Here is a 115,343-nt window from a genome sequence, read left to right as displayed (position 1 = left end):
AGCCGCAGTTTTGGGGGGTAATGTATTGATTTTGATCAATCTTCTATGGGTGACGCTGCAGCTTTTCAGGGTACTTTCTAAAAATGAAGACATAAACAAAGTAGGAAAAGCCATTGCCTTGTATCTGCCACTCTACTTCTTATGGACCATCATCGTGACCTTTATATTTCCGTTAGCTTTTGGGTTTGAGTAAAAAATGAAAGTCATGTTTTTAAAGTGCTTAAAAAGCAATTCCGCAAATCAATTATGATAAGATTATATTTTGTAACACTTTATCAGAAGATTCTACTCTTAACATAAAACTTCAAAGCTGTTTTAAGAATTGAATTTCTTCTTATCTCTCAAATTCCGATTAATATTAAAATTCAGGTATGCTCAAGTTTTACTAAACTTTTAGTTAACTCAGCGTCTTAGATTCTTATACTAATCTTTGTATGTTCAGCGAATGATGTTGATTACTTCTTCTTCAGTAAGCTTAAACAAACAGATGCGGGGGAAGCGTCCGGCTACATAAGTTTTTCCTAATACCATAAGTCCTCCGTCTGAGGTAGCAGTAATATTTCCTATTTCATAGGGTGAAGTTTGTCCGAGATACTCAATTCCTAAAAGAGAGCCATCAGCAACATCATAAGCATAAATCATAATACGCTTACTTTTAGAATGTGTAGCATAAAAAACGATTTCCCGCCCCTGAACCTCATACTTTTTGATAACTACCGGTGCCTGAGCATCTATTTCAGGGAAGTGATTGGCTTCCAGATCACTGCTGGAAGTGACTGCCTTTTCATCGAGCTCAATTTGAGGAATAAGGTAATTATCTCCATAACTATTTTTTGACAAAGCAAAATTGCCATTTGGGAGAGAATACGCAGCATTGATAAAGCCTAAGTCTCTAAACCCGTTCATCACCCCCATAGGCTCACCATCGGCAGGATTTACAAAAGTGAGTGAGATCGTATAATTATTAAATCCGTTGAAATAATAATAACCAGAGTTTCCATTTCCCTGAGCGTATCCATTGAAGAAGGGAAGTCTGCTTCCAGTTCTGGTCAAATGCTTGATAATTCTTTCTTCCACGTCTTCCAGTATGTCATACTCCTGCTGCCATTCTTCAGAAAAACCTGCATTTACTTTTGTCAAAGTTGTTTTTCTGGACTCCCGGTTATAACCCTGTATCAACCACCCGCCATCCTGAGTTAACTGAGCGGCTAAAGGATAGGTAATACTGTTATTCTGATAAACTACTTCAGGTGCTCCACCGGAAGCATTTACCTGCAAAATATATGTACCCAGTTGAAACTCATCCATGCAAACAAAATATACATTGTTATTTTGTTTGAAGAGTTGAGGTAAGGGATTCACATAGGGTTCTGGTAAACTTAAATCCCAAACAAATTCTCCTTCCGTGTCGGCTTTAAGCAGATAAGCATTCCATTTATCAGTAGCGGCCAAAACCAGATAGGAACTGTCATTGAAGCTTGCCACGTCCAGAGGTTCGTAGCTTTCTGTAAAACTCGTATTGTTATAGATTTTGGAGAAACTGATTCCCGGTTTTATTTCATTCTCACTGATATCACAGGATGTAGTGAGAATAAGAGCGCATGCAGCTACAAAAAAGCTGTTATATAAATTGCTGAGTTTCATTGTGTCAAAGAATTACAGGTTTAAAATCTTTGGTCAGAAATTTTAGAGGGAAGTAGCAGCCAAATGAGACTTCTATACTCTTAAAACTTAAGTCATCCTGCACATTTCCGAATCCATAAATATTGCGACTTCCGCTAAACCTCTGTTTGGCACTGGCTACATTGTGTAAACCGTACCGATACTGACCATCGAGGTAAAAAATGATTGTGCCCAGATTATAACTTGCTCCTCCTCCGGCCAATACACCCGCATTTGATTTGATGTACAAATGGCTGATATCGGTTGACTGAGGAGCATCTTTAAAGTTAAGTTGCCCTCCTGAGGCCTGGTCTAGGCCTTCAGTGGTTACATGTTTTTGAGCATTTAACAAATAATTGTAATAGCCACCAGCCTGAATATAAGGTCTAAATCGCTTTCCGGCAGGGCTGAAACGTACCATCAGTGGGAGAGACAGATAGTGTAAGATCTGCTCGTGATGATAATTGTGTTCAAGAAAATTGTTAGCGTTTTCTTCATCCTGCCAGCTAAACTGACTATGATACTGGTATTTATAGGTATTATATGCAGGAGAAATTGTTACTGTCAGCAGTTTGCTAAACGAAAAAGCAGCAGATAGACCAAACTGACTTCCCAGATTCGCAGTTACGTCTTCATACACTTTATGATCATTGAGAATGTCAGAATCCTCATCAGTTAACGTGAAGTCAGAATAAGTTTGGGTTATTTGAGGGTTAGTAAAATTTACACCAGTATAAAGACCAATAAACCCTTGAGTAGAGCTAAACTGGCCTTTATTACTCCTGTATTTTCCTCCCTGAGCAAAACTAGCCGTAATACTACAGGCCCATCCCGCTAAAAATAGTACTATAAAACGTTTCAAAGCTTTTTTATTTACAATTTAAAGCTTAGAAAAGTTAAATATTGCTCAAAAATGCCTTTAACTATAGCATGTAAGTGATAAGGAAAATGTAAAAAAATAAGATAATGGAAATTTCTCTCCTGAAAGTCCACTATAGAGTCGGCAATTTATTCCTTAATACGGGCCAGATCAGCTTCAGCAGCAATGTAGCCAAAGGCTGCCCAATGACGTCCTTCTACAATATCTTCTAAAATCTCCTGCCCAACCTGCTGCTCACCGTTGTACAAATAAAAATTTCCTACACCATACCCCTGAGTAGCCAAAGCCAGATCGCGATCAGCTAAAGGCACATTTGAACCAATTGCTAAAAGAGAATCAGGTGATACTAATCCCTTATACATTAACAAACGCTCAAAATAACCTTCATTTTCGCGTATATCCATATCCTCACGAATCATGGCTAATGTTTCTTCGGCTACTTCATCCTCTCCCAATCGGCGATAAGCCATATATAGCCAGTCTGCTGTAGCTGCAATTTCATCATCGGTCTGACAATAGGTGAGGCATTGCTCATACGTTTCAGCGGCTTTTCCGTATTCTCCTTTTAAATAGTAGGCAAGCCCCAGATGATAATAAATATTGAACTGAAGTGTAGTAGGCCTGTCATCTTCCGGTAAGGGCAGAGGTATTCCATTTGGCTCATCGGTAAGTGGAATTGATTTGGCTAATTGAGCACTCTTTTCAAGATCAGATATTGCTTTTTCAAACTGTCGGGTAGAAATGTAACGGTGCCCACGGTGCCTGTACAGTTCAGGAGCATTTGGAAACAGTTGAAGCCCTTGGGTATAAGTTTTGATTGCTTCCTGGTATCTTCCCAGGTAAGCCTGGCGACGGCCCAGCCATATGATATTATCTAAGTTTTGAGGAGCATTGTTATAATTTTTCAATGCCACATCCAATGCGGAGTCGTATTGAGATTTACGTTCATCCGGCAAATCCAGGCGGTATAGAGTGTCTCCCAGAAGAGAGAAGGCTTCTACCACTTTGTCATCCGTGAGCACACTGTCTTCAGCACTATTTTTCAATGTGTGTGCTTTTTCCTGATCATTATCAGAAGTTCCGCAAGCAAATAAAAATAGTGCAAAGAATACGAAAGGACTAATTTTAATCATAGTAGCTAATTGAGCTTTGAAATTATAAAATCCTTTAGCTTAAACATGAATATGTGCTTTTTAATTTATTTCTAAAGAATTAGTGGAAACTTTAATCTCTAATATGATATTTATTCACATTTCATGATATATTTTCATCAGGTAATCTATCACCAATTGAAATTCACTTATGTTTAAGAAAGATTATTTATTGAAGCTACTCCAGCAATTGGATAAAGCCTTGAAAAAGACCAATCAACTAAGAGAGGAAGACGAAGCTGAAAGTGCTTTGCAAATTACTAAAGATACCTATCAGAAGTTACTTGATTTTAATATTGATGATTATGGAGATGAACCCTTTCTGGAAGAACTTTTAGAAGAAAGGTCTTTTGAGTTTGATGAGCTGAATGTCCTTGCTGAATTACTCAAAGAAGAGGGGGATATTTACTATGAAACTGAAAATTATCAAAAATCAAAGGCTAAATATGGGCAAGCTTTGGAGGTATTTGCTTATTTGAATAGGGAAGAGAAAGTATTTTCTTTTGAAAGGGAAGCAAAAATCAGCTTGATGGAGGAGCGCATGCAATACTAATTGCCAATTCCCAATCTGTTTCTGAATTGAAACAGCTCAATTCTTTGCAAAAATATAGTTTTTAATACGTTAAGAAGAGCTTGTGTGGAAATTTTATAATTTCGGCACACACTTTTTTAATGCAAGATACAATGTCCGATCAACATTTACATAATCCGGAATGGATCAGAGTGCTTACAACCTCAGATAATAAAACATGGAAAAGGTTTGGACCTTACCTTTCTGAAAGGCAGTGGGGTACAGTAAGAGAAGATTATAGTGAACATGGATTTGCCTGGGGTGCTTTTACGCACGATATGGCCAGAAGTAAAGCCTACCGCTGGGGGGAGGATGGTATTGCCGGACTCTCAGATAATAAGCAGCAATATTGCTTTGCTGTAGCCATGTGGAATGGTAATGATCCTATTCTTAAAGAACGTTTGTTTGGGCTTGCCAACCATGAGGGAAATCATGGTGAAGATGTGAAGGAGTATTATTATTATCTGGATTCTACGCCTACCCATACTTATATGAAAATGCTGTATAAGTATCCTATCCAAGCATTTCCCTATGCCAAACTTCTGAAAGGAAGTGCGCATCGGTCAAAACATGAGCCAGAGTATGAGCTTATTGATACAGGAATTTTTGATAAAAATGAATACTTTGATGTATTTGTTGAATATGCAAAGGCCGCTGAAGATGATATTCTGGTAAAAATAAAAGTGATCAATCGCTCCGCCAAAGCGGCTCCATTCCACCTGTTGCCTACTGCCTGGTTTCGTAATTCCTGGTCATGGGGTCATGACGATTATCGCCCGCAGCTTACTGCCTACAAAGCCAAAAAGCTCATTACTATCAAGTATAAAATGCAGAAGGATGCTTATCTGCATTATGAAGGTGACCCTACTTTGCTTTTCTGCGAAAACGAAACCAACTGGGAAAAGCTGGAAGGAGGAAAAAACGAAAGCGCATACACCAAAGATGGCATCAACGATTATGTGGTGAATGGCCTTCAAAAAAAGGTAAACCATGAGCTGGTAGGAACCAAGGCCTCTCTGTACTGGAAAAAAGTGCTTGAACCGAACCAAGTGTGGGAGACTCGACTGAGAATGTCTACAAACCCCAGTGAACCTTTTTCCGATTTTGAAGATGTTTTCGCTGAGAGAATAAAAGAAGCAGATATTTTTTATGAGGATTTACAAAAAGACGTAACTCACCCTGACCTTATTAGTATACAGCGTCAGGCATATGCAGGAATGTTATGGAGTAAGCAACTGTATTACTACGATGTCAACCAGTGGTTGAATGGAGATCCTAAATTTAATAGAAGTAACCCTCACCGAAGAAATGGTAGAAATAACAGTTGGCGCCATTTGGTAAACAATAATATCATCTCTATGCCCGATAAATGGGAGTATCCCTGGTATGCAGCCTGGGATTTGGCTTTTCACTGTATACCATTAGCACGACTAGATCCCATTTTTGCCAAGCGGCAGCTTCTCCTTATGTTAAGAGAATACTATATGCACCCCAACGGACAAATGCCGGCATATGAGTGGAATTTTAGCGATGTAAATCCTCCTGTACATGCCTGGAGCGCCTGGAAGGTCTATAACATTGATAAAGAGAGGATGGGCAAAGGGGATATAGAATTTCTTGAGAAGATCTTCCATAAACTGCTTATGAACTTTACCTGGTGGGTAAACCAAAAAGATACCAGTGGCAGCAATTTATTTGAAGGTGGATTCTTAGGGTTGGATAATATTGGGGTATTTGACCGAAGCCATGGCTTACCTTCGGGGGGCAGGCTTGAACAAGCGGATGCTACTGCCTGGATGGCAATGTATTCGCTTAATATGTTGAGAATGGCTTTGGAGATTTCCCAACACCGTCCATACTATCAGGAGATGGCCTCTAAGTTTTTTGAGCACTTCCTGGCTATTGCCGGCGCTATGTTCAACATTGGTAATGAGGGCGTTGATCTTTGGGATGAGACGGACGAATTTTACTATGATGCTGTACACTTGGAAAACGGATCCACGCAGATTCTCAAAGTAAGGTCTATAGTAGGTATTATTCCACTATTCGCAGTGGAGGTGCTTACTCCTGAACTGCTGGAAGCGCTACCGGATTTCACACGTCGTCTGCAGTGGGTACTCCGCAATCGCCATGATCTGGGCTCATTGATTTCCCGCTGGTATGAACATGGCAAAGGAGAAACGCGTATGCTGTCATTGGTTAGGGTACACCGCTTAAAATGTATCCTTAGGCGAATGTTGGATGAAGATGAATTCTTATCTGATTACGGCATAAGGGCGCTCTCAAAATACCATCAGAGTCATCCATATCAATATTCAATGGACGGTCAGACACATACGGTATCTTACTTGCCTGGTGAATCTGATTCATCCATGTTTGGAGGGAACTCCAACTGGCGAGGCCCGGTATGGTTCCCCATCAATTTCCTCATCGTAGAGTCTTTGATGAAATTTCACGAGTATTATGGAGAAAGCTTCAGACTTGAGCATCCAACGGGTTCAGGAAATTTTCTGACTCTGGACAAAATCGCACAGAATATCAGCCATCGTTTGATCAATATTTTTAAAAAGAATGAAAATGGAAAGCGTGTTGTTTTTGGTGATCAGAAAAAATTTCAGTCGGACCCTCATTTTCAGGATCATATCTTATTCTATGAATATTTTCATGGAGATGATGGGAAGGGGCTTGGAGCTTCGCACCAGACCGGTTGGACTGGTCTTATTACCGAACTAATCCATATGACCGAAAAAAAAGCTCATCAGAAATGATGAGCTTATAAATTTTAGCGGAACTTATTTTTTAGCATGGCAAGCTTGGACTGAAGGTCACCACTTTCTTCTTCCTGCTTACGTCCTTTTTTTGTAGGCTTATTTCCTCCTTTTTTAGGTGGAGCAAAAGGATCACTTTTCATAGAAAGCCCGATTCTTTTTCTGGCCACATCAACTTCCATCACTGTAACCTGTACCTGCTGATGTACCTTGACAATTTCTGCAGGATTATCAACGAACTTATCTGCGAGATGGCTGATATGCACCAACCCATCCTGATGTACTCCTAAATCAACGAATGCTCCAAAATTGGTAACATTGGTAATGATGCCAGGAAGTTTCATGCCCACTTTTAAATCTTCTAGTTCATGTACTCCTTCCATAAACTGAAAAGCTTCAAACTGCTCACGGGGATCACGACCAGGCTTTGATAGCTCTGCCATAATATCTTCCAAAGTTGGCAGCCCTACTTCTTCTGAGACATACTGCTTAAGATTGATACGCTTACGTAGATTTTCATCTTTGATCAGGTCTTCAATGGTACAACCCAGGTCAGCAGCCATCTGATTTACGGTCTCATATCGTTCAGGGTGAACCGCGCTGCGGTCTAGAGGGTTGGCAGCATCGCGTATTCTTAAAAAACCTGCTGCCTGTTCAAAAGCCTTGTTTCCTAAACGTGGTATGCTGAGAAGCTCTTCACGCGTTTTGAAGGGACCTTTTTCATCACGATAGTTGACGATACTTTGTGCTAATGAAGGGCCCAAACCTGATACGTAGGTTAGTAATTGTTTGCTCGCTGTATTGACTTCCACACCCACATTATTCACACAACTTACGACAGTATCATCCAGGCTTTGTCGCAGAGCCGTCTGGTCTACATCATGTTGATATTGACCCACTCCAATTGATTTCGGGTCAAGCTTTACCAGTTCAGCGAGTGGGTCCATTAAACGTCTGCCAATAGAAACTGCTCCTCTTACTGTAAGGTCATAGTCAGGAAATTCTTCTCGGGCTACATCAGAAGCTGAATACACCGACGCTCCGCTTTCATTTACCATTACCACCTGAATGTTTTTAGGCAAATGTTTGATGCTCCTTACAAAAGCTTCAGTTTCTCGGCTGGCAGTACCATTACCTATGGCAATGGCTTCAATATCATATTTTTGGCAGTAGGCCAGTATTATGGCCTCCGCTTCAGCCGTTTTACGCTGTGGCTCGTTAGGAAAAATAGCTGTATTTTCTAGTAATCTGCCTTGCTTGTTCAGGCAGACCAGTTTACAACCTGTACGAAAGCCAGGATCAATGGCCAGGGTATTTTTTTCACCCAGGGGAGAAGACATCAGTAATTCCCTAAGGTTATCGGCAAATACATGAATAGCCTCTTCATCCGCTTTCTTTTTTGTTGACAAACGGATATCAGTTTCTATAGAAGGTTTGAGGAGACGCTTATAGCTATCTTTGGTTGCCATCTCCACTTGTTCGGATAATGCAGAGTTACCTGTCACAAAAGTCTTTTTCAGAAGTTGCAGCGCTTCCTCTTCTGGTGGGGCTATATTAAGCATCAGAATCATTTCCTTTTCTCCTCTTCTCATAGCCAGTACCCGATGTGAAGGAGCAGTTTTGACAGGTTCTTCCCAGTCAAAATAGTCTTTGTATTTTTGTCCTTCTTCCTCTTTACCGCTAATCACTTTGCATTGAAAGCTAGCTTTGTTCATAAACAAATCGCGCATGGCGGCCCGTGCTTCCTGGTCTTCATTTACCCACTCTGCAATAATATCACGAGCACCCTGCAGGGCTTCCTCCTCGTTATTGACTTCTTTTTCAGCGTCAATGTATTTGTTTGCTTCTGTGGATAAGTCAGTTTTGCCTTGCTCAAATATTAAAGTTGCCAGAGGTTCCAGACCTTTTTCTTTTGCTATGGTAGCCTTGGTTCTTCTCTTAGGTTTATAGGGTAAGTATAAATCTTCCAGCCGGGCCATATTTTCTGCGGCATTGATTTTCTCAGCCAGTTCGTCGCTAAGCTTTCCTTGCTCCTCAATTGATTTTAAGATGCTGTCCCTTCGTTTGTCCAACTCTCTGAGTTGAGTTACACGGTCTCTTATGTTTGTAACAGCAACCTCATCCAGGCTTCCCGTCATTTCTTTTCGGTAACGAGAAATAAAGGGAACGGTAGAGCCTTCGTCTAGTAGTTTGATTGTTGCGGATACTTGAGAAGCCTTGATTTGTAACTCATCGGCTATCTTGGAAATATGCTGCTGCATGTCTTGAGCTTTTTAATGAATTTTTTTGGTATGGTCAATGTGATTTCTATAACATTTCGGAAAGCAAAAATAGAAAAGAAGCTTACTTATTAAATCTTGACTTTTATAAAAAATTGTAGCAGGGAGAATATATATCAGCTGAAAAATTATGAGGATTCTGAAAGAAATTTCTTAGAGTAAAATACAAAAAAATAAATTGGGAGTTCTTAACTTTAGTATAAAGTAAATGTCAGGGCTATGCTGGAAGACCAAGACGAAAATTTTGATAAGGAAATAGATAAAAAAATTGATGTAGCTGAGAAACAAGCTCAGAAACTAAGTGCCAGAGCAGATATGTTGCGCAAACTCACGGAAAGATACCGCGATACTTCAGCCGAACAAATCTGGGGTTGGGAGAAGCTTTTGCAGAAAATAAACTCAGAAGATTTAGAAGAAAACTGACCAAATCAATCTTCCACTGGCTGTGCTTCTTCTATTTCTTTATTTACCAAAGCTTGCGCTCTCTCAAATTCTTCACGTTCAATGGTATAAAAACCATCTTCATACATTTGTAAAATGTCACGATAGGTAAGCTCATGGCTTTCTATGTTGGCTTCACCTTGTTTTGTAAATATTTCAGTACCCAGATAGGTAAATTCGTTTTCAGGAAAAATAATGGGTTTTAGTCTGTAATAGATTTTTGATTCTCCCAATATATTTTTTACATAAAAATCTTCTAAGTGACGCATCTTTTTTGATTTTGAATGTTTTTTAATAGAGTTTCAAAATGCTCATCTTTTGCTAAATCAATTGTGTCAATGTCTACAGTAATGATGGGAGAATATGAATAACTTTCTATCCAGGAAGCATAACAATCATTTAAATCCTTAAGATAAGATAAAGAAATAGACTGTTCATAGCTTCTTTCGCCCCTTTTACCTCTATGACTAATTCTGTATTTCAAGTTTTCAGGCTTACCCTTTAAGTAAACCAAAATATCGGGTTTGGGCACAATCAATACCATTGATTGGTAAAGATTCAGGTAGTTTTCGTAATCTACTTTGCTCAGATACGATGAACGATAAAGATTTTTTGCGAAGACATCAGCATCTTCGTAAATCGTTCTATCTAGAACTACCCCTGTATCATGCTTTTCCAAGTTCAAACCCTGACGAAAACGATGACCTAGAAAATAAACCTGAAGAGGAAATGCCCAGCGCTGCATATCTTCGTAGAAGAGGGATAAGTAGGGGTTTTCATGTACGGCCTCATACTCAGCCCTGAACCTGAAATGCTTTGCTAAGCGCCCAACCAGTGTTGTTTTACCAGTGCCTATATTACCTGCTACAGCGATTAACATCAGGGTAACATATTATTCAAATCTAATAATAAATCTGAAACATCAAAGCTTATTTTCACCATTGTATTGAATACTTGTAATAAATTGTAATTATTAATTTTTATAGACTATTCATCTTATATTTTTAAAATTTCACTACAATCATTAGCAAGTAATTAATAAACCTTCCATTTGATTAAAATTATACTTTAACTTGAAAGAGTATTATTGAGGCTGCATGGTTAGTATTATTCTTAGGTTAAGTCAATTACGAAACTTCTGTTTTTTTGTAATTATTACATAAGTAAAAATAGGTTTACTAGTATAATTGTTTATTTATAGTAAGATTAATTTACCGATACTATTCCATCCAGGAACTCATTCTTGATATATTCCTTACTAAAGCTTTAGAAATTTACATGCGTATTTATTGTATATACATTAAATTTGCAAAAAAGTTATTTAACGAAAATAAGGTTCTGCTTCTTGTTTTAACCTTTGGGTATGTTCTATACATAAAACACCTGCCAGAATTAAGGGTAAGCAAAAGAGACATTTCCACCATTGACTTCCATGGATATGAAAATAAAATGCTGCAAAGAAAGGAGAAAATAAAAGTATCACTCCAAATGCCCAACCCAATAAATGTACTGTATGAATAAAGTAGTAGGCAGGTTTGTAATACCAGGTTTTCTTAAAAGCTTCATTGTTTTTCTTGAAGTTTTCATAACGCATTTTAGCCTGCTCCTTAGCACGACTACGGGCCTCTCCTCTTCGTCTATCCCTCTCTTCCTCCCACATATCACGATACGATTGCCTCCTGAAATTAAAGGATCTTCTTCCGTAAGCCTGCTGATGATACTGACGGGTTACTGTTCGTACCATTGGTGCTTTACGTATACCAATCAAAATTTCATAAGCTTCAGTGATCTGAAAGAAACGCTGACCTATATCTTTTCCATCATTTTTATCAGGATGAAATCGCATAGCCAATTTTCTGTAGGCTTTTTTGATCTCAATTTGAGAAGAGCCTTCAGGTATTCCTAATATTTGATAGTAGCGTTCCAAAAGATTTTTTAGTCTAAGAAAACAACGTGGTATTTGTGAAAAATTATTCTGCCAGTCTTAAAATATAGTGAGGATCTATGCATAATTGCAAATAAAATTTACGATCAGAGGGAGCAGCTACGCCGGGAAAGTCCCCCTTGTGTCCGAGCATATCAGTCATCATCTGCCAATGCAAGTGAGGAGGCCAGTCTCCGTTTTCTGGAAAATTACCAATGTCACCCAAATATTCTCCCGGCGCTACCGGATCACCCACTTTCCACTTCCCCAGAATTTTGCTATCCAGATGACCGTAAAGCACATAAAAAGTGGCCTCTTCCAAATGATGTTCTAGTATAAGGGTAGGGCCATAGTTTCCGAATCCCTGATTGTCCTGCAAGCTATGAATTTGACCGGCAAGAGGGCTGTAGAGTTTAGTGCCAGCCGGAGCCCAGATATCAAGGCCCAGGTGAAGACTGCGCGACTCGTCTCCGTCGTAATGTGAACTTCTGCGATAAATAATTCTATCCTCAAAAAAACCACCTATACCGACTTTTCCTTGAAGCACTCTATCAAAAATAAGATGGTGGAAGGCAGGCGTATCTTTGAGGTCTAGCTCTTTAAGATAGGGGCTGCTCTCAGTAAAATCCAAGGTTAGCAGATCCTGCTCTTTCAGTCCAGGTATGAGTGGGTGAAAAGAGGTTTGGTATTCTTCAATAAGCTTGGTGATGGCTTCTTTATTTGTTTTCATTGAGCTTAGTTTTAACTTTTCTTAAACTTATGTAGCGCTTCACAACCCTGTCAAATATTACAATTAATCAGCCGTGAAAGTGCTAATGCCTGAAAGTTTAAAAGTATCATTTTATACTCTGAACAAATAAACACCCTTTCCTAATTAGAAAATATAGTAGAAGGCATAAGACCATACGTCAAATGCAGGGGAAGATGACCGGGTCTACCCACAACTTAAGTTTGATTACCAGCGCTATATAAAAAAAAGGCTGCCTCCGCGGAGACAGCCTTTCTATTATACTGTGTTATTATAATTATCACTTCAGAAGTGATCTGAGCATCCAGGCCATTTTCTCATGTTCCTGCATGAGTGCAGTAACAAAATCAGCATTACCTGCATCCTGAAACTCATCTTCCAATTTCTCAATGTCCACTCGCATACTTTGAATAATGCTTTCGTGGTCTTTTACGAGTTGAGCTACCATGTCAGTATCGCTCAACTTCTCATTCTTAGATTCTTTAAGGCTTGCCAGATCCAGAAACTCCTGCATGCTACCAATAGCCCTGAATCCCATCTGACGAGCTCTTTCAGCAATCTCATCAATGTTAGTAGCCATCTGCTGATATTGTTCTTCCAGTAGGTTGTGTAGGCTATAAAACAAAGGACCGGTTACGTTCCAGTGGAAATTCCTGGTCTTAGTATATAAAACTGACTCATTCGCCAGTATATGATTCAAAATCTCTGCTGCTCCTGCACGGTTATCTTCTGATAAACCTATGCTGGCAGCGTTTTTAGTGTTTGGTTTTTTATTTACTAACTTTTCCATAATCAAATTTTGTTTGTTAGTTTTAGAACGAGTCAGAGAGGCATAATGTTAAAGGTTTTTTCCTATTTAAATCCTTTCTAAGGAAGTATATCTCCGGGCTATTTTTTTACGAATTCTCTTAGCTTATCAATTAAGCAGGCTAAAGCTCATCCTTAACGAATGATTTCCGTTTGTCTTACTAGTTCCTAATTTAAGCTTCCCTTGACCTTGGGTATAGGAAGCACAACTTTTTGCCATGTTTTACCTAAAGACCTACACAGATGAAAATCGGAATTGCTGCCGATCATGGTGGTTTTGAGCTTAAAGAAAAGCTCAAAGCGATTTTACAGCCCAATTATTCCATTCAGGACTTTGGTGCCCATATCTTTGATGTCACTGATGACTATCCGGATCATGTATTGCCGCTTGCCGAGGCGGTAAGTAAGGGTGAGATTGAAAGAGGTATTGCCATCTGCGGAAGTGGTATAGGTGCCTGCATCGTAGCCAACAAAGTAATAGGAGTGAGGGCGGCCCTCATCAACGAAAGCTACTCTGCTCATCAGGGGGTAGAGCATGATGATATGAACATCATTTGCCTGGGCGCTAGAGTGATAGGGGAAACCTATGCCGAAGAATTGATCAAAACTTTTTTGCAGGCGAAGTATTCGGGGGAAGAAAGGCACGAGAGAAGGCTGACTAAGCTGAAAAATATAGAAAGCAAACACACACAATAAGCAAATACTAACCAGTACAATTTACAAACTATGGACATACAAGCAAAGTGTGACTTTGGTATGATAGGCCTGGGCGTAATGGGAAGAAACTTCCTACTTAACGTGGCAGACCATAATTTTGAAGTGATAGGCTATGACCTTGACCATGAAAAAGTAGAAGCCCTGGACAAGGAGAAATCCGAAAGTAATGTGCAGGCCACTGCTGATATGCCTACATTTATAAAGGCACTTAAATCTCCTCGTAGAATTATGCTGCTGGTTCCTGCCGGTAAAGCAGTGGACTCGGTGATTGAAAGTCTGCTCCCTCAACTTTCCGAAGGGGATATTATCATTGACGGGGGGAACTCCCATTATGACGATACCACTCGTCGTATGGAATACCTGGATGAAGCTAAGATACATTTTCTGGGCATGGGTGTCTCCGGTGGAGAGAAAGGTGCCCGTTTCGGTCCCAGCCTGATGCCGGGAGGCAAGAAAGATGCCTACGAACCGGTACGTGGTATCCTGGAAGCTGCTGCTGCTAAGGTAAATGGCGAGGCCTGCGTGGCTTTTCTCGGACATGGTGCAGCCGGTCATTACGTGAAGATGGTACACAATGGCATTGAATACGCCATTATGCAGCTAATTGCCGAAACCTACGATGTACTGCGGAGGAGAGGCGGCCTGAATGAAGACCAGCTGCACAAGACATTTAAGGCCTGGAATGAAGATGTACTGCAATCCTTCCTGCTGGAAATTACGGCAGATATTTTCCTTCAGGCCGATGACCAGCAGGAAGGGGAGATGCTGATCAACAATATTCTGGATAGTGCAAAACAGAAAGGCACCGGCAAGTGGACCTCCCAGAGTGCGATGGACCTGGGCGTTGCCATTCCTACTATTGATTCCGCAGTAACCATGCGCTACCTTTCTTCGCTCAAGCAGGAAAGACAAAAAGCAGAAAGCCTGCTGAATGGCCCCGAAGTTAAGGTAACTGACCATCAGGAAGAACTGATTAGCCAGGCCCATGATGCGCTGCACTTCAGTATGCTAATCTCTTATGCCCAGGGTTTTGCCATGTTGCAGAAAGCTTCTGAAGAGATGAACTTTGCACTGAACCTTGCTGAAGTAGCCAAGATATGGCGGGGCGGCTGCATCATCCGGGCCAGAATGCTGGAAAATTTTATGAAAGCCTTTTCTCAGGGTACAAACTTACCCAATCTGATGGTGAGTCCGGTAGTGGCGGATACACTGAATAAGACAGCTGACAGTACCCGAAAAGTCTTAGGCCAATGTTTGCAGCAGGGTATTCCCACCGCCGCGCTTTCCGCATCTCTGCATTATTTTGACAGTTACCGTACGGCTCGCCTGCCCTCCAATCTGGTACAGGCGCAGCGAGATTATTTTGGAGCCCATACCTATGAGCGGCTGGACAAAACCGGCGCTTTTCATACCATCTGGGGGCAATCTTAAACTTTTAAATACCTAACCTATGGAATTTAGTAAAGCTAAGCTGGCCCCTACCGTGGTAATCATCTTCGGGGGGAGCGGCGATCTTAATAAAAGAAAACTCATCCCGGCCTTATTTAACCTCTACCTGGACAATTACCTGCCCGAACAGTTTAGTGTGATAGGGCTGGGACGTACTGAATACTCAAATGAAGATTATCGTGAGATGCTCAGAAAGGAAGTAGCCGAGTTCTCACGACGTGAAATCTCCAATGAGCAGGTCTGGAAAGGTTTCGCCGAGCATATTGAGTACTTCATTATGGATGTGAAGAAGAAGGAGTCGTTCCAGCAGTTAGATACCAAGATAGGAGAGTTGGAACAAAGCTGGAATATAAAGGCCAATCGCCTCTTTTATCTATCGGTGGCTCCTCAGCTTTTTGGCACCATCGCGACCAATCTTGCCTCTACCCAGGCTTGTCATGATCTGGAATGCTCTCGTATCGTGATTGAGAAGCCCTTTGGTCACGATCTGGAAAGTGCCAAACAGCTTAATAAACTGCTCACCGACCTCTATGATGAAAAGCAGATCTTCCGTATTGACCATTATCTGGGTAAGGAAACGGTGCAGAACATTCTTACCTTTCGTTTTGCCAATACCATCTTTGAACCCCTCTGGAACCGCAACTATATAGACCATGTGCAAATCACTGTGGCAGAAACCGTGGGGGTAGAAAGCAGAGGTGCTTATTACGAAGATTCTGGTGCTTTACGCGATATGGTGCAAAATCATGTGCTCCAACTGGTGTCTATGATCGCTATGGAGCCGCCCATCAATCTGGATGCTGATGAGATTCGCAACAAAAAGGTGGATGTGCTGAAAGCCATTCGCATACTGAAGCCTGAGGAGGTAGATAAAAATGCAGTCCGGGCGCAGTATGATAAAGGCTGGATCAAAGGTAAAAAAGCAGAAGGCTATACGGAAGAAGAAGGCGTAGACCCTGAGTCTACCACCGAAACCTACACCGCCCTCAAGTTTAACATAGATAACTGGCGTTGGCAGGATGTACCTTTCTATGTGAGAACAGGGAAACGCTTGGCGGATAAATGTTCGGTCATCACCATTCAGCTCCGCAAGCCACCGCATCGGGCCTTTGCCTATGATCAGCAGACTTTGAGAGAACCCAACCGCATCATCATCAACATACAGCCGGACATGGGCATTACGATCAGGTTCCAGGCTAAGCGCCCGGGCATTCATCAGATTCTGAATCCGGTGGAGATGGTTTTTGATTACCAGACCTTCTACGATGCCGAACCGCCCGAAGCCTATGAAGCGCTCCTGCTGGATGCGATGGAAGGGAACGCTGCCCTCTTCATGCGTGCCGATCAGGTGGAAGAAGCCTGGGAAGTAGTGATGCCCATACTGGACAGGTGGAAAGAAAATGGTAAGCATGCCCTGCCCAAGTATTCTTCGGGTAGCTGGGGACCACAGGAAGCCGACGAGCTGCTGATGCAGGAAGGGCATGAATGGATTAACCCTAAGGCCACCAATGTCAAAGAAACGGTGATAGAGGAAAATGAGCAGTTTCCAAAGAAGGGTATCCTCAATCTGCATGTCTACGAAAATACCGATGATCTTAGTTATAGTGCAGCAGAATTGTTTGTGAGAAAGAGCCGGGAAGCGGTAGAAAGAAACGGCCGTTTTGTGGTATGCCTTACCGGTGGTAGTTCGCCCAAAGGCCTGTATACTCTGCTTACTCAGCCTCCTTTTGTCAATCAGGTAGCCTGGAACAAAACCTATGTTTTCTGGGGAGATGAACGTCCTGTTCCCATTGAGGATAAGGACAGTAATGCGGGCATGGCCTATCAGACTTTACTTAAGCATGTGCCGGTACCTGAAGATCAGATATTTCCCATACACGGTGAGTTTAGGGCGGATATCGCTGCTTTGCAGTATGAAGAAACACTACAGGAGTTTTTTCAGGGCAGATCACCCCGTTTTGACCTGATCCTTTTGGGTATGGGGGATGATGGCCATACAGCTTCACTTTTCCCTCATGTGCCTTTCTCCCACAAGTCTATGACCTGGGTAAAAGAGATGTGGGTAGAAAAATTGGATACTTACCGTATCAGTATGATGCCCCAACTGATCAATCAGGCGGAGTGCATTGCTTTTTTAGCTTTTGGAGAGAAGAAAGCGGATGCTTTGCATGAAGTATTGGAGGGTGCTTATCATCCTGAAGAATATCCTGCTCAGCTGATCAAGCCTGAGGATGGTGAACTGCACTGGTTCATAGATCATCTGGCAGCATCCAGGCTGAACAAAACCATAAGCTAAGCTCAGGAAGGACTACCTTTAGAGGTAGGCCTTTTTTTTATTGATATGACTTTCTGTATCAATCAGTAGAAAAGATGGAAAAGTAGCAGAACTTGCCTATGTTCACTGTGGAGGGCATGCATAAACTTACATTTTCCTTACGCTCACCGGCGTGGGGACGCACAAACCTTACATCTGCAGCGTCCCCTCCATGGTGGGGACCAAAAAGTAAAAGGTATTGTGCATGCCCTCCGCTGAGGTGATGCATAAACTTACGTCAGCCTTACACCCACTGCGGAGGGAACGCAAAAGTAGTACGTCCGATGCGTGCTCACCATGGTGGGGACGTAGCAGTAAGTCCACTGAAGCACGCTCACTTCAGAAAACAGTCTATAAGTTCAGTGTCTAAAGCTTACACACCCTAGAAATCTGGCTGCTTACTTCCGACTATGCGCTGCCCACGGTGGTGAGCATGTTAATGAACTGCAAGCGCATAGGATTTTAGCAGAGATGGAGCCAAAAGGAAAAGGCTGCCTAATGCGGCAGCCCGTGGACTTGTTTACTTCTCAGTGAGTATCATCACCGGCCTGAAGCCCACATAGGGTGACGTACCTTCATATTGTGATACACTTTCTATCCTTACATCGTAGCCAGTATCGTTCCAGCTACCGCCCAGCGCAATTCCTTCAAGCGATACCATCTCGGCCACATTCCCACACATATTATGTAAGCCAAATTCGTTGGCATCATATGCGTTTACTTTGTCGGGTAAGCCATGTTCTTCATAGTCAGAAGGTGGAGGGACAATCTCGTAGACGTTCTTTTCTACATTATAAGTTACCTGTTCGGCACTGATTCGCTTGAAGTTACAATAAAAATAGCCTTTCCCATCTCGTAGGTAAGGACTTCCCCAGGCATATTCATTTTGTGTTTCGCCGCGGGCAGCGCGAATCCACTCAGCTTCGGTAGGCAAGCGAAATTGTATATTGTATTGACCGCTCACTTCTTTACTGGCCTTTTCGGATAACCACTTACAGTATGCCTGGGCTGCTGGGTAGCTAATCCCTAAGACAGGAAAGTCAGCGAAACCTTTGTAAGAAAAGTATTCCGGAAAGTATGAGTCGTTTACCAGAGGCATTTTTTGCCAGGAGGCAGGTTTCTGAGTCTTTGGTTGAGCAAGCGCATATAGCTCATCTTTTTCCTGGGCTTTGAGGTCATCCAGAAATGCCTGGTACTGCGCATTGCTCACCTCATATTTAGAGATGTAAAAATGGTCCAACTGCTGTTGTTCTTCATTCACATAGACTACCCCTGCCGGAACTTCTAAGAAGTCTTTGGCAGCTTCCAGTTGGGAGAGTACTTTTTTCTTAGGATTGGCTGCCACCAAGGTAAGGGCGAGCAGCAATAGCACGGAAAACGGATCTTTTTCATAACACCTGTTGTTTTGTTAAAAATAATCATTCATAACACCATAGTTAATATAGCGTTTTTTCAACAAAATTAAGTGTTACTGATATCAAAGTTGTGATATAGCACAAACCTAAAAGATTTATTACGAGCAATCACTTAAACACTAGGCTTTACTACGTCTAATATTTAAAAGACGAGACTAAGTAGTAAGCTTTTTGTCCTTTAGCATCTTAGCCTCCACATAGAAAGTAGCCGCGGGAATAAGGGAAGCTGCTAGTGCGATTGCAGTGGGTTTGAAGTTCCAGCGGTAACTATAGGCTACCAAAAGCACAAGCCCCACATACCAGATAAAGAGCAGACCGTGGGCATAGCCTACAAACATATTAGGTTCCGGCATGTCGGCAAGGTACTTAAGCGGCATGGTTACTGCCAGCAGTAATATATAAGAAATACCTTCCATGATAGCAGCGATACGCAATTGTCCGATGAGACCTTTCCTGGCAGTAAGTTGAGGCATGTCAGTTTTTGGTTTTGAAGTATATCGCCTATGTATACCCCAAATAGTTAATTAAGGTTCCCACATTTCACCAATAAATTCCTTCTGGTTACAAAGAGAGATTATCTAATAAAATAAAACCCTAAGAAGGCGATTTGCAGGATTAGCTTAGCTGTTATTGTTAAACGTTGTATTAGTTTTTAACAATGATGAAGGTAATAACACCGTAAATGTGCTCCCTTTTCCAGCCACACTTTCTACCTCTACGCTTCCCTTGTATTTTTCTACAGTGGTTTTTACAATATACAGCCCCATACCCGTTCCGTCTTTGTGACGGCTAAATCTTTGGAACATCTCAAAAATCTTGTTTTGATGCTCTTCATTGATACCAATACCATTGTCTTTTACTTTCAGTACCCAATGTCCATCATCAAATGCTGATGATACAGTGATCAGAGACTTGTTAGCGTACTTGGTGTACTTGATAGCATTGTCCAAGAGGTTATAGAGAATGATCTGTAAATGCTGAGGGGAGAAAAATATCACTTCATTGTCAAGCTCAAGCTGTATTTCGGTATTGTTCTCTTCAATTCTTTCTTTGTTGCTTTGCATGAAGTCCTTGATCATGGTTTCCAGATTCACATCTTCAAAGTCATCTCTGCCAGACCGTTTGATCTGCCCCACGTCTGATAGGTCATGAATGATCAATTTTAATTTGTCCACCTGCTTATTCATCATTCCCATGAGCTTGTTACTCTCTTTTGCCTGTTCTTCGCTACTTCTCTGTTCAAGCAAATGCATCAACCCTTCCAGGTTAGTAACCGGAGCTTTCAGGTCATGAGAAGCGGTATAGATAAATTTATCAAGTTCTTCATTTACCTTTCTTACTTCCTCACTCTTTTCTTTCTGGTCGTGTATATCGGTGGCGGTACCAAACCACTTAAGCACTTCACCATTTTCATCTTTCATTGGGTGGGCTCGGCCCAGATGCCAGCGGTATGAACCGTCTTTGACGTGCTTCATTCTGAATTCAAACTGGAAGTTTTCTGATGTTTTGACCGAATGGTTCCAGCGGTCAGTCAGGGCCTGCATTTCATCGGGATGAATAACCACCTGCCAGCCATAGGCAATACTCTCTTTTTCATCCAGGCCGGTATAAGCGTACCAGTTTTTGTTATAGTAATCAAGCTCACCGTATTTATTTGCTGTCCATACGATTTGAGGAATGGTATCGGTTAAAAACTTCATGGCTGCCATACTTTCGGTAAGCTCGGAAGTACGATTTTCAACCTGCTTTTCCAGACTTTCGTTGAGGGTGGAAAGCTCCTCATTGATTTGCTCCCACTTCTGTGCACTGGGGATCAGAATAAGTTTGGGGGTAATAAATATCAGCAAGATAGCGGTACCTACCGAAGCAAGTGCTGTGACTATACGGATACCGGCATCTATTCGGTAAAAAGGAGTCCAGATGTTGATGACATCCATCACATGGGTAGCGCCGCAGCCCAGTATAAAAACAGCAAATAATACGAGCATCCACATATACCTGAAGTCATTCCTTTTTCTGACTATTTGTACCAGGCTGATGGGAATGGCAAAATAGGCAAGCGCTATGATTGAATCGGAGATTGCATGAGACCAGAGGATGAAAGGCTCCCAATAATAGCAATGACCGTGTGGCATAAAAACCGAGTCAACAGAAAATAATTGGCCTTCCATAGAAATATACTATAAATATGTAAAAAAATATAATTATTAAATTTAACCATAACATTTACTTGGCACAAAAATTTGAATTATTATTGTCTAAACATCTAATTTTATTCTGCCTGATGGCTAATTATCAAAAAATATTTCTGGTTGACGACGATGATGTTGCCTGCTTTATCAATCAAAACCTAATTGAAGAACTGGGTTTTGCTTCTGAAGTTCAGGTATTTACTGATGCGGAAGAAGTATTTCCGTATCTAAACGATAGTAAAACAAGGCCTGATCTGATTTTGTTGGATTTGAAGATGCCAGTATTTGATGGATTTGATTTTTTAGAGCAGTTTAATCAGTTAGATGAAGATATTCGCATGTCGGTAAAGATTGTGGTGCTGACCACTTCAGAAAATCCCAAAGACAAAAAACGGCTGGCAGAACTTGGGTATGAAAAATACCTCACCAAGCCCCTGACCAAAAACAAACTGTCAGTCATTTAATGTTGATCATTTGCTGTCAATTCACTAAGGTGAATAATTATTTGGCTTTGCCTTGTTTAAGCTGATATATTAGCCTTTCACTCGCTAACCTAACACCCAATGACGAACAAAACTCTGAACTTACTACTACTTCTTAATATCCTTCCTACTTTGTTATTTGCTCAGGATGAACTTACCGCTCCTCCGGCAGTAGATATGCGTATGTATGATATCATAGAGAGTGTTTCAGCGGAGCGAATTGAAAATGATATCCGTCACCTGGCAGGTTTTGGTACCCGCAATACTTTTTCAGATACTGTGTCTGATACCCGAGGAATAGGAGCGGCCCGTCGCTGGATCAAAGCTGAGTTTGATAAAATATCTGCCGACTGCGGAGGATGTCTTGAGGTGTTTTATCAGCAGGATTTTGTGGAGGAAGGGATGACTGCCCGTGTGCCCAAAGATGCCTGGGTTGTAAATGTGGTGGCGATTCAGAGAGGTACAGTAAATCCCAATCAGTACATCATCATGTCGGGCGATATTGATTCCCGGGCTTCCAGCTCCACCGATTATGAGATTGATGCTCCCGGAGCCAATGATAATGCATCAGGTATGGCAGGCGCTATTGAGGCCGCACGTGTGCTATCGCAGTATGAATTTCCCAATTCAATTGTATATGTAGGTTTATCAGGGGAGGAGCAGGGTTTGTTTGGAGGCAAAGGCCTGGCAGAATACGCGCAGCGGGAAGACTGGGGCATTATCGGAGTGCTCAACAATGATATGATCGGCAATATAGAAGGCATAGATGGCGTGGTAGACAACCGTAGCTTCCGTATTTTCTCCGAACCCGTTCCACCAACCGAGACCGAAGAAGAAAGACGCTTCCGTCGTTTTACCGGAGGAGAAGTGGATGGTATCTCTCGCCAGCTGGCGCGCTATGTTCATCGGCAGACAGAAACTTATATGCCCATGATGAACCCTATGATGATCTATCGCCTGGATAGATTTGGCAGGGGAGGGCACCACCGTCCTTTCAATGATCTTGGCTTTGCCGGTATTCGTATCATGGAAGCCCATGAAAACTACAATCGCCAGCACCAGGATATCAGAGTTGAAAACGGCATTGAGTACGGCGACGTGATTGAAGGGGTGAACTTTGCATTTGCCAAAAAACTCACGGCTGTCAATGCAATTTCACTTGCCGGATTGGGTTGGGCACCTTCTGCACCGGATAGCGTCAAAATTGGTGGCGTAGTACAGCCATCCACGACCTTAGCGTGGCAAATGTCTGATGATCCTAACCTGGCTGGTTATAAAATCTACTGGAGAGAAACCACTGCTCCGCAGTGGCAATACAGTCGCTATGTAGGAAAAGTGGATGAGTATACGCTGGAGAATATTGTGATTGACAATTACTACTTCGGAGTAGCCGCAGTCGGAAAGGATGGCAATGAAAGTGTGGTTTCGTTTCCCTCAGATCTGATTCGCTAGACCAACATTTATATTTTACACATCTCTTAAACCTTTATTCATCAGATGTAACCCGACAGACAAGTCTGCAAAACAATTATTTTATTCAGAACACCGTGCTGAAGGAACAGCTAAGGACTAAGCCAGGACTTTTTATTAGGCATATGCAAACTTACAGTACTATGCGGGTCTTTCAGATGATTACCATCAGAACTATGTATTGATGAAAATGAGCCTGGATAAAAGATATTGAAAATAAAACAGGAGAAGTTAGGCTTACCGAATATGATTTCTTCAAGCAAAACAACCGTATCCACATAACAATATCCAAGACATATAGGGAAGGTGTACATACAGAAGTACTGCAACGCTTTATTATGCTCTCCTTTTCTTATAACTTCCGTAACCTCCCCCTCTAAAGGGTAACATACAGATAATATTAGCGTCACATCCTCTTCATAAGTGGATGCTATATTTGTATCAGCAGGGGATTAGATTTTTTTGACTAAACGTATGGAATTTTTTAAACTTTTCTCCCTCTGCGAATTTCAAGCATCTTTTTAAGGTGCTTTTTTTATTGCCTCAGCCCCAAACATTTTGTGTCTATATACCCTTCACTATATGATACTATACTTTAGTATTATTTATCTAAGCAGTACATCAGCTTTCTTGAGTTAAAAACCATCCAAAAAATCATTCAATAATATATAGTATAATTTTATTTATTGATCTACCTTATTATGAAATAATTATACGAGGATAGATTAATAAATTATGATCATTACTATTTCATTACATCCTGTAGATATATTTCACTATATTTAAGGACTTATTTAAACTAAAATTCAATTACCAGAATGACGCAAACGAAACAACACTACGGAGAAAATCCTATTGAGGTAAGAGAAACAGATCAATACCAAATGGAATACGTCCATAGTTTTGTAGAGAAGTGGGATCAGCTCATTGACTGGGATGCCCGCGCCAAAGGTGAGAACGATTTTTTCATCAAAGTACTACAGGATTATAACAAGAAAAAAGTATTGGATGCCGCCACAGGGACTGGCTATCATTCTGTGCAATTGCTAAATGCAGGATTTGATGTCGTAAGCGTTGATGGAAGTCCTGTAATGCTTGCCAAAGCCTTTGACAATGCCCAGAAACACGGTCATATTATGAGAACTGTTCATGCCGACTGGCGTTGGCTCAACCGTGACCTCTACGGACGTTATGATGCCGTGATCTGTCTGGGAAATTCCTTTACCCACCTCTTTGATGAGAACGATCGCCGTAAGACATTAGCAGAATTCTATTCTGCACTCAAGCATGACGGTATACTGATCATTGATCAGAGAAACTATGACTCCATTCTGGACAATGGCTTCTCTACCAAGCATACTTACTACTATGCCGGGGAAAATGTGAAAGCTGAGCCTGAACATATAGACGAAGGGCTGGCACGTTTCCGTTATGAGTTTCCCGATGAGTCGGCATACCATTTAAACATGTTCCCGCTCAGAAAAGATTATGTACGTAATTTACTTTGCGAAGTGGGCTTTCAGAAGATTACTACTTACGGTGATTTTCAGGAAACCTATCATTCTGAAGAACCTGATTTTTATATACATGTAGCAGAGAAATCTTATAACCCATAAACCAGACTTTTTGAAACTATGGATGAAAATAAACTCGTTGAGATAACCAAAGAGTATTATAATAGCCAGGATGCCGATGAGTTTTACCACACGGTTTGGGGAGGAGAAGACATACACATAGGTATCTACGATGGTAGCAATACCATCAAGGAAGCTTCCCGTGAGACTGTGGTGCAGATGGCTGAAGAAGTTAACCATATCACTGACATTGACAGAGTGCTTGACCTGGGTGCAGGCTATGGCGGCGCTGCTCGCTACCTGGCTGACAGGTTTGGTTGCCATGTGGATTGCCTCAACCTGAGTACGACTGAAAATCAGCGTAATGTGGAGAAGAACCGTAAGCAGGGACTAGATCATCTGATCAATGTGATAGAAGGTAACTTTGAAGACCTGCCTTTTGAAGATGCCAAGTACGATGTAGTCTGGTCGCAGGATGCGATTCTGCACAGTAACCAGAAGTATAAGGTATTTGAGGAAGCATCACGGGTGCTTAAGCCGGGAGGAATCTTCATCTTTACCGATCCTATGCAGGCGGATGACTGCCCGGAAGGGGTACTGGATGCTGTGCTCAAGCGTATCCATCTGGAAGAGATGGGTTCAATGGCCAAGTACAGAGGGTTTGCTGATCAGCTGGGCCTCATGGAAATGAGAACCATAGATATGCCTGAGCAACTGGTCAACCATTACTCCAACGTACTCAAAGGACTGCAAACGCACTACGACAAAGTGATAGAAAATGTCTCTAAGGAGTATGCGGACAATATGCAGCAGGGCCTAAAGCACTGGGTGGAAGCCGGTAACCAAGGCTATCTGAACTGGGGCATCATGAAGTTTAAGAAGTACTGATTGATCATCAGTATGTAACAATACAAAAGCGTTCGCTGTGAGGCGAACGCTTTTTTTATCTTCCTACAAGTTCTAAGAGGTCATTCCGCAGCCAAAGGCGGAGCCCCCGAGGCCCGGGAATCTTTACCATCAGCCCTACATTAAGCTAAGTTTGACTTGCAGCGGGGTTAATCCCTCCAGGCAAGAATCCCTAACGGACTGACTTCAGAACGATAAAATGGAACTGTCATTCCGTAGCAAAGCGAAGCCTCCGTGGCGCGGGAATCCTGACCACCCTGAATTTCGGAAGTGTGGGTTGCAGTAAAGATCCCTCCATTCCATGGCGGCCGCCTTGCTGCGGGATGACCTGAAGATTAGCCTATTATCAATCCCAGTTCCCTGCCCAATGGGACACAGGCCAGGGTTAGCGATTTATTAATCTGTAATTTGAAATCTTGTAATCTGCAATTCTACACCTTCTGCGTAGGCACTATGATGCCCAGACTTTCCAGCAGTTGCGGCTCATCGGCCAGAGCGATGCGGGCTACTTTGCGGAACTGCGTCATCCAGCTTCTCAGCTCTTTCAGTTTGGCATTCCTTTTTTGGGTGGCATCCTGAGCATCACCTTTGCTCTGTACCTGCTGCTGACGGGCAGTAAACAGCGCCTCTACCATAGCTTTGGTCTGCGCCAGCTCTTCCGGGCTCACATTGTACTTAGCCATATCTTCGGCAAAAGCTTCTATTTTACTGTAAAAATTATAGATCTGGTTCAGCAAACCGTTGGTATCGGTTTTGAGCGCGCCGGCGATCTGTAACTGCTCCAAAATACCTCTCTGGCCTTCAAAAACCAGCTTAGCACGCTTTACATGCTGACGATAAAGCGCCACAATCTCCTGTCGCTGGCTATACATACTATCGGTGCTGGTCAGCTGCTGACCATATTTGTCCTGCTTTACTGAATCCAGCAACTGTAACTCTTCCTTCAGGCTTTTACCTTCCATCAATCGCTTGCGATCGTAATTGTAAGCAGACAACTTCTTAAGAATACCGTTATTTTGCATAGCATTCTCAATTGCGATATGAGCCATCATTAGCTCAGCGGGAATACTTCTCTTTTTCATAGTACTAAAATTTTTTGTTGTTGAATAAAGATTGAATCGGGTAGGATTTCGCTTACAATTTTGGAGGCAGAAATATCCGCGGATCAGGCATGATTGGCGTTTTCATAGAAGATGCAAGGAAGAGGTCAAATGCGTATAAATTATTTGCTGATACATACCGCACCGAACAAGGACTTATTGGCGTGATTGTATGGCTCTGCAGTACTGCAAAAAGATTTGTAGAAGTCAGAACTTACTTTGTTCCTACATCAGAAAGACTAAATGACCAAAATAAGCTTTTTTTTACAGCATGACAATAGCTTTCAAACAGTCTCTGACAGGCCTATTCCGATCAACAATGTAATATACTCTGATCAACAAGTCTTTATGTACTGCTACACAACCATTCAAACAGTTGAATAAATGATTGTGCAGTAGGTACAGCATCACGCAAACACCCTGGTAAGTCTTTTTGTCGCGCCACATCATGCGTTAAAAATATGCCCAAATGTAAGGAAATCCCTGCACAGGCATGTTTGACTCGCAGACCAAAATAAGCAAGAGCAGGTGCCCCAGGTAAGCTTTACAGGAAAAGAAATGCTTTATGAACAAGATTGTATAGAATACCTCCCAAACCCTGCTTGTGCCCGCTTATGTCTGATACCTGAGCTTTGATCTAAATGCGCTGATGGTCAAACTCCTATGCCAGATTTTGGGAAGAGTTTTGCGAAGGTATGTGATGGGGTGGTAGTACTATTGATTGGGTAAAATTCACAAATCGGTTTAAAAATCTTTGTTAGCGGTTATTAGGAAATACTTAGAAAAGAGAGTTTATTGATAAAGTAAAAGTAATTTATCTTTAGATGATATAAGTGAAACATGTACAACGCGCATATCCTATTGTTGTATGCCATTGAGGAAGATGAAGAACATAATCCTTATTAAGATTCTGATACTAATTTGTAGCTGCCAAAATTCAAAAAATATAGCACTAAAGGAGTATTCATATGATTGGAATGATGGGGAGTACATCAAGAATTATACGTCTCTTAGATTAAAGAAAGAAAAGGATGCTGATGATTATTATTCATTCACTTATTTCTACGACACAACCTATAAATATTCTTCCAATGAATTCATAACCGATCATGATGGATACTATGTTACTTTTAAAAAAGTATCTGGTGCCATAGGAAAAAACTACAGTTCATTAATAGCTATCTATGGTGATAAAAGACCAAGTGATTATTTCTCTATAGTAGATTCTTCAAATTATAAGATTGATTCTGTTAACTATAAAATAATTAAATATAAACGCGAAGATCCACCAGATGATGGTGATTTAGAACTCTACTGGAATAATGAATTTGGATTAATACAATCCTATAGTGTTGATTGGGGCATAAAAATGATTTATGGTGGATACGATAATATGAAATGGAAAATTAAGATTGATAAATTGAATCAAAGGATTTTAGAGGATAAAGAGTTATTAAATAAAAATTGAAACGGCCCCTCTCCCCCCTACTCTCGCAAGTTTAGCGTAGCGTAAATGTGGTAAACAAGTCCATTTACCGTTGCGCTCAAGCTTGAACCAGGAAGTTAATCCTGAAGCTTTCAGCTCATTAATGCATTAAGAACAAGCTTTCAGAATACTACATAGTACATTTAACACTACGCAATGAGAAAGATTATCTTGGATTTAGCGGCCACTCTGGATGGGTTTATTGAAGGGCCGAATGGAGAAGTAGATTGGTGTATCATGGATAAGGAAATGAAGTTTGACACTTTTCTTTCTGGCATTGACACTATTCTTTACGGTAGAATAAGCTATGAGATGTGGGGAAATTATCAGCCTGATCAAAATGCATCTGCAACAGAAAAGGCTATCTGGGCAGCAGTGCATGACAAACAAAAAATTGTATTCTCCACCAAAGCCTGGGAAGATCAAAAAGCCACTTATATCCATGCAGATATTGTGGAGAGGGTCACAAAAATAAAACAAGAATCGGGAAAGGATATCTGGCTTTATGGCGGAGCAAAACTCATAACTACTTTTGTTAATCTGGGACTTATTGATGAATACCGGGTATCTGTGCATCCTACGGTTTTGGGAGCAGGTAAACCTTTATTTGAGCATCTTCATGACAGGTTGAACCTTAAATTGATGCAAGCCAACCAGTTCAAATCGGGTGTAATTCAACTCATCTATCAAGCCGCAGAATGATAAAGCTATTTGTTGCGCTATTTAAACTTTCAGTCATTCTCCCGCAAGTTTAGCGAAGCGTAAATATGGTAAGCATTGTCCATTTACCGTTGCACTCAAACTTAAAACTGAAATGCTATCTTGTTTTATTCACAACATACATAGCCTGATTACAGCATGAAATACCTAGCCATAATATTTTTATTCAGTTGTTTTCAAACCAATGCACAAATCACAGGAAATCCTTATGTAGAGGATAGTAGTGCTATTACGCTAAATGCTAAAGCGGTCAACAACATGATTGGGAAATGGAAGTTGGTCAGGACAAAAGAGTATATTCAAAATGAGGAGCGTGTCAGTGACCGAGGTATTATTATTGCTTTTGAACAACAGGGTGCTCTTACAACTTCGTGGTGTGTGGATTGCCATCAGGAAAAAGCTGGTCAATGGCAAGTGCTAGATGAACGGAACATAAAATTTGATGTTACCCAAGCAGAAGAAATTAGATATTTAGCGGGAGATTGGGTAGTGTATAAGCTTACTAAGAAGGAAATGATACTGGCAAAGGTGTTGACCAGCAGTGGGGACTGGAAGAAAATTCACTATTTAAGCCGAAATATCGGAAATCCACCTGTTACGGAAGTTGAACAGTATTGTATCAATTGTTTATCAGGTGGCTCAATGTGCTTTGGTGACAGACCAGAAGAGGCCAAGCGGCAGTGGGTTAAGCTAAATGATTTAATTAATTCTGAAGGAAATCAACATCAGCATTCAGCAGAAATTTTGAAGATATATGATTGGTTGCTCAACAATGCTCCTTGTATCAATACTTTTTTGTATGTAGATGCTGCAAAGTACTATGAAGATCTTCTCCAGAGTGAGAAGGATAAGCAGGTGGCAAAATCGTACAGTGAAAAGATAAAGCAAATAAAAGCGCAAAAGCAGCTGTATTTTGACAATTAAAAGCTGCGAATACCCCCCTCTGAATGGAAATTGTACCGTAGTATGCTCTAACACCATAGATGAGTGCTGACGAATCATGCAGTATTCATATGATCGCTGGCAATAAAATCATATCTTAATTGCTGATATGATACCCGAAGATAATCAGGACAGCTTGTGGCCCATGCCGAAGTTTAGCTTTATGGTAAAATTTGGCGCGCACTTTAGTGCATCCTTTCAGGAAGTTTCCGGGCTGGATGATGAACTGCCTCCCACTGAAAACCAGCAGGATGAAGAGATAATGTTCACTGCCGGCAGTATGCCTGATTCCTCCAGGCTGGGTAAAGTCATCCTTAAAAACGGAGAGTTTGTACATAAAGATCACTTTTACGAATGGTACCAGGAGATGAAGACTAACATCCTCAGGCCCGTAAATGTCACGATTCAATTGATGGATGAAAACAACAATCCCACCCTTACATGGACGCTGACCAATGCCTGGCTCAGCAGGATCACCGGTACCGATCTGGAAGCTGAATCCTCTGTAAGCGCAATTGAAAGTCTGGAGTTAAGGCATGAAGGCATAACTACAGGATAGTAAGCATCAGCTTTAATATCTTCGCTTATGCTAAACCCTTCCTCTCTCGCAAGTTTAGCGAAGCGTAAACCCTGAACAGGATTCAGGGTAAATGTGGTAAGCAGGTACAAAAATGAAAACTTCATATTTCACAAAGTACAAGCGGCAATACTTTAAAATATGCTGTTAACCTAAGCCAGGTTCTGAGTTTCAAAAACAAAATCAATCTACTATTAAGCATAGTAATGATGCATGTATGCATTTGGACCTCAGTTGCAGGGTTAGTAGAGAGAAGGAGCAATTATTAGGTCTAATAGTAAAACATAGTAATGCAATTTCTCTGGATACATTGTTCCGCACGAATACAGCTTTTGTGGTGGAAAGAGAGCATTTAGATCAGAATTATTTCAGCTTGACACTAAGCTACCATACAGTGAAGAGGTTAGGAGGCAGTGGTTGGTTGATCTCAATCTTATCTATCGTATACTCTTCATAACGTTCGCCCTGGTGGTAAGAGCTAATCTTGTGGGCCAGCATTAGACCGTCCACAGATCTGTAGTTTTCGTAAATCTTATGTTTATTGATATCATCAGCATGAGCAAATGCATGCACTCTATAAGTTTCTGCATCCAGGTAGATGAAAGTCCGACCTTCAAGTAAATCTCCATTAGTAATCACAAGTTTGTAACATATTTTTTCGTAAGCTTCAGATTTTCCTTCATAAGCAAGGCTTTTATCTTCGTATGCTGATAAAATTAATGGGGTAAGTCCGAATAAGTACAATGAAAAATCCCTTGCCATTACTTCTTTCATACGCTCAGGGAGTGGTTCTTCATGCTTTGCAGGATAGCTATACAGCTTTGCATCACTTTGCCTGACTACGAAGGCGGTACTAGGTTCTTCCTCTCTATAAATATTCATGCGGTATTGATCGGGATGTTGATAGTAAAGCTTTTTACTTTTAGGGAGCTGATCACCTAAAAATCTTTTATGAGGAGGCATATAGATTGGTATTGCCCAATATGACTGCTCAGCGTAACAGGTTTTCATCTGTTGCCAGTGCTCTTGTCCACCCACTGCCCGGAAATGACGGTGAAGGATAGTATCTAATGTAATGTCTTGCGCTTGCAACAGGCTAACAATAAATACTGCGGGGAAAATCATAAACGAACGGATCATGATTATGTGGGTTAGTTATATGAGGTAATCTAGATTGCTCAGGCAGGACAGTGCAATCCCCTTGTTTAAAATAACCTATTATCCTGAAACCAGCAAAGCAAAGTAATCCTGGCAGCCATAATTAATAATTTAAGCCAAGGATTTATATAGCATTCGCTGGAAGGATAGGAGATTGATTTTATGGTCTCATTTCAATATCCCTCTACTAAACCCTATTTTGGCAGGGACGTAGTAGGTCCTAAATGAAAAAGAATTTGATTTACGTTCTCTTAACAGTCATTGCAGCATATCTGCTGGTATGTGGATTACTTTATGCGTATCAGGAGAAGCTTTTGTTTTTTCCTGAACAGCTCTCAAACGATTATGCATACTTATTTCCTTACCCTTTTGAAGAACTCAGTTATGAAGTAGAAGATGGCGTTGTATTAAATTCGGTACTCTTTTCCGCCGAAGACAGCCGGGGAGTGGTGTACTATCTACATGGAAACGGTGGGGCCATCAACCGCTGGGGAGAAGGTGCAGACGTATTCTTAAAGAATGGCTACGACGTGCTGTATCTGGACTATAGGGGATACGGCAAAAGTGGTGGTAGTATCCGCAGTGAAGCACAACTCATTCAGGATGCCCAGCTTGTGTATGATGATCTGAAAGATAGGTATGGAGAAAGCAATATTGTTTTGTCCGGTACCTCCATGGGTAGCGGGATAGCGATACAACTTGCTGCCCATAACAGTCCTCACAAAGTGATTCTCAATTCACCCTATGCCAGTCTGAAGCAGTTGATACGGGAGAAAGTACCCATAGTGCCCACCTTTATCATCAGGTACAAACTGGAATCGCTATATTATCTGGATGAAGTGGATTGCCCGATATATATCTTTCATGGAGAGGAAGATCAGCTCATTCCGCCAGCACATGCTCGGGCACTAAAAGCCGCGAAGGAGAGCATTAATCTAAGCATTATAGAAAATTATGGTCATAATGACCTGATTAGCAGCCGGACTTATTTTCAAGCCATAAGCGAGGTACTGCAATGATTACATCAACTCTCTTTCAAGACGAGCTAAGATCGTTTTCCCAATCTTTCAAATCAAAAGAATTGTATAGTTTAGCCGGAGTGAATGATGGATGATTTTATGCCTGCCCACCACCATTTTATCTTACATAAACCCTTTGGATATCTTTCGCAGTTTGTCAACAACCAGACTCGGAGGAAAAACAAAAAGCTGCTGGGAGCGCTGTATGATTTTCCTGAAGGTACAATGGCAATAGGACGACTGGATGAAGACTCGGAAGGCTTACTGCTGCTTACCACCGATGGTAAACTGAGCATGCAGGTACGTAGCAAAAAGGTAGAAAAAGAGTATTATGCACAAGTGGATGGCAAAATTACGGATGAGGCAGTAGTAAAGCTGAAGCAGGGAGTAGAGATCAGTATCAATAAGAAAAAGTATATGACGCTGCCCTGCGAGGCCAGACGTTTAGCAGTCACTCCGGCCTTTGCGCCCCGCGCCAAAAGGATCAGGGACGAAAGACATGGTCCAACAAGTTGGGTATCCATTACCATTACCGAGGGTAAGTTCAGGCAGGTACGCAAAATGACGGCAGCGGTAGGTTTTCCCACACTCAGGCTCATCCGCGTGCGCATTGGCCATATTAAGCTGGGTGATTTGGCGACGGGAGAAGTAGTTGTAGTAGATGAATTTGACTTAGGGATGGAGTAGTTGTGGAATTGATGCTTAATGTTGGGCAAAGTAAACAATACTGAAATACATCTTCGCTTAACTTTCTGCTTACCTAAAGTGAAGCTTTATTGCAGACAGGCTGACAGAAAACAAAAGAGGTGATCCCTTAGTGGGACCACCTCTTTATCCTTGCAAATAGGTGAGTCAGTTATTTAGCTAACTCAAAGCGGTCAAGGTTCATTACTTTATCCCAGGCCGCAACAAAGTCCTCTACAAATTTCTCTTGTGAGTCCTCACATCCGTAGACTTCGGAAATAGCACGGAGCTCTGAGTTAGAACCGAAGATTAGGTCTACACGAGATCCATTCCATTTCACTTCGCCACTGTTACGATCACGTCCTTCAAAGTCATTTTCAAATTCAGAAACAGACTTCCAGGTAGTGCCCATGTCCATCAGGTTTACGAAGAAGTCATTGGTAAGCGTTTCAGGACGCTTGGTGAACACACCACGCTGAGAGCCATCGTAGTTGGTATTAAGCACACGCATACCACCGACCAATACTGTCATTTCAGGTACTGTCAAGGTCAACAGTTGTGCTTTGTCTACCAGCATTTCCTCTGCGGAAGCGGAAATATTTTCACGCATCCTGATGAAGTTGCGGAAACCATCAGCGTACGGCTCAAGAGGCTCAAATGCTTCAGCATCAGTTTGCTCCTGTGTAGCGTCCGTTCTACCCGGAGTGAAAGGTACTGTCACTTCATGACCGGCATCTTTAGCCGCTTTCTCAATGGCTGCGCATCCTCCCAGTACAATCAGGTCAGCCAGTGAAACCTTTTTATTGCCAGACTGAGCACTGTTGAATTCATCCTGAATCTTTTCCAGGGTACTCAACACATTTGACAGTTGGTTGGGGTTATTTACTTCCCAGTCTTTCTGAGGAGCGAGACGAATGCGGGCACCATTTGCACCACCACGTTTATCGGAACCACGGAAAGTTGATGCGGAAGCCCAGGCGGTAGATACCAGCTGTGAAACTGAAAGGCCGGAAGCAAGTAACTTAGACTTCAGAGAAGCAATATCCTGCTCGTTGATCAGTTCATGGTCTACTGCCGGAATAGGGTCCTGCCAGATCAAATCTTCTTCAGGTACTTCTGGTCCGAGGTAACGTACTTTAGGTCCCATATCACGGTGAGTCAGCTTAAACCACGCACGTGCAAAAGCATCTGCAAACTCATCGGGGTTTTCGTAGAAGTGTCTGGAAATTCTTTCATACTCAGGATCTACTTTAAGGGCAATATCAGTAGTGAGCATGAAGGGAGCATGTTTCTTATTAGGGTCATGCGCGTCGGGCACTGTACCTGCACCGCCATCGCCTACTGGTTTCCACTGATGCGCACCGGCAGGACTCTTGGTCTTTTCCCATTCAAAGCCAAAAAGGTTTTCAAAGTAGTTGTTACTCCACTTTGTTGGGGTAGTAGTCCAGGCACCTTCCAGTCCACTGGTAATGGTGTCTCCGGCATTACCTTTGCCGAAAGTATTTTTCCAGCCAAGGCCCATCTGCTCAATACTTGCGCCTTCAGGTTCTTCACCTACATACTCTACAGGATCAGCGGCACCGTGGGTTTTACCAAAGGTATGTCCACCTGCGATAAGCGCTACCGTTTCATAATCATTCATGGCCATACGTCCGAAGGTTTCACGAATATCACGCGCTGCACCAGCCGGATCAGGATTACCATTGGGCCCTTCAGGATTTACATAGATAAGTCCCATATGAGCAGCACCCAGTGGATTTTCCAGCTGATGATCAGCAGAGTAACGTTGCTTATTGCCCAGCCATTCTCCTTCTGATCCCCAGTAGATATCTTCTTCCGGTTCCCATATGTCTTCACGTCCGCCACCGAAACCAAATGTTTCTAAGCCCATTGACTCAAGCGCACAATTACCGGCCAGGATCATGAGGTCAGCCCATGATAGTTTTCTTCCATATTTCTTTTTCACCGGCCAGAGCAGCAGGCGTGCTTTGTCTAAGTTAGCATTGTCAGGCCAGCTGTTGAGAGGTGCAAAACGCTGTGAGCCGGTTCCTCCGCCTCCACGTCCATCTGCTATACGATAAGTACCCGCGCTATGCCACGCCATACGAATGATGAAAGGGCCATAATGACCGTAGTCAGCCGGCCACCACTCCTGAGAAGTGGTCAACACTTCAATGATGTCTTTCTTTACGGCTATCAGATCAAGTTTCTTGAATTCTTCAGCGTAGTTAAAGGCTTTACCCATCGGGTCAGACAGCGAAGAATGCTGGCGGAGGATGTTCAATCTCAACTGATTGGGCCACCAGTCCCGGTTAGAAGTACCGCTTCCGGCAGTGAAATTCAATGCTCCTCCTAAAAAAGGGCATTTGCTAGACTCGTTTACTTCCCAACTCTTGTGGGTTCCTTCTTCTGAGGTTGGATTTGTGTGTTCTTTCATTTCAGATTAAATTATTTTCAAATTGAACTTCAATTTACATAATCCTTACTATAATTTTAATCAATAATGTTTATATAACTATAAGTAAAACTTATGTTTTCGGTTATGTAAATCTGATGTATTAATTTACAGAAATGTAGCACATTGGAAAATGACTTTGCTCATACATTCATCAGTCAACTTTTTATCGGTGAAGCGGAATGGATTAATAATTTGTAATCGCTGGTACGTATCTGAATTTTTTGGATAAAAAATACAGCAAGCCTTTTAGAGGGTATTTTTTTGAAGTTTAAAAATTTGATAGATTTCGTCTATGATCATCACACGCAACATTCAATTACGTCGTTTAATAAAGCTCACCTGGAAGACGGACATATTTTTAATATTATCCTGTACACTTGCGTATATTTTTGAAGAGTATGTGCTGGGAGATTATTTTGAACTTCCTACCATTATACCTACGCTACTAGGTACAGCTTTAGCATTTTTTATTGGTTTTAATAACAATCAGGCTTATGATCGCTGGTGGGAAGCTCGTAAAATCTGGGGAGAACTAGTAAACGACTCCAGATCCTGGGCCAGAGGTCTTCTGTATTATTGCAGCTCAAGCACCACTACTCATCAAACTACATTACCACAAAGGCAAAGCCTGATGATCAGGAGGCATATTGCGTTTTTATACGCTTTAAAAGCAAATCTTCGTAAAGATACAGATAATACCACCTATCAGAAATACTTACCAGAAGAAGAGATACAGATGGTACAAGGGCAGAGCAACATCCATAATGCTATTCTGGAGCTACAGTCACGGGATCTTGAAAACCTGGAGCAGCAAGCGATCATTGATGGTTTTCGTTTTATGGAAATGAACAAACTAATCGTCAGACTATGTGATAGTATGGGAAAGTCAGAACGTATAAAGAACACGGTATTTCCTACTTCTTATCATTATTTTACCCGCCTTTTCATTTGGATATTCGTGATCCTTATCACCTTCATTTGCACCCAATTAGTAGGTGGGTGGTCTATATTACTTGGTTGGCTCATTGGCTTCGTTTTTCATTCTACTCATATTATCGGTTTATCCTTACTCAATCCTTTTGATCCTATTCCATCTGGTATTCCGCTGAATCAGATCACTCGCACTATTGAAATCAATTTACTGGAAATGATAGGTGACAAAGATATTCCCCAGCCTGTTCAGCCCATTCATAATGAATATGTGATGTAAATTAAAGTATCACTGAGCCTAAGAAAGGTTTTGCTAAATTTAACGAACAAATTTAAGTTGCGTAAGTTTGTATCGTGTACGATATAATCTTAAACGATAAAAATGCTTGCTAAATACACTTCTACAAATACGTTTCAAAAAATTGCAAGGATCCTATTAGGGCTGTTTATGGTATTCGCAGCAGTTGGTCATTTGACATTTCAACGTGCAGAATTTCAGGCTCAGGTCCCGAATTGGATACCCATGAGTAAAGATATCGTCGTCATTCTTTCCGGCGTTGTAGAAGCAGTGCTAGGGTTAGGTATGATCTTTTGGGCTAAAGGAAAGGTGTGGGTAGGTATCGCCTTAGCTATTTTTTATGTGCTGATCTTCCCAGGAAACATTGCTCAATATGTAAATGGTACGGATGCCTTTGGTTTAGATACCGACAGGGCAAGGTTGATTCGCCTTTTCTTCCAACCTGTACTTATTCTATGGGCTTTATGGTCTACTGGTGCATTTAAAGTATTATTTCAAAATAACAAAAGTTAAAAATGGAGTCTAAATTTTATCAGTTTGAAGCTGTCAATTTACAAGGAAAGAAAGTCAAGATGCGTGATTTTCAGGATAAAATAGTATTAGTAGTCAATACAGCTAGCAAATGTGGATTAGCACCGCAGTTTGACGGTCTGGAAAAATTATACCAAAACTATAAAGATCAGGGGCTGGTAATTCTTGGCTTTCCCAGCAATCAGTTTGCTAATCAGGAACCCGGTGATGCCAAATCCATAGAAGAAGGTTGCCGGCTGAATTACGGGGTTACCTTCCCGATGTTCTCTAAGATTGAGGTAAACGGAAAAAATGCTCATCCAATTTATAAATATCTGAAAAGCCAGTTAAGCGGATTTTTGGGGGGTAGAATTAAGTGGAATTTTACAAAATTTCTGATTGATAAGAATGGTAAACCGATCAAACGTTTTGCCCCCACGGATAAACCAGAGAAAATAGATAAGTATTTGAGTAAAATTATGCGTGATGGAAAGTAGTAAGGAAGTTTTATGGTTGGAGAATCAGATATGTTTTCCTCTGTATGCGGTTTCCCGAATGGTAACGCAACTTTACACCCCTTTGCTGAATCAGTTGGATATCACATACCCACAATATCTGGTGCTGCTCGTACTCTGGAAAGAAGATCAAAGAAGTGTATCTGAGCTGAGTAGCACACTTTTTCTGGAAACCAATACTTTGACTCCTCTACTCAAAAGACTGGAGAAAAAAGGCTTGCTAATACGGCAGCGCTCTGAAGCTGACGAAAGGAGAGTAGAAATCAGTTTAACTCCAAAAGGTATATCACTACGAGAGGAAGCTTTGTGTATTCCTCATAAAATCTTGGAGGAGTTAAGCGATGAAGCGATAAGTGAAAATGAAATTCACCAGTTTAAAAATACCTTATCCAAATTGCTAAAATTGATGGGGAAGTAAACTAACGGGCATAAACCAGACTAGAAGTATGGGGATAAAAGCATATTTTGTCATATTTAAGCACTCAAACTTATATTTGACAAATGCACTCAGCCGAAGAATTTAGAAAGCATGCCCATCAGTTGGTTGACTGGATTGCGGACTATTATCAGGAGATTGAAAAGTACCCGGTCAAGTCTCAGGTTCAACCAGGTGATATTTTTAATCAATTGCCTTCATCTGCTCCGGAGCAGGGAGAACCTTTTGAGCAAATTTTCGCTGATTTTCAAAAAATCATCATGCCGGGCGTAACGCACTGGCAGAGTCCCAATTTCTACGCTTACTTTCCTGCCAATGCCAGTTTTCCTTCTATGCTCGGGGAGATGTTGATGTCTGCATTAGGCGCTCAGTGTATGATATGGGAAACCTCTCCCGCAGCGGCCGAGCTGGAAGAAAGGGTAATGAACTGGTTGAGAGATTTGATCGGCTTGCCCCATGACTTTACAGGGGTAATTCAGGATACAGCTTCTACAGCAACGCTTTGTGCCATGCTAACCGCCCGCGAGCAGAAAACCAATTTTCAAAGTAATGAGCAAGGGCTTCAGCAGTATAAACAGATGCGTATATATTGTTCTTCCGAAACGCACTCCTCGGTAGAAAAAGGAGTGAGGATTATGGGTTTGGGAAGGGAGAATCTGGTCATAATACCGGTAGATGAGGAACAGCGGATTAAAGTTGACCTGCTCAGTCAGGCAATAGAAAAAGATTTAGAAGATGGTTACATTCCACTCTGTGTAGTTGCTGCATTGGGTACAACCGGAACCCTCGCCTTGGATGCGCTTGATGAGATTGCTGAAGAATGCAAAAACGCTGATATCTGGTTGCATGTGGATGCTGCCTATGCGGGTTCTGCCTTTATTCTACCTGAATATCAGCATTATTTGAAAGGTATAGAGGGAGTAAACAGCTTTGTATTTAATCCCCACAAATGGCTGATGACTCATTTTGACTGTTCTGCCTATTTTGTGCGAGATCCTGAGGCACTGGTAAATACTTTTTCCATTTTACCAGAATATCTTAAAACTTCCACCAGAGGTAAAGTGAAAGATTACCGGGACTGGGGAATTCCGTTGGGAAGAAGGTTCAGGGCACTAAAATTATGGTTTGTGCTGAGGAGCTACGGTGTACAAGGCTTACAACAGATCATTAGAAAGCATATTAATCTCACTAATGAGCTTGCTGTGTTGATTAAGCAGCAAAGCGATTTTGTTCTAAAAGTACAGCGGATGAATCTCCTGACATTTTATTATCAGCCTTCAACTTTCCATGATCAAAAACAACTCAATGAAATTAATAAAAAGCTAATGGATCAGCTCAATGCTACCGGAAAGCTTTACTTAACTCATACCAAAGTAGATGGGCAGTTCCTTTTAAGATTAGTAATCGGACAAACCCATGTTGAGCGTAATCATGTCATAGAATCCTGGAAGATCATTCAGGAGACTGCCAGGAATCTAACCATTTAAGAAAAGATGTTGGAAATCATCTATCAGGATGAGCATTTTGTAGCGATCAACAAACCACACGGCTTATTGGTCCACAGGTCAAGAATTGCCAAAGATGCCACAGTGTTCGCCCTTCAGCTTCTTCGTGACCAAATCAATCAGACTGTTTATCCGGTACATCGCCTGGATCGTAAAACGGGAGGCGTACTACTCTTTGCTTTGGATGAAGAAATACATAAAAAAACTCAGCAAATGTTTGCTCAAAACCAGGTACAAAAACAATACCTGGCAATTGTTCGGGGCTTTACAGAGGACGCAGTAGAAATTGATTATCCCCTGAGAAAAGATAATGGCAATTTACAGGATGCTTATACTTCATTTAGGACGCTGACAAATGCCGAGCTTCCTATTCCTTTTGGAAGATATCAAACTTCACGTTATTCTTTGTTACGAGTACATCCGAAAACCGGAAGAATGCATCAGATTCGTAAACATTTGAGCCATATTCGCCATCCTATTATTGGAGATAGACCACATGGATGTAATAAGCAAAATAAATTCTTTAAGGAGCGTTGGCAAATGGATACCATGCTATTACACGCTTATAAGCTGGAATTTATTCATCCGGTACACAATGAAACTGTACTGATCCAGGCAAGTCTTCAATCCGAATTCCGGAGAATGATGAGTTTAATGCATTGGGAAACACACATTGATAATTAATCAGCGTAAACCAATTTGAAATTTTTAATCTGTAATTATTAATCTAGCATGAGCAAGAAGAACAAAAAAAATAGAGAAGGAATCGTCTATTCTACCAATCAGAGTTTTGATTATGACTATAATGAAGCACAGGAAGAAGAAACGCTACCACCAGCTGAACAGGATTTGCGAGTGATGCTGGATCGTAAGTCCAGGGGGGGGAAGCAGGTGACACTCATCACGGGTTTTGTAGGTACCTCAGAAGATCTCAAAGATCTGGGAAAAGTGCTTAAATCCAAATGTGGAGTAGGGGGCTCAGCCAAAGACGGAGAAATTCTGATACAGGGTGATGTACGAGATAAGGTGATGGATATCCTTCATAAAGAAGGTTATAAGGCCAAAAAATCTGGTGGTTGATCTGACAAAACCAGGACAGGAGCGGTTAAACAATTTGTTATCTATACCGTAATTGTATATACAACATTTGTTTGTGGGAACTAGAAATTTTAAAGATGGATAATACAATTACAGATACATTAAGCGATTTACTTAAAAAAAGATATAGTCCTCGCTCGTTTTCAAACGAAGCAGTAAGTGAGGATACGCTGAAAAGAATTTTTGATGCGGCTCGTTTAGCACCCTCAAGTTATAATGAACAGCCCTGGCGATTTATTTACGCGACTAAAGCTAATACCGAAGAGTACCAAAGACTTCTATCTTGTCTAAATGAATTTAATCAGGGCTGGGCAGAAGATGCGCCGGTATTAATTGTTGGAGTAGCCAAAAAAGCTTTTTCTTCCAATGGCAAGATTAATCGCCATGCCTGGTATGATACCGGAGCGGCGGTAGGTTTTATGAGTTTAAAAGCTACTGAAGAAGATCTTTTTGTACACCAGATGGCAGGTTTCCTACCAGAGAAGGCTATTGAAGTACTCAATATTCCTGAGGATTATGAACCAATAGTGATGATGGCTTTGGGCTATCTGGGAAATAGTGATAGGCCTGATAAAGGTAGAAAGCCTCTTGATGAGATTGCTTTTAGAGGAATGTGGCAGCAATAGACCCATTTTTGTGATTCTATTCTTCTCTTGCTGAGTGTTTGAATTCCCTTATATTTACAGCCATGAGAAGAATAGTTTTACTTAGCAGCTTATTAGTTTTGATGCTCTCAACCTCTCTTTTTGCGCAAGATAAACCCAGTGTGAAAATCGGAGTAGCAGGTTTGGTCCATGATCATGTACATTGGATTCTGCGTCAGGCCAAAGAAGGTAAAGTACGTATGGTGGGTATTGCGGAACCTAACCGTGCACTGGCTCAACGCTACGCTGATCAATATGGATTTAGCATGGATATCGTTTATCCCGATATTGAAAGCATGCTGGAAGAAACTGAACCTGAAGCGGTTACAGCATTCAATGAAATCAGTAATCATCTTACGGTAGTGCAGGCATGTGCTCCCCAGGGTATAGATGTCATGGTGGAAAAACCCCTGGCTACCAATATGGGCGATGCCCGGCAAATTGCCAAACTTGCCAGTCAGTATGATATAGAAGTAATCACCAACTATGAAACTACCTGGTACCCTTCTAATCACAGAGTATATGCTGAGGTGCATGAAAAAAAGTCTATCGGAGATTTGCGAAAAGTGGTAGTGAGAGACGGACATGAAGGGCCCAAAGAAATTGGTGTAAGTGACGAATTTCTCTCCTGGTTGACTGATCCCGAAAAGAATGGGGGAGGAGCCTTGGTTGACTTTGGCTGTTATGGCGCCAACCTTATTACCTGGTTAATGAAAGGCCAAAGACCGGAAAGTATTACTGCAGTGGTACAACAAATCAAGCCGGAAATTTACCCAAGGGTAGATGATGAAGCTACCATTATTGTCACCTACCCCAAAATGCAGGGGATCATCCAGGCCTCCTGGAACTGGCCATTTGGTAGAAAGGATATGTCAGTGTATGGTAAAACAGGCTACGTATATGCCCTGAATGCAGAAAATATGAAAATTAGAAAAGAGGGAGAATTTGAGGAAGAATTAAACGTGGAGGATTCAGCTTTCCCCTATCATGATCCTTTTGAATATTTATCGGCTGTTGTGCGTAAGGAAGTGATCGTAAAGCCTTCTGATCTTTCTTCAATAGAAAATAACCTGGTAGTGGTGGAGATACTGGATGCCGCCAAGTTATCCGCTTCTTCAGGAAGTACGATTTATTTAAAGTGATCGGCAGCAAAAAAAAGCCTTACTCCAAGAGAAGAAGTAAGGCTTTTGAATATCAAATTTTACCAGATCAGCTTAACGTCCATCCATCCCGATAGTCGCGGCTTAGGTGCTTGTTAACTTCCTCTTTATTGGTGAATTGCATGTTTTTACTGTCATATCTCAAAGTCTCACCCGGGGCGTGAAGCGCCACTACGCCAAGCAGCATGGTTTCAGTAAGCGGAGCTGCATATTCAAACGGGCTACATGCCTTTTCTTCGCCCAAAATAGCTCTAATCCAGTTCATCTCATGCGCATCGCGTCCTCCCTGTATCCTTTCATAAGTCTGAGGTACATCGGTATACTCCTGCATTAATGATTGAGGATACATTTGAGGATTTGAACCATAGGTTTCGTGCATGAGAATCCCTTTTTCTCCTACAAAAATCACCCCTCCTCCTCTGTCTAGCTTCACTTCATCGGGCAATACCGCGGGGCGGGCAGGCATTAAACCCCCGTCATACCAGTGCATCTCTACTTCGGGATACATCCCTCGGGCAGGGAAGGTGTAGTGTACAGTAGTGGCCAAAGGATAGGATACCTTACTGTTATCTTCTCCTCCCCAGGGAGTAGATGAGGCTTCTACTGTATCAGGATAATCAAGGCCTAAAGCCCAGTAAGGATGGTCAATCAGGTGAGCTCCCATATCACCTAATGCTCCTACACCATAGTCTGTCCAGCCTCTCCAGGCAAAGGGGTGGTACTCGGGGCTGTATTCTACATAAGGTGCTGGTCCGAGGAATACATCCCAGGCGAGATCTTTAGGTTTTTTTGCCTTTCCTTCGGGGCGGTCCATTCCCTGCGGCCAGATAGGTCGGTTAGTCCAGACGTGTACCTCACGTACTGGACCAATGGCACCTGCCTGAATCCATTCGTTAATGCGGCGGGCATCGTCGCTGGAGTGTCCCTGATTTCCCATCTGAGTAACCACGCCGGTTTCCTGAGCAGTTTTACGAAGCGTACGAGCCTCATGAACAGTGTAAGTTAGGGGCTTTTGTACGTACACGTGCTTGCCCATTTTCATAGCCATATTGGCCGCAGCAGCATGTACATGGTCGGGAGTAGCAATAACAACCGCATCAATATCCTGCTGATTTTCAAGCATTTCACGGAAGTCATGGTACCACTTTGCTTTTTCGTAAGCGGCTTTTAACTCGGCACGACTATCTCGAGAAACAGACTCTCTTACCCAGTTATGGTCGCAGTCGGCTAAGGCGACGATGTTTTGACTGGTAAGGCGGCTCATATTTGATGCACCCATACCTCCGGCTCCAATGGCAGCAACATTCACTGTGTCACTGGGAGCTTTATATCCTTTGCCTCCCAGCACGTTTCTGGGAACGATCATGAAGGAAGCTGCTGACATAGCAGAGCCTTTCAAAAAATCCCTCCTTTGCATTGCTTTACCTTTTTGATTAGGTTGTTTTTTCATCATGAATTGCGTTAATAAAAATGTAATTTTAACTTTTAAACATTGTCCTGAATTTAAAATAAATTACACTGAATAAGAAGCCATTTTTTATTTTGGGACTATTTACTAAGTAGGCATCAAGCATTTAGTAAGTGGATGCCCTCTTGTGAATACAGAAATCAGGATACAAGTTTAATTTCAGATATTACAAAGACATAATCATTGAAAAGATGACAAACTTTGAGGAAAGTGTACTGATGAAAAGTCAGCAGGTACCTGTGGTAGTTGATTTCTGGGCTCCCTGGTGCGGACCATGTCAGACTTTAGGGCCTATCATTGAGAGGTTAGCCAAGGAAGCCAGAGGAAAATGGGAATTGGTCAAAATCAATACCGATGAGGATCAGGAAATATCTGCCAAGTATAAAATACGCGGGATACCAGCAGTCAAAATGTTTTATATGGGCGAGGTAAAGGCGGAATTTACCGGGGCATTACCAAAACACCAAATTGTGAAGTGGCTGGAAGATAACCTTCCTCCTGATGATGAAAATTCACGTTTGACACAATTTGTAGATGCATTGTTTACCGAAAAACATGCAGAAGCTGTAGAAGGGCTTGAGCAGTTTACTGCTAAAAATACTGATCATGAAGAGGCATTGTTATGGCTGGCAGCAGCTACTGTGGGGCAGCATCCTGAAAGAGCAAATATTGCATTACATGAAACTCATAAACTTTATGAACTTGCCTTCAATGTAAAAAATCTGGCGGGGGTGATGCGTTGTGAGGAGGAAGCCTCTCCAAAAATGATAGAGAAAATCAAAGATGCGCAGGAAGCACTGAAAACTTATCGTTATGAAGAAGCTATACAGGCTTTAATTGCTGCTACCATGATAGATAAAAATTATTGCAAAGAACTGCCCAGACGAGCTACAGTTGCTTTATTTTTGATGTTGGGAGAGCAACACCCTCTTACCCAAAAATACCGACGTCAGTTTAACATGGCTCTTTATTAAAATTAAAATTAACCCCATGCCCGGCTATTTTTATAATCCCATCTCTAGGAAGACTTTTATCAGGCAGGGTGCTGCATTAATGGGAGCGGCTACATTCGGGAGTTCATTGTTTTCTCATGCCTCCACGCCTGGCAAAGAACTTCGTTATGCATTACTGTCTGATACCCATGTGGCAGAAGATGAAAAAAATGAATACCGTAATTTTTTTCCTTACCAAAACCTTCAAAAGGTAGTTGAGCAGTTGCATAATTTTCAACATGAAGGTATTATTATTAATGGTGATGTTGCCCGTTTGGAAGGGAAAATAGGTGACTATCAGAATGTTAAAAATTTACTCAGCCCAATGGCTAGTAAAGTTCCTGTGCACATGGGTATGGGCAATCATGATGATAGAGAACCATTTTTCAAGACTTTTCCAGATAATGAAACTGCAAAACTTGAAGGTAAACATGTCAGCATTATTGAAAGTAATCCCGTACGAATAATTTTACTGGATTCACTGCTTTATGTAAATAAGGTAGCGGGTTTGTTAGGTAAACCCCAAAGAGAGTGGCTGGAAGGTTTTTTAGCCTCATCGGATAATAAGCCTACAGTTTTATTTGTACATCATACTCTGGAAGATGGAGATACTGACCTGCTGGATGCCAATCGTATGTTTGAAATTATCCGGCCTTATGAAAAGGTAAAAGCGGTTTTTTACGGACATTCACATCGCTATCATATTGAGGAAAAAAACAATATTTATCTGGTCAACCTTCCGGCAGTAGGCTATAATTTCAATGATGATGAGCCTATAGGCTGGTTAGACGCTATTTTCAACGCAACCGGTGTAAAGCTGACATTACATGCAATAGGCGGAAATATGGAAGAAAATGGAAAGCTTTCCGAATTGAAATGGAAAGCTTAATGTGTTTCATTAATCAAAAATAAAAGTACCAAACTTTTTATATTCGTGGAAACTTCCGCTGGTAGGCTGCCATTGCCAGTATAATGGTTTGCCGGAATCGTAATCTATGCGGTACATATTTGCTCTCCATTGCGTTCCTTTCTTGGGTGGTATATTTCCCAATGGCTTAAGTAAAGCATAAGGTATAAAAAACTCAGCCGTCCATTCCTCTACTTCTGCCAGGCTTTCTTTAGGTCCGCCCTTCACTGAAGTGCCATGTCGGGTGCGTCTGTTTCCTTCGTAATGCCAGGGTCTCCAGCCGTAAAAGTCCTCATTTGTTCGGGGAATAAGTATGGGTAGCTCATAATCCAGAGGTGACAGCTCATACTCAAAATAGATAGGCTTTTCCTCCTCTGTCCAAAGAAAAACTTCTACCACATCTTCATTAAATAAGTTAGCAAAGTCTTCGGTGAGTGTAGCTGAAAGTTTGTTGTCCTCACACTGAATCAAAAAATAAATACCGGTTTCAGAATACAAAACTTTTGCCTGGGTAAGCATATCTCGGCCCTCACCATGTCTGAGGGGGAGTTTAACCCAGGACGCATTTTCCCACTGGGAAGCGCTGCCACTCCCATCAACTGAAAAATCTGTAACTCTGGGGATATGTAAAGTAGTATTCTGACTCATAGAACTTTTTGGAAAGGTTAGTATTAATAAAATTAGTATGATGAAATTATGCATCGTTTTTTGATTTCAAGATAAAAAAAAAGGTAGGCTAAAAGCCACACCTTTTTTTGAAATTAATGAAGAAGCAAACAGTTATAATCTATTGGTAAATGTTTTTATTGATTAGAAGCCTATTAATATGATTCAAGTCGCAGTTATGCTTACTAAATAGCTTATTTGTATAGAAATTGATCAAAGAAGGTAAATAGGAAACTGTCATATGTTGACTGAAAGACATGTAAGAGGAAAAGACATCCTTTAAAGGCACTGCTGGGAAAGCTGTCAACATGTTATTGGTCAAAGGTTGATAATATCACTTAATGTAAGATTTTTTTGACAAATAGTAAACAGAACATGGGTAAAAGACTGAATAAATTGTTTCTGTGATATGAAATATTGGTTTTGTCAAATATAAATGAGAAAAATAAAAAAATCCCATGCCTGATGCAGACATGGGAGATATATTATCTTTAATCTTTAAGTCTTTTATGCAGCTGAGAGGCGTTTAAACTTAGATTTTTCAAACTTTTCCTGAGCATAATTTCTGTCTATTCTAAAAGATTTGATGTCCTTCTGAGAAGGAAGTTCAAACATTGCATCAGTGATAATTGCTTCACAAATTGAACGCAAGCCTCTGGCACCTAATTTAAATTCCATGGCTTTTTCAACTATATAGTCCAAAGCAGTTTCCTCAAATGAAACTTCTATATTTTCCATATTGAAAAGTTTTTTATACTGTTTGGTCAGTGCATTCTTAGGCTCGGTCAGGATCATCTTGAGGGTAGCTTTGTCAAGAGGGTCAAGATGAGTAATAACAGGGAGGCGCCCGATAAGCTCAGGAATCAGTCCAAAATGACGGAGGTCCAATGCTGTGATATATTGCAGGAGATTCTCCTTATCAATATGTTGATCAGAGATGTTGACGCTGCTGCCTGAGAAGCCTAAAGGCTTGGTATTTAAGCGGTTGGCAATCATTCTGGAAATACCGTCAAAAGCTCCGCCACAGATAAAAAGTATATTTTCAGTATTGATTGATATCATCTTCTGGTCAGGGTGCTTTCTGCCTCCCTGAGGTGGAACATTGACCTGTGTACCTTCCAGAAGTTTTAGAAGTGCCTGCTGTACGCCTTCTCCACTCACATCGCGTGTGATGGAAGGATTATCAGATTTTCGGGCAATTTTATCAATCTCGTCTATGTATACGATTCCTCTTTCGGCAGATTCAACATCATAATCTGCAGCCTGCAGTAATCGGGTAAGTATGCTTTCCACATCTTCTCCTACATAACCTGCTTCGGTGAGCACTGTAGCATCAGCTATACAGAAAGGAACCTGTAAAATACGAGCTAGATTTCTGGCGAGATAGGTTTTTCCAGTACCGGTTTCACCCGCCATGATGATGTTAGACTTTTCTATAGCTATCTCTTCTTCATCTTTCTGCTGCATTAATCTTTTGTAGTGATTGTAAACAGCAACTGAGATCACTTTTTTTGCTTCTTCCTGACCAACCACATATTGATCAAGATATTTTTTGATATCAATAGGCTTCATGAGATTAAACTCCGGAGATTTGCTTTTGCTTTTCACTTTAAGCTCTTCGTCCAGAATTGATTGAGCCTGATTGATACAGTAATTGCAGATGTGAGCATTGATACCCGATATCATCAGGTCCACATCTTTCTTATTTCTTCCACAAAATGAACAAGTGACTTGTTGTGGCATATTATGATGGTACTTTCGTTATAATAATAAAAATAGTGACAGTTTGTTTAGAAACGAACTGTCACTCATACTAGTTCTGCCTCCTAATTAATTTTCTTTCTTACGGGCATTATGACCTCTGTCAAGTACTTCGTCAATAATTCCATATTCCTTGGCTTCAGAAGGGCGCATCCAGAAGTCAAGGTCAGAATCTTTTTCTATCTTATCGTAAGATTGACCTGAATGGTTAGCAAGAATATTGTAAAGGTCTTTACGAAGTTCCTGCATTTGTCGCAGCGTTACTTCCATGTCCCTTGATTTTCCCTGCATACCACCACTTGGCTGGTGAATCATGATACGGGCGTGGGGTAGGGCAGAACGTTTATCTTTTGCTCCTCCAGCAAGAAGAACTGCACCCATAGATGCTGCCATACCAGTACAGATAGTAGCTACATCCGGGTTCACATATTGCATGGTATCATAAATGCCTAAGCCTGCATACACTGATCCGCCGGGACTATTTACATATAATAATATGTCTTTCTTAGGATCAACAGACTCCAGAAAAAGAAGCTGAGCAGTGATGATATTAGCTATGTTTTCCTCTACCTGCATCCCTAGGAAGATAATCCTGTCCATGATTAGGCGAGAGAATACATCAATCTCCCGGAAGTTTGTAGGGCGTTCCTCAATGACAGCACGTGTCATATTCTCAACACGCTCTGTGTACTGATCAAAAGTATTACCGCTAATGTTCTGTCCTTTCACAGCAAATTTGCGGAATTCGTCTTTGTTAATCATATGATGGTTTGTTAATGATGTTTAAAATAAAAAAGAGTCCTTAAGTTAAAGACTCTTTTTGAGAACGAAAATTGTATGGATGAGTTATTGTCTTTTATCAACTTCTTCTTTAAACTCATCAACTGTAATTTTTTTCTCTTCCAGCGTAGCATTTTGCTTAATAAAGTCAAATATCTTTTCTGTACGAGCCTGGTTGAAGACCTGCATGTAGTTATTTCCGTTATCTCCCTGCAGGTAGTTATCCACAAAAGGATCAAGATTATCTCCCAACTGACCAAGTAATCCGGACTGACCAAGCTGAGCTTCAATCATTTCACGAGCTTTTTCCTTCACATCATCATGCTCAACTTTGATTTCCTTGTCTTCAGAAATTTTATTGACAATCAGATTCCAACGAAGATCACGCACATAATCTTCAAATTCTTTGTCAATCTGCTCCTGCGTAATATTCCCTTCGTTTCTTTCAAGTAACCAACGCTTCAGGAAGTCTTCAGGAATTTCAAATTCGGTATTATCAACCAAGGTATTGCGAATATCCAGCATTAGAAGATTATCGGTCTCACGATCATAATTTTCCTGCATGGTTTCCTTCACTTTCTCACGGAATTCCTCTTCTGATTTAACTGCGTCCTTGCCAAACACTTTGTCAAAAAACTCCTGATTCAGTTCTGCGGGCTTTCTGTGAAGAATAGATTCAATCGTAAAAGTAAATTCACCTTTGATTTCAGCAACCTCTTCTGGGGTTTTAGCTAAAAAAGTAGCAACATCATTATCTTCTGGATGGGTTTCACGGATGTTAAACACTATATCTTCTCCTTTTTTAGCCCCAACAAATACTTTAGCCTGCTTTTCATCCAACTGCTTGAGGTCTATTGACGTTTCGTTTTCAATTTCCTCCTCTTTGCGAGCTACCTTGCCATTAATGATATCACCATTACCAACTTCTTCTACATTTTCTGTTTCATTGAATTGCTCTCTAAGGTTCTCAATGGTATCATTGATCTCCTTTTCTCCCAGCTCTAATTTGTATTTTGTGACCTTGAGTTTATCAGAGACATCATAGTCAAATTCATTTACAAAGCCGACATCGTAGGTAAATTCAAAATCTTTTTGATTTTCCCAGTCAATACTATCAGCATTCTCGTAGTTAGGTAAAGGTTCACCCACGAGATTTAGATCCTGATCCTTAATGTATTTAGGCAAAGACTGAGAAAGAAGCTGGTTGATTTCTTCTACTTTGATGCCTTTGCCATACATTTTTTTGATAATGGCAGGGGGTACCTTTCCGGGACGAAAGCCTTTAAGGTTAGCTTTTTTTCGGTACTCCTTTACTTTTTCTTCTATCTGAGGTTGATAATCTTCCTCCTTTAAATTAATTTTAATAGAAGCTTGTGTATTACTTTTTTTGTCAAGTGTGATATCCAAAGCCGAAGATATTTTAAATTAAAAAACTAAAAACCCTCAACCTCAGTTCCACAAATTTTGATGAATTCTGAGAAGAGGGTTTTATTATTGTGCGGATAGAGGGAGTCGAACCCCCACGCCTTGCGGCGCTAGATCCTAAGTCTAGTGCGTCTACCAATTCCGCCATATCCGCCTTTCGGAAAAGAGATTGCAAATTTAAATCAATTAATCAGTTTATCAACACCAATTCAAAATTTTTTATTCTTTATTTCAACACATCAACTATTAGGGTTTAGGATTGTGTTATGATATTGGATACTTTCTATACATTCATATATTGCCATTTCAATTTAATTAAACCTTTGGTGCTGTATGGCGCAAGATTCTATGTTGGTAGTCAATACCGAGGAAGAAAAAAAAGAGATACTAAGAAGATACCGCCGACTGCTCAGGCAAGCAAAGCCTTACCTCAAGGATGGAGACGCTAAGCTTATCAAAAAAGCTTTTAGCACATCCATGGAGGCCCATCAGGATATGCGCCGTAAATCTGGTGAGCCTTATATATATCATCCACTGGCTGTTGCCGAAATATGTGTAAATGAAATTGGCCTGGGGACTACATCCATTATCTGTGCACTGCTTCATGATGTGGTGGAAGATACCGAAATAGAGCTGGAAGATATAGAGCATGAATTTGGAGGCAAGGTTGCCCGGATAATAGATGGGCTTACCAAAATAGCCGGTGTATTTGAATACGGAACTTCACAGCAAGCAGAGAATTTCCGTAAAATGCTGCTTACGCTTTCTGATGATGTGCGTGTGATCCTGATCAAACTGGCTGATCGTTTGCACAACATGCGAACACTGGACAGCATGCCTAAGAATAAACAGCTCAAAATTGCTTCCGAAACGATCTATTTATATGCACCACTGGCTCATCGCCTGGGCTTATACGCTATCAAGTCTGAACTGGAGGACCTGAACCTCAAATTCACCCAGCCTGAAAAATATCGAGAAATAGCGAATGCAATTAGCACTACCAAGGATGCCAGGCGGAGGTTTATTAAAAAATTTATAGATCCCATTCAGAAGGAGCTTAACAAGCAGGGTTTTGATTTTGTCATCAAAGGTCGTCCTAAATCCATTTATTCTATCTGGAATAAGATGCAGAAAAAAAATATACCTTTTCATGAGGTGTACGACCTTTTTGCCATCCGAATTATTCTGGATGTTCCCCTGGAAGAAGAAAAAGCAGCCTGTTGGAAAATTTACTCCGTCATCACCGACTTCTACAACCCTAATCCTGAAAGACTAAGAGACTGGATCAGCACGCCCAAGTCCAACGGTTATGAGTCCTTGCACACTACTGTTATGAGTCCGGGCGGTCAATGGGTTGAAGTACAGATCAGGACCAAGAGGATGGATGAAATTGCTGAAAAAGGGTATGCCGCTCACTGGAAATATAAAGATATGCCCAGCAGTGCCCATCGGCAATCAGGCCTGGAAGATTGGATTTCCAAGGTGAGAGAAATACTTGAGCAGGCAAAAAATGAAAACAATGAATCTGCAGTAGAGTTTGTAGATGATTTTCGTTCCAACTTCTTTAATGAGGAAGTTTTTGTCTTTACTCCTAAAGGCGAACTCAGAACTTTACCGCGTGGAGCCACTGCCCTGGATTTTGCATTTGATATTCATACGGAAATTGGAGCTAAATGTCTGGGAGCTAAGGTAAACCAGAAACTGGTTCCTATAAATTATATTCTCTCCAATGGAGATCAGGTGGAGATATTAACCTCAAACAAACAAAGGCCTAATCAGGACTGGCTAAGGTTCGCGGTAAGTTCTAAAGCCAAGTCTAAAATCAAAGAAATACTAAAAGAGGAAAAAAAATCAGCTGCTTCTGAAGGCAAAGAAATAATCAGGCGGAAGTTAAAGCAGATGAAGGTTGACCTGAATAGCGAAATTCTTGAAAAACTGACTAGTTATTTTAAAGTTAAGACGCCTCTTGATCTTTATTATCAGGTAGGAGAGGGCCTAATTCCTGCAACTTCCATTAAAAAATTTAAAGATGAGCTGGACGAACAGAATGTAAGTACAAAAGGCAGGATCTCAGATGCTAAGTCTTTTTCCAAAACAGTATCCAAGATAAAAGGTGAGTCTCAGGACTTACTACTTATCGGAGATGACATGGATATACTGGATTATAAACTGGCCAAATGCTGTAATCCTATTCCTGGAGATGATGTTTTTGGATTTGTAACCGTCAATGAAGGAATAAAAATACACAGAACCAATTGTCCCAATGCTCCTGAACTGATGGCCAATTATGGCTACCGCATAGTCCAGGCCAAATGGATGCCTCGTAAAGAACTGGCTTATCTTTCTGGCTTAAAAGTAATTGGAACTGACAGATTAGGGCTTATTAATGATATTACAAAAGTGATCTCAGCTGAACTTAAAGTAAACATGCGGTCACTTTCTATAGATACAGAAGGGGGAATCTTTGAGGGTAACATCATGTTATACGTACACGACAAATCTCACCTCGACACGCTGATCAAGAAGCTTGAAAAAGTTAGTGGGGTAGTAAAAGTTACGCGTTTTGATTCTGACTAAATCTTCTTACTATTAAGAATATTGATAGATCACTTAGTAAACGTCGGAGAAATTCTATATTTGTAACCAAGGAGCAATTCTTATATGGCACTCAACCAAGACATATTTCAAAAAGTAAAAGATACCTTTGTTAATTATCTGGAAGAAAAAAGTTATCGTAAAACCCCAGAGCGCTTTGCGATACTTGAGGAGATATATTCCAGAGATGGGCATTTTGATGTAGAGTCACTCTATATCAGCATGAAGAATAAAAATTACAGGGTAAGCAGAGCTACCGTTTACAATACATTGGACATTCTTGTAGAATGTGATCTGGTCAGCAAACATCAGTTTGGAAAAAATCTGGCCCAATACGAAAAAAATTATGGTTACAAACAACATGATCATCTGATCTGTACTGATTGTAATAAGGTGGTTGAGTTTTGTGACCCTCGTATTTACAATATCCAAAAGATGGTGGGTGAACTCCTGGACTATAAAGTTGAGCATCACTCACTTATACTCTACGGAAGCTGTAATAAAGATAATTGTGTAAACAAACCCGAAGAGGGAAGTGATGTGGTAAATGCTGAAAAATCTCGTTAAACATCACTGATTTTGTATTACTTTAGCCTTAACTTTGGTGTTAACAGCGAATGTTGACACCTTTTTTAATGTATCATGAAATAATAACTAATGAAAGTTGACGTACTGCTAGGACTCCAATGGGGAGATGAAGGAAAAGGAAAAATTGTAGACTATCTGGCCCCAAAGTATAAGGTGGTAGCCAGGTTTCAGGGAGGACCTAATGCTGGGCATACCCTGGAGTTTGATAATATCAAACATGTGTTGCATCAGATACCTTCCGGAATATTTCGTCAGGATATCATCAATATCATTGGTAATGGAGTCGTTCTAGACCCTGTTATATTCAAGAAAGAAATTGAAGGACTGAAATCGTTCAATCTTGATCTGACCAAAAATTTGTATATCTCCAAAAAAGCACAGATTATCCTCCCTTCTCACAGACTTTTAGATGCTGCTTATGAAAAGGCAAAAGGCAAAGACAAAATAGGTTCAACGCTTAAAGGAATTGGTCCGGCTTATCAGGATAAAATTGGGCGTCACGGACTTAGAGTGGGAGATATTCTTTCAGAATCTTTTCAAGACAGATACCACAAATTGGTTGATGAACACAAAAGAAAGCTTTCTTATTTTGATGCGAATGAAGATATGAGCAAACTGGAAGCTGAATTTTTTGAAGGTGTAGAACTGCTTAAAACTTACAATATTGTAGATAGTGAATATCTGATTAATCAGAAAATTAGTGAAAGTGTAACTGTATTGGCTGAAGGAGCACAAGGTTCATTACTGGATGTTGACTTTGGTAGTTATCCTTTTGTTACCAGTTCCACTACTATTGCTTCTGGTGCTTGTACTGGTTTAGGCGTAGCTCCCAAAAACATAGGAAGCGTGTTGGGCATCTTCAAAGCCTATTGCACCAGGGTGGGTTCAGGTCCCTTTCCTACTGAACTCAATGATGAGATTGGTGAAACCTTAAGAAAAAATGGAAATGAATTTGGGGCTACCACTGGCAGGCCAAGACGTTGCGGTTGGCTGGATCTTCCCGCCCTCAAGTATGCGGTTATGATTAATGGAGCCACTGAATTGTTTATGATGAAAGCTGACGTACTTAATGATTTTGAAGAGATCAAAGTTTGTACACATTATGAACTGGAAAATGGTGAAGTAACGGATCATCTTCCTTTTGATATTTGCGACGGTGAGATCAAACCAGTATATAAATCCTTTAAGGGTTGGAATACCTCGCTTTCCAATGCAAATCATTTTGATGAGTTGCCTTATGAGCTAATGAAGTACACCAAATATATAGAAGATGAACTGGGTGTGCCTATCAATTTGATCTCAACAGGACCTAATCGTAATCAGACGGTGATTCGTGAAAATGACTAAACTGTTAGAAGTAAGCATGGCAGGGGCCTTTTCCTAAAGCACGACGATACGTTAACATAAACTCATGGGTGCCATCAGTATAGTTACGAATTCTCGATAAAGTGTGGTCATAAGCATAACCTACACTTAGGGTTTTGTTGAGAAGCATTTCAAACAAAAGAATGACTGAATCACCACTACGATATGAGGCACCAACGTTAAGTACTTCTTGAAGGAAAACATTGGTGTTAAGATCAATCCCCATAGGTTGGCCCTCCTGTACTCTTATGAGGCCGGAGGGTTTTATTTTGACCCCTGGTGATACATGAAATACATGGCCTCCTGTTACAAAATAATACCGAGCTTCTCTTGCCTCACTGATAATCTCATCTTTATCGTATACTTTGTTATTGATCAGATAAGGTATGGATATTCCTGCATAAGTAGTTTTATTGCTAAAAAAAGCTCCTGTCCCAAAATTAGGGCTGAATCTTGTTACACTTCCGTAAAATAAAGGGTCATCTGGGTTGAATGTAGATAATTTTGTGAAATCGGAGACCATATAATTAAATCCAGCCTGTAAGCCAAGTGATAGTGTTCCTACACCTATGTTTAATTTATAAGCATAGCTGCCGTAAATACTGTAGTCATCATGAACACCTATTTTATCCCTGGAAACCAATAAACCGAGACCGACCGGTCTGTTTTTCAAAGCAGAGTGAGCAATTAGACTGCTTGTTTTTGGTGCTCCATCTACATTGACCCACTGATCTCTATGCAGCAGACTCACACTAAGTTGAGGTTGGTTACCTGCGTAAGCTGGGTTGAGTACTAACCCATTAAACATATACTGAGAGAAAATGGGCCTTTGTTGAGCATGTGCCGAATGCTGAAATATCAAAAAAGCTCCAAATAGCAGTATTCTTAAATATTTGAAATAGTAAAAGTTAATCATACTTTCATGGTTTGAAAGTTTAGGTAGCAAGCAACTGCTTGCCACCTAAACAAATTCTATCTTAACAGTTCCAAATAACCTGAGACTGGCTTTTCACCGTTTTTCTTATCTACGATGTAGTAATAAGTACCTTCGGGCAGTTCGTCTCCTCCTATATATAATCCACGGTTACCATAGCCTTCAAAGTAGATTCTTTCATTATCATAGTTAAAATCTTCGTAGACTATAGCCCCAGCTCTATTGTAGATTCTTACCACATTTTCATGATACTGTTCTATACAACTGATCAAGAACTTGTCGTTTTTACCATCTCCGTTGGGAGATACACCATTATAGACATGTATTTCAGATTTAATCTCAGCAGTTTTGGTATGCTTGCAGCCTTTTTCATCGGTAATGGTTACTTCATAAAAGCCTGCAGGTTGGTTATTCAAAATAAACCCACTTGCAAAACCATCAGGAGTTATCCATTCCACATCTACGATTTTGATTGGCTCAACAAATTCAAGTCTGATTGTGCCATTGGGTTGAGAGCAAATTGAAGGAGTACTGAATACTTCAAATTCAGGAACATAAATTTCCTCACCGACAGTTACAGTGGTACTTTGTGAACTACATCCTGTCAGTACATTTGTTACTGTTACGGAATATTCACCGGCACTTAAGAAATTAGCAGTATTTGTTCTGGAACTGCTAAATACCAGCTCTCCGTCTGCATCAAACCAGTTATACTCATAATCCACATCAGGCTCAATAAAAGTACTGTCCATTACAGCAGTAGCAGTTCCGTTTGGTGTGTCACAGCGTGTCACCGGAGTACTACTCACAAAAGGAGCAGGAACAATAGTAGTATCAGGTGCCGCTATTACTTCTCCGGTAAACGGTCTGCTGATACATCCTGTAATTTTATCTCGTGCAAGAAGTGTATATTCTCCAGGAAGGAGTTCAGCGATCACCGGACCAGTAGCAATGGGTTTACTGTTAGTATCAGTACCATTGTACCAAAAGAAGTTGTATCGTGATAATTCTCCATTTACCGAAGCACTAAGTTGACCATTGGGAAGACTATCGTCACAGTTGGTCATCTGAAAATCATTATTGATAGTCACCATGATTTCCTCACCTCTGCTGTCTTCTATGACAATCTCTGCTTTTGACTCTTGACAATAAGGTTCAATTCTGTCCTGCACTACTACAGTGTAGGTTCCATTTGTCAAACCTTCTATCAGGGTATTATCATTTGCAAAAGGTAGTTGTTGTAAATCAGTACCACTTCCGCTATACCAGGTAATGATATAGTCACCACTACCTCCATTAATGTTAGCGGCTACTTTTCCATCAGGTTGAATACAGCTACTGAAGTTACTTGATGAAGTACTCAAAGTAATGGGCACTTCTATTCCTTCAATAGTGTAAGTACGAGTAGTACTACAACCGCTAAGAGTATCCTGTACCCATATAGTATATTGTCCGGGGACAAGATTTTCAATCTCTAATGAGTTATTGAAGCCAGCAATGCTATCTGCCAGATTAGTAATAGTACTTCCAGCATACCAACTGGAGATCACAGTATTACTGTTTCTAACATTAATTTCAATTTCACCCTCAGGGAAATTTGAGGGATCACAGGCAAGAATAGGATCGGAGATATCATCCAGTACAACAATTAAAGGTTCAGAGGTATCCTCTATAGTGACTTGTACTGGATATGTTCTGCAATTGCTAACATTATCCTCAGCTATAACAAAATAAGTGCCTGCAAATAAACTGTCTGCAGAAATCTTATCAGCATTCAATCCGTATTGAGATGTGATTATTTCTGTAACCTGATCACTTTCATACCAGTGGTAAGTAAAGTTATTTAAGCTAAGCTCGTTTCCATCCCTATCCACAATAGAATTTATTTCAGCTTCACCATTTCCATAGCAATATGACTGATCAGCAATTTTAGTTACATATAGTACAGGTAATCTGTACTCACCTTTTACTTCAAATGATCTGTTTGAACTACACTGAGTATCTTTATTCAATATCTCAATAGTATAGGTTCCTGCTTCTAATCCAGTTTGGATTGAAACCTCTGGTTGATCTTCCTGAAAAAACTGGATGCCATTACTATCATACCAGGTGAAAGTATAGCCATTAGTTGGTAATTCTGGACCGTCCTCTTCACCTCTTACTTCTATTTCACCATCAAACACACCATCGCAAAGTATATCTGTGTCAATGAAATTCTTTTTGATTATAGGAGGAGTAGAGTTATCTGAAATTTCAAAATGTTTGCTCCTGACAGATCTACAACCATAAGCATGGGTTACCCACACATAGTAATCCCCCTCGGGAAGGTTAGTAATACTATGACCAGTAGGTGAAATAACTACTCCTCCTGGTGTAACCAGATCGTTGAAGGCTGTAGCTCCAGCAGCATCATTGCTACCATACCTCCATTCAAAAGTAAAATCAGTACCAGAAGTTCCTGTGTCCACACCATCAAATTCAACTTCAGTTATTGTAATGGCTCCATCATTCTGGCAAGTTTTTACATGCTTCAGGTCAAAAGCATTAGCTAAGAGAACAGGATTGATGGGTTCAGTTTCTACTTCGTAGTAGCCTCTGTATGGACATCCGGTATCATTGTTAATTACTTCAAAATCATACCTTCCCGGAAGTAAATTGGATAATGTACTTGTAGTTACACCATTTTCAACCACTGTAGTAAAACCAGGAACTGAACTGGTCCAGGTAATATCAAATTTTGCTGCTCCAGGGTTAGGTGTATCTGACAAACTTACGGTAATAGAACCATCACCTATACCATCACAACGAGTGTAGGGTTCTTTTGTATCTAATTGCACAACAGGATAGTGGCGGTTATCGGGTACAAAGACCTTCTCAGGAATGGAGATACAATTGGTCAATTTGCTTTTAGCTACTATCCAGTAGTATCCTGTGGCAAGACCGGTTGATTCCCAATCGCTTGGAGTACCTGTATTTCCAACTTTATAAGGTAAATCAGCAGTAAGATTAGCTTCACTATCATACCAGTAAAAGTCATGATCGCTTAGCGCATATCCGTTAGATAGAGTAGTAACCTCAATACTACCAAATTGTGCAGCACAATCTCTTTGTGCCACTACTGAAGTACCCTGTATTTCAGGAGGTACGGCTTTATCATAAATTTTTCTGAATATAGTAGTATCACAACCAGTTTCTTTGTCAACGATGAGCACTGTGTACTCACCACCTGTAATATTATTGTAGGTTGACTCAAAAGGAGCAGCAACATCTGTAGAGGTATAATCTGCTGCAGTGCTTAAACCTACCACATCACTATTAAACCAGTAAAAATCAAAACCGCTATTAGTAGTTATATCTCCTGCTTTTTTATCTACTTCTACACTTACAAAACCATCACCAGTAGGACCACACATGATATTATCCTTAGCTGACACACTAATCACATTGGGTTTGAAAGCATCGGCAGGAACCACAAAGGTATGTTTGGCAGTTGAACGGCATCCGGGATTATCTACACCATTTTTTACATCCACGATGATAACCGTATATTCCCCCGGTTTTAAACCTGTAATCATATTTCTGTTGTCAGCGGCAGTAGGCTCAAATAACGGTTTGTAATTATCAGGATGATCAAATTCAGGATGAACATCCTCTCGCAAAATTCTAGTACCCTCAAACCAATAGAAATAAAAGTCATCCTGAGTGTAACTATTTGCAGCGTAATCCCCGGAAGACAGAACCCCTGGATCTACTTCAACGCTGATGGTACCATTATAAGGATCGCAAGAGCTGGATGCTACAATGGTTGGTGTTGGGCCTGGAATGGGGAGCAAGTCAGCACCGGGAGGTATTTCCCAATAATTGATTGTCGTACAACCAGTAGACTTACTGGTTACAGCAACCGTGTAGAATTCAGCTCTTACCTCATCCAATATATGAGATGTTTCTCCTTCAATTTTGTAGTAAGTAGTATCTTGTCCAAGATACCACTGATAAGTAAAGTCATTGATATCTTCTCCTCCTGGAAATTGGACTTCCAGAGCACCATCAGGAGGTACACAAGAATCCTGATTTTTTGCATTAAAACTAAAAGTAATATCAAGACTAGGATCTCTGGTAATGGTAACTGGCCAGGCAATAGAATTACAAGAAGTGGTGTCATTAGTAGCGACTACCGAATAATCACCTTCACTCATGCCTGACAAAGTAGGTCCGGTATTACTGGCTACTAATACAGAATCAACACCAGGCTCAATAATTCTGTACCAGTCATAAGTATAGTCAGCTTGACCACTGGTACTTGTCCCTTTCACAATAACATCTGTCACTTCCATCTCACCATTGTTAGGTTCACAGCCAGTAACAGGTGAAGAGTTAACAATCAGTTCAATTTCGCTTCCCACAGCAATATTATCTTCCAAAGTAATGGTGGTATCCATGCTACAATTTGTAGCATCACGGATAACTTCCAGGATATAATTGCCGGTTGGTAAGTTATCCGCAATTGGTGTGTTCATAGCTACCGGATCAGGGATTCCGTTGTTATTACGATACCAGTTAAAAGTAAAACCTGCGGTTAAATTACCTACATTGGCTTCAAGTCTACCATTAGGGTTATCAGAGTCACAAGAGCTTTGTTCAACGATTTTTACCTGGATATCAGGCTTAGGAAAATTACGGAGATCTTCTACTGTTGCATCAATAACGTTGAGTACATCACAACCATCTTTTCTTTGAGCAGTAACTGCATAGGTTCCAGCATCTAATCCATCTATGGTTGGCCCAGTTTCTCCAATTATTTCAGTAGCGGCATTATTTATGACATCATCTTTGCTGCCTCTATACCAGGTAAAAGTATAGTCTGATATCATCGGAGGATCTCCATTCACTGACTTTATAAGGCCAGCGGTGATTGAACCAATTTTAGGTTTAGGGTCACAATTATTTTGTGGAGTAACACTTACAATTTCTATTGAATCCTGATAAAGCTCGGTCTGATCCTGAATTCTTAGATTTACTAAAGTATCACAGCCAGTGCTGGGATGAGTGATATATACAGTATAATCGTCCGCTGGAGCGTCAATGAGCTGATATGAAGTGGTAGGCTGAGGACTCAACGGAGTGGTTGTATCCGTTCCTTCATACCAATAAAATGTATATCCACTTGTAGTACCTTTTACCTCAAGGCTAGCCCCTCCATCAGGTGATAATGGATTGCAGCTTGTCAGATGTGAGTAATCAATATTTACAGGCCCAAAGGCAGGTATTTGGTCTAAAATATCAAAACTTGGTGTGTTGTCTGCTGAGCATTTTGTTATTTTATTTTGTACTTCAACAGAATATCTCCCCTCCTCTAAACCAGTGAACAAACCAGTTTCATTTGTAGACAATGTATCACTGCCTTTCATGAGATGAAAAATATACCCATTGGTTTCGTTAGAAGTCCCCACACTAAACTGTACTTCTCCATCGGGATTACACTCTGTCTGGTGTTTTATAATGTCAATATTAGTTGTAGCAACTACAGGTTTTACGATTGTTTCAGTTAAAGTAGTATCAGCTGAAGCTATACAACCTGTAGTTTTATGCGTTACCACTACAGTGTAGATACCATTAGTCAGATTGGTGCTCAATGTATCAGGTGTTGTAGCAGCATTTCCTACAACAACTGCACTTGGTCCGGTAGTAACTGTACCGAGATACCACACAAAATCGTACTTGCTTTCATCATCTACCATGGCTCTCAACTGACCATTGTAAGGCGCTTCACAAGCTGTCTGGGGACTAGCAATTTCAATAGTAAGATCATCAATAGCTTTTTGATCTATCAGTTCTATTTCAATCCCATTGCTGTATTTTCCACATTCAGTTGCTGGGTCAAAAGCTCTTAATTCATAAATACCTGCTGCTAAACCGGTAAAAGCCCCATTATTATGTACTGTTAATGTATCTTGTATGGGAGAATGTTGAATTAAGATATATTCATAGTCACTTTTGGAACCTTCAACTTTTGCGGTTATAGAACCATTAGGATTTTTACAGTTTTGATTTGCTGTTACAGTGGGCACTTTCATAACAGGCAAGTCCAAAGTCATATCTATAGTCTCACTATCAGAGCAACCAGTAAGTTTATTGGTTACAGTAACTTTATAGAGAATAGGCTTTAGATTGGTCGCAGTATCACCAATTGCCAGGACTCCGGCCTGCTGCTCATCTTCCCATTCAATTTCGTATTGCGTTTCATCAACAGCGCTGCCGTTGATGAGTACCCTGGCAATACCGTCGGCAGTGCCAGGTGTACAGCTAGACACTGGTTGCAGCTCTTCCAAAGTAATCACCTGGGTATCGGGCCAATCTTCAAATTTCTCGACTCTTACGGTATCAGCATTACCCACGCAGCCCACAGCAGTATATTCTACCACTACACGATAAGTACCTGAGTCAAGCCCGGTTACTAAAGCATCATTACTAATCACCTGACCAGTGCTTATATTGGTCCAGGTAAATGAATAATCAGATGCAGGAAATGGAGTATCGTCAGGAGCTAAAACCTGTACTTCACCATTATTAAAGGCTACTTCTCCTGGACAGTTTCTGTTGTCCCTTAACTTGACAGCTTTAAGGTCAAATGGAAGAGGGTTTACCGCTTTACTAATAATGGTTGGGGTATCATCACATTCACGGATTGTACCATTTAATTTGGTAAGTGGATAAAAAGTTTCATTGGTCATAGGTGCGCCAGTACTGTCTTTTTGCCCTATATCATTTAGTGATACAAAAAGTGTAAACGCTCCTCTGATTGCATTTACTGTAAAGGTAGTATCTATCTTTTCGTCAATGTCAATTCCACCCGGTACATCAATTTCTACGGTTTCCAGGTAAGGACTTTCATCAGTGTTACTGAATGAATTAGTGGGGTTTTCAGCATAAAAGGAAATAGGAACAGGCTTTGAAATTGCCTGATCACCATTATTTTGAAATACTACCCTGACTTCAAACTGATCATCCGGACAAACGGGAGGGGTGATCACCACACCATCGTCTGCAAAGTCCAGTTTAGGAGAAGGGAATGTAAGCTGCCCACAGTAACTTATCCTGGGTGATTGATTTAAGAATTTGTTGAGGGCAAATACAGGAGCACTTGGGTCATTACAAATCTGAGCAAAATTCAGATGGTGCGCCTGTTGATATCTCGGGATAGTAAGGTTGTCGTTGATATTGACATTAAAATAGTTAGTCTGATTCCAGAGCGCACGGGAAGGAACCCAATAGTTACCTCCTGCAGCCTTATAAGCACGGATAAAACCATTGGTTCTTGTACCACTGGTGGCGCCAGGTGCTGTTCCAAAAATGTTTTCAGCTTCTCCACAAGAAACAATAATCTCAGTTTCTCCATCACCGTCAACATCAGCTACAATAGGGTAGTCACCTTGGGTCTGGGAACTACAAAAGGTATTTGTTAATAAGTTTAAAGGAGTACCTGTAGTTCCATCTACTATATATAGATTGATTTCATCTCTATAAACAATTTCCGAAGATCCATCACCATCAAAATCAAAAACTGTAGTGCCGGTTACACCCGATGAAGATTCCCAGAAATCATCATGGTTAGCCCACTTTTCAGTAAAATCTGTTTCTATTGCGTATAATGAGGAACCAGACATAAAAGTAGCCTCCAATTGCCCATCGTTATCAATATCCGCAATATTGATATTCCCTAAGCCTCTCTCCCAGTAACAAAGGTCTCCATTATCACAATTATTGCCGTTTTCATCTTCAAATGTGGCTCTAATACTGCCTGGAATTGTATTGCCTGGCCTTAAAATAGTAAAAGTTTTTACTTCATCATTAGCAATGTCCCAAAAGAAGGCAGTAGTAGGACCATCATGACCTCCGTTGGCTCCTCCCATAATCACATCAAGATTGCCATCAAGATTATAGTCTACTACTGCAGTTTGGCTATAGTTCTGATTGCCCCAGTCAGCGTCGGCAGGATGATAACCCGCATAACCAGCTGGTTTATTACCTGCATCATCCATATTCATAGCTTCTGAAAGACTGTTTCCGGCAGTACCTCCAGAATTCGTAATATTGACTGTATAAATGATATGACCAACAACTAGCTCTAAACCTGGGGAAGAAGGAATAATATCTATCGCTACAGGAACTGCGTTAAGCTCAGTATACCAGTTATTTGCAGAAGCATACATACTGCTGCCATGACTGCCTTTGATTAAAAGTGTACCAGTCTCGGCATCCCAGACTTCATTCACTGAATACAATTCTGCTTTACCGTCCTGATTAAAATCTGCCAGGGCTAGAGGTCTTCCAAATCCTGTAAAAGTACTGGTAGCACTCCATTTTAAAGTAAGGTCATGCTCATAAACTCTGATAACCCCATTGAGATCAATCGTAAATATTTCACCAAAACCGTCACCATCTACATCTCCGACAGCGGGATAGGCAAATACTCCTCCGTTTTTGACCCTCACTTGATTTAACGTGTTGCCGGTTCGGCCATCTATAATATATAGCCAACCTGTTTCACTGTTCATGCTGATAACTTCAGGATAGCCATCCTGATCTAGATCGGCTACACTGGGCATGCCTAGGGCTGCACTGGTTTGATTACCTGAATCCCATGCAGGTTCTATTTCGAAAACGTTACCTACAGGTTGCGCTTCACAATCAGGCTTAATAGTGATATAATCATTAGGATTATCCGGATCATCAAGACAGTCACCATCATAATAATCTACAAAGCCGTCACCATCATCGTCAATACCATTTCCGCAGTCTGATTCAATTGCACAATTAGGATCCACTAGATAACATTGGGCAGCTAAATCGGCACAGTCAATTAAACCATTCCCATCGTTATCTATTTCATCTCCGCAGATTTCTTCAACTTGAGCCTGTGCGGTAAATGAAAATAAAAAGAATATTATGCTTAAGTATTTGTATAAGTGTTTCATAATGGTCAGGTATTTAAGTAAAGAGCATACCTACTCACTCGATACAATAATTTATGTAAAGAAAGGAATTAGCATAATAATTTTAAGTCTATTATTTATTAGAATATTACAATGTCATAGTTTATGGTAATCCAATGAATAATTGTATTAATCTAATATTAAAGAATAATAATGTTTAAAGCTTATGTAATAAAGCTTAAATAGGTGAAGGAAAATGTGTGGCGAATGGTATAATAATAGCTAGTAAAATTTGTGAAATACTTAGCTTTTACAGGATTTTCACAAAATCAACAGAAAAAAATTAGTGATGAGGTAAGCTGAAAGGATTTCATTCAAACCATATTTCTATCCACAATGAAGACTCAAACTATATTAATAATTGTACTTTTTTTTCTTTTTGCCCAAGCCAACATTGCTCATGCGCAGATAGTAAGGTTTGGACCAAAGGTGGGAGTACAGGCTAGCCGGGCAGTATATGATAATAAAGAATACTACGACAGGTACAATAGCAATTTTGGATTGGGTTATCATGCAGGCTTAGTGAGCAATATCAAGGTAAGCGATTTGTTGTCTCTTCAAACAGAAATTCTTTATAATCAGGTAACTAAGCGATTGAAAGGGATTGAAAATAATGACTTCAACCAAGAAAAGTACAAATTTATCTCGCTTCCGGTTTTGTTAAGAGTTTCTTATCCGATAGGATTTAACCAGCTTTATTTTAATGCAGGGCCAAATGTTTCTTACTGGTTAGGAGGTAATGGTGTATTACAAACCGGAGAAATTGCTGAATATAATTTGGATGAACTACATTATTCCATTGCATTTGACCAAGCAGAAGCCAGTGAAAATGTCGTGGTAGTTACACATCCCAATCGTTTTTTATTGGGGGTGGATGTAGGAATAGGAGCAATGTTGCCTATCCAAAAGCATCACATCATGTTAGATTTTAGGTATACTTTTGGGCATACTAATATGGCAAAGCCTGAAACTCAATATATTGATATACTCGGGTTTGATGATGATCTAAACTATTCAAACCATGTTTTTAGTTTTTCCTGTGCTTATCTTATTGATTTTGATTTCTTTACATTGAGCACAAAAGGGAAAACAATCAGTACTAAAAAAAAGTAATTAGAAATTCAAAGACTTATCTTTGGCAACCTCTTTAATGAGATTGTTATGACCTTTGTTAAGTAAAAAGAAGTCATATTGATTTAATTGCGTTAGTAAAGGTTGTACTCTTTTAAAGGTGATGATTTTATCAAATTTGCCCAGATACAATACAAGATAAATATCTTCAGCATTGATTTTTCTAGACAAGGTTTGAAGCTCTGGCCTAAGCTTTCTGTATATAAGCCAAGTGTTATATACCTTTTCTCTTTTAGTCCTATCATTCATTTGAGATTTTGCAAATCTGACTACACCATTATCAAGTACACCTATATCACCCAATACATCTACGATTCTGAAGAATGCTGATGGATGTTCTACTGTATATTTAAATATTCTTCTAGCCCAATAGGGATAAGTAGCTAAATCATACCAAAAGTTGGTTTTTATTCCATCTGGTGCGATGAGTAGAATTTTTTTTACTTGTATTTTAGTCTTCTGTAGCAGACTTATTATTATTTTTCCACCAAGGCTGTATCCGCAAAAGTTAATATCAGTTAATTTCTCCTGATTGATCCAGTACTCAAATATCTGAGCTAGAAAATCAGATGATAAAGGTAACCCGCAGTCTTTCCATTCACTTTTACCATGAAAAAATAAATCAAATGAGTAGAGAGTATACTTTGAGCCTAATGCTTCTGCCAGCGGTTGAAACACAGAAGCGTTCTGTCCGTAACCGTGAAAACATATGAGAGCTTCACTGCCATATCCGTATTTGAGATAGTGTAAAGTGACTTCTTTAAAGTGTACAAACTTACTTACCACTTAGCAATTAAAGGTGAATGAATAATTAAAACTCAAAGCCAACGAAAGAACTGAAAAATTTTTTGAAAAAAAATAGAGTAAAAGAAAACTTACTGCTTTTACTCATCGTTAGACGCCCTTAGAAACTAAGAAAAACTCTTTAGTTTCCTTAGTGAAATTGTATTTACAAATATTTGATGTACAAAAGTGGAGAGTAAAGAACAAATTGCACAGGTGGCGGAGGATCTTTTTTTAGCCTACGGTGTGAGAAGTGTGACGATGGATGATATTTCCAAGAAATTAGCAATATCCAAGAAAACAATCTACCAACATTTTAGAGATAAGGATGAAATTGTTTGCCTGGTTACCGAAAGGGTAATGGAAAGAGAAGGGGAACAAATCAACCGAATCAAATCAGAGGCAAGGGATGTAATACAGGAATTAATACTTCTTTCAAAGTACATCCGTGAACATGGGCAAAGTGTCAATCCTTCAGTGCTTTTTGATCTGCAAAGGTATCATAGAAATGCCTGGGAGATTTATCTGAAATTTAAAGAAAATGTCTTTTTATTCTCTCTTATGGATACTCTGAACAGAGGAAAAAAAGAAGGTTATATCAGGCAGGAAATTGATGTTGAAGTGCTTTCACTTCTGCGTTTGGAAGAAATACAGATGGCATACGATGCTGACTTATTTCCCAGAGAAAAATTTAATTTTAAAGAAGTGCAACGTCAGTTATTTGATCATTTTGTACACGGCATTTTGACAAAAAAAGGTTTGGATACATTAAATCATTATCAGGAAAAAAAGAATTCTAATGAAATTTAAATTTTTTACTGCTTCAGTTATTTTGCTTGTAGCATTTGCATTTCCACTGCATGCTCAGCAGTCTGATACTACAGCAATTAATGGCGCTATGAGCCTGGAGGAATGTCTTGAATATGCTTTTGTCAATAGTGAAAACATACAAAATGCATTATTGGATATTCAAATAGCCAAAGCGGATGTAGGAGTTACCAAAGCACAGGGTCTCCCCCAAATTGATGCATCAGTTACTTATACAAATAACTTTGCCGTACCTACAGTATACCTTCCCGCTAGTGCTGGTAATTTTGTAGGGGGGGGAGGCAATGGTGGACAAACTCCCTCCGATGAAGAAGTAGCTTTAAGATTTGGTATTCAGCACCAATCAAATGCCACCATTAATGCAAGCCAGATGATTTTTGATGGGGCCTACTTTGTTGGTTTGAAAGCTGCTCGTGTATATTCCGAATTAGCAAGAAAAGATTACTTATTGACCAAAAGCAATATAGCCGAGCAGGTCTCAAAAGCTTACTATACTGCTTTAGTAAGTCAGGAAAGGTCAGCTGATTTGGAAAACAACTATCAGCGGTTGGACTCTCTTCTAAATGAGACTAACCTTATGTATGAGAATGGCTTTGCTGAGAAAATAGATGTCGACCGTATTAGAGTTCAATTTAATAATGCCAAGACTCAGTTTGAAAATTCTCTTCGCTCAACTGAAGTCAGTCTATTACTCCTGAAATTTCAGATGGGAATGCCGATTGATTCTGAGATTGAATTATCTGAAACGATAAAAGATATTGAAGAAAACTGGTCCGTAGAAGATGGTAATGATTTTCAATATCAGGATAGATTTGAGTTCGCAAAATTGCAGGTCAATGAGCAATTGGTTGAACTTGACATCAAAAACAATCGGGTTCAATATTTACCTAAAATAACTGCTAATGCTAATTTTGGGTACAACAACGGAGCTGATAACTTAGGTCGTCTTACAGATTTAAGTCGCTGGAACGAATTAGGTTCATGGGGGCTTAATCTAAGTATTCCTATTTTTGATGGCCTGCAAAAGTACAACCGAATTCAAAAAAATAAGCTTCAGTTACAGCAGATTCAAAATTCCTCAAGTCAGTTGAAGAACAGTATAGATCTGGAAATTGTACAGGCTAGAGTAGAATTAGAAAACAGTATCAAAAACTTACAGGTCCAGCGAGAAAATCTGGAATTAGCTGAAGAAGTTTTCAGAGTTACAAAGATAAAATATCAGGAAGGTATCGGTTCTAACATTGAAGTTACAGATGCTCAATATGCATTGGAACAAGCAGAAACTAATTATTATAGTGCAATGTACGATGCTTTAATTGCAAAAGTAGATCTGGAAAAGGCTTTAGGAAAACTTATTAATGATCAAGAATAATATAAATATATGATGAACCGAGTATTTATTTATTTGTTTACCCCCCTTGCACTTTTGGCAGTAGCCTGTGGACAGCAGGATGAAGGTGTAGAAGCTAAAAAAAACCAGCTCAAGGAGTACCAGAATGAGATAAAAGAGCTGCAAAGTAAAATTTCAACTCTGGAAGAAGAAATTGCTTCTGAGGATCCAGATTTTGCACTTGCCAGCAACAATGCTACTCTGATTACTACCATGCCTGTAGAGCATAAAGAATTTAAACACTTTATTCATGTAAGTGGAAATGTAGCCTCTGATAGGAATGTGACTATCAACTCTGAGGCATCTGCTAAAGTAACCAGCGTCAATGTTGAGAAAGGGGATATGGTTAAGAAAGGACAAGTCCTGATCACACAGGATGCGGAAACCATCAGAAGAAATATAGATGAGTTGAGAACCTCATTGGAGTTAGCCAACACACGTTATGAGCGTCAGTCCAATCTCTGGAACCAGGAGATTGGTACGGAAATGCAGTATCTGGAGGCCAAAAATAACAAAGAATCTCTGGAAAGAAGGCTGGCTTCAGCACAGTCCCAACTGGACAACTATATACTTCATGCTCCTTTTAGTGGAACTATTGATGAGGTTTTTGTCAAAGAAGGGGAAGTGACCATGGCAGGAGTTCCCATGTTAAGACTGGTAAGCCTTGAAGAAATGTACATAGTAGCAGATGTATCAGAGGCTTATTTAGGCGAATTTGAAAAAGGAGATTCAGTAACTGTAAGATTTCCTTCTTTAAACAAAACTATAGAGTCATCTATAAGCTCGGTTGGTCAGGTTATCAACGAAAATAACAGAACTTTTGAGATACAAGTCAAACTACCCAAAGAGGCTAGTTTGTTAAGGCCTAATCTCTTAGCAGTTTTGGAAATTAAAGATTTCCAGCAGGATGATGCTATCGTGGTTCCCACTAATCTGATACAGAGCGACAATCGTGGAGATTATGTATTTGTGGCTAACCAAACTGAAAATGGTATGACGGCTATGAAAAAGCGTGTTGAAAGAGGAATGACATATAGTAATGAAACCATGATTTCCTCAGGTTTGGAAGAAGGTGATCAGATAATCAATGAGGGGGCACGTGAAGTAGCAGAAGGAGGAGAAGTAAAAATTGCCGATCTGAGTAGGACAGGCAGTGCAGTCTCTTCAAATAATTAAAATATTTATCTCTGATATTTAGATAGGCATGGACAACCAAAAAAAAGACATCAAAAGAGAATTTGGTCTAAGCTCTTTGGCTGTTAATAATCGGACCAGTATCCTTATTCTTGGGTTTATAATTGCCGTACTAGGAATCACATCCTATGTAACTATGCCCAAGGAAAGCTTTCCAGAAGTAGTATTCCCTACCATTTATGTAGGTACGCCCTATCCTGGTAATTCACCTGTGGATATTGAGAATCTGGTTACTCGTCCTATTGAGAAAGAAATCAAAGGTATAACTGGAGTAGACAACATTACTTCCACTTCAATTCAGGATTACTCTACCATCATTGTTGAATTTACACCGGATGTTGACCTTGCTAAAGCTTTACAGGATGTAAAAGATAAGGTGGATCAGGCAAAGAGTGAACTGCCTACTGATTTGGACGAAGATCCTAATGTATTTGAAATCAATCTACAGGATCTGCCTATCATGTATATTAATATTTCGGGTGATTATAGTAACAACGAACTGAAAGAATACGCTGAATATCTTCAGGATGAAATTGAATCACTTTCGGAAACACAGGAAGCAAATATCAGCGGATTGATGGAGCGTGAAATTCAGGTCAATGCAAATCCGTACCAGATGGAGGCGATGGAAGTTTCTTTTTCTGATATTCAGAATGCCATTGCTGCAGAGAACGTAACAATTTCGGGTGGTAACATTAAAGCTGATGAATTTAGAAGATCCCTAAGGGTTGCTGGAGAATTTACTGAGGCTGATCAAATTGAAGATGTAATAGTTAAGCATGAAGGTGGTGACATTGTGTACGTCAGGGATGTGGCATCTGTCTCAGATACCTATGAAGAGCGCAGCAGTTACGCTCGTATGAATAATAATCCAGTTGTTACCTTAGGTGTTGTAAAAAGAAGAGGTGAAAACCTTGTAGCAGCTTCAGATAAAATAAAAGAGATTGTTGCTGAAGCGCAGGAGAACCGCTTCCCTCCTGATTTGGAAATACTGATCACCAATGACCAGTCTAAGTCTACCAAGTCCATGCTGAATAACTTGGAGAACAGTATAATCTCTGGGGTTATACTCGTAGTGATAGTGCTGATGTTCTTCCTGAATCTTAGAAATGCACTTTTTGTAGGTATAGCCATTCCTCTTTCTATGTTTATGTCATTCATGGTACTGAGCTTCCTTGATGTCACAATCAATATGATGGTGCTATTTTCTCTGATATTGGCTTTAGGTATGCTGGTAGATAATGGTATTGTGGTAGTGGAAAATATCTACCGCCTGATGCAGGAAGGTTATTCATCCATCAGAGCTGCTAAAGAAGGTGTAGGTGAAGTCGCGTTGCCTATTATTACTTCTACAGCTACTACACTTGCAGCTTTTCTACCCTTGGCTTTCTGGAGTGGTATTATCGGAGAGTTTATGCGCTATCTGCCGATTACGCTGATCATCGTACTTTCTTCTTCACTATTTGTAGCCCTGGTGATCAACCCTGTGCTTACATCTATGTATATGAGGGTAGGAAGTAGTCTAACCAAAAGAAAACGGAAAAAATTAATGATCACCGCTGGTATTCTGGCTGTGTTAGCTATCCCGTTTTATTTATTTCAGGTATTTACGATTGCCAATTTGCTTATGCTGGCAGCGCTTCTTATACCACTTAATCTGTATGTGTTCGTACCTTCCATCAAGTGGTTTCAGGAACATTTTCTTACTTGGATGGAAAAAGTATATACCAAAACCATCACATTTTCTTTAAGAGGTAAGAATCCGTATTTCGTTTTTTTCGGAACGGTTTTACTATTGTTCTTCTCTATTGGATTGGTTGTAGTTAAGCAGCCATTGGTTGAATTTTTCCCCAGTAATGAACCCAATTATATCAACATATTTGTTCAAAAACCTATAGGCTCAGACATAGAAGCTACCAACGAACTTACACTGAGAATAGAAGATGAATTAACCAAAGTACTCCAGCCTTACGATTCAATTGTAGAGGCAGTGATTACCCAGGTGGGTGAGAATGCCAATGATCCAAATGAAGGCGTTAGCCCTGGAAATACTCCTCATAAAGCCAGAATTAATATTTCTTTTCTGGATTATGAATTACGGAACGACATTTCTACTGCTAAAGTAATGGATGATGTGAGAGATATGGTAAGTCAGTTTCCAGGAGCTGAAATTACTGTAGACAAAGATCAAACTGGTCCGCCGGTAGGTAAGCCTATCAATATAGAGATTAGCGGTGAGGATTACGATCAGTTAATAGCAGTAGCCAATAAAATACAAGGGCAGATAGAACAGGCAAATATCCCGGGGATTGAAGAATTGAAGAAAGATCTGGAGACAGGAAAGCCTGAACTCCTGGTGGATATTAATAGGGATAAAGCACGCCGTTTCGGGCTTTCAACTTCAACCATCGCCAATGAATTAAGGACTGCGCTTTTCGGGCTTGAGGTATCTAAATTTAAAGAAGGGGAAGATGACTATCCCATTCAACTGAGACTAGCTCAGGAATACAGGTACAATGTAGATGCATTGATTAATCAGAGTATCACATTCCGTGACAATCAGGGAAATATGCGTCAGATTCCTATTTCTTCGGTTGTGGATCTGAAATATTCATCTACTTATGGTTCTATTAAGCGAAAAGATCTGGACCGAGTGATTACGCTTTCCTCAAATGTATTGCAAGGATATAATGCGACTGAAATTAATCAGCGTATACAGGATGTCGTGCGGGATATTGATATTCCGGCAGGCTTTGAAGTGAGCTTTACCGGAGAGCAGCAAGAGCAGGAAGAATCCAGCCAGTTCTTATTCAACGCATTGATGATAGCGGTTATGCTCATCTTCTTTATCATTGTTTCCCAGTTCAATTCCGTTATGACCCCTTTCATCATCATGACTTCAGTAATATTGAGTACAATAGGTGTATTCCTGGGATTAGTAATATTTGATATGAGCTTCGTAGTGATCATGACAGGAATTGGTATTATTTCTTTGGCAGGTGTTGTGGTCAACAATGCTATCGTGCTCATTGACTATACCAATCTGATCAGGGAAAGGCGTAGATCTGAGTTAAATGTGGCTGAAGACGAAATATTACCTTATCACGAAATACTAAATAGTATCATAGATGGAGGGAGAGTGAGGCTACGTCCGGTACTTTTAACTGCTATTACAACGGTATTGGGACTCATACCATTAGCTATCGGTTTGAATATTAATTTCTTTACACTATTCTCTGACTTTGACGCTCAAATTTATTACGGTGGACCCAATGCGGATTTCTGGGGTCCAATGGCCTGGACGGTAATCTTTGGGTTAGTTTTCGCTACTTTCCTAACGTTGGTAGTAGTTCCTGTTATGTATCTCCTGGTTGATAAAATAAAAATTAGAGCATTTGACAAACGAAAAGTGGCTAAAGTTTCTTAGCCCAAACAATAAATAAGCGATAAACCCATCTACATATTAGATGGGTTTATTTTTGTAAAGAGTTTAGTATGAATAGAATGACATTTGTAGGTATTGTAGCTTTGCTTTTCTTTATAATGGACTGGTATGTCTTTCAGGCTGTTCGTTCACTCATTGATGAGCTTTCAGGTAGCTGGAGAAAAGTAATTTATATTCTATATTGGGCAGTTACCATAATAAGCATCAGCGGGTTTCTTTACTATAACCTGGGAGGGAAAACGGAGATGGGGAGAGATATGCGGACCATTATTTTTTCGTTCATCTTCGTTAACTACTTCTCTAAAATCTTTGGAGTAGTCTTTCTGATGGTAGATGATGTTGGAAGAGCAGTACGTTGGGTGTGGGCACAATTTGCACCTTCCTCCACTGACAATGCATCACAGGGAGGTGGTATTTCCAGATCAGATTTTTTAGTAAAATCTTCACTTGTGGTCTCTGCTGTACCAGCCCTTACAATGGGTTACGGAATTATTTCAGGTGCTCATGACTACCGAATAAGAAAGAAAACTGTTTACCTCAAAAACCTCCCAACCAGCTTTGACGGCATACGCTTAGCCCAGATTTCAGATATTCACTCCGGTAGTTTTTTTAACAAAACTGCAGTGAAAGGTGGTATAGATATGTTGTTAGCAGAAAAACCTGATTTTATTTTTTTTACTGGCGACTTAGTAAATGACAGAGCAGATGAAGTTAAAGAGTATCAGGATATTTTCAGCAAGGTGAAAGCTCCTCTGGGGGTATATTCTACTTTAGGAAATCATGATTACGGTGATTATGCCAATTGGCAATCTGCAGATGCGAAAAGGAAAAACCTGCAAAATCTGATACAGGTGCATAAGCAGATGGGTTGGGATTTGTTGATGAACGATAATCGCTTTTTACAACAGGGCAGCGACAGAATTGCAATACTGGGTATTGAGAACTGGGGCACCGGCGGATTTGCAAAATACGGTAGGCTGGATCAGGCTTACAAAGGCACTCAGGATGCTCCGGTCAGGCTTTTATTATCCCATGATCCCAGCCATTGGGATGCGCAAGTACGTCAGGAGTACAAAGACATTGATATTATGTTTGCCGGGCATACGCATGGAATGCAGTTTGGTATTGAAATCGGTGACTTTAAGTGGAGCCCGGTGCAATATCGCTATAAGCAATGGGCTGGCCTGTACCAGCAGGCAGAACAGTATCTATATGTGAATCGCGGCTATGGCTATTTAGTATTTCCCGGAAGAATAGGTATTTTACCAGAAATTACTATCATGGAATTGAAAAAAGCTTAGGGAGCTAAATATGGACTGACGTTACTGATCACAAACACAAAATCCTGATAATCACCATTTGTAGCTTCCTCAAAACAGATCAGGTAATGATTTTCAATAGTATTGCCATCACTGTCTTTTAGTGGGTAAACTCTACAGGCATGCTCAACTTCGGTGTTCAGAGTATAATCAGTATATGTAGCATGCGAATCTGTTGAGATAAATATTCCGAAACTTCCTTTATCAGGTGCAAAGCTTGTCTTTCCTGAAGTTAACCGTGGAAATAAAGATTGATGTTGAAGATATTCTTCAGATAGAGTTCCCACCTTATTATACATGAGTTGGCTGTCTTTTTCTTGATAATATCCAAAAGGAACCTGACCTTCTGGAGAAAAACGAGCCACAGGAATAATTTGTACTTTTTCACTTGAGGCACTTACAAATTGTTTCAGCTGAACTTCGTCACCTAAGAGGGAGTCTTCGGTACCAAGCTTAAGTGAAGTACCGCCAATGTCAATGGCATAACCAAGTGTTTCCAGAATGGTATGAAGCGAAGGTTCATTTTCTCCTTCCATACCTTTATTAGCTAGTCCAACCAGCTGAACCAAGGCATGCCCATCATCAAATGCTGCAGAATTAATTTGCAATGTGGATGTATGTATCCCAACATTTTCTTTAGGCTTAAATGTGAAGCTCAGCTCAACAGAATCGTCAGCAGGAATGGATAGAGGAAAGGTTACTACTGTATTCAAATGAAAATCAGTAGCATGTCTGCCTCTGATCAACAATTGATTTATGCTGGCCTCACTGCTACTTGAATTTTTGATAAAAATGGATCGCTCAAGGCTTTCCTTAGCAAGAGGTGCAGACAGGATGAGCTTTTTGGATACATTCAGGGATTGTCCGACGAGAAATAGTGGTAACTGAATAAAGAAAGCAATACAAAATAAGCAGCGCATAAGTCTGATGATTACTTCTTAATCTTCAATTTAGTTTTGATGCTCCTGATTTCATCAGCAATGGTTGTATTTTGCTCTATCATGTCTTGTACACACTTCACAGCATGAATCACTGTTGCATGATCTCTACCTCCGAAATGGTAACCTATAACTTTTAGTGAGTGCTTAGTGTATTCCTTGGACAAGTACATGGCTACCTGACGAGCAATTACTACTTCCTTCTTTCTGGTTTTGGACTTTATATCTTCCAGCGTGATATTAAATTGTTTAGAAGTTGTTTTCTGAATTTGATCTACATTGAGCTCCGGTTCAGTATTCTGGACTATGTTTTTAAGAATCTGTTTAGTGAGCTCAAGATCAATATTCCTTTCATTTAAAGAGGCATGGGCAATTAATGAAACTAATATACCTTCCAATTCTCGTACATTAGTGTCTACATTATAAGCCACATATTCTATAACATCGTCAGGAATAAACATGCCATCACTCTGCATCTTACGCTGAATAATTGCAATTCTTGTTTCAAAGTCAGGTGTTTGAAGGTCTGCTGTAAGTCCCCACTTAAATCTGGAGATTAATCTTTCAGTTAAACCATGAAGATCTCTGGGAGGGCAGTCACTGGTCATGATAATCTGCTTTCCGGACTGATGCAGGTGATTGAAAATATGGAAGAAGATTTCCTGTGTTTTCTCTTTGCCGGATAGAAATTGAATATCATCAATAATTAATACCTCCACTTGAAGGTAGAAGTTGGTGAACTTTTGAACATTGTTGTTTTTAAGAGCCTCTATAAACTGTGAAGTAAATTTTTCAGAGGATACATAAAGCACAAACTTACCTTCAAAACTTTTCTTGATCTCATTACCAATTGCCTGTACTAAGTGTGTTTTACCCAACCCTACACCACCGTATAACATGAGTGGGTTGAAAGCTGTGCTTCCTGGCTTCATAGCAACGGCATAACCAGCAGATCTGGCCAGTCGGTTACAGTCACCTTCTATATATGAATCAAAATCATATTTTGCATTTAAATGAGATTCCTGCTTTAGACTCTCAATGTTTTGAAATGAAAAAGGGCCATCATAATCCCGGCTATGCTGAGACTGAAGTTTGCGATCCGTTCTGTTTTTAGGAAAGGTTTTTGAGTTTGGTGATTCGTTAATATTTGCATTAGGTGAGTTGACTGGTAAAGACCTATTCTTCTGATTGTTTTGGTCTACAATCACTGAATATTCTAGCTGTCCATCCAAACCAATTTCAGCATCAATAGCTTTTCTTAGCAGATAAACGTAGTGCTCTTCTAACCACTCATAGAAGAACTGACTAGGTACTTGCAAAGTGAGCGTTTTATTGACTAAGCGTAATGGCTTAATGGGTGCAAACCATGTCTTAAAACTTTGTTCGCCAACATTATCCCTTATGATCTGTAAACAGTTGTTCCAGATGATTTGATGATCTTTTTGCATCAGCATAGGGTTAGGGCTCATAAGCATAATCAATTATTGGCACCATTATATAAATGCCGGAAATTCTTTTGACTGATGTTCACAAATTAGGCTCTTATCTAGAGAATTAACTTGCGAGGGTTGGTAAAAATGAAAAAAAAATAGAAAACAAAAAAACACTCATTTTCTTGACACTAAACTAAAGCTAAAAAGCTGTAGAAATTCTCATATCAAATAACTGTTAAGTTTAAATATTTATTAGAAAAATTTAATATAAAATATTTAGACTTTACTTTAAGATACTGGGCTCAATAAATTAGATATCAGTATCTTATGCTGAAAAGCAAGTAGCGATTAGTGAAACGTTAGAGTTTTTTTTATTTTTTTTTCATAAATTTTTTTGCTGTCAGGCTGCAAAAAAAAGCTGATATTTTTTGTTGAAATTTAGTTGAATATCAAATTATTTTTGTATTGATTTTGACTATATTAAAATTTAATAGTTATTATTATTTGTTAGTATTTTCATATTTTTTCAGGCTTAAATATGTAAGTTTTTGAATCTTTTTAGCCTTGATTTTTAGACTATATAAAAGTCTGTTCTTTATTTACTATCGGTTCATTTTCTCTAACTTTTTACCTAACTTTTTGCATGTCATCACTTTACCATAATAAAACATCTCTTTTTGATTCTTTTACTAAGGCGAATAAAGAAGACTGGATAAAGCAGGCTTCACTTGATTTAGCAAGTAAGGATTTTGATAAACTTTTGCTTGGAAAAACAGTGGAAGGAATACCAATGTATCCTTTCTATACTGATGGGGTTAAGAGAGCTAATTTTGTCAATTTTTTTCAAATTCATGACAAAGCTTACTCACCCAAATCCTGGGAACTTCAGGAAGTTATTCGCATTGACGATGAGGTGAATTTAACTGATACAAACCGCCTCGCTTTACACATCCTGGAACAAGGAGTAGAGTCAATATGTTTTGATTGCACTTTCCTTGATACCGACTTGAATACATCTATATTGTTGAAGGATATTCTTCTTGAAGGTGTCTCTATTTGTTGGAAATTTGATTCTGGAAAACGATTTGATAAATTGTATTTTCCTGAGAATATACGTGGCAGTATATATCTTCATGTTATAGAAAAACATATAGACAAGAGCACTAAAAAGGAGCAAGGAATTGAGAATTTGTCAACCTTGCTGGAGCAAGATTTGCCTCAGCTCAAAAAATTAGGTGTCAATGCTTGGCAGTTTTCCAACAGTGGTGCGTCTGTAATACAGGAACTGGGCTTAACTTGTAATTTAGTGGTTGAATACCTTGATCACCTTACAAATTTAGGACATCCAGCTGACCACCTGTTCAATAATCTGGAAGTGACTTTAGGTACACGCTCTGCATATTTTGTTGACATCGCTAAATTTAGAGCGATGCAACATCTTTTACATCAGTTGGCTAAATGTTATGAAGTAGAATATTTGGGTAAGTTTCCCCTGAGGGCAGTTTCATCGCTTTATAACAAATCAGCTTATGATATTCATGCCAATATGCTGAGAAATACCTCGGAAGCAATGGCTGCCATTTTGGGAGGTTGTTCCCAGATTTCAATTTTGCCCCACGACTTACAATATGCCCCTGAATATTCATTTTCGCGTAGGATTACCAGAAATGTTTCACACATATTGAGACATGAAGCTCATCTGGATCTGGTACATAATCCGGTAGATGGCTCCTATGCATTGGACGAACTTACCACGCAAATAACCGAGAAAGCCTGGGCGTATTTTTTAGAAATAGAAAATGCCGGGGGCTTGCTTACTACTTTTCAAAATGGTAAAGTAGAACAGGATATCGCAGCCTATTCCTCTAAAATTATGGAAGAGGTCGGATGTCAGCAGAAAGTTTTTGTAGGCTCTAATCGTTACGTTGACCCGAACATCAGGAGGAGTAAATCTGCTGCTGATTTTTTCAATAAAATTAAGGGCACTGACGGTATACTTAAGACTATAAATTTACCCTCTGTAATTGAAAATATAAGAGCACAGGTAGATAGGAAAGTAGCTGAAGGTAAATCCAGACCCACGATTGGATTATTATCCATAGACGAGAAAGCAAATCCTGCTATTGTGAATATCAGATATTCCTTCGTACAAGATATTTTACATTCCGTAGGAATATATTCTGAGCAAGTACCCGACACTTTACTTAAGATGAAGCATCCTAGTAATAGCCTGGAAAAATTTCACGCAGTAGTTTTGGTAAGTGATGATACTATCTATGTTTCTTTGAAAGAAGAAGACTTGAATCAAAAAATTAAGAAATATAGAATTCCTTTTCTATTGGCGGGTTTGCCCCAGAAGATTGCAGATAGGCGTCAAGAACATGGTATTTTTGAATTTATTTATAAAGGGATGAATCTACCTGCCTTTGCCGACAAATTTTTTAAGCGCATAAAATTTTAAAGGAATGAAGCCTGACTTCTCAAAACATAAACTTTCTTTTCCATCACACTCTTCAAAGTCTCCTACCAAAGATAAAGCGTGGAGTTCTCCAGAAAAGATTGATATTTATTCTTTTTATGAGGGCGCAGACCTGAAAAGTGCTGATCATATTCATTTTGTAGGCGGTGTTCCTCCTTATCTTCGTGGACCATATGCCAGTATGTATGCGTCTCGCCCCTGGACGATAAGGCAGTATGCCGGTTTTTCTACTGCGGAAGAATCTAACGAATTTTACCGTAAAAATCTGGCGGCAGGACAGAAAGGGTTATCGGTAGCCTTTGACCTGGCCACGCATAGAGGCTATGATTCTGACCATCCAAGAGTAGCAGGAGATGTAGGCAAAGCTGGTGTTGCCATAGATACGGTGGAAGACATGAAGATTCTTTTTGACCAGATTCCGCTGGAAAAGATGTCGGTCTCTATGACGATGAATGGCGCAGTGATTCCCATCATGGCTTTTTTTATAGTAGCTGCTGAAGAGCAGGGTGTAAAGCCCGAACAATTGAGTGGTACTATACAGAATGATATCCTGAAAGAGTTTATGGTGCGCAATACCTACATCTATCCTCCTGCGCCATCCTTACGCATTATTGCTGATATTTTTAGTTTCACGGCTGAAAAAATGCCACGCTTCAACTCCATAAGTATCAGTGGTTATCATATGCATGAGGCAGGAGCACCAGCAGATGTAGAACTTGCCTATACGCTGGCAGATGGATTGGAATATGTTAGAACAGGTTTGAAAGCAGGCTTAAAAATTGATGAATTCGCTCCTCGTTTGTCTTTCTTCTGGGGTATAGGTATGCATCATTTTATGGAAATTGCCAAGTTGCGTGCCGGGCGATTACTTTGGGCTAAGTTGATGAAGCAGTTTGATCCGCAAAACCCAAAATCGCTGGCTCTTCGTGCCCATAGTCAGACTTCTGGCTATAGTCTTACCGAGCAGGATCCATTCAACAATGTAACCAGAACCTGCATAGAAGCGATGGCTGCAGTGTTTGGAGGAACGCAATCTTTACATACCAATTCACTGGACGAAGCCATTGCCTTGCCTACAGAATTTTCTGCCCGTATCGCTCGTAATACGCAATTATACCTTCAGGAAGAAATAGACATCACCCATATCGTTGATCCCTGGGGAGGTTCATATTATGTAGAGTATCTGACAGATGCTTTGTGCCGCAGGGCACTTACTATGATTGATGAAGTAGAAGAACTGGGTGGAATGGCCAAAGCCATTGAGCAGGGTGTACCCAAGATGCGTATTGAAGAGGCTGCTGCACGTAAACAGGCCCATATAGATTCTGGGCAAGAGAATATTATTGGTGTGAATCTTTTCAGAGTAGAGAATGCTGCCGGAGAAGACCAATCTTTTGACTTAAGAGAAGTAGATAATGCCCAGGTTAAAGCCTCTCAATTAAAAAGACTCCAGGAAGTGAAAGCTAACAGAAATAATAAAGAGGTAAAGCATGCGCTGGCTAATCTGACGAAATGCGCAGAAACCAAAGATGGGAATTTGCTAAGTTTAGCCGTAGAAGCTGCCAGAAAAAGAGCTACATTAGGAGAAATATCTGATGCTATGGAAAAGGCTTTTGGCCGTCACCAGGCAACCGTAAAAACTATATCAGGAGTATACGCTAAAGCAGTGTCAAACAATCAGGATTTTGCCGAAGCCAGAAAGTTATCCGATGCCTTTGCCAAAGAAGAAGGTCGTCGCCCCCGAATGATGGTAGCCAAAATGGGGCAGGACGGTCATGACCGGGGAGCTAAAGTAATTGCTACCAGCTTTGCCGATCTAGGCTTTGACGTGGATATAGGCCCCCTTTTCCAGACACCAGAAGAGGTAGCCCGACAGGCGGCTGAGAATGATGTGCATCTGATCGGTGTTTCCAGTCTTGCCGGTGGACATAAAACCCTGATTCCACAGTTGAAGGAAGAACTCAAAAAGATTGAGAGAGAAGATATTGAAATCATTGCCGGAGGGGTCATCCCGCCTAACGATTACGATTTTCTGTATAAGGCCGGAGTGTTAAAAATATTTGGTCCGGGTACAGTAATCGCTAAAGCCGCGCAGGAAATTCTGAAAGCCCTGATGGAAGCACAATAATCTGCATGGTTGCCCAATTCTGGAGCTTATATTCCTCTCTATTAAAATGTTGACAGATCTGCCAGATTGTTGAAATGGCCACACCCTTTTTCTGGCAGATCTGCTGTAACATCAGCTACCAATTATTCACAAGCTCAAAAGTCTCTTTCAGCCGGATGTCTTCTGATGAAGTACCGATCATTACCGCAAACTCACCTTTTTCTACTACCCATTCCATATCTCGGTTTAGTAACTTCAAATCTTTCCGGTTTAGGGTAAAAGTCAATTGCTGCCGTTCCCCAGCTTTCAGATGTACACGCTTAAACTTTTTAAGTTGTTTGAGTGGACTCACAGTTGAGCTTACCATATCTCGCAAGTAGAGCTGGGCTACTTCATCTCCTGCGATTTCACTGGTGTTTTTCAGGGTAAAACTAATTTGTACAGAAAGACTGTCAGCAGATTCATCAGGACTGATACTGAGATTACTGTATTCAAAAGTAGAATAACTGAGCCCATGCCCAAAGCTGTAAAGAGGTCCAGCATCCATTTCTACATAATCATGTTTTACCGGAGGTTTGGCATTGTAATACACCGGTAGCTGGCCTACAAATTTTGGCACTGAAATTGGCAATCTACCTGCCGGATTGTAATCTCCAAAAATTACATCGACGATGGCATTTCCGCCTTCCTGACCAGGATACCAGGCGTCTAAGATAGCCGGTATGTTTTCAGCAGGCCAGTTGAGGGTGAGAGGTCTGCCCTTGATTAGCACCAATACTACAGGAGTTCCTGTAGCTTGCACTTGCTTAAGGAGTTGCAACTGTTTGCCCATCAAATTAAGTGTGGCGCGGTCAAAACCTTCTCCGCTTTCCATATCACTGATAGGTTCATCATCCTCCAGGTCACTCACCGTAGCCGCGCCGGTATCAATGTATTCGGTTTTGAAATCACGGGCACTGGAACCACCGAGTACCACCACGGCTACTTCAGCATTTTTGGCAGCTTCCACTGCTTCATCAATGTTGAGTTGAGTAGTATCGCGAATGGCACAGCCTTTCACATAACTAATCTGAGCCTGATTACGCAGTTTATTTTGTATCCCTTCTAATACGGTTACAACATGATCTTCAGCCTGAGGGGCAGTATAATCGCCCAACTGATTGTACTGATTATCGGCATTAGGACCAATTACCGCTATCCGCTTAAGCTCTTTGCTTAGGGGTAACAGCTGATTTTCATTTTTCAGCAGGGTAATGGATTCACGAGCTACTTGTCGGGCCAGTTGGATATGTTCTTCATTTCTAACTTCCCGATCTGCTCTCTCAGGTTCTACATAAGGATTTTCAAAAAGCCCCATCTCAAACTTTAACCTCAACACATTGGAAACAGCTCTGTCTAACACTTTTTGCTCTACCAGACCGGATTGTACCGCTTTAATCAGAGCATAGCCAAATCCATTTCCTCCCAGGTCGGCATCAAGACCGGCATTGATTGCCTGTGCCGCGGCATCCTCAGGACTGGCTGCTACACGATGACTTCCTCTAATCCCTTCAATACTTCCCAGGTCAGAGACTACAAAACCTTCAAAACCCCAACTCTGGCGCAGCACATCCTGAAGCAGCATTTCATGGGCAGTACAGGGTATGCCATCAATAGCATTATAGGCAGTCATTACGGATAAAGCACCCGCTTCTACCGCATCCTGAAAGGGAGGAAGGTAGGATTCAAACAATTCTCTCTGCCCCACACTAATACTATTCCCGTTATGTCCGCCCTCAGGTACACCATAGGCAGTAAAATGCTTCAGTGTAGAAATGACATGCTCTCCATCTCTTAAGCTATTGCCCTGAAAACCACTTACTACCGCTTTGCCCATCGTACCATTGAGTACAGGGTCTTCTCCATAAGTTTCTTCTACCCTTGACCAGCGCGGCTCTCTGGCCAGGTCTAATACCGGACCATATCCTACATGAGCACCCTGCAGGCGTGCTTCCTGGGCAATTACACTGGCCATACTTTGTATCAATTCCGGGTTCCAGGTACTGCTCTGACCAATAGAGGTAGGGAAAACAGTTGTACCAATAGCCATGTGACCATGCGCGCATTCTTCTGAAAGGAGTAGAGGAATACCCAGGCGGGTATTTTCCATTACATATTTTTGCAAAGCATTGGTCGCTTCGGCAGACAGTTTGGGATTCACGCCTGTTTCCAGTGTTTTTTGGGTCCAGGGATCAGCACGTAAGGTTGCCCACAGCAGTCCGATATGCCTTTCCTGTATCGCTTTTTTAAACTTATCACTGGCAAGCACTTGATTGCCCTGCTTCTCATACATTTCCCAGCCAAGTAGGGTGGATATCTGACCCACCTTTTCTTCCATAGTCATGCGACTGATTAAGTCGTTGACCCGCTCATCCGTACTCAGTTCAGGGTTTTTATAGGGGGGATTGCTCTGGGCATTTGCAATGATTGACTGGCAAAATACAGGGATACAAAAGGCTATTGCTTTGAGTGCAAGATGAAATTTGTGCATGGAAATCTAAGAGCTTGTGAGTGAAAAAGTATAAAATGTTGAGCAGCAAAGGTGTTAAAAATTACTTTGAAGTAGCTACTAAAAAGCTTGAGAAATTTAGAAGATTAAGATTTATTAAAAAAGAAGTAATGGAGAGGCAAACCCAACTATTTACAAGCCAGTAGCGCTGTTGATAAGGTTATCATCTTTGCAATTGCAGGATTTATACAAAATAAAGTGTATTTGCATAATTCATGCAAAAAAAGAAACTATCCTCTCTGGATTAAGAGTGAGGACATAAAAAAACTCCACCCATACCTGAGTGGAGTTTGTGTGAAATAGGAATTGGATTAAGCCTTCCCTTCTTCCAACTTCTTGATCAGATTCAGGGCAGAACCTGACTTAAACCATTCAATCTGATTTTCATTATAAGTATGGTTCGTTTTAATCAGATCCTCAGAACCATCAGTATGTATCAGTTTAAGCGTTACCTGCTTGTCAGGAGCAAACTGATCCAGGTCTACGGTTTCAATGGTATCATCTTCCTGCACCTTATCATAATCCGCCGGATTAGCAAAGGTCAGTGCCAGCATACCCTGCTTTTTCAGGTTAGTCTCGTGGATACGGGCAAATGATTTTACCAGTACAATTCTAACCCCGAGATGGCGAGGTTCCATCGCAGCGTGCTCACGAGATGATCCTTCACCATAGTTATCATCACCCACTACGATTGTCGGCACGCCTTCTTTTTTATACAATCGGGCAGTATCAGGAACTGCGCCATATTCGCCGCTAATCTGGCTTTTTACCTTATTGGCTTCTTTATTGTAAGCGTTGATGGCTCCGATAAAGCAGTTATTAGAAATGTTATCCAGGTGACCACGATAACGCAACCATGGACCAGCCATAGAAATGTGGTCGGTAGTACACTTCCCAAATGCTTTTAGTAAAAGCTTCATGCCTTTAATATTACCTCCATCCCAGGGATCAAAAGGAGTTAATATCTGTAGGCGGTCAGAGTCAGGTTTTACCACAACTTCTACTCCGCTACCGTCTTTGGCAGGTTCCTGATAACCGGCATCTTCTACCGCAAATCCTTTAGTCGGTAATTCTATACCCTTAGGTTCATCCAGCATGACATCTTCCCCGGCTTCATTCTTCAGAGTATCCTTCAGGGGATTAAAAGACAGCCTGCCTGCCAAAGCCAAAGCAGTTGTCAGCTCTGGTGAAGCCACAAATGAGTGCGTATTAGGATTACCGTCATTACGTTTGGCAAAGTTACGGTTGAAAGATGTGACAATAGAGTTCTTTTTGTCAGGATCATCTGTATGTCTTGCCCACTGTCCGATACAAGGCCCACAGGCATTCGCCAGGACTACACCGCCCATTTTGTCAAAAGTATTCAGCAGACCATCACGATCGGCGGTGAAGCGGACCATTTCAGAACCGGGCGTAATGGTATATTCTGATTTCGCTACTAATTTTTTGTCAATGGCTTGCTGAGCGATAGATGCTGCTCTGGTTAAATCTTCGTAGGAAGAGTTAGTGCAGGAACCGATCAGACCTACTTCAATTTCTTCCGGCCACTCATGCTTTTTTACCGCTTCAGCCAGTTTAGAAATAGGCCACGCCAGGTCAGGAGTGAAAGGACCGTTGACGTGAGGCTCAAGCTCGTTCAGGTCAATCTCAATCACCTGATCATAGTATTTTTCAGGAGCATCAAATACTTCAGGGTCAGCACGAAGATGATCGGCTACCTTTTCCACTTCTGCCGCGATATCTGCACGATCGGTAGCCTCCAGATAGTCCTTCATTTTACTACTGTAATGGAAAAGAGAAGTGGTTGCACCGATCTCAGCTCCCATATTACAGATAGTACCTTTACCCGTACAGGAAAGTCCGTCTGCGCCATCACCAAAGTATTCTACAATAGCTCCGGTTCCACCTTTTACAGTTAATATTCCGGCTACTTTGAGGATTACGTCTTTGGCGGAGGTCCAGCCACTCATCTTTCCGGTAAGCTTTACACCGATCAGCTTAGGAAATTTAAGTTCCCAGGGCATACCTGCCATTACGTCAACGGCATCAGCACCACCTACACCAATGGCGATCATTCCCAGACCACCGGCATTAGGCGTATGAGAGTCAGTACCGATCATCATACCACCGGGAAAAGCATAGTTTTCAAGCACTACCTGGTGGATAATACCTGCACCGGGCTTCCAGAAGCCGATACCATATTTATTGGAAACAGAAGCAAGGAAATCATACACTTCTTTATTGGTTTCTACCGCAGTTTTAAGGTCCTGTATTGCGCCCACTTTGGCCTGTATCAGGTGGTCGCAGTGTACAGTGGAAGGTACGGCGGCTTTGTCTTTACCGGCTTGCATAAATTGTAGCAGTGCCATCTGCGCAGTAGCGTCCTGCATCGCTACCCTGTCAGGCTGAAAGTCAACATAGTCTTTGCCCCGGGTATAAGCCTCGGTAGGATCTCCTTTATACAAATGAGCATACAATATTTTTTCTGCAAAGGTCAGGGGACGACCTACAATGTTTCGTGCTTTATCAATACGGTCACCCATGCGGGCGTACACGTCTTTGATCATGTCAATGTCAAAAGCCATGCTTGTGAAGGTTTTTAATAATTTGAGAAAATGAAAACTAATCTAAAAAATCATGATTCTTACTTAGAAAAACTACAGAGTAAAGTACATTTTTAACAAAGAATCCCTGAATTTCATATACCGCGGTAAGTTAGCCTCTAATTGGGAAATAGTAAAATTTTTAGCCTTATTTAGGATGAGTTTCAATAATCCTGGCATGAGAATAATCCTTTTCCTAATCGCTTTTTTAAGTAGTCTACAAACTTTTGCCCAACAACTGGACACTACCCAATATAGCTTAAAAAACATTGCATACAAATCTACTCCTGAGGCTGAGCTCACCATGGATATTTACTATCCGGAAGGTGTTTCTACCGAAAAATTACCAGCAGTGGTGTTCTTTTTTGGCGGAGGATGGGTAGGGGGAAGCAGGAGCCATTTCGCTCCCCAGAGCAAATACCTGGCCTCCCGGGGCATGATTGCCATTACTCCCGATTACCGTATTAAGAATCAACACAATACTTCACCACAGCAGGCAGTACTGGATGCCCGCTCTGTCATGCGCTATATAAAGATGCATGCCGATGTATTAGGCATTGATACCAGCCGACTGGCTGCCGGAGGTGGTTCTGCTGGCGGGCATCTGGCGCTTGGCACTGCCACATTAGCGGGTTTTAATGATCCCAAGGATGATAAAAGTATCAGCCCTATGCCGGATGCGCTTTTGCTTTTTAATCCGGTGGTGAACACAACTTCCGAAGGCTTTGGGGCCAAAGCAGTGGGAAAGGACACCTTTAACTTATCACCCTATCACCGGATGCAGATGGATATGCCTCCCACGCTAATTTTTCACGGAATTGATGATACTACGGTGCCTATCTCCAATATACGAGCTCTTGAATCAAAATTAGATGCACTTTTGGTAAATACGCAGGTTTACGAATACGAGGGTGCCAGTCATGGATTCTTTAATCTGAACCGGGAAGAGGGTAAATATTTTAGGGATACACTTTATAAAACAGATTTTTTCCTGCAATCATTAGGCTATCTGCAGGGCCCTGCTACTTTTGAGCCATAGATAATCAAAAGGTCCAGCCGAGACTTAAAGATAATAAGGGAGCGGGAATTGGAACGAGCACTACAGGCTGTATTTTGAAAAAGAATGCCTGATCGCTTTTCTGATAACGGTAACCTACTCCCACATAAGGGTAAACATGCGTACTAAAAGCTCTTCCTTCAGGCCTTTCATACCAGGAGGCAAGCATATATCCTCCAGCACTCAAGTCAAGATGATGCGCTTTTTGACCAGTGAGATAATGTAAGCCAAAAGGGATAAAAAGATTATCGTTGTGAAAGCTGCTTCCCATGCCAAGCCTGGTTCTCCATCGGGAAAGAAAAGCATATTCATAATTGACAGAAGGTGCGCCTGTCACATCACCATAAATAGGCATTTGCATCAGAACGTCAAAGCTGATGCTATGCTTGGATAGTGATGGAGTTAGCAACTCCTCGTACTGGGCCAGAAGGGGAAAGCCAAAGAGGCAAAATAAGACCAGCGTAAAAAGTGTTTTCATAATAGCAAAATAGACAAAATGTTTCACAAGAAAAATACGTGTACATACTCATTTCTCCTTTTTAAAGACCTTTAAGCACATATTTTCAGAAGCTCCTCAACGTTTTTTAGCTAAAAAAAATAATGCATAATCATACATTTAATCCTGAGAACAATTAGCGCAGAAATGGTTATCTTTCATTATCAACCAAACCTTATAAAGTATGCGCTGGAAAGGCAGACGACAGAGTACCAACGTGGATGACCGACGGGGTGGTCGGGGAAAATCCGTAGCAGTAGGAGGCGGTCTGGGTACTGTGGTCCTTATTGTACTGGTCATGTTATTTGGTGGAGATCCATCAGATTTGCTCAATGTAGCTACCCAGCAAACGAATACTACCCAAACCACCAGTGCCGAAGAGGATGAACTGGCGCAATTTGTTACGGTAGTGCTTGCGGATACGGAAGATGTGTGGAACCGTATTTTCCAGCAACAGGGCAGGCAGTATCAGGAGCCTACATTGGTGCTGTTTTCAGGTTCCGACCAGTCGGCTTGTGGGTACGCGCAGGCAGCGACCGGACCATTTTACTGTCCGGCAGATCAGCAGGTGTATATTGATTTGAGTTTTCAAAAAACACTCAGCCAGCGGCTTGGGGCAGGCGGAGATTTTGCTATGGCCTATGTGGTGGCGCATGAAGTAGGCCATCATGTGCAGAATTTGCTGGGCATCAGCAGGGAAATACAGGCACAGCGAAGGCAACTGAGTGAAGCGGAATACAATAAACTTTCTGTAAGGCTGGAATTACAGGCCGATTTCTTTGCCGGTCTCTGGGCGCATCATGCCGACCAGATGAATGACATTCTGGAGCAGGGAGATATTGAAGAAGCCCTAAGAGCCGCAAATGCTATTGGAGATGACAGGCTTCAAAAACAGTCGCAGGGCTATGTGGTACCGGATGCTTTTACGCATGGCACCTCAGCACAAAGAATGCGCTGGTTCCAGAAGGGTTACGAAACTGGTGATATCAGTCAGGGAGATACCTTCAACACGCCTGAGCTGTAAATTCTATTCGTTGAGAAAGGAGAGCAGGGGTTCTATAAATCTATCATAAGCTTCAATGTGGGGCAGGTGGCCAATGTTCTCTATTTCCACTAATTTTGCATCAGGGATTTTCTCAGCCGTGGTTTTTCCCAGTTCCGGATAATTGCCCAATGTTTTGCGTACCTCTTCACTCACCCAGCCTTTGCCCAAAGCAGTGCGGTCACGCTGCCCAATGATGAGCAGGGTAGGAGCCTCTATATGTTCAAACTCATATACCACCGGCTGGGTAAAGATCATGTCATAGGTGAGGGCAGCATTCCAGGCCACTTGCGGATACATAGGGCTGAGTGTCCAGCCAGCCAGAATATTAACCCACTGATCGTATTTTGGGTCCCACTTGCCATCATAATAGCTTTCCAGCTGATAATTCTTGATGCTTTCGTAATCCTTTTTCAACTCCTGCTCATACCAGTACTCCACCGAATGATAAGGTACTTTGACTTTCCAGTCTTCCAGCCCTATCGGGTTTTCCAGAATAAATTTATCCACCATTTCAGGGTACATCAGCACGAAGCGGGTAGCCACCATGCCACCCATTGAGTGGCCCAGCACAGAAGTCTTTTCAACGCCCAGGCTATCCAATAGCTTTCTGGTATTTTGTGCAAGGAGATGAAAAGTGTACTGCAAATCCACTGGCTTGGAAGATTTGCCAAAGCCAATCTGGTCAGGAATGATGACCCGGTAACCGGCCTCGCTCAAATCCCGGGCGGTTTGCCCCCAGTATGCTCCGCAAAAGTTTTTGCCGTGCATCAGCATAATGGTTTTGCCGTTGGCTTCTTCGGCTTGCACATCCATATAAGCCATTTCCAGCGGCTCATCCTGAAGTTCCAGCTGAATATACTTTACCTCAAAAGGATAATCATAATTCTCCAGCGCTATGCCCAGCGGACGGATATCCTGAGCGCTGAGCGTTAAAAAAGTAATGGAGAAACATAGCAGAAAAAGTGTTTTACGTATCATCATGTCAGCTTTCCATCATAACTACAGGGGCATGGAATGGTTAAGCTTTTTTCGCGATGCTATGGATATAATTCAATATATCCTATAGTGTAGAACGCTTTACAAAAGCGCTCCAGAGCGTTTTAGAGAGGCAGGTAATATTTTATTGTGATGAAGAGATTTTTATCTGGCTTAGCGGTGAAAAATACTGTATATCCACAGCACACTTCTTTTTTGGGATAATCAATTCCTTGTAAAATACCCAGCAAGAGGTAATAAATTTAGCAGCGCATGACTAAATCAGTGCATTTATGCTCGGGAAGGTTTACCGCATTGCAAATGCAATGCTTTAGAGGCTCGGCTGACTTTCCGAATAGCTAAAGCATTGCATTAGACACTGATCACGTTTGTTACATCGCAAAAGCAGTGCACAAAAGGCTCGGCAAACTTTCCGAAGCACTGTGGAGGGTCTGTAGGCGTTCGGTAAAACTTCCCAGTCATTCTGGAGGCACTACAGCGACTCGGCAAACTTTCCGGAGGGCTGTAGAGGGTCTGCAGCGACCTGGCAGACTTTCCGAAGCATTCTGGAGGCTCAATAATGGTGTGGCAGATTTTCCCAATGCCTTTTAACCCTTTTAGATCAGTCCGGCAAAATTCCCGCAGCACAATAGAGATGACTATTGAGGCTGGTGTTTGTCCCTTCTCAAAAAAAATGAAGCCACATAAATCCACCTGGCCCACTTAGTTCGTAGGTAAGTTGAATGTCCGATAAAACAGGCTGAAGAAGCGCCAATGCTGTTGACAGAGTCTGCTGGAGAGGCATTGCAAGCTATACAAAACTTAGACCTATGTATTTTTTTAAAAATCCTGTATTAAGCTACTCTCATAATAGCATATCTCTTTTCTACATAGCATCAGCCCCCGGCCTATGCTCATGACCAGAGTTTATTTCAAACCCATACATATTTTTCAAACCTAAACCTGGAGGATTATTATGACCAATTCTATCAATGCTAAGCAAAAGGATCCGCAGCAAGATGATAAACCGCGGAATTCACGCAGATCATTTTTGAAATTTGGCGGAGCATCAATCGCTACGGCAGGCGTATTGCTATCCGGCTGTGAGGAGTTTTACGATTATCTCCCCAAGAAACCCAAGGACGATGAAGCCGAAGAGGTTAGCCTGGGAAGCGGAGATATAGGCATACTCAATTATGCCTACGCACTTGAACAACTGGAGGCTGCTTTTTACACTGAAGTATTGTCGGCCAACTGTGATTTTTCTGATGTGGAGCAGCAAATTCTGATGGATCTTCAAAAGCACGAAGTAGTGCACCGGGAGTTTTTTAAAGCTGTGCTGGCTGAAAATGGCATACCCAAACTAAAATTTGATTTCAGTGCCATTGATTTTAGTAGCCGGAGGAGCATTTTGGGTGCGGCCAAAACCTTTGAGGACCTGGGCGTAGCTGCATATAATGGCGCGGGAAAACTTATTGAAAATCCTGATTATCTATTGATTGCCGGTAAAATTGTATCGGTAGAAGCTCGTCATGCTGCCGCAATCCGTTCAGTATTTGACACTGACCCTACCTCTTTTGCCGGTGATGATGTAGTGGATGAAAATGGTCTGGACAGAGCACTATCTACCAACACAGTGCTTGAGGCTGCATCTGCCTACATCATTACAAAAATAGATGCCAGCCAACTTCCTACTTCCTAAACCTAAAATTCATTACGATGACTATTTTTAATGTACTAGACAAGCTTGATCATAAAGATTTAGAAGTAAACAAACTCTCATCACGGCGTGAAGTATTCAACAGACTGGGTGCATTCGGAAAAAAACTGGCTATGGCCTCAGCGCCATTAGGAGTAACCGCCACTGCTTCCCACAAGGCTTATGCATCTCCTGAGGATATCGCCCAGGCCTTAAACTTCGCGCTCTTACTGGAGTATCTGGAGGCTGAGTTTTATGTGTTGGGACTGGATGCTGGTGTAATTCCTTCAGGCTCAGATGCTGAAAAAATCTATATGCAGATAAGCAAACATGAAACAGCCCATGTGGAGTTTCTGAAATCTGCAATTGGCAGCATTGGAGGAGAACCTATTGGCAAGCCTGAATTTGATTTCACTGCCGGGGGTAGGTTTAGCACCTTTTCTGATTATCATTTATTCCTGATTCTTTCTCAGGCATTTGAAGATACCGGAGTCAGAGCCTACAAAGGGCAGGCAGCCAATCTGATTGATAACAATGATGTGCTTACCGCTGCATTGCAGATTCATTCCGTTGAAGCCCGCCATGCTTCAGAAGTAAGAAGGCTGAGAAGCGGGCAGAAAGGCTGGGTGACTCAGGACGGCACCTGGGAAGGTATGCCATCCGAGGTGCGAGCAGTCTATATTGGCGAAGCGCAAACCATGCAGGCTGGCCTGGATCTGACTACCATAACAGATGTGGGAGAAGACGGCATTACTGAGTCATTTGACGAACCACTTTCCAAAGCGGAAGTCACAGCGATTGCCAATTTATTTCTTGCCTGAGTAAAAATAGCTTATTATGTAGGCCAAAAATTATTTATGGCTTGGGAACATAAAAGTAAGTCCTTCGGTTTTTGCCGGAGGACTTTTTTGTTGCAAACAGATGCCGGTAATTACATACAATCTGAGTCTTAAGTTATTGTTCATGTTTGGTTTAACAATAAAATAGTTATTTTCACTTACAAAAAGGACCCTAAGATTACTTAGTGACTGATAGATAATGAGAAGAACAGGCACTGTTAAAGAGAATGCAAGATTAGCTGAGCTCAGAACATACCATATTCTTGATACCTTACAAGAAGAAGAATATGATTTCATTACGCAAATGTCTGCTCAGATATGCGACACCCCTATTTCGTTAATCAACTTCATAGATCAAAGAAGGCAATGGTTTAAATCACATTACGGACTTGATTTTTCAGAAACACCCAGAGAATATTCTTTTTGTGCGCATGCCATGCAAAGTAATGAGGAAGTATTTTTAATCCCTGATTCCAGAAAAGATCCTCGCTTTAAAGATAATCCGCTTGTCACCTCTAATCCGTATTTCATTTATTACCTGGGAATACCTTTGCTAAGTAAGGATGGAATCCCTTTAGGTACTCTCTGTGTGATAGATCAGAAGCCACGTGAATTGAGTGATCAGCAGATCAGCACACTCAAGGGGCTGGCAAAACAGCTACTGAATTTACTTGAATTAAGAAAAAGTCAGTTCAGACTGGACCGCATTGAGGAAAGGTATAAAGTTTTGTTAGATCACAGTATTGATGCAATTTACCTCTTAGAAGAAGACGGGACAATACTTGAAGTCAATAATCCGGCTTGTGAAATGCTGGGATTTAGCAGAGAAGAACGTATCAATACAAACATTACCGATCGTGATATTAACAATACTAAGCTGGATTTTATCAGGTATTGGTCCAAGTATAATGGGTATCATACCAAGCTTTTTGAGACTGTTCACCGGCATAAGAATGGCATGCTTGTTCCACTGGAAATCAACGGAATATCATTTGTTCAGGAAGGGAAAAAATATATCTATTGTATAGCAAGAGATATCTCAGAAAGGAAAAAAACAGAAAAACGCTTAAAAGAAAGTGAAGAGTTTTACCGCTTCATGACGGAATATTCTTCCGAACTTATTTGCCTGCATGAAGCAAACGGCACTTATCGTTATCTATCCCCTTCAGTAAAAAATATGCTGGGTTATGAAGCTGAAGAGCTAATTGGTACAGACCCTTATTTTTTATTCCATCCCGATGATCATGAAAAAATACGTCAGGAAAGCCATAACGCAAACTTAAAAGGAAAAGGTGTACAAAATATTGAATATAGGATAAGACGAAAAGATGGGCAGTACATTTGGTTCAATACCTATTCGGAAGTTGTAATGGAGGAGGAGGGAAATATTAAATATATCACCACGAGATCCCGGGACATCACGGATCGGAAAAATGCAGAGGAAGCGCTAAAGCAAAGCGAAGAGAAATTCAGGCTTCTCTTTGAGAATATGAATACCGCTTTTGCATTGAATAAGGTGATCACTAACCAGCAGGGAGAAGTGGTTGACTATGTTTTTGAAGAGGTGAATCCCTTTTTTGAAAAACTATTGGGGGTAAAAAAGGAGGATGTAATTGATAAGCGAGTGTTGGAAGTATATCCTACTACCGAATCTTACTGGATAAAGAAGTTTGGAGAGGTGGCGCTAAGTGGCAAAAGCCTGGAGTATATCAATTATTTTAGGGAATCAAACCGCTACTATGAAACAAAAGTATACTGCCCAAAGCCTGGATATTTTGCTGTAACTTTCACTGATATTACCGAAAAAGAAAAAGCAGAAAAGAATTTAAGAGAAGCGGAAGTCAGGTATAGAACATTCATCAATTCAGTAAGCGAAGGTGTTTATCGTTTTGAACTGACCCAACCTATGGATATACGCTTGCCTCTTGAAAAGCAGGTAAAGCATCTATACACTTATACTAAGCTTGAAGAGTGTAATCAGGAGTTTCTTAAAATGTATGGTATTGAGGAAGCAGATGTGTTAGGAAAACCACTGTCAGTATTTCATGGAGGAGATGATGTACCCGAGAATGTTGCTGCAGTAAAGAAGTTTATTGAGGCTGGCTACAGGGTATCACAAGAAGAAACCATTGAGCCTGATAGCGAAGGAAACCTTCATTATTATTCAAATAATACTGTGGGAATGATTGATGAAAATAAACATCTGATCAGGTTTTGGGGTACGCAAACCGACATTACAAAACTAAAAGCTTACGAAAAAGAACTCATAAAAGCTAAAGAAGCTGCTGAGCAGAAAGAAAGAGAGCTCAAAGAGAAGAATGAAAAGATTGTTCTTCAAAACCAGGTATACGTGGCTACTAACGAAGAACTTGCCGAAAGCTATTCAAAAATATCCGAGATCAATGAGGAATTACATAAAGCCAATCAGGAGTTGGATAACTTTGTGTACCGTGTTTCTCATGATTTACGTTCACCAGTTGCTTCTTGCCTGGCCCTGATAGATCTTGCCCTTCAGGAAGATGATCCTTCTCAGGTCAGGGAGTTACTCAATATGCAGGAGAAAAGCCTGCTCAAGCAGGATAAGTTTATCCGTGATATACTGGATTATTCTCGTAATACACGCAAAGAAATAGAGCCGGTTGAAGTTGACCTCAGGCAAATGATTGATGAGATTATCAGCATCATTAGTCATGATTACAGGAATACCAACTATTCGTTTGAATTGCATGGAGATGGAAATTTAGTCTGTGACAGTATGCGTCTTCAGATGATACTCAATAATCTCATTTCCAATGCCTTCAAATACAGTATATTCAATAACAACCCCATCGTACAGATAAAAGCCAGCCTTACTCCTGAAGTAGTTTTCATTCACATTAAGGATAACGGTATCGGTATTCCTGAGAAGGACCAAAAAATGGTTTTCCAAATGTTTTACCGGGCTACTACCAGAAGCAATGGTTCTGGGCTGGGTTTATATATAGTCAAAGAAGCGATAGAGAAAATGCAAGGCAAAATTGAACTGAAATCAAAAGTAGGAGAGGGAACAACCATTACGATACAATTACCGAATCTTGCCAATCACAATCTATACATGGCTGATTCTTAATTAGATACTAATCAGAAAGGTGAAAATTACAGATTGAATAATCTCAACCTGTAATTTTCAATTTTGCCTCATAAATTAATGGGAATCTCTCTTCACTTCAGCACCTGATTTTCCTCTCAGGAAGTCAAAGTCAGCGCCCAAATGAGATTGCTGCACATGGTTAATATATAGTTGAGCATAACCTCTGTCATAGCCCAGATTTACCGCTTGCCAATCTGCTTTTCTGCGGGTTAATTCCTCATCTGAAACTTCAAGATGGAGCTTTCTGGACTCTACATCTATTTCTATAAAATCACCATTTTGTACTAATGCCAAAGTACCGCCAATGGCTGATTCAGGTGAAACGTGCAATACTACAGTACCATATGCTGTACCACTCATACGGCCATCAGAAATACGTACTAAATCGTCTATGCCTTTTTCCAGAAGCTTTTTGGGTAGTCCCATATTACCTACTTCTGGCATGCCTGGGTAGCCACGCGGTCCTACTTCTTTGAGCACCATAATGCTGTTTTCATCTATGTCTAAATCAGGGTCGTCAACCCGGGCATGATAATCTTCAATGTTTTCAAATACAACTGCTTTTCCCCGGTGCTTCATCAATTTGGGAGTAGCGGCAGAGGGTTTGATTACTGCTCCTTCCACTGCCAGGTTGCCTTTGAGTACAGCAATACCTGAACGCTCCTTAAAAGGCTCAGCTAATGTTCCTATCACTTCTCGGTCATAGCAGGGGGCTTCTCTGGTATTTTCGCCCATGGTTTTGCCATTGACAGTTAGCGCATCCTGATGGATGAGATCACCTAACTCTTTGATGATGGCTGGCAAGCCTCCGGCATAATAAAAATCTTCCATCAGAAATTTACCGGAAGGCATAAGGTTGAGCAGGAGGGGAACATCGTGCCCTAACTTATCAAAATCATCTAAGTTGAGGTCCACACCTACTCGGCCTGCTATAGCCAGCAGGTGAATGATCGCATTGGTAGAACCTCCAATGGCCGCATTGGTGACGATGGCATTCTCAAAAGCTTTGCGAGTTAGAATATCCGAAATCTTCACATCTTCTTTCACCATTTCTACAATACGGCTTCCTGCCATATGGGCCAGCACTTTGCGGCGGGCGTCTACAGCTGGGATAGCGGCATTATTAGGCATTCCCATCCCCAATGCTTCTACCATAGAAGCCATCGTGGAGGCAGTACCCATGGTCATGCAGTGTCCCCGGCTGCGTGACATGCAACTTTCGGCATAGTAGTATTCTTCCTGTGTGATTTTACCGGCTCTTACGTCGTCGGTAAATTTCCAAACCGAAGTTCCAGAACCAATATCCTGACCTTTGTATTTTCCATTCAGCATTGGTCCGCCGGAAATTACAATAGAGGGAAGGTCAACACTGGCTGCTCCCATCAGTATTGAAGGGGTAGTTTTGTCACAGCCAGCCAGCAGGATGACGCCATCCATAGGATTGCCTCGTATAGATTCTTCAGCATCCATACTGGCAAGATTACGAAAAAGCATGGCGGTGGGCTTGAGCAGGGTTTCGCCCAAAGACATGACCGGAAACTCAAAAGGATAGCCTCCTGCTTCAAATACTCCTCTCTTTACATGTTCTGCAATTTCTCGGAAATGCGCATTGCAGGGGGTGTACTCAGACCAGGTATTGCAAATGCCAATGATTGGTCTGCCGTCAAAAGTATGATCAGGTAGCCCCTGGTTCCGCATCCAGCTGCGGTAAATAAATCCCATCTTATCTTTCTTGCCAAACCACTCCTGACTTCTTAGTTTTTTCTTATTTTCAGCCATGCTAAAAAATAGTTCTAGGTTAGTTATTTGTATATTATTGTTTGTTCACAAACTAAACTTTTCGTCTCAATTATGATAATTTGAGCGAAGGTTTTTAAATTACAATTAAAATTTTTTCGTTAAGCAACCTAATTATGAAAATTTACCATACCAGATCCGGAGTAATCATTGAACATGAAGGCAAATATTACCGAAACGAAGAGCGGCCGATTGATCAACTGATCAACCGCGATGAATTGTATCAAAAGTTATCTGAAGAGATCAAAGGTTTCAAGGAAATTGGTGATGCCACTGCTCTTCTGGAAGACACCTTATTACCTCCGGTAGGCACTCAGGAACTATGGGGAGCCGGAGTGACTTATTACCGTAGCCGTGATGCCAGAATGGAAGAGTCAAAAGATGCGGGAGGGGGAGATTTTTATGACAGGGTTTATGATGCAGCACGTCCTGAGTTATTTTTCAAAGCACCCCATTATCGCATTGTAGGAAATCGGGATTATGTACGCATCCGTAAAGACTCAAGCTGGGATGTACCCGAGCCGGAAATGACGCTTTTTGTTTCTGCTTCAGGTAAAATACAAGGGTATACAGTGGGAAATGACATGAGCTCCAGAAGTATAGAAGGAGAAAACCCTCTCTATTTGCCTCAGGCCAAAACCTATACAGGCAGTGCGGCAATTGGTCCCTGTTTATATGTGCCCGCTGAGCCAATACCTAATGAAACTGAAATCAGTCTGGAAATCATCAGAAATGGTGAAATAGTATTTAAAGATACTACTTCAATGGATCAGATTAAAAGGAAGTTTACTGAACTAGTTGAATTTCTATTCAGAGAGTGCGATTTTCCTCAGGGTGCGTACCTGATGACCGGTACAGGCATTATCCCGTCCCATGATTTTACATTGGCTTCAGGTGATGAAATACGGATTTCATCACCTCCCATTGGCACACTTATAAACTTTGTACAATAAATTTTTTTAACAAATAAAATCTTAGTTATGCAACTAAACGGCAAGCACATTATTGCTGGAAATTTTTCAAAAGAAGGTTCCGATACTTTTAAGGGAGTGAATCCTGTAAATGGAGAGTCTCTTGCGGTTGATTTTTGTGAAGCTACTCATGAAGAAATTGAGCAGGCTGTACAGCAGGCAGAAGTAGCTTTTCAACACTACCGAAAAGTTTCAGGAAAACGAAAGGCGGAGTTTCTTGAGAAAATAGGAGAAGAAATCATGGCTTTGGGCGATGACCTTTTGCAACGCTGTGAGCAGGAAACAGGACTTCCTCAGGGGCGTTTGCAGGGTGAGAGAGCACGTACTGTAAATCAACTCAAGATGTTCGCAGACTTGCTCCGTGAAGGTTCATGGGTGGATGCCCGCATTGATACTGCGATTCCTGACCGTCAGCCTTTGCCCAAGCCAGACCTTCGTATGATGCAGATTGCCTTAGGGCCGGTGGGTATATTTGGGGCAAGCAATTTTCCTCTGGCATTCTCCGTAGCTGGGGGTGATACTGCTTCAGCATTAGCAGCAGGTTGCAGCATAGTAGTTAAAGCACATCCTGCTCACCCTGGCACTTCTGAAATGGTGGGGAGAGCCATCATGCAGGCGGCTAAAGCCTGCAATTTACCCAAAGGAGTATTTTCTATGGTGCAGGGCCGGACACCCTACGTAGGTATGGCAATTGTCAATCATCCCCTGATTAAAGCGATTGGATTTACCGGATCATTTAATGGTGGTAAAGCCCTGTTTGATGCTGCCGCCAAACGAGATGAACCGATTCCGGTGTATGCTGAAATGGGCAGTATCAATCCGGTATTTGTGTTACCCGGCGCATTAAAACAAAAGGCTGAACAGATTGCCGAAGGACTGGTAAACTCTGTAACGCTGGGAGTAGGGCAATTTTGTACCAATCCTGGAGTTGTATTTTCAATGAAATCAAAAGAGAGCGAAGAGTTTGCAACCCGTAGTGGAGAATTGCTGCAAGAAGTTAGCACGGGAGCTATGCTTACCGAAAAAATTAAAGAAGGCTATAACGATGGGGTGAGTAAGGTCAGTGCGATTGAAGGGGTTAAAATATTAGGTAAAAGCAAGGCCAGCGTCGTTAATGCTCCGGCGGTAGGGCATGTTTTCCAAACCGATGCCCGCACATTCCTACAGCATCCTGATCTTTCAGAGGAAGTGTTTGGTCCTTCTACCATACATGTTAATGCGGGTAGTAAAGATGAACTTATGAAATTGGCAGTTAACCTTGAAGGGCATCTCACTGCCACTTTGCAAGCCACTGAAGATGACTTAAAAGAATATCAGGATTTAGTTGAGGTACTGGAAAGAAAGGTAGGGCGTTTGATTGTTAACGGCTTTCCCACAGGTGTTGAGGTGTGCCCTTCCATGGTACACGGTGGGCCATTTCCGGCAACCACAGATTCAAGAACAACCTCAGTGGGTACCGCAGCTATTGCCCGCTTCAGTCGCCCCGTAAGTTATCAGAGTTTCCCTCAATTCCTTTTGCCCGAAGAACTTAAAGATGATAATCCTTTGGGTATCTGGCGGCTCGTAAATGGAGAAAGAGGTAAGGGAAGTATCTAATTGCGTGTAATAGGAAAAATATGAGTGATGGTGAGGCTTTCCATACAGGCTCCCATCCTCATTTATCTTTGTAATTGTGTTTTACAGATATGAATTATCATATTTTTAATCAAAAATGCTTATCGTTGGGTTAATTTCAAAATATTAATAATTTTTTTAGAAATAGCTTAAAAAAGTCCCTCATATTTTTTAACTTATTTTTATCAAGCTTTTGATCTTCAAACCTATACGAGAATTAATCGCTTGTCCGTTATCTCGTTTAGCAGGAAGTCCAGAAGTGATCAGACTTTATACTTTCAAATATTTCTTTGACATAAAAACTGTGAGAAATGAGGGTTCTGTTATTGATATGTTTCTTAACTGTACAGGCCTTTGCAGGCTTTGCTTCTTCTATTTTTATCCCTATGGACCATTCTCAGGCAAACCATCTCAAGGCTTATGGCATGGTTTACTGGACTTTGAGTAAGGAATTGCCAGTAGACTGGTTACTCAATTATAGAGGAGGGAGTTTTATGTGCCGTTATGACCAATTGCTGGAAAACGAATTGATAGTTAGGGGCGTAACCTACGAAGTGATTTCAGATGCGGAGGCAGACCAGATTACAACAGCAATAGCCAGCCCTTCTTCAAACCAGGACCTTATGCGACTGGAGCAATATCCTAAAATAGCGGTTTATTCGCCTAAAACTGCCAATCCCTGGGACGATGCTGTAATGCTGGCACTGAACTATGCCGAGATTCCTTACGAAATTGTTTTTGATGATGAAGTTTTACTGGGTGAGTTACCAAAATACGACTGGCTGCATCTTCATCATGAAGATTTTACGGGACAGTACAGTAAGTTTTATGTGGCTTTTCATATGTACAGCTGGTATCAGGAAAAACAGCGAGAGTACGAAGAAACTGCTAAAAAGCATGGTTTTACCAAGGTTTCTGAGATGAAAATGGCAGTATCCAAAAAAATTAGCGAGTTTGTTTCGGGTGGAGGATTTATGTTCGCTATGTGTCTTGCTACGGATACTTATGATATCGCATTGGCAGCTGATGGTTTGGATATTGTCGGAGAGGTTTATGATGGTGATGGTATAGACCCTCATGCGCAGGATAAGCTGGATTACAGTAAAACCTTTGCCTTTCAGAATTTCACTCTGGTAAAGAGCCCCTGGGAAATAGAGTTCTCTGACATTGATATCAATATTAGCCAGCGAAATGTTGGCCAGGAGAATGACTACTTTCAGCTTTTTGAATTCTCAGCAAAGTGGGACCCTATACCTACGATGCTTACTCAGAATCATGAGCGTACCATCAAAGGGTTTTTGGGAGCGACAACTGCCTTTCGCCAGAGTCTGATTCGCTCAGAAGCAGTCATCATGGGAGAGAACCGGGAAGATCAGGAAGTAAAGTATCTGCATGGTGTATTTGGCAAAGGCTTTTGGACATTTTACGGTGGCCATGACCCTGAAGATTATCAGCACAATATCGGAGAACCTCCTACCGATCTGAATTTATATCCCAACTCACCTGGTTATCGCCTGATTCTCAATAATGTATTGTTTCCGGCCGCTAAAAAGAAAAAGCAGAAAACCTGAAGTTAAAGCCACAAACGATACCAATTACATGACCTAAGTTTAAAAAAAGATTTGAAAAACGGACTTTTACCATAAGGTGTATTAAATGTCTTCCCATTCCTATGCATTGTAAAATGAAGTAAAACATGCTAAATTTTACAGTAAATATGAAATGCCCCTCAGATGATTCAACAGCCTTTTTTCTCAACTTATGTTTTTTTGTCGCTGCTATGCCTATGCGTCCTGTTTTTCAGCTGTCAAAGTCAGAACTCACCTTACCAAAGCTGGAAAGTATACCGTGGAGATCATGAAAGCAGTAGTTATTCTTCCCTGGAACAGATCAATCAGGAAAATGTAGACCAATTGCAGCTTGCCTGGACCTTTAGTCCTCAGGATGCTCCTGAAGGAGCGAGGTTTGGGAAATATGAATGTAATCCTATCGTAGTGGATGGGCTGATGTATGCAACTTCAGCCCGTCATTATGTCTATGCCATAGATGCGGCCACTGGTCAGTCAGTCTGGGCCTTTGATCCTTTTGATGGAGAGCGGGGTGGTGGCCTCAAGCGAGGCGTTACTTACTGGGAGGAGGGGGATCGCAACGGCGAACCGGACAAGCGAATCCTTTTTACTGCTGGCAATACGCTTTTTGCACTGAATGCCCTTAGTGGAGAACCTATTCTATCTTTTGGAGAAGACGGTAGGGTAAACCTGAACTTCATTGAACATAGCGGGGAAGAGGCATGGGTAGTACCTACATCGCCAGGCATTATCTACGAAAATCTTATCATTCTGGGTTCTGAAGTTTCTGAAGTTTACGGTGCCGCTCCAGGTCATATCCGCGCATTTAATGTACGAACTGGCAAGCTGGAGTGGACTTTCCATACCATACCGCAACCCGGTGAAACTGGTTATGAAACCTGGCCGGAAGATGCATGGACCTATACCGGAGGAGCCAACAACTGGGGAGGTATGAGTCTGGACATAGAAAGAGGGATGGTATTTGTGCCATTAGGTTCACCCACTTATGATTTTTATGGAGCAAACCGCAAAGGCAAGAATCTTTTTGGCAATTGTATAGTAGCGCTAAAAGCAGCAACTGGTGAACTGGTCTGGTACTTCCAGACTGTCCATCATGACCTGTGGGATTATGACCTGCCTGCGCCACCCAATTTAGTGACCGTAGAAAGAGACGGTAATAAAATTGATGCAGTAGCTCAAACTACCAAAACCGGTTTTCTGTTTGTACTGGACCGTGAAACCGGAGAACCCTTGTTTCCGGTAGAAGAAAGGGCCGTGCCTCCCTCTTTAATTCCCGGTGAAGAAGCCTGGCCTACCCAGCCTTTTCCGCTGAAACCTGCACCCTATGCAAAGCAACAAATGTCAGCAGATGATCTGGCTAGTTTTTCTCCCGGGATGCTTGATACTTTGAATGTTATGTTTGAAAGTTATCGTTACGAAGGACTCTATACCCCTCCTGATCCCCAGGGTACTTTGTTGCTGCCCGGTACGAGAGGAGGCTCTGAATGGGGAGGTGCAGCTTATGATCCCAGCACATCAATCTTGTATGTCAATAGCAATGAATCACCTGAAATCGCTAAAGTGCAGGATGTAAGGCAGGGGGTGAAAAGTCAAAATCAGACCGTTTATGAAATGGGACGAAGCCTATATCAGAATTATTGCATTAGCTGTCATGGAGAAGACAGGCAGGGAAAAACTCCCGGTACACCTTCTTTGGTGGGCATCCAAGAGAGATTGGGTAAGGAGGAAGTACTTAGCAGGATCAAATTGGGTAGTGGCAGAATGCCGGCTTTCGCAGAGCTTTTGAAAGGAAAAGAAGAAGAAATCATCGCGTATTTGTTTGATATACAAAAGGATGAAATGGTGGAAGCAAGAGCTGAGGAGATAGATACCTCTGCAAATTACATGAATGTGACTGCTTACAGCTATTTCAACGCTCCCGATGGAAGTCCGGCCATCAAACCACCCTGGGGTACCCTTAATGCCATTGACCTGAATACTGGAGAATACGTATGGAAAATTCCTTTGGGAAATTATCCTGAATGGCAAGGCGAAGGTGATCCTCCTACGGGAACGGATAACTGGGGCGGGGCAGTGGTCACTGCAGGTGGTCTGGTCTTCATTGCCGCTACGAGAGACCAAAAGTTTAGAGCTTTTGACAAATTAACCGGAGCACTATTATGGGAATATACATTACCGGGAGGAGGCTATGCGACCCCGGCAAGCTATATGCTGGATGGAAAACAATACATTGCTATATCGGTGACAGGAAGTAAAGAAGAACCCAGTGGCTACATACTTGCTTTTGCACTGCCTGACTGAAAAGAGTAGTCCAAAGCATTTCAGCGGGTGAAAAATTTATTTGAACAGTGTTCACAGGCAGTTTTTCTGGATTAGAATAAGTATTTTAAGCATTCCTATGGTTGTATGTCAAATACAAGCTTAAACCTATTCTATTCATGAAAAAAAATCGTAGAAAGTTTCTTAAAATCAGTGGTTTGGCAAGTTTATCAGGAGGGGCAGTACTGAATAGTTTTGCTTCATCTCATGAACGTCATGATAAGTCAGCACAACACTCTACCATGAAATATGATCAGCATAAAACTGATCCTTCCATTGTTATGGAGGGAGATGTCAGCATTATCGGTTTATATGGTCCCTGGGCTACCTCAAGTCAGGAAAAGCAATTGCCTGCCTTTTCCTACAGAAAGCAGACATGGAAAGACTTGCAAACATGGCAAAATGCAGCTCAAGAACGATTCACCGAACGTTTAGCGCTTCCTGACATTGGTGGCCTCCCCGAAGTAAAGGTCAATAAGCAGTACACTTACGACGGTTTGCACATTGAAGAGTTAAGCTGGCAGCTACCCTATGGACGTCCGACTGAGGCTATATTGCTTAAGCCTGAAGATGCAACAGGGGCCCTGCCAGCGATTCTGGCATTTCATGATCACGGCGGAAACAAATATTTTGGCAGAAGAAAAATTACCCGAACCTCTGATCAGCAACATCCTCTGATGGATGCACATCAGCAACATTATTATGAAAATATGGCCTGGGCAAACGAAATCGCCAAACGTGGCTATGTGGTTCTGGTACCTGATGCTTTTCCATTTGCCAGTCGCCGGGTGATGATGCAGGATGTGCCTGAGCATATGCGACAGGGGCTGAATGATGTTGACCCAGAAAACCCTAACAATATTGAAGCTTACAATCGCTGGGCTGGGGAGCATGAACATGTAATGGCCAAATCTCTTTTTAGTGCCGGTACCACCTGGCCGGCGGTATTTCTGGCCGAAGATCAGAAAGCACTGGATATACTTTGCGCCCGAGAGGATGTGGACGAAGAGCGTGTAGGCTGCGGTGGGCTGTCTGGTGGTGGAATGCGTACCGTGTTCATGGGTGGTTTTGATTCCAGAATCAAATGTGCGGTTTGTGTGGGTTTTATGACAACCTGGAAGGATTTTGCCTTGCATAAATCTTATACCCACACCTGGATGACCTACGTGCCTTTACTACCCAATGAACTGGAATTCCCTGAGATTCTGGGCTTACGTGTACCTCTTCCCACCCTGGTATTGAATGATGAAGATGATCAGTTGTATACTTTGCCTGAGATGAAGGCAGCGGATAAAATTCTAGCTGATGTTTACCAAAAAGCAGGCGCTGAAGATCATTACCGATGTTCTTATTATCCTGGCCCTCATAAATTTGATGTACCGATGCAGAAAGAAGCTTTTGACTGGTTTGATCGCTGGCTAAAAAGTTAAACCAGAAACCGATAAAGTTAATGAGCATGAGTTTTTGAAAAAAGTATTCTATAAAACCCACTAATTTTTTTGAGCATAGTCACTATTTCAGCATACAGAAATATTTGTTTCTCATGCTTAGACTTCATTATGTACAATAATGCTTCATCATGATTAAAATTGAAATATCTACTACTAAAAAAGAAATGGGGGAGAAGGCAGCCGAGGACGCTGCTCAAAAAATAAAGCAGGCTATAAAGGAAAAAGGTTCTGCCCATATTATTCTGGCTACTGGTGCCAGCCAGTTTGAAACCTTGAAACATCTGGTAGGTAAACCCGAAATTGACTGGTCAAAAGTAGTTATGTTTCATCTGGACGAATATGCTGGCATGTCCGATAACCACCCTGCCAGCTTCAGGAAATATTTACAGGAACGTTTTGTAGAAAAAGTGCCTGCTTTGAAAGAAGTACATTACATAGAAGGAGACAGTCAGGATTTACGACAGGAATGTAGAAGGATAGGTGATATTATTTTGCAACACCCCTTAGATGTAGCATTAGTGGGTATTGGGGAAAATGCACACCTTGCCTTCAATGATCCACCCGCTGACTTTGATGAGGAAGCACCCTATATACTAGTGGACTTGGACGAAGCATGCCGCAGGCAGCAGATGGGCGAAGGCTGGTTTGATAGCCTGGAGGAAGTCCCCAAAAAGGCAATAAGTATGTCAGTGAAGCAGATTATGAAGTCAAAAAGTATAGTCTGTTCTGTGCCTGATCAGAGAAAAGCAGAAGCTGTAAAAAATTGTCTGGAAAAAGATATTTCTAATATGTATCCTGCATCCATTCTGCAAATGCATCCCGATTGTACATTGTATCTGGATACTGAATCTGCTTCATTACTTTCCAGCAGTTAAAAATAGTTCCAACCTACTATTTAATGTATAAAGCAATAACAAAATGCTAAAAACAACCTCAAACTACCTTATTTATCTCTCAATACTCTTTTTTTACATGGCATGCAGTAGCCAGGGAAGTGTAGAAATAGCTGAAGATGTGCAAAATCCTCCTGAGGAATTTAGACTGCTAAACTATAATAACCCTGATCTTACAGTGGATCTGGGGGTAGGCTTATGGGCCTGGCCTTTGCCCATGGACTATGACGAAGACGGAGATATGGATATGCTGGTCTCCTGTCCGGATACTCCCTTTAATGGCCTGTATTTTTTTGAAAACGATGGAGACACTGTGGAAGGAATGAGCAGTTTTAAACCTCCTGTTAAAATCGGTCCGAGTGTTAGAAACATTCAGCTCTCTTATGTCAATGGAGAACCAAAGGTGATGGCTCCGGGAGTAGAATATCAGAACTTCAGAGATGCAACGCTGAATTCTGTGGATACTCTTTTTGATGCCGAGCTATTAGAAGGGCAACATGAAAAAATCAGGTTCAGCCAATGGAAATATGTAGACTATGAAAATGACGGTGACCTGGATATCATCGTAGGGATTGACGAATGGGGGGAATATGGCTGGGACAATGCCTTTGATGAAAAAGGTAACTGGACCAATGGACCACTGCACGGCCATGTTTATCTGCTAGAAAATGTGAATGGCAAGTATGAAAATAAAGGTAAACTGCAGGCTGCGGATAAGCCACTGGATGTCTATGGCGCCCCTTCTCCCAATATGTATGACTTTGATGGTGACGGCGATCTGGATCTCATCTGCGGAGAGTTTTTAGATAAGCTGAGCTGGTTTGAGAATACCGGCACCAGAGAAAATCCAGTCTACGCGGAAGGTAGAATGCTGAAAAATGCTGAGGGTATCATCAAAATGGATTTGGAGATGATCATTCCTGTAGGAGTAGATTGGGATAAAGATGGCGATATGGATTTGGTCATTGGTGATGAAGATGGTAGAGTAGCCCTGATAGAAAATACAGGTGTCCTAAATGTCAATATGCCAGTGTTTGAGTCACCAGTATACTTCAAGCAGCAGGCTGAGCATGTGAAGTTCGGAGCATTGGTCACACCTTACAGTGTGGATTGGGACAATGATGGAGATGAAGACCTAATCTGTGGTAATTCTGCCGGTTATATTGGTTTTATTGAGAACCTGGATGGAGGTAGCCCTCCTCAGTGGGATAAGCCAAAACTACTGGAGGCAGAAGGAGAAACCATACGGATCATGGCAGGAGAGAACGGGTCTATACAAGGGCCAGCAGAAGCCAAGTGGGGCTATACTACTTTGTCAGTAAATGATTGGGATGGTGATGGTTTACTGGATATAATCGTCAATTCCATTTGGGGAAAAGTAGAGTGGTATAAAAATATAGGGAGTAAGAATAGCCCCAGACTGGCTAATGCTCAACCTGTCAAAGTACAATGGGAGCAAAGCCCACCTAAACCGGCATGGAACTGGTGGAACCCTGAAAGTGATCAACTTTCTACCCAGTGGCGCACCACTCCGGTGACTACCGACTGGGATGAAGATGGCCTAATGGATTTGATGATGCTGGACCATGAAGGCTATCTGGTACTGTTTGAACGTTTTGAAAAAGGAGATGAATTATTTTTGCAGCCTGGTAAAAGAGTATTTTATGGAGTCAATGGATCTGGTTTTGACGCGAAGCATGGCGTAAAAGATAGTACCGCCGGAGTACTCAGACTCAACGTAAATCCTTACGGAAGCAGTGGGCGGAGAAAGCTTGCAGTGGTAGACTGGGATGGAGATGGTGATAAGGATCTGCTGGTCAACAGTTTGAATGTTTCATTAATGGAAAATCTGGGTGTGGAAGATGGCATGGTAAACTTTAGAAATGTGGGTACGCTGGCTGAAAAAAAACTGGCAGGACATACCACCAGCCCAACCATAGTAGATTGGGATAAAGATGGAAAACCAGCATTGCTGCTAGGAGCAGAGGATGGCCATCTCTACTATCTGAGCGATGAATAGTATTAAGTATTCATGGAAGGAGTACTCAGAGAATAAGGATAACTCCTTTCATGAAAAATAATTAACCGTTGAGCTGAAAATTATAGAACCTTAGTTTGTCCGGGAACAGGGATAGGGTAAAGGCCATCCGGGCCAGGCAACACGGGAGGATCCGCATCCCAGGCGAACCTTTCGGGCAGTATACTTAGGTCTGACTGTAGCGCCTCATCCCACTGTATCATCTGGCCTGAATGGGCAGCCATTCGGCCCATAATAGTCATCATACTGCTTTTTGCTGCCCATTCTGTATCATTGATAGGCGTGCCTTTTCTTATTGCTGCAAAAAATTCATCATGTTCCTGCTGATAAGGATTTATTTCTTTCAACCCTCTGGTTCTCCAAAGCGATTTACCTTTCATATCTACTAATCCTTTCTCCACATCTCCTGAGCCTTTGGTACCCTGAAAAAATGATCCTCCTTTGTTGTAAGTGCCGTCAATGGTGCGAATCTGACTATGCAGTTTGCTCCCATCCGCATATTCATACTCAATGTAAAAGTGATCAAAGATGTCTCCTTTCTCTGGCCCATGATATACTGCCCGTCCGCCCATGCCTTGCGCATTGATGGGGTAGGCGTCTTTTACCCAGTTGACTATATCAGTATTGTGGATTTGTAAGCCTGCCGGTGATCCTGCCCACAGCCAGCAGAAATACCGCCAGTTGCGCATCTGGTATTCCATTTCAGTCTGACCCGCCTCTCGGGGAACCAGGTTCACATGTCCTATCATATAGTAGCAGGTAGAAGAAATGATGTCACCAAGGGCTCCATCTTTTAAGCGGCCAACAAATTCCTGGTAAACAGGATCATAACGGTTCTGTAAACCTACTACCACGCTCAGGTTTTTCTTTTTAGCCTCCTTGCCAGCAGCCAGTATCTTGCGGATACCCGGTGCATCAGAAGCCAGGGGCTTTTCCATAAAGACATGCTTACCGGCATTGATGGCTTCTTCAAAATGCAATGGGCGAAAGGCAGGAGGAGTGGCCAGAAGGACTACATCGGCGAGAGCGATGGCATTTTTGTAGGCCTCAAAACCCACAAATTTATGTTCCTCCGGTACCTCTACTTTCCCTTTTACATTGTCAATTTTCTTAAGATTGTCGTAAGTCTCATCCAGCCTGTCACGGAATGCATCAGCCATAGCAACCAGTTTTACATTTTCATCGGCACTCAAAGCCTGCACAGCAGCGCCTGCCCCTCGCTTGCCACATCCTATAAGCGCTACTTTCAAGGTATCACCACCACTCACAAAGGCACTGGCTTCTACAGGAAGCTGATAAAGCATCGCTCCCCCTAAAGCTGCAGAAGTAGCTTTCATAAAATGACGACGGCTGGCATTATTGTTTTTAGATATATCTTCAGTCATGTTTAGCTTGTATTAAATATTAGTCATGATGCCATAACTTCTTTTTTCCTTCCATTTTCCTCTGGTAAAGTCAGGAAACTTTACGGGTATGCTCCCTAGTTCCACGGAAACTTTGGAAAGCGGTGTCACCACCGACCAGTTGACGCCATCATACACATCCATGTCCAGAGGCAGTCCTTTGTTGAGGCAGTCGATCAGACGATAAGTCTGGAGAAAATCCATGCCTCCATGCCCACCGTTTTTCTCTATTTCACTTTTCAGGCTGTTCCAGATAGGGTGTTTGTAGCGTTCTCTCATCTCATTGTACTTAGACTCAGCTAACCACTCATGCCCTTCTCCTTTAATAGACAGACGGCTGGGATAGCCTTCATGGTAGGCTTGGGTACCCGCCAGGGCATTAATCCTGCTGTAAGGACGAGGCGTTACCACATCATGCTGCACCAGAATGGTTCTGCCTTTTGCGGTTTTGATCAGCGAATTGTTCATATCACCGTGGGCAAAATCATCACGATTGTAGAACACATTATCTTTTTCCAGAGTAAGACTTTCTTCATGCAGCGACTCCTGTATGCTGCTCATGGAAACCAGATGGGCAAAGCTATCGCCCCGACCGATGTCCATATATTGCGCTACCGGTCCTAAGCCATGGGTGGGGTACAGATTGCCATCATGATTGAGGTGCTGGTATCCTCTCCACTGCTGGTAGTAAGTTTCTTTGTTGAGCAGTTGATCTGCCAGATTGTGGATGTAAGCGGCTTCGCCATAGGTAAGAGTGCCAAATACTCCCTGGCTCACCATGTTCAGTATCCAGAGTTCTTCGTCACCGTAGCACACATTTTCCAGCATCATGCAGTTGCGCTGAGTTTCTTCGGCAGTGTTGACCAGTTCCCAGCAGCCATCCAATGAAATGGCAGCAGGAACTTCAACCGCTACATGTTTGCCCTGCTCCATGGCATATACACACATAGGCACATGCAGATCCCAGGGGGTGGCAATCAGCACCAGGTCAATGTCATCTCGTTTGACCATTTCTTTCCAGGCATCTTCGGTACCCGTATATACTGCTGGCTTTTGTTTGTGTTTGTGCTCTTTCAAAAAAGTCATGGCCGCCTCTGTCTGCTGCTCCCGAATATCACAGATGGCAGTAATTTTAGCTTTAGGATACACTGCCTGCATTTGCCGGATATGGCCTGAGCCACGATTCCCTAAACCTATGATTCCAACATTCACCTGCTCAATAGGGTCCACTTTCAGGCCCATTACTGATGTGCCTCTCTTGGGGCTGCTATCCGTCAGGGCAGCCAGCTTTTCTGTAATATTGGCTTTGGAGTAACCCCCTGATTGGGGTAAGCCCAGGAATGCACTGCTCAAAGCAGATAGTTTGAGGAATTCTCTTCTGTTTTTGCCAGACATAGGAAGTTGTATTTTGCTGATTATAATTCAAAGTGAAATGTTTCAATCTAATGAATATTAGACTAAAAAGCACTAATGAGCTATTGTAGTATGTCTTCTAGCTTGAAAAGCTTATTGATAAAATAGAGATTATGGGCTCAGATTGCTCCTTATTTTATCCTGGAGAAATAATCATTGGAATAAAGTTGATTTGAAGACTGAATATTATTTGCTTGATAACAATTTCAGCTAATAGGATAATAACTAAACACTTTTCAGTCAAATTCCAGGTTGATCGCACCAAAATAGCTGTATTGTATTAGATTGAGATATGGAGTACCAAGAATTTTTCTCAGAAGTAGCAGATTTTCGTGTGCAGGGTTGATGTCTTCATTTGTTAGAAGATACCCTGATGCTGAGCCTATGTGCCGTGATATGCGGTGCCGAGGATTATGAAGACATAGAAAACTATGGCAAACAGAAGGAAGGTTTCTTACGAGGGTTTCTCAAACTTCCCAATGGTATACCTTCTCACGACACGATAGATAGAGTATTTCGATACGTAGACCCCTGCTCGCTGTCATCAGCTCTTTATCGTTGGTCATCAGAATTATTAGACTTTCTTTCTTCTTAACAAATCAATGTAGACGGGAAGGTACTTCGGGGCGCGGCAGAGGCCGGTAAGAGAACCAGTGGCCTGTGCTTGGTAAGTGCTTGGGTAGCCGATCAGGAGCTTAGTTTGGTGCAGGTAAAGGTAGATGAAAAATCTAATGAGAAAACAGCCATTCCAGCACTGTTAAACGATTTGGACTTAGAAAATGCCGTGGTGAGTATAGAGGCGGCGGCCTGTAATTCATCTATAGCCGACCAGATTGTAGCGGGGCAAGGAGACTATCTACTGGCCCTGAAAAAGAATCAGAAGACACTTTACGAGCAGGTTAACTCAGAAGTATTGCGACAAGAAGTAGAACTAGAAAAGGATGTAAGGGAAGATTTTGGTAGCGGACGTATTGAGAAAAGAATCTGCTATGTACTGAAAGACCTACAGTTTATAGAGGCGTTAGATGATTGGACGGACGTTAAGGCAGTAGTGATAATTGAGGCGCAACGCGAGAAAAACAAAAAAGTAACATGGAAGACTCGCTATTATCTGAGTAGCTTGACTAAGAGTGCTGCTGAATTTAACCGTTTAGTAATAAACCATTGGGCTATTGAAAATCAATTACATTGGCAATTAGATGTTAGTTTTAAAGAAGATCAAAGCCGTACACGGAAGAACAATGCCCCAGAAAATATGGCTATGCTGAGAAAAACCAGCCTTACAGGCACTTAAACAAGTCAATGACAAACAAAGCATAAAAAGCCGTAGGAAAATAGCCGGATGGAATAACGATTACCTCATCCAAATTCTTCATAAACTGTGTTTTTAAGTGGGATTAACCTGGTCAAATTCTTTATTACTACAGTTAACAACTTTTTTATCAACTGACAAATACTTCTCAAATAATAATAAAGTTCTTTACTCTTATTGTCAAAGCTACATTTCAATAGATAAGTACTGCGACAAAATTATTTGGTCAATAGTTTTGTCGATTAAGTATGAGTAGGAAGAAGAGATTAGTAGAGGCATTAACCGATACGGAGCAATGCACACTGGAACAAGGCTTTAAGTACGGTCCTGCCCCCGATTTTCGTCAGCGTTGTCAAATTTTACTGTTGAGTCATAAAGGGTATGAGGTTAAGCAAATCATAAACATGCTAGATGTATCTCCACACACTGTGTATAGTACGATGAAATCCTGGAGAGAAGATTGTCAGTGGCCTGATCAGGAAAAAGGGGCAAGGCAGGAAAGCTACTTTGCAGGAAGATAATGCCCGGCATATGGAAGTTATGCATAAAGCAGTGGAGAAACACTCTCAGAACAGCGGGCTGATCTTAGAGGAATTATACGCTGAGTTGGATATAGCTCCCATGAGCAAGCGGAGCTTGCAACGGTTTTTAAAAAAATTGGCTACCGATGGAAGCGGTTCAGAAAACGGATGAAGAAGAAGCCATCAGAGGCTGAAAAGCGGCGAAAAACAACAGAAATAAAGGCATTGCTTATGCTGGCAGAAAAGGAGTTAGTAGATGTTTATTTTGGGGATGAAGCAGGATATAATCTGACACCTTATGTTGCCTTATGGTTGGCAGAAAAAATGCAAGCGAGTATTTATAATTTTTGTCATATTTTCGGTTGTTTCTCACGGTGGCAAATATGCGTAAGCCCAGTTTGTTTCTTACGGCATTGATTACTGACATTTTGTTCTTCCCCTGGGCTACTTTGCGTTGATAATAATCGCGTAATTCTTCACAATGGTTGATCGCCGAGAGCGCAGACATATGCAGAAGAGTTTTGACTGTTTTATTAGCCAAGTGAGACACGCGGTCCTTGCCCCCTGATACTAGTGCCTGATCGGTGCTGGAAGGGTACAACTCCAGCATAGCAAGCGTACTTTTTGGCATCAGTGAAGGCCTTAAACTCATTAGTGGTGATGATTACTTCTCTGGCTGTCACTGTTCCAATGCCCTCTACGCTGGTAACCAGATTGAACAACCTGTTGAGTTCCTCGTCCGAGCGGATCAGTTCATCCAGTTGCTTGTTGACCTGGACCAGGTCTTTCTCTAAAGCCTTTAGTGAGTGCTGACAGCACCGTTGCATTTTCTTTTGCAAAGCTTTACCTAAAAATTCCCCACTCTCTTGCAGTAAGGACTTAAGCTGCTTTTTAGCATTGATGAGCCGGGTGCGAAGGGCTGTCAGTGTTTTGAGTTCTTTGATGATCGGACGCGTAGCTTGCCAAAGCTTTACACTGTCTTGGTTCCTATATGCATAAAAGGCAATACGTTCCGCATCTACTTTGTCATCGGACGCCGAGCGATTTCTATGGATTAAGCAAGCACCGGTATATAGTTTTTTTCATATTTCCGGTTATCTCTAACACAAGCGAAAATCC

The 115,343-nt window shown here is 41.2% G+C and carries 89 protein-coding genes, 1 tRNA gene and 1 pseudogene (1 of these 91 running past the window's edge); 55 read left to right on the top strand and 36 right to left on the bottom strand.

Going from position 1 to position 115,343, the window contains the following annotated elements:
- On the top strand, positions 1-193 hold the 3' portion of the coding sequence (locus WJR50_RS20030; RefSeq protein ID WP_341295095.1) for a hypothetical protein. It extends 1,052 nt beyond the left edge of the window; 193 of the gene's 1,245 nt are visible here — the last part of the coding sequence; its start codon lies beyond the left edge, outside the window; the stop codon is at positions 191-193.
- A gap of 245 nt (positions 194-438) precedes the next feature.
- Here WJR50_RS20030 and WJR50_RS20025 read toward each other — a convergent pair whose 3' ends face one another.
- From WJR50_RS20025 to WJR50_RS20015, 3 genes are all read right to left on the bottom strand, one after another.
- Positions 439-1,644: a hypothetical protein gene (locus WJR50_RS20025; RefSeq protein ID WP_341295094.1), complete on the bottom strand. Its 1,206-nt coding sequence runs from the start codon at positions 1,642-1,644 to the stop codon at positions 439-441.
- A 4-nt stretch (positions 1,645-1,648) separates the two neighbouring features.
- Complete coding sequence (locus WJR50_RS20020; protein WP_341295093.1) at positions 1,649-2,524, bottom strand: outer membrane beta-barrel protein; 876 nt, start codon at positions 2,522-2,524, stop codon at positions 1,649-1,651.
- A 146-nt stretch (positions 2,525-2,670) separates the two neighbouring features.
- The gene (locus tag WJR50_RS20015) at positions 2,671-3,675 is read right to left on the bottom strand and encodes a tetratricopeptide repeat protein (protein WP_341295092.1); all 1,005 of its coding nucleotides are present in this window, start codon (positions 3,673-3,675) and stop codon (positions 2,671-2,673) included.
- A 169-nt stretch (positions 3,676-3,844) separates the two neighbouring features.
- On the opposite strand from WJR50_RS20015, the gene WJR50_RS20010 reads away from it, so the two are divergent.
- Entirely contained in the window at positions 3,845-4,246 is a 402-nt protein-coding gene (locus WJR50_RS20010; RefSeq protein WP_341295091.1) for a hypothetical protein, read from the top strand.
- A gap of 131 nt (positions 4,247-4,377) precedes the next feature.
- On the top strand, positions 4,378-7,032 hold the full coding sequence (locus WJR50_RS20005) for an MGH1-like glycoside hydrolase domain-containing protein (protein ID WP_341295090.1): 2,655 nt from the start codon (positions 4,378-4,380) through the stop codon (positions 7,030-7,032).
- A 14-nt stretch (positions 7,033-7,046) separates the two neighbouring features.
- Here the strand turns inward: WJR50_RS20005 and WJR50_RS20000 are convergent, their stop codons facing one another.
- Complete coding sequence (locus WJR50_RS20000) at positions 7,047-9,293, bottom strand: Tex family protein (RefSeq protein ID WP_341295089.1); 2,247 nt, start codon at positions 9,291-9,293, stop codon at positions 7,047-7,049.
- A 237-nt stretch (positions 9,294-9,530) separates the two neighbouring features.
- Between WJR50_RS20000 and WJR50_RS19995 the strand changes: the two genes are divergently transcribed.
- Complete coding sequence (locus WJR50_RS19995; protein ID WP_341295088.1) at positions 9,531-9,734, top strand: hypothetical protein; 204 nt, start codon at positions 9,531-9,533, stop codon at positions 9,732-9,734.
- 5 nt (positions 9,735-9,739) lie between these two features.
- On the opposite strand, the gene WJR50_RS19990 is transcribed toward WJR50_RS19995, so the two are convergent.
- The 5 genes from WJR50_RS19990 to WJR50_RS19970 form a co-directional block, all read right to left on the bottom strand.
- Entirely contained in the window at positions 9,740-10,021 is a 282-nt protein-coding gene (locus tag WJR50_RS19990) for a hypothetical protein (RefSeq protein ID WP_341295087.1), read from the bottom strand.
- Positions 10,009-10,632 (bottom strand): deoxynucleoside kinase, encoded by a 624-nt coding sequence (locus WJR50_RS19985; protein ID WP_341295086.1) that lies wholly within the window; start codon positions 10,630-10,632, stop codon positions 10,009-10,011. The genes WJR50_RS19990 and WJR50_RS19985 overlap by 13 nt, the downstream gene beginning before the upstream one ends.
- A 441-nt stretch (positions 10,633-11,073) precedes the next feature.
- Complete coding sequence (locus tag WJR50_RS19980; RefSeq protein ID WP_341295085.1) at positions 11,074-11,679, bottom strand: J domain-containing protein; 606 nt, start codon at positions 11,677-11,679, stop codon at positions 11,074-11,076.
- Between the two features lie 43 nt (positions 11,680-11,722).
- Positions 11,723-12,406 (bottom strand): peptidoglycan DD-metalloendopeptidase family protein, encoded by a 684-nt coding sequence (locus tag WJR50_RS19975; RefSeq protein ID WP_341295084.1) that lies wholly within the window; start codon positions 12,404-12,406, stop codon positions 11,723-11,725.
- Positions 12,407-12,704: 298 nt separating this feature from the next.
- Positions 12,705-13,214: a Dps family protein gene (locus WJR50_RS19970; RefSeq protein WP_341295083.1), complete on the bottom strand. Its 510-nt coding sequence runs from the start codon at positions 13,212-13,214 to the stop codon at positions 12,705-12,707.
- Positions 13,215-13,474: 260 nt separating this feature from the next.
- On the opposite strand from WJR50_RS19970, the gene WJR50_RS19965 reads away from it, so the two are divergent.
- Genes WJR50_RS19965 through zwf form a run of 3 tightly spaced genes read left to right on the top strand, consistent with a single transcriptional unit; the run spans position 13,475 to position 17,693 of the window.
- Positions 13,475-13,927 (top strand): RpiB/LacA/LacB family sugar-phosphate isomerase, encoded by a 453-nt coding sequence (locus tag WJR50_RS19965; protein ID WP_341295082.1) that lies wholly within the window; start codon positions 13,475-13,477, stop codon positions 13,925-13,927.
- Positions 13,928-13,957: 30 nt separating this feature from the next.
- Positions 13,958-15,379, top strand: coding sequence for an NADP-dependent phosphogluconate dehydrogenase (gene gnd / locus WJR50_RS19960; RefSeq protein ID WP_341295081.1), 1,422 nt, complete (start codon positions 13,958-13,960; stop codon positions 15,377-15,379).
- A 19-nt stretch (positions 15,380-15,398) separates the two neighbouring features.
- Positions 15,399-17,693: a glucose-6-phosphate dehydrogenase gene (gene zwf, locus WJR50_RS19955; RefSeq protein ID WP_341295080.1), complete on the top strand. Its 2,295-nt coding sequence runs from the start codon at positions 15,399-15,401 to the stop codon at positions 17,691-17,693.
- Positions 17,694-17,751: 58 nt separating this feature from the next.
- On the opposite strand, the gene WJR50_RS19950 is transcribed toward zwf, so the two are convergent.
- The 4 genes from WJR50_RS19950 to WJR50_RS19935 form a co-directional block, all read right to left on the bottom strand.
- The gene (locus tag WJR50_RS19950) at positions 17,752-17,940 is read right to left on the bottom strand and encodes a hypothetical protein (RefSeq protein ID WP_341295079.1); all 189 of its coding nucleotides are present in this window, start codon (positions 17,938-17,940) and stop codon (positions 17,752-17,754) included.
- Between the two features lie 291 nt (positions 17,941-18,231).
- Positions 18,232-19,083, bottom strand: coding sequence for a formylglycine-generating enzyme family protein (locus WJR50_RS19945; RefSeq protein WP_341295078.1), 852 nt, complete (start codon positions 19,081-19,083; stop codon positions 18,232-18,234).
- Positions 19,084-19,281: 198 nt separating this feature from the next.
- Positions 19,282-19,599 carry a DUF3817 domain-containing protein gene (locus tag WJR50_RS19940; RefSeq protein ID WP_341295077.1) on the bottom strand — a complete coding sequence of 106 codons (318 nt, stop codon included), beginning with the start codon at positions 19,597-19,599 and terminating at the stop codon, positions 19,282-19,284.
- A gap of 147 nt (positions 19,600-19,746) precedes the next feature.
- A complete protein-coding gene (locus tag WJR50_RS19935) occupies positions 19,747-21,297 on the bottom strand; it encodes a sensor histidine kinase (protein WP_341295076.1) in 1,551 nt (516 codons plus the stop codon).
- Between the two features lie 113 nt (positions 21,298-21,410).
- On the opposite strand from WJR50_RS19935, the gene WJR50_RS19930 reads away from it, so the two are divergent.
- The 4 genes from WJR50_RS19930 (at position 21,411) to WJR50_RS19915 (ending at position 25,732) form a co-directional block, all read left to right on the top strand.
- The gene (locus WJR50_RS19930; protein ID WP_341295075.1) at positions 21,411-21,782 is read left to right on the top strand and encodes a response regulator; all 372 of its coding nucleotides are present in this window, start codon (positions 21,411-21,413) and stop codon (positions 21,780-21,782) included.
- 99 nt (positions 21,783-21,881) lie between these two features.
- Positions 21,882-23,252: a M28 family peptidase gene (locus WJR50_RS19925; protein ID WP_341295074.1), complete on the top strand. Its 1,371-nt coding sequence runs from the start codon at positions 21,882-21,884 to the stop codon at positions 23,250-23,252.
- A gap of 836 nt (positions 23,253-24,088) precedes the next feature.
- Positions 24,089-24,886: a glycine/sarcosine N-methyltransferase gene (locus WJR50_RS19920; RefSeq protein WP_341295073.1), complete on the top strand. Its 798-nt coding sequence runs from the start codon at positions 24,089-24,091 to the stop codon at positions 24,884-24,886.
- Between the two features lie 18 nt (positions 24,887-24,904).
- Positions 24,905-25,732 carry a methyltransferase domain-containing protein gene (locus WJR50_RS19915; protein ID WP_341295072.1) on the top strand — a complete coding sequence of 276 codons (828 nt, stop codon included), beginning with the start codon at positions 24,905-24,907 and terminating at the stop codon, positions 25,730-25,732.
- A 449-nt stretch (positions 25,733-26,181) separates the two neighbouring features.
- Here WJR50_RS19915 and WJR50_RS19910 read toward each other — a convergent pair whose 3' ends face one another.
- Positions 26,182-26,832 carry a PQLLE family protein gene (locus tag WJR50_RS19910; RefSeq protein ID WP_341295071.1) on the bottom strand — a complete coding sequence of 217 codons (651 nt, stop codon included), beginning with the start codon at positions 26,830-26,832 and terminating at the stop codon, positions 26,182-26,184.
- A gap of 901 nt (positions 26,833-27,733) precedes the next feature.
- On the opposite strand from WJR50_RS19910, the gene WJR50_RS19905 reads away from it, so the two are divergent.
- From WJR50_RS19905 to WJR50_RS19890, 4 genes are all read left to right on the top strand, one after another.
- Complete coding sequence (locus WJR50_RS19905; protein WP_341295070.1) at positions 27,734-28,318, top strand: hypothetical protein; 585 nt, start codon at positions 27,734-27,736, stop codon at positions 28,316-28,318.
- 174 nt (positions 28,319-28,492) lie between these two features.
- On the top strand, positions 28,493-29,038 hold the full coding sequence (locus WJR50_RS19900; protein ID WP_341295069.1) for a dihydrofolate reductase family protein: 546 nt from the start codon (positions 28,493-28,495) through the stop codon (positions 29,036-29,038).
- Between the two features lie 156 nt (positions 29,039-29,194).
- Complete coding sequence (locus WJR50_RS19895; protein ID WP_341295068.1) at positions 29,195-29,980, top strand: hypothetical protein; 786 nt, start codon at positions 29,195-29,197, stop codon at positions 29,978-29,980.
- 127 nt (positions 29,981-30,107) lie between these two features.
- The gene (locus WJR50_RS19890) at positions 30,108-30,557 is read left to right on the top strand and encodes a phage tail protein (protein ID WP_341295067.1); all 450 of its coding nucleotides are present in this window, start codon (positions 30,108-30,110) and stop codon (positions 30,555-30,557) included.
- A 402-nt stretch (positions 30,558-30,959) separates the two neighbouring features.
- Here the strand turns inward: WJR50_RS19890 and WJR50_RS19885 are convergent, their stop codons facing one another.
- Positions 30,960-31,715, bottom strand: coding sequence for a LolA family protein (locus WJR50_RS19885; RefSeq protein ID WP_341295066.1), 756 nt, complete (start codon positions 31,713-31,715; stop codon positions 30,960-30,962).
- A gap of 242 nt (positions 31,716-31,957) precedes the next feature.
- On the opposite strand from WJR50_RS19885, the gene WJR50_RS19880 reads away from it, so the two are divergent.
- Together WJR50_RS19880 and WJR50_RS19875 are read left to right on the top strand one after the other, a co-directional pair.
- Positions 31,958-32,752, top strand: coding sequence for an alpha/beta hydrolase (locus WJR50_RS19880; protein WP_341295065.1), 795 nt, complete (start codon positions 31,958-31,960; stop codon positions 32,750-32,752).
- An 84-nt stretch (positions 32,753-32,836) separates the two neighbouring features.
- Complete coding sequence (locus WJR50_RS19875; protein ID WP_341295064.1) at positions 32,837-33,439, top strand: pseudouridine synthase; 603 nt, start codon at positions 32,837-32,839, stop codon at positions 33,437-33,439.
- Positions 33,440-33,608: 169 nt separating this feature from the next.
- On the opposite strand, the gene katG is transcribed toward WJR50_RS19875, so the two are convergent.
- The gene (katG, locus tag WJR50_RS19870) at positions 33,609-35,873 is read right to left on the bottom strand and encodes a catalase/peroxidase HPI (RefSeq protein ID WP_341295063.1); all 2,265 of its coding nucleotides are present in this window, start codon (positions 35,871-35,873) and stop codon (positions 33,609-33,611) included.
- A gap of 313 nt (positions 35,874-36,186) precedes the next feature.
- Between katG and WJR50_RS19865 the strand changes: the two genes are divergently transcribed.
- From WJR50_RS19865 to WJR50_RS19825, 9 genes are all read left to right on the top strand, one after another.
- A complete protein-coding gene (locus tag WJR50_RS19865) occupies positions 36,187-37,104 on the top strand; it encodes a bestrophin family protein (protein WP_341295062.1) in 918 nt (305 codons plus the stop codon).
- A 102-nt stretch (positions 37,105-37,206) separates the two neighbouring features.
- Complete coding sequence (locus WJR50_RS19860; protein ID WP_341295061.1) at positions 37,207-37,635, top strand: DoxX family protein; 429 nt, start codon at positions 37,207-37,209, stop codon at positions 37,633-37,635.
- A gap of 2 nt (positions 37,636-37,637) precedes the next feature.
- The gene (locus WJR50_RS19855) at positions 37,638-38,129 is read left to right on the top strand and encodes a glutathione peroxidase (protein ID WP_341295060.1); all 492 of its coding nucleotides are present in this window, start codon (positions 37,638-37,640) and stop codon (positions 38,127-38,129) included.
- A complete protein-coding gene (locus WJR50_RS19850) occupies positions 38,119-38,565 on the top strand; it encodes a MarR family winged helix-turn-helix transcriptional regulator (RefSeq protein WP_341295059.1) in 447 nt (148 codons plus the stop codon). The genes WJR50_RS19855 and WJR50_RS19850 overlap by 11 nt, the downstream gene beginning before the upstream one ends.
- An 83-nt stretch (positions 38,566-38,648) precedes the next feature.
- A complete protein-coding gene (locus WJR50_RS19845; RefSeq protein ID WP_341295058.1) occupies positions 38,649-40,070 on the top strand; it encodes a pyridoxal phosphate-dependent decarboxylase family protein in 1,422 nt (473 codons plus the stop codon).
- A gap of 6 nt (positions 40,071-40,076) precedes the next feature.
- Entirely contained in the window at positions 40,077-40,772 is a 696-nt protein-coding gene (locus tag WJR50_RS19840; protein ID WP_341295057.1) for a pseudouridine synthase, read from the top strand.
- A 48-nt stretch (positions 40,773-40,820) separates the two neighbouring features.
- The gene (locus tag WJR50_RS19835; RefSeq protein WP_341295056.1) at positions 40,821-41,168 is read left to right on the top strand and encodes a translation initiation factor; all 348 of its coding nucleotides are present in this window, start codon (positions 40,821-40,823) and stop codon (positions 41,166-41,168) included.
- A gap of 95 nt (positions 41,169-41,263) precedes the next feature.
- Positions 41,264-41,812, top strand: a complete 549-nt coding sequence (locus WJR50_RS19830) for a nitroreductase family protein (RefSeq protein WP_341295055.1) — start codon at positions 41,264-41,266, stop codon at positions 41,810-41,812.
- Positions 41,813-41,874: 62 nt separating this feature from the next.
- Positions 41,875-42,972 carry a Gfo/Idh/MocA family protein gene (locus tag WJR50_RS19825; RefSeq protein WP_341295054.1) on the top strand — a complete coding sequence of 366 codons (1,098 nt, stop codon included), beginning with the start codon at positions 41,875-41,877 and terminating at the stop codon, positions 42,970-42,972.
- A gap of 67 nt (positions 42,973-43,039) precedes the next feature.
- On the opposite strand, the gene WJR50_RS19820 is transcribed toward WJR50_RS19825, so the two are convergent.
- The gene (locus WJR50_RS19820; RefSeq protein WP_341295053.1) at positions 43,040-44,443 is read right to left on the bottom strand and encodes a Gfo/Idh/MocA family protein; all 1,404 of its coding nucleotides are present in this window, start codon (positions 44,441-44,443) and stop codon (positions 43,040-43,042) included.
- Positions 44,444-44,649: 206 nt separating this feature from the next.
- Here WJR50_RS19820 and trxA point away from each other — a divergent pair, with 206 nt between their 5' ends.
- Entirely contained in the window at positions 44,650-45,432 is a 783-nt protein-coding gene (gene trxA, locus WJR50_RS19815) for a thioredoxin (RefSeq protein WP_341295052.1), read from the top strand.
- Positions 45,433-45,448: 16 nt separating this feature from the next.
- Positions 45,449-46,339: a metallophosphoesterase family protein gene (locus tag WJR50_RS19810; RefSeq protein WP_341295051.1), complete on the top strand. Its 891-nt coding sequence runs from the start codon at positions 45,449-45,451 to the stop codon at positions 46,337-46,339.
- Positions 46,340-46,348: 9 nt separating this feature from the next.
- On the opposite strand, the gene WJR50_RS19805 is transcribed toward WJR50_RS19810, so the two are convergent.
- The 5 genes from WJR50_RS19805 to WJR50_RS19785 form a co-directional block, all read right to left on the bottom strand.
- A complete protein-coding gene (locus WJR50_RS19805; RefSeq protein WP_341295050.1) occupies positions 46,349-47,005 on the bottom strand; it encodes a carbohydrate-binding family 9-like protein in 657 nt (218 codons plus the stop codon).
- A gap of 525 nt (positions 47,006-47,530) precedes the next feature.
- On the bottom strand, positions 47,531-48,766 hold the full coding sequence (gene clpX / locus WJR50_RS19800) for an ATP-dependent Clp protease ATP-binding subunit ClpX (RefSeq protein WP_341295049.1): 1,236 nt from the start codon (positions 48,764-48,766) through the stop codon (positions 47,531-47,533).
- A gap of 87 nt (positions 48,767-48,853) precedes the next feature.
- A complete protein-coding gene (locus WJR50_RS19795; protein ID WP_341295048.1) occupies positions 48,854-49,546 on the bottom strand; it encodes a ClpP family protease in 693 nt (230 codons plus the stop codon).
- A gap of 84 nt (positions 49,547-49,630) precedes the next feature.
- A complete protein-coding gene (tig, locus tag WJR50_RS19790; protein WP_341295047.1) occupies positions 49,631-50,971 on the bottom strand; it encodes a trigger factor in 1,341 nt (446 codons plus the stop codon).
- Between the two features lie 90 nt (positions 50,972-51,061).
- Positions 51,062-51,143 (bottom strand) — tRNA-Leu (locus WJR50_RS19785).
- A 194-nt stretch (positions 51,144-51,337) separates the two neighbouring features.
- Here WJR50_RS19785 and WJR50_RS19780 point away from each other — a divergent pair.
- From WJR50_RS19780 to WJR50_RS19770, 3 genes are all read left to right on the top strand, one after another.
- The gene (locus tag WJR50_RS19780) at positions 51,338-53,566 is read left to right on the top strand and encodes a RelA/SpoT family protein (protein WP_341295106.1); all 2,229 of its coding nucleotides are present in this window, start codon (positions 51,338-51,340) and stop codon (positions 53,564-53,566) included.
- A gap of 84 nt (positions 53,567-53,650) precedes the next feature.
- Positions 53,651-54,151 (top strand): Fur family transcriptional regulator, encoded by a 501-nt coding sequence (locus WJR50_RS19775; RefSeq protein WP_341295046.1) that lies wholly within the window; start codon positions 53,651-53,653, stop codon positions 54,149-54,151.
- A gap of 90 nt (positions 54,152-54,241) precedes the next feature.
- A complete protein-coding gene (locus tag WJR50_RS19770) occupies positions 54,242-55,519 on the top strand; it encodes an adenylosuccinate synthase (RefSeq protein ID WP_341295045.1) in 1,278 nt (425 codons plus the stop codon).
- Positions 55,520-55,523: 4 nt separating this feature from the next.
- Here WJR50_RS19770 and WJR50_RS19765 read toward each other — a convergent pair whose 3' ends face one another.
- Together WJR50_RS19765 and WJR50_RS19760 are read right to left on the bottom strand one after the other, a co-directional pair.
- Positions 55,524-56,453 carry a PorP/SprF family type IX secretion system membrane protein gene (locus WJR50_RS19765; RefSeq protein WP_341295044.1) on the bottom strand — a complete coding sequence of 310 codons (930 nt, stop codon included), beginning with the start codon at positions 56,451-56,453 and terminating at the stop codon, positions 55,524-55,526.
- A gap of 56 nt (positions 56,454-56,509) precedes the next feature.
- On the bottom strand, positions 56,510-65,446 hold the full coding sequence (locus WJR50_RS19760; RefSeq protein ID WP_341295043.1) for a T9SS type B sorting domain-containing protein: 8,937 nt from the start codon (positions 65,444-65,446) through the stop codon (positions 56,510-56,512).
- A 354-nt stretch (positions 65,447-65,800) separates the two neighbouring features.
- Between WJR50_RS19760 and WJR50_RS19755 the strand changes: the two genes are divergently transcribed.
- Positions 65,801-66,577, top strand: coding sequence for a porin family protein (locus WJR50_RS19755; RefSeq protein WP_341295042.1), 777 nt, complete (start codon positions 65,801-65,803; stop codon positions 66,575-66,577).
- Here WJR50_RS19755 and WJR50_RS19750 read toward each other — a convergent pair whose 3' ends face one another.
- Complete coding sequence (locus WJR50_RS19750) at positions 66,578-67,381, bottom strand: alpha/beta hydrolase (protein ID WP_341295041.1); 804 nt, start codon at positions 67,379-67,381, stop codon at positions 66,578-66,580.
- Positions 67,382-67,567: 186 nt separating this feature from the next.
- Here WJR50_RS19750 and WJR50_RS19745 point away from each other — a divergent pair, with 186 nt between their 5' ends.
- The 5 genes from WJR50_RS19745 (at position 67,568) to WJR50_RS19725 (ending at position 75,536) form a co-directional block, all read left to right on the top strand.
- Positions 67,568-68,188: a TetR/AcrR family transcriptional regulator gene (locus WJR50_RS19745; RefSeq protein WP_341295040.1), complete on the top strand. Its 621-nt coding sequence runs from the start codon at positions 67,568-67,570 to the stop codon at positions 68,186-68,188.
- Positions 68,178-69,578, top strand: coding sequence for a TolC family protein (locus WJR50_RS19740; protein WP_341295039.1), 1,401 nt, complete (start codon positions 68,178-68,180; stop codon positions 69,576-69,578). Before WJR50_RS19745 ends, WJR50_RS19740 begins: the two co-directional genes overlap by 11 nt.
- A gap of 9 nt (positions 69,579-69,587) precedes the next feature.
- A complete protein-coding gene (locus tag WJR50_RS19735) occupies positions 69,588-70,772 on the top strand; it encodes an efflux RND transporter periplasmic adaptor subunit (protein WP_341295038.1) in 1,185 nt (394 codons plus the stop codon).
- A 28-nt stretch (positions 70,773-70,800) separates the two neighbouring features.
- Entirely contained in the window at positions 70,801-74,217 is a 3,417-nt protein-coding gene (locus WJR50_RS19730; protein WP_341295037.1) for an efflux RND transporter permease subunit, read from the top strand.
- Positions 74,218-74,285: 68 nt separating this feature from the next.
- Positions 74,286-75,536 carry a metallophosphoesterase gene (locus WJR50_RS19725; protein WP_341295036.1) on the top strand — a complete coding sequence of 417 codons (1,251 nt, stop codon included), beginning with the start codon at positions 74,286-74,288 and terminating at the stop codon, positions 75,534-75,536.
- Here the strand turns inward: WJR50_RS19725 and WJR50_RS19720 are convergent.
- Together WJR50_RS19720 and dnaA are read right to left on the bottom strand one after the other, a co-directional pair.
- Positions 75,533-76,474, bottom strand: coding sequence for a hypothetical protein (locus WJR50_RS19720; RefSeq protein WP_341295035.1), 942 nt, complete (start codon positions 76,472-76,474; stop codon positions 75,533-75,535). The two genes, WJR50_RS19725 and WJR50_RS19720, sit on opposite strands and share 4 nt — an antisense overlap.
- A gap of 11 nt (positions 76,475-76,485) precedes the next feature.
- Positions 76,486-77,940, bottom strand: coding sequence for a chromosomal replication initiator protein DnaA (dnaA, locus tag WJR50_RS19715; protein WP_341295034.1), 1,455 nt, complete (start codon positions 77,938-77,940; stop codon positions 76,486-76,488).
- Between the two features lie 628 nt (positions 77,941-78,568).
- Here dnaA and WJR50_RS19710 point away from each other — a divergent pair.
- Both WJR50_RS19710 and scpA read left to right on the top strand, forming a co-directional pair.
- Positions 78,569-80,386 carry a methylmalonyl-CoA mutase family protein gene (locus WJR50_RS19710; protein WP_341295033.1) on the top strand — a complete coding sequence of 606 codons (1,818 nt, stop codon included), beginning with the start codon at positions 78,569-78,571 and terminating at the stop codon, positions 80,384-80,386.
- A gap of 4 nt (positions 80,387-80,390) precedes the next feature.
- The gene (gene scpA, locus WJR50_RS19705) at positions 80,391-82,532 is read left to right on the top strand and encodes a methylmalonyl-CoA mutase (protein WP_341295032.1); all 2,142 of its coding nucleotides are present in this window, start codon (positions 80,391-80,393) and stop codon (positions 82,530-82,532) included.
- A gap of 115 nt (positions 82,533-82,647) precedes the next feature.
- Here the strand turns inward: scpA and WJR50_RS19700 are convergent, their stop codons facing one another.
- On the bottom strand, positions 82,648-85,041 hold the full coding sequence (locus tag WJR50_RS19700) for a glycoside hydrolase family 3 N-terminal domain-containing protein (protein WP_341295031.1): 2,394 nt from the start codon (positions 85,039-85,041) through the stop codon (positions 82,648-82,650).
- A 329-nt stretch (positions 85,042-85,370) separates the two neighbouring features.
- On the bottom strand, positions 85,371-87,644 hold the full coding sequence (locus WJR50_RS19695) for an aconitate hydratase (protein ID WP_341295030.1): 2,274 nt from the start codon (positions 87,642-87,644) through the stop codon (positions 85,371-85,373).
- Between the two features lie 196 nt (positions 87,645-87,840).
- Between WJR50_RS19695 and WJR50_RS19690 the strand changes: the two genes are divergently transcribed.
- Positions 87,841-88,701, top strand: coding sequence for an alpha/beta hydrolase (locus WJR50_RS19690; protein WP_341295029.1), 861 nt, complete (start codon positions 87,841-87,843; stop codon positions 88,699-88,701).
- A gap of 4 nt (positions 88,702-88,705) precedes the next feature.
- Here WJR50_RS19690 and WJR50_RS19685 read toward each other — a convergent pair whose 3' ends face one another.
- Positions 88,706-89,197, bottom strand: coding sequence for a hypothetical protein (locus tag WJR50_RS19685; RefSeq protein WP_341295028.1), 492 nt, complete (start codon positions 89,195-89,197; stop codon positions 88,706-88,708).
- A 202-nt stretch (positions 89,198-89,399) separates the two neighbouring features.
- Here WJR50_RS19685 and ypfJ point away from each other — a divergent pair, with 202 nt between their 5' ends.
- The gene (gene ypfJ, locus WJR50_RS19680; protein ID WP_341295027.1) at positions 89,400-90,239 is read left to right on the top strand and encodes a KPN_02809 family neutral zinc metallopeptidase; all 840 of its coding nucleotides are present in this window, start codon (positions 89,400-89,402) and stop codon (positions 90,237-90,239) included.
- A gap of 3 nt (positions 90,240-90,242) precedes the next feature.
- Here the strand turns inward: ypfJ and WJR50_RS19675 are convergent, their stop codons facing one another.
- Complete coding sequence (locus WJR50_RS19675; RefSeq protein WP_341295026.1) at positions 90,243-91,241, bottom strand: alpha/beta fold hydrolase; 999 nt, start codon at positions 91,239-91,241, stop codon at positions 90,243-90,245.
- 402 nt (positions 91,242-91,643) lie between these two features.
- On the opposite strand from WJR50_RS19675, the gene WJR50_RS19670 reads away from it, so the two are divergent.
- The 4 genes from WJR50_RS19670 to WJR50_RS19655 all read left to right on the top strand — a co-directional run bounded on the left by WJR50_RS19670 (position 91,644) and on the right by WJR50_RS19655 (position 96,882).
- Positions 91,644-91,847, top strand: a complete 204-nt coding sequence (locus WJR50_RS19670) for a hypothetical protein (protein WP_341295025.1) — start codon at positions 91,644-91,646, stop codon at positions 91,845-91,847.
- 364 nt (positions 91,848-92,211) lie between these two features.
- Positions 92,212-92,937 carry a ferritin-like domain-containing protein gene (locus tag WJR50_RS19665; RefSeq protein ID WP_341295024.1) on the top strand — a complete coding sequence of 242 codons (726 nt, stop codon included), beginning with the start codon at positions 92,212-92,214 and terminating at the stop codon, positions 92,935-92,937.
- Between the two features lie 17 nt (positions 92,938-92,954).
- Positions 92,955-93,755 (top strand): ferritin-like domain-containing protein, encoded by an 801-nt coding sequence (locus WJR50_RS19660; RefSeq protein ID WP_341295023.1) that lies wholly within the window; start codon positions 92,955-92,957, stop codon positions 93,753-93,755.
- Between the two features lie 217 nt (positions 93,756-93,972).
- Positions 93,973-96,882 carry a PAS domain S-box protein gene (locus tag WJR50_RS19655; RefSeq protein ID WP_341295022.1) on the top strand — a complete coding sequence of 970 codons (2,910 nt, stop codon included), beginning with the start codon at positions 93,973-93,975 and terminating at the stop codon, positions 96,880-96,882.
- A gap of 75 nt (positions 96,883-96,957) precedes the next feature.
- Here WJR50_RS19655 and WJR50_RS19650 read toward each other — a convergent pair whose 3' ends face one another.
- Positions 96,958-98,682, bottom strand: a complete 1,725-nt coding sequence (locus WJR50_RS19650; RefSeq protein ID WP_341295021.1) for an IlvD/Edd family dehydratase — start codon at positions 98,680-98,682, stop codon at positions 96,958-96,960.
- A 134-nt stretch (positions 98,683-98,816) separates the two neighbouring features.
- Here WJR50_RS19650 and WJR50_RS19645 point away from each other — a divergent pair, with 134 nt between their 5' ends.
- The 7 genes from WJR50_RS19645 to WJR50_RS19615 all read left to right on the top strand — a co-directional run bounded on the left by WJR50_RS19645 (position 98,817) and on the right by WJR50_RS19615 (position 109,557).
- Entirely contained in the window at positions 98,817-99,653 is an 837-nt protein-coding gene (locus WJR50_RS19645) for a fumarylacetoacetate hydrolase family protein (protein ID WP_341295020.1), read from the top strand.
- A gap of 27 nt (positions 99,654-99,680) precedes the next feature.
- Entirely contained in the window at positions 99,681-101,267 is a 1,587-nt protein-coding gene (locus WJR50_RS19640) for an aldehyde dehydrogenase (NADP(+)) (protein WP_341295019.1), read from the top strand.
- A 329-nt stretch (positions 101,268-101,596) separates the two neighbouring features.
- Positions 101,597-102,856 carry an asparagine synthetase B gene (locus WJR50_RS19635; RefSeq protein WP_341295018.1) on the top strand — a complete coding sequence of 420 codons (1,260 nt, stop codon included), beginning with the start codon at positions 101,597-101,599 and terminating at the stop codon, positions 102,854-102,856.
- A gap of 198 nt (positions 102,857-103,054) precedes the next feature.
- Complete coding sequence (locus WJR50_RS19630) at positions 103,055-105,175, top strand: outer membrane protein assembly factor BamB family protein (RefSeq protein ID WP_341295017.1); 2,121 nt, start codon at positions 103,055-103,057, stop codon at positions 105,173-105,175.
- 137 nt (positions 105,176-105,312) lie between these two features.
- A complete protein-coding gene (locus tag WJR50_RS19625; protein WP_341295016.1) occupies positions 105,313-106,623 on the top strand; it encodes a prolyl oligopeptidase family serine peptidase in 1,311 nt (436 codons plus the stop codon).
- 149 nt (positions 106,624-106,772) lie between these two features.
- Entirely contained in the window at positions 106,773-107,519 is a 747-nt protein-coding gene (locus WJR50_RS19620) for a glucosamine-6-phosphate deaminase (RefSeq protein ID WP_341295015.1), read from the top strand.
- A 97-nt stretch (positions 107,520-107,616) separates the two neighbouring features.
- Positions 107,617-109,557 carry an FG-GAP repeat domain-containing protein gene (locus WJR50_RS19615; protein ID WP_341295014.1) on the top strand — a complete coding sequence of 647 codons (1,941 nt, stop codon included), beginning with the start codon at positions 107,617-107,619 and terminating at the stop codon, positions 109,555-109,557.
- Between the two features lie 80 nt (positions 109,558-109,637).
- Here WJR50_RS19615 and WJR50_RS19610 read toward each other — a convergent pair whose 3' ends face one another.
- Positions 109,638-110,960 (bottom strand): Gfo/Idh/MocA family protein, encoded by a 1,323-nt coding sequence (locus tag WJR50_RS19610; protein ID WP_341295013.1) that lies wholly within the window; start codon positions 110,958-110,960, stop codon positions 109,638-109,640.
- Between the two features lie 12 nt (positions 110,961-110,972).
- Positions 110,973-112,373: a Gfo/Idh/MocA family protein gene (locus WJR50_RS19605; protein ID WP_341295012.1), complete on the bottom strand. Its 1,401-nt coding sequence runs from the start codon at positions 112,371-112,373 to the stop codon at positions 110,973-110,975.
- 373 nt (positions 112,374-112,746) lie between these two features.
- On the opposite strand from WJR50_RS19605, the pseudogene WJR50_RS19600 reads away from it, so the two are divergent.
- The 3 genes and pseudogenes from WJR50_RS19600 to WJR50_RS19590 all read left to right on the top strand — a co-directional run bounded on the left by WJR50_RS19600 (position 112,747) and on the right by WJR50_RS19590 (position 114,396).
- Positions 112,747-113,685, top strand: a pseudogene (locus WJR50_RS19600) (ISAs1 family transposase).
- A gap of 266 nt (positions 113,686-113,951) precedes the next feature.
- Positions 113,952-114,224 (top strand): helix-turn-helix domain-containing protein, encoded by a 273-nt coding sequence (locus WJR50_RS19595; protein ID WP_341295011.1) that lies wholly within the window; start codon positions 113,952-113,954, stop codon positions 114,222-114,224.
- A 10-nt stretch (positions 114,225-114,234) separates the two neighbouring features.
- On the top strand, positions 114,235-114,396 hold the full coding sequence (locus WJR50_RS19590) for a hypothetical protein (RefSeq protein WP_341295010.1): 162 nt from the start codon (positions 114,235-114,237) through the stop codon (positions 114,394-114,396).
- Positions 114,397-114,453: 57 nt separating this feature from the next.
- On the opposite strand, the gene WJR50_RS19585 is transcribed toward WJR50_RS19590, so the two are convergent.
- Entirely contained in the window at positions 114,454-114,732 is a 279-nt protein-coding gene (locus WJR50_RS19585; RefSeq protein ID WP_341295009.1) for a hypothetical protein, read from the bottom strand.
- A gap of 25 nt (positions 114,733-114,757) precedes the next feature.
- On the bottom strand, positions 114,758-115,051 hold the full coding sequence (locus tag WJR50_RS19580; protein WP_341295008.1) for a transposase: 294 nt from the start codon (positions 115,049-115,051) through the stop codon (positions 114,758-114,760).
- Positions 115,052-115,343: the final 292 nt, after the last annotated feature.

Origin of the sequence: Catalinimonas locisalis, assembly GCF_038039535.1 — a bacterium.
Lineage (GTDB): Bacteria > Bacteroidota > Bacteroidia > Cytophagales > Cyclobacteriaceae > Catalinimonas.
This window is presented reverse-complemented; position numbering and strand designations above follow the sequence as displayed.

Bases quoted from the DNA above. Each gene is read 5' to 3' on its own strand.
- WJR50_RS20025 (WP_341295094.1), bottom strand. From the start codon at position 1,644: ATGAAACTCAGCAATTTATATAACAGCTTTTTTGTAGCTGCATGCGCT.
- WJR50_RS20015 (WP_341295092.1), bottom strand. From the start codon at position 3,675: ATGATTAAAATTAGTCCTTTCGTATTCTTTGCACTATTTTTATTTGCT.
- WJR50_RS20010 (WP_341295091.1), top strand. From the start codon at position 3,845: ATGTTTAAGAAAGATTATTTATTGAAGCTACTCCAGCAATTGGATAAA.
- WJR50_RS20005 (WP_341295090.1), top strand. From the start codon at position 4,378: ATGTCCGATCAACATTTACATAATCCGGAATGGATCAGAGTGCTTACA.
- WJR50_RS20000 (WP_341295089.1), bottom strand. From the start codon at position 9,293: ATGCAGCAGCATATTTCCAAGATAGCCGATGAGTTACAAATCAAGGCT.
- WJR50_RS19995 (WP_341295088.1), top strand. From the start codon at position 9,531: ATGCTGGAAGACCAAGACGAAAATTTTGATAAGGAAATAGATAAAAAA.
- WJR50_RS19990 (WP_341295087.1), bottom strand. From the start codon at position 10,021: ATGCGTCACTTAGAAGATTTTTATGTAAAAAATATATTGGGAGAATCA.
- WJR50_RS19985 (WP_341295086.1), bottom strand. From the start codon at position 10,632: ATGTTAATCGCTGTAGCAGGTAATATAGGCACTGGTAAAACAACACTG.
- WJR50_RS19975 (WP_341295084.1), bottom strand. From the start codon at position 12,406: ATGAAAACAAATAAAGAAGCCATCACCAAGCTTATTGAAGAATACCAA.
- WJR50_RS19970 (WP_341295083.1), bottom strand. From the start codon at position 13,214: ATGGAAAAGTTAGTAAATAAAAAACCAAACACTAAAAACGCTGCCAGC.
- WJR50_RS19965 (WP_341295082.1), top strand. From the start codon at position 13,475: ATGAAAATCGGAATTGCTGCCGATCATGGTGGTTTTGAGCTTAAAGAA.
- gnd (WP_341295081.1), top strand. From the start codon at position 13,958: ATGGACATACAAGCAAAGTGTGACTTTGGTATGATAGGCCTGGGCGTA.
- zwf (WP_341295080.1), top strand. From the start codon at position 15,399: ATGGAATTTAGTAAAGCTAAGCTGGCCCCTACCGTGGTAATCATCTTC.
- WJR50_RS19950 (WP_341295079.1), bottom strand. From the start codon at position 17,940: ATGCATCACCTCAGCGGAGGGCATGCACAATACCTTTTACTTTTTGGT.
- WJR50_RS19940 (WP_341295077.1), bottom strand. From the start codon at position 19,599: ATGCCTCAACTTACTGCCAGGAAAGGTCTCATCGGACAATTGCGTATC.
- WJR50_RS19935 (WP_341295076.1), bottom strand. From the start codon at position 21,297: ATGGAAGGCCAATTATTTTCTGTTGACTCGGTTTTTATGCCACACGGT.
- WJR50_RS19930 (WP_341295075.1), top strand. From the start codon at position 21,411: ATGGCTAATTATCAAAAAATATTTCTGGTTGACGACGATGATGTTGCC.
- WJR50_RS19925 (WP_341295074.1), top strand. From the start codon at position 21,882: ATGACGAACAAAACTCTGAACTTACTACTACTTCTTAATATCCTTCCT.
- WJR50_RS19920 (WP_341295073.1), top strand. From the start codon at position 24,089: ATGACGCAAACGAAACAACACTACGGAGAAAATCCTATTGAGGTAAGA.
- WJR50_RS19915 (WP_341295072.1), top strand. From the start codon at position 24,905: ATGGATGAAAATAAACTCGTTGAGATAACCAAAGAGTATTATAATAGC.
- WJR50_RS19910 (WP_341295071.1), bottom strand. From the start codon at position 26,832: ATGAAAAAGAGAAGTATTCCCGCTGAGCTAATGATGGCTCATATCGCA.
- WJR50_RS19905 (WP_341295070.1), top strand. From the start codon at position 27,734: ATGAAGAACATAATCCTTATTAAGATTCTGATACTAATTTGTAGCTGC.
- WJR50_RS19900 (WP_341295069.1), top strand. From the start codon at position 28,493: ATGAGAAAGATTATCTTGGATTTAGCGGCCACTCTGGATGGGTTTATT.
- WJR50_RS19895 (WP_341295068.1), top strand. From the start codon at position 29,195: ATGAAATACCTAGCCATAATATTTTTATTCAGTTGTTTTCAAACCAAT.
- WJR50_RS19890 (WP_341295067.1), top strand. From the start codon at position 30,108: ATGATACCCGAAGATAATCAGGACAGCTTGTGGCCCATGCCGAAGTTT.
- WJR50_RS19885 (WP_341295066.1), bottom strand. From the start codon at position 31,715: ATGATCCGTTCGTTTATGATTTTCCCCGCAGTATTTATTGTTAGCCTG.
- WJR50_RS19880 (WP_341295065.1), top strand. From the start codon at position 31,958: ATGAAAAAGAATTTGATTTACGTTCTCTTAACAGTCATTGCAGCATAT.
- WJR50_RS19875 (WP_341295064.1), top strand. From the start codon at position 32,837: ATGATGGATGATTTTATGCCTGCCCACCACCATTTTATCTTACATAAA.
- katG (WP_341295063.1), bottom strand. From the start codon at position 35,873: ATGAAAGAACACACAAATCCAACCTCAGAAGAAGGAACCCACAAGAGT.
- WJR50_RS19865 (WP_341295062.1), top strand. From the start codon at position 36,187: ATGATCATCACACGCAACATTCAATTACGTCGTTTAATAAAGCTCACC.
- WJR50_RS19860 (WP_341295061.1), top strand. From the start codon at position 37,207: ATGCTTGCTAAATACACTTCTACAAATACGTTTCAAAAAATTGCAAGG.
- WJR50_RS19855 (WP_341295060.1), top strand. From the start codon at position 37,638: ATGGAGTCTAAATTTTATCAGTTTGAAGCTGTCAATTTACAAGGAAAG.
- WJR50_RS19850 (WP_341295059.1), top strand. From the start codon at position 38,119: ATGGAAAGTAGTAAGGAAGTTTTATGGTTGGAGAATCAGATATGTTTT.
- WJR50_RS19845 (WP_341295058.1), top strand. From the start codon at position 38,649: ATGCACTCAGCCGAAGAATTTAGAAAGCATGCCCATCAGTTGGTTGAC.
- WJR50_RS19840 (WP_341295057.1), top strand. From the start codon at position 40,077: ATGTTGGAAATCATCTATCAGGATGAGCATTTTGTAGCGATCAACAAA.
- WJR50_RS19835 (WP_341295056.1), top strand. From the start codon at position 40,821: ATGAGCAAGAAGAACAAAAAAAATAGAGAAGGAATCGTCTATTCTACC.
- WJR50_RS19830 (WP_341295055.1), top strand. From the start codon at position 41,264: ATGGATAATACAATTACAGATACATTAAGCGATTTACTTAAAAAAAGA.
- WJR50_RS19825 (WP_341295054.1), top strand. From the start codon at position 41,875: ATGAGAAGAATAGTTTTACTTAGCAGCTTATTAGTTTTGATGCTCTCA.
- WJR50_RS19820 (WP_341295053.1), bottom strand. From the start codon at position 44,443: ATGATGAAAAAACAACCTAATCAAAAAGGTAAAGCAATGCAAAGGAGG.
- trxA (WP_341295052.1), top strand. From the start codon at position 44,650: ATGACAAACTTTGAGGAAAGTGTACTGATGAAAAGTCAGCAGGTACCT.
- WJR50_RS19810 (WP_341295051.1), top strand. From the start codon at position 45,449: ATGCCCGGCTATTTTTATAATCCCATCTCTAGGAAGACTTTTATCAGG.
- WJR50_RS19805 (WP_341295050.1), bottom strand. From the start codon at position 47,005: ATGAGTCAGAATACTACTTTACATATCCCCAGAGTTACAGATTTTTCA.
- clpX (WP_341295049.1), bottom strand. From the start codon at position 48,766: ATGCCACAACAAGTCACTTGTTCATTTTGTGGAAGAAATAAGAAAGAT.
- WJR50_RS19795 (WP_341295048.1), bottom strand. From the start codon at position 49,546: ATGATTAACAAAGACGAATTCCGCAAATTTGCTGTGAAAGGACAGAAC.
- WJR50_RS19780 (WP_341295106.1), top strand. From the start codon at position 51,338: ATGTTGGTAGTCAATACCGAGGAAGAAAAAAAAGAGATACTAAGAAGA.
- WJR50_RS19775 (WP_341295046.1), top strand. From the start codon at position 53,651: ATGGCACTCAACCAAGACATATTTCAAAAAGTAAAAGATACCTTTGTT.
- WJR50_RS19770 (WP_341295045.1), top strand. From the start codon at position 54,242: ATGAAAGTTGACGTACTGCTAGGACTCCAATGGGGAGATGAAGGAAAA.
- WJR50_RS19765 (WP_341295044.1), bottom strand. From the start codon at position 56,453: ATGATTAACTTTTACTATTTCAAATATTTAAGAATACTGCTATTTGGA.
- WJR50_RS19760 (WP_341295043.1), bottom strand. From the start codon at position 65,446: ATGAAACACTTATACAAATACTTAAGCATAATATTCTTTTTATTTTCA.
- WJR50_RS19755 (WP_341295042.1), top strand. From the start codon at position 65,801: ATGAAGACTCAAACTATATTAATAATTGTACTTTTTTTTCTTTTTGCC.
- WJR50_RS19740 (WP_341295039.1), top strand. From the start codon at position 68,178: ATGAAATTTAAATTTTTTACTGCTTCAGTTATTTTGCTTGTAGCATTT.
- WJR50_RS19735 (WP_341295038.1), top strand. From the start codon at position 69,588: ATGATGAACCGAGTATTTATTTATTTGTTTACCCCCCTTGCACTTTTG.
- WJR50_RS19730 (WP_341295037.1), top strand. From the start codon at position 70,801: ATGGACAACCAAAAAAAAGACATCAAAAGAGAATTTGGTCTAAGCTCT.
- WJR50_RS19725 (WP_341295036.1), top strand. From the start codon at position 74,286: ATGAATAGAATGACATTTGTAGGTATTGTAGCTTTGCTTTTCTTTATA.
- WJR50_RS19720 (WP_341295035.1), bottom strand. From the start codon at position 76,474: ATGCGCTGCTTATTTTGTATTGCTTTCTTTATTCAGTTACCACTATTT.
- dnaA (WP_341295034.1), bottom strand. From the start codon at position 77,940: ATGCAAAAAGATCATCAAATCATCTGGAACAACTGTTTACAGATCATA.
- WJR50_RS19710 (WP_341295033.1), top strand. From the start codon at position 78,569: ATGTCATCACTTTACCATAATAAAACATCTCTTTTTGATTCTTTTACT.
- scpA (WP_341295032.1), top strand. From the start codon at position 80,391: ATGAAGCCTGACTTCTCAAAACATAAACTTTCTTTTCCATCACACTCT.
- WJR50_RS19700 (WP_341295031.1), bottom strand. From the start codon at position 85,041: ATGCACAAATTTCATCTTGCACTCAAAGCAATAGCCTTTTGTATCCCT.
- WJR50_RS19695 (WP_341295030.1), bottom strand. From the start codon at position 87,644: ATGGCTTTTGACATTGACATGATCAAAGACGTGTACGCCCGCATGGGT.
- WJR50_RS19690 (WP_341295029.1), top strand. From the start codon at position 87,841: ATGAGAATAATCCTTTTCCTAATCGCTTTTTTAAGTAGTCTACAAACT.
- WJR50_RS19685 (WP_341295028.1), bottom strand. From the start codon at position 89,197: ATGAAAACACTTTTTACGCTGGTCTTATTTTGCCTCTTTGGCTTTCCC.
- ypfJ (WP_341295027.1), top strand. From the start codon at position 89,400: ATGCGCTGGAAAGGCAGACGACAGAGTACCAACGTGGATGACCGACGG.
- WJR50_RS19675 (WP_341295026.1), bottom strand. From the start codon at position 91,241: ATGATGATACGTAAAACACTTTTTCTGCTATGTTTCTCCATTACTTTT.
- WJR50_RS19665 (WP_341295024.1), top strand. From the start codon at position 92,212: ATGACCAATTCTATCAATGCTAAGCAAAAGGATCCGCAGCAAGATGAT.
- WJR50_RS19660 (WP_341295023.1), top strand. From the start codon at position 92,955: ATGACTATTTTTAATGTACTAGACAAGCTTGATCATAAAGATTTAGAA.
- WJR50_RS19655 (WP_341295022.1), top strand. From the start codon at position 93,973: ATGAGAAGAACAGGCACTGTTAAAGAGAATGCAAGATTAGCTGAGCTC.
- WJR50_RS19650 (WP_341295021.1), bottom strand. From the start codon at position 98,682: ATGGCTGAAAATAAGAAAAAACTAAGAAGTCAGGAGTGGTTTGGCAAG.
- WJR50_RS19645 (WP_341295020.1), top strand. From the start codon at position 98,817: ATGAAAATTTACCATACCAGATCCGGAGTAATCATTGAACATGAAGGC.
- WJR50_RS19640 (WP_341295019.1), top strand. From the start codon at position 99,681: ATGCAACTAAACGGCAAGCACATTATTGCTGGAAATTTTTCAAAAGAA.
- WJR50_RS19635 (WP_341295018.1), top strand. From the start codon at position 101,597: ATGAGGGTTCTGTTATTGATATGTTTCTTAACTGTACAGGCCTTTGCA.
- WJR50_RS19625 (WP_341295016.1), top strand. From the start codon at position 105,313: ATGAAAAAAAATCGTAGAAAGTTTCTTAAAATCAGTGGTTTGGCAAGT.
- WJR50_RS19620 (WP_341295015.1), top strand. From the start codon at position 106,773: ATGATTAAAATTGAAATATCTACTACTAAAAAAGAAATGGGGGAGAAG.
- WJR50_RS19615 (WP_341295014.1), top strand. From the start codon at position 107,617: ATGGCATGCAGTAGCCAGGGAAGTGTAGAAATAGCTGAAGATGTGCAA.
- WJR50_RS19610 (WP_341295013.1), bottom strand. From the start codon at position 110,960: ATGACTGAAGATATATCTAAAAACAATAATGCCAGCCGTCGTCATTTT.
- WJR50_RS19605 (WP_341295012.1), bottom strand. From the start codon at position 112,373: ATGTCTGGCAAAAACAGAAGAGAATTCCTCAAACTATCTGCTTTGAGC.
- WJR50_RS19595 (WP_341295011.1), top strand. From the start codon at position 113,952: ATGAGTAGGAAGAAGAGATTAGTAGAGGCATTAACCGATACGGAGCAA.
- WJR50_RS19590 (WP_341295010.1), top strand. From the start codon at position 114,235: ATGGAAGTTATGCATAAAGCAGTGGAGAAACACTCTCAGAACAGCGGG.
- WJR50_RS19585 (WP_341295009.1), bottom strand. From the start codon at position 114,732: ATGTCTGCGCTCTCGGCGATCAACCATTGTGAAGAATTACGCGATTAT.
- WJR50_RS19580 (WP_341295008.1), bottom strand. From the start codon at position 115,051: ATGCAACGGTGCTGTCAGCACTCACTAAAGGCTTTAGAGAAAGACCTG.